The organism is Pseudomonas sp. Pseusp10, from assembly GCF_059492225.1.
The window spans coordinates 2,358,813-2,473,633 of sequence record NZ_CP168528.1 but is presented as its reverse complement, the minus strand read 5'-3'; the positions used below and the strand labels follow the sequence as shown (position 1 = coordinate 2,473,633).

Below are 114,821 nucleotides of genomic sequence, written 5' to 3'. Positions count from 1 at the left end.
CCTGGGGAAACAGGCTGCCACGTACCAGCTTGTCACCCCGACGATGCTGTACGAACAGGCCGTGCTTGAAGGTGTTCTTCGGCTTGATATCCAGTTGCTCGAAGTACCTTCTGGTCGCTGGAGTCAACGCCAGCATACGCATCAGGCCGTGAATGAAGAAAGCCGCGATCCTGTTCTTGGGCATTACCAGACGGCCCATGAGTTTTGCCAGATTGATCATCGCCTGGGCATGCGGGCGGCGCTCTACATCATAGGTATCGAGTATCGCAGGCGCGGCATGGCCACGAAGAACCCAAGCCAGCTTCCAGGCAAGGTTGGCGCCGTCACGAAGGCCCGCCACGAGACCTTGCCCCACAAAAGGGGGGGTGATGTGTGCAGCGTCACCGACCAGAAAAGTACGTCCCTTGCTGAATCTATTGCAGCAACGCGCGTGGAATCGATACACCGCCTTGCGCTCGATTTCCAGTTCCTGCGGATTGATCCATGGTGCAATGAGCCGCGCGATGCTTTCCGGGCTTTCCAGCTCCTCCCGGGATTCGCCGGGTTGCAGCATGAATTCCCAGCGTTCCCTTCCACCCGGGGCGGGCATGTGCGGCGTGGGCCGCCGTGGATCACAGATAAACTCAATATGATCAATGGCTGACTGATGCCGGTTCCTGGCATCGACAATCAGCCAATCCTCTGCATAGGTTTGTCCTTCGAACTCCTGACCGATCAGCGCCCTGACCTTGGAGCTTGCACCGTCCGCGCCGATCAGGTACTGGGCGCGAACGGAATGCGAGTGCCCATCCTGATCCCGTACAGTGGCGACCACGCACTCCGCTTCCTCGACCAGACTCTCCAGCTCGAAACCACCCAGGCTGGTCACTGATTTCAGTCGGGAAACCTGGCCACGCATCGCTCGTTCGAGGTCAGGTTGATAGAACGTCACAAGCTTGGGATGGCCGTGGATACACCCTTCAGTATTGGCTCGACCGAATTGCCCGAGGACCGGAGAGTGCATCCTCACTTCAGGGATAACGATCTTCTCGAAAGCGTCCTCCGACAATCCGGCCAGTTGCAGGATGCGCAGGGCCTCGTTGTCCAGAGCAATGGCACGCGGCATCAGTACGATTTCATGGAGCTTGTCCAGCACCAGGGTCGTAACCCCGTAGCGGCCGAGCAGCGCCGCGATTGTCGCACCCACCGGACCGTTACCGACGACCAGTACATCGACGGCGGAGGGAGGCAATTCGGAAACTTTCTTGTTGTTGTTCATCTCGAGCCCTTGTTGTGATTGAAGTCGTGAGGCGCGCAGGTCTCATCGTCAGGCAGGGTCAAGGTAAGCAAAATTGAGATTAATTTCAATATTGATGTTTTTGTCATTAATTTTCGACCCGGAGATTTCAGGGACTTTCGTATAGAACCTGGAGCACGCGGCCAATGAGTTTTTTTATCATGTAAAGGAGCGCAAAATGAGCTGCCTGGCGTTCGAATGACGTGCCGCAGTCGGCTGGCGTGCAGTCATCTCGGGCGCCATGGGTAAGGACTTTCTCGGGTACGATGAGCGCGCCTGCTGTCGACGGCAGGGGCCGGAGGAGGCGTTTTGAAACCATTCCCGCCAAGACCTGGTGCCTCAACTCTGAACATGTTCCTGCAAGGGGGCTTGCCACGCCGTGACGCTGTGCCGCAAACGCTAACGGAAAAAGCGGTCATCCCAGGCATTCCCAATGCTCGCTACTGGCTGGACCACGACCTGACTCTGTTCATTCAGGATGCAATTGAGGGCAACAAGCGCGAGAGCGAGGCTCTCGCCAAGGCCGGGAAACCGAACAACATCCTGCCGCTGGCAAGTATGCTGGCAGTTTCGGGAGGCGGTGACGCAGGCACATTCGCAGCGGGACTCATTACGGGTTGGACCACGCATGGGACTCGCCCCATGTTCAAGGTCGTCACGGGCATTAGCGCCGGCGCCCTGGTCGCCCCGTTCGCTTACCTTGGATCCGGGTACGACGACGTCATTCGGTATATCGCCAACGCCATCGGTCCAAAAGACGTTTTTCATTCGCGAAACGTGCTGACCCGTCTTGCCAGCGACGGTATAGCGGACAGCAAGCCACTGTTGCGGCTCATTACAAAGTACGTCACTGCGCAGACTCTTGCGGCGATTGCGGCGGAATACGCCAAAGGACGAATCCTGCTGATCGGCACAACCGACCTTGATTCAGGGCGGCCAGTCACCTGGAACATGGGCACTATTGCCGCAAGCGATGCACCGGGAGCGCTCGACCTCTTTCGCAACATCATGATCGCGTCGATGAGTATTCCCGGCGCAGTCTCACCCGTCATGATCGATGTGGACGTTGACGGCAAACAGTTTCAGGAAATGCACGTGGACGGCGGGGTAATCACTCAGGTGTTCCTTTACCCTCCTGGCACCAAGATGGCGCTGAACAGAGCCACCGGAGCTCCTTTGCGACTCGAGCGTCATTTCTATGTCATTCGTAATGGGACACTGGAGCCGCAGTGGTCCGGGACGAAACGCCGTACATTGAGCATCGGCGGTCGAGCCATCAGTGCATTGATTCAAACTCAGGGGATCAGCGACCTGGAGCGAATTTACCGTATGGCGCAGCAAGATGGAGCGGATTTCAATCTTGCGTACATTGGCTCCGACTTTTACTTTCCGCACAATCAGAAATTCGATGGCGAGTACATGAGGCGTTTATACGATTACGCCTTTCAACTCAGCGCGAAGGGCTATCCGTGGCATAAATCGCCGCCCTCGGAAATCACTCAACTACGAAACACCCGCTGAACAATAAAGCCAATCTGTTGCATCCACCGGTTGAATCCACAGTCGATTGCAGCTCTGCGCAACAGGCTGTAATCGGCCATCGAGCGCCTTTCAAGAGTCAGCTCCAAGGGCAAATCTGCGTTGATTGGCCCACCAAGGGTAACTACTTGAGACTCCCGGCCAGGAACTGCTGCAACCGCTCGCTTTGAGGCTGCTCCAGCAGCGTGCCTGGCGCTCCCGACTCCTCTACCCTCCCCTGATGCAGAAACATGACGTGGTTCGACACCTGCCTGGCAAACGCCATTTCGTGGGTGACGACCACCATCGTCCTGCCCTCTTCGGCCAGTTGCTGCATGACCTTGAGCACCTCGCCCACCAGTTCAGGGTCAAGGGCTGAGGTCGGTTCGTCGAACAGCATCACCTCAGGTTCCATGGCCAGCGCACGTGCAATGGCCACCCGCTGTTGCTGGCCGCCGGACAAATGCACCGGGTACCGGGCCTCGACCTTTTGTGGCAGCCCCACCTTGGCAAGGTAATGACGCGCCCGCTCCAGTGCCTGCGCCCGACTGATACCGAGCACGCTCATCGGGCACTCGATGATGTTTTCCAGCACGGTCATATGGCTCCACAAATTGAAGTGCTGAAACACCATCGACAACCGGCTGCGCAGGCTCCGTAACTGCCCGGGGTTAACCACACACAACTCGCCCCTTGAGTTTCTGCGGGTGAGCAACTCTTCGTCATTGACGACAATGCGCCCGGCCGACGGTTGTTCAAGATGGTTGATACAACGCAAGAAGGTACTTTTCCCGGACCCGGAGGAGCCGATGATGCTGATCACATCACCCGCACGGGCCTTGAGCGAAACCCCTTTCAACACTTCATGGTTGCCGTAGTTTTTATGGACATCTTCAACGATCAATTTATACATTCGAGCAAGTCCGATAGGGGTCAGTGCGTCCGCGGTTTGAGGTAGGCCAGCCAATGCAGTTCGCCGCGTCGAAACAGCCAGATCAGGAAAAAAGCACTGGCGGCGTACAACACCCCGGCAATGCCAAAGGCGGTAAAGGATGCATAGGTCGCCGAATTGACATCCCGGGCGATCTTCAGCAAGTCGGGCACCGTGGCGGTAAAGGCCACCGAAGTGGAATGCAGCATCAGAATCACTTCATTGCTGAAAAACGGCAGCGCGCGGCGCAACGCCGACGGCAGAATAATCCGCCGATAAAGCGTGAACCGGCTCATTCCGTAGGCGCTGGCGGCCTCGACTTCACCGTGGGCGGTCGCCCTGATGGCGCCGGCAAAAATCTCGGTCATGTAGGCACAGGTATTGAGCCCGAAAGCCAGCACCGTACAATTGAAACCGTCACGGAAAAACGCGTTGAGAAAATCCTGGGACCGCACCACATGCAAGCTGTACACCCCGGTGTAGAAGAACAGCAACTGGATGTACAACGGCGTGCCACGAAACACGTAGGTGTAGCACCACACCGGCAGGCGCAACAGCGGGTTGCGGCTGACGCGGGCAATCGACAACGGCACCGCGAGCACAAAACCCGTCACCACCGAAAGTATGAGCAGCCACAAAGTCACCGCCAATCCGGAAAAGTGTGGCCCGTCACTCCACAGGTAGGCCTGCCAGTAGTCCTGAAAAATGCCGTTCATAGCGCAGCCTTCCTGACACCGACCGAGTAGCGGCGCTCAAGCCACAGCAACACGCCATTGGAGACCGTGGTAATGGCGAGGTAAATCAGGCCGCCGACCAGGGTGAAGTAAAAGAACTGCATCGAGCCCTTGCCCGCATCCTGCGTGGCCTTGACCACATCGGTCAGGCCGATGATCGACACCAGGGCCGTCGACTTGATCAGCACCTGCCAGTTATTGCCAATGCCCGGCAAGGCGTGGCGCAGCATTTGTGGAAAGAGGACCTTGCGAAAGGTTTCCCCGCGGGTCATGCCGTAAGCCCTCGCCGCTTCGATCTGACCGACCGGGACCGCCTGAAAAGCACCGCGAAACGTCTCGGTAAAGTAGGCACCGTAAATGAAGGCCAACGTCACGACACCGGCCAGAAACGGGTCTATGTCAATCTGAGTGATCCCCAGCCAATCGGTCATCCGGTTGAGCAACATCTGCAGGCTGAAGAACAGCAGCAACATGATCACCAGGTCCGGCATGCTGCGGATCAGGGTCGTATACCCCGCGGCCAGTGCGCGCAACAATCGATTGGACGACAACTTGGAACTGGCGCCCATCAGCCCGGCCAGGACGGCGATCAGCAATGAACAAAGCGCCAGTTTGATGGTAGCCAGGGTGCCCAGCAGAATCTGCGGGCCAAAACCTTCCAGTAGCATCTCACTCTCCTTGTTCTTGTTAGGGTGAGGTGAAGGGGGGCAATAGAGCGCTCGAACGAGCGCCCTGTTCAAGGTAACGACGACGCGTTACCTGGCACCGTTACCGGGCGCCGTAAACATCAAAATCGAAGTACTTGTCGTTGATCCGCGCGTAAGTACCGTTGGCGAGAATGGTTGCCAGGGCTTTGTTCAAGTCTTCGCGCAACGCGACATCGCCCTTGCGCAGACCAAGGCCATCACCGACGCCGAAGAAGCCCGGGTCATCCAGAGTGGCACCGGCAAATTCATAGTCCTGACCCGCCGCTGTTTTCAGGAAGCCGTAACTGGCTTGAATGGAACCCTGCAACGAGGCATCAAGTCGCCCCACTACCAGGTCGGCGTACACCTGATCCTGATTCTGATAGGAAAGAACATCCACGCCTTTGGAGCCCCAGACCGCTTTGGCATAAGACTCCTGGGTCGAGCCCTGCTCCACACCAATGCGCTTGCCCTTGAGCGATTCGAGGGTCGGCTGTATTCCCGATCCACGTTTGGCCACTAACCGTGCCGGTGCATTGGACACCTTGTCGGTAAACGCAATCTGCTCCAGGCGTTTGGGGGTGATGGTCATCGAGGACGCCACCGCATCGAACTTGCGCGCCAGCAGTGCCGGGATCATCCCGTCCCAACTGCTTTCTACCCAGACGCAGCGGGCTTTCAGTTCGGCGCACAACGCCTCGGCGATGTCGACCCCGAAGCCGGTCAGCGTGCCATCCTGGTTCTTGTATTCCAGCGGTGGATACGTCGGGTCCACCCCCAGCTTCAACACTTTGCCAGACCAGTCGGCCGCACCCGCCAGGCTCGAGGCCGTCAGGAACACCAGGGAAACGGCTGCAATCATCTTGTTCATTTTTATTGCTCTCCAGACCGTAGATTTTTTACAGGCACAACGGGTGAAAATGCGCCGTCTCAACTCAGAAAACGTTCGACCAGCTTGACCCAATAGCTCGCGCCCACCGGCAGGCAGCCGTCATTAAAGTCGTAGCCGGAGTTGTGCAGCAGGCACCCGCCTTCTCCCTCGCCGTTGCCGATCACCAGATAGCTGCCGGGGCATTTCTCCAGGACAAAAGCAAAGTCCTCGCTGGCCGTGAACGGCCGCAAGTCATCGATCAGGTGTTCCTCTCCCAGCCAGTCGCGGGCGACTTCATGGGCAAATGCCGTCTGTTCGGGATCGTTGATCAACACCGGATGGCAATGCTGGTAATCGATGTGGACCCGGGCGCCAAAACTCTCGGCCTGGCCCTTGACCAATTCAGTGATTCTGACCTCCAGCAAGTGGCGAATTTCGGGAGTCAGGGCGCGTACGCTCAGGCTCAGGTCGGCGCTGGACGGGATGACATTCGAGGCGCTCCCGGCATGCAGGGAGCCCACCGTGATAATCGCCATCTCCTGCGGGTTGACGTTGCGCGAGACGATGCTTTGCAGGGCCATCACGATCGAGGCACCGACCACCACCGGGTCGACGGCTTTGTGCGGCACCGCGCCATGGCCACCGTTACCGATGATCTTGATGTTCACCGTGTCGGCAGACGCCATGAACGGTCCGCTGTAAAAACCCAAATGCCCGACGGGATAACCCGGCACGTTATGCATGGCGAAGATCGCGTCACACGGAAACCGTTCGAGCAGCCCGTCCTCCAGCATTTTCCTGGCACCGCCCAGCCCTTCTTCCGCCGGTTGGAAAATCAGGTGCACGGTGCCGTTGAATGCCCGTGTCCGGGCCAGATACTGACCGGCGGCCAGCAGGACTGCTGTATGACCGTCATGACCGCAGGCATGCATGATACCGTCGATCCGGCTGGCATAAGGCAAACCGGAGGTTTCCTGTATCGGCAACGCATCCATGTCAGCGCGCAAGCCAATGGACCGACCCTCGCCATTTTTCAGGGTGGCAACGACCCCGGTCTTGCCCACCCCAGTACTGACCTCAAAGCCCCACTGAGTCAAACACGCTGCAACCAGCTCACTGGTGGCGAATTCTTCAAAACCCAGTTCAGGGTGCGCGTGAATGCGGTGACGTATCGCGATCATTTCATCTTGCATCGCGGCAATACCAGGCAGGACCAAGCCGGCATTCATGGGTGTTCTCCTTCGACAGGGGCTGTGCAGCAGCGAAAGCGCTGTTGGGGTCGATCTTAGGGAACCGGCGCTGGGCTGGGGAGGCGCAGTTTGGTTATGATGACAACCATGAGTTGTCATCAAGGTGAGCAGATGAAACTGCATCAATTACAGGCGCTGATTGCCAGCGCCGAAACCGGCAGTATTCGCGCGGCCGCTCGTTCGCTGGAGATTTCCCAGGCCGCTGTGACCAAAGCGCTGCGCGAGCTGGAAACCAGCCAGCAGTTACCGCTATTTACCCGAACCGCCAGCGGTCTGAACTTCACCGAATACGGCAAAGTGCTGCTGACTCACGCCCGGCTGGTGATCAAGCAACTGGAGCACGCACAGACTGAGCTTGATCACATGCGTGGGAAGGCTCAAGGCCGGCTCTGCGTCGGGATCACCCCATGGGTCGCCCTGACCTTCCTGCCCGAAGTCGTGTTGGCTTTTCGCGAACGTATGCCACAAATCAAGCTGGAGCTGTTCGAAAGCCTGATGGCCGTTGCCCAACCGCTGCTGCGCGATGGCAGCATGGACTTCGCGATTGGCCAACTCCATCCCACACAATCGACCCAGGAATTCGCCTGCGAAACCTTGCTCGATTACCAGACCTCGGTGCTGGTCCGCGAGGGTCACGCCCGACAGCATGCGCGATCGATCCACGAGTTGCTGGAAGAAAACTGGACCCTGAACTACGCGCCGGACGGTCACGATGGGCTGATGCAGGAACTGTTCTGGAAACACGGCGCGCAGATTGATGAGAATCGAATCGTGCGTGCTCATTCACTGGCCATTTTGCAGATGATGGTCGAGCGGGCCGACATGTGCACCTGGGGACCGTCCATCGTGAGCACAGCCCCGCCATTTCTGGGGCGTGTGGTATCCCTGGGGCTGACCGAGCAGTTCGAGCCCCGACAGCTGAGCATCGTGACTCGCCGCAATGGCGCACTGAGCAATCCGGCGATCTGCTTCACCGAATGCCTGTTGCAGGTCATTCGGCGCCATGCCCGCTCGGCCAAAAAGGAAGACCGCGCGCTGTTTGAAACCTTACGGCTGCTGCTGTGAGGTGACCCCGCAGTTTTATGCCTGATACGTCAGGACGTCTTTGGGTCAAATCCGGCCGTAGGTACCGGCGCCAAGCGTTCACTTCTGACTGACTTCTACACGTGGCGAAAGAATGCTGGTCACTTAAGACAATTTTCAGACAAGCAAGAAACCTGTGGCCCGCTCCACAGGAAAATTCGAACCGCTTGCGCTGATCGGAATCTCTATCAGAAATGAGCGAAACGATCATTTGAATGATTGAATTGCGCAATTTCAGTTGTTGGCCTAAGATCAATTTGACTAAATCAATCACTAGATGATCGATTCAGTCAGTTTCGAGGTGAAACACGTCTGCCAAACAATTATAAAAGGAGACCCTCGTGGCCCAGATTCCTATCAAGCGCACCATTGAACGCATCCCCGGCGGCATGATGATCGTGCCTCTGCTGATCGGCTCACTCGTGGCGACATTCCTGCCTGACACGCCCAAATTTTTCGGATCATTCACCAATGCGCTGTTCACCGGCGCACTGCCCATTCTGGCGGTGTTCTACGTGTGCATGGGCGCGAGCATCAATATCAAGGCCACGCCTTACCTGCTCAAAAAGGGCGGCACGCTGCTCATCACCAAAGTCGGCATCGCCGTGCTCATCGGCATCGTGCTTGGCCACTTCCTGGGTGAGCAGCCGGTATCCTCCGGGCTTTTCGCCGGTATCTCCACGTTGGCGGTGGTCGCCGCAATGAACGACACCAACGGCGGCTTGTACATGGCACTGATGGGGCAGTACGGCCGCTCCGAAGACGTCGGTGCCTATTCGGTGATGTCGCTGGAATCCGGGCCTTTTCTGACCATGGTTACCCTCGGCATAGCCGGCTTGTCAGCCTTCCCCTGGCCGACGCTGGTGGGCAGCATCCTGCCGCTGGCCTTGGGCATGCTGCTGGGCAACCTCGACCGTGACATGCGCGACTTCCTGGCCAAGGCCGTGCCGGTGATGATCCCGTTCTTCGCCCTCGCACTGGGTGCCAGCCTCGACCTGCATAACGTCTGGCAGGCTGGTTTGCTGGGGCTTGGCATGGGTGTCGCGGTAGTCGTGCTGACCGGCATTCCGCTGTTCTTCGCCGATCGTTTGACCGGTGGCACCGGTGTTGCCGGCGTGGCGGCAGCCACCACCGCGGGCAATGCCGCCGCCGTTCCGGCATTGATCGCAGCGGCGAACCCGGTGTACGCCGAAGCGGCCAAGAGCGCGACAATTCTGGTGGCTGCCTGCGTTGTGGTCACCGCGATCCTCGCACCGTTGCTCACTGCAGCGGTGGCCAAACGCGTGCAACAGCGCAACCCCGTCGTCATCCCCGAGTCGGCCCCCCAACCGCAAAAGCAGGAAGCCCTGCGATGAGCATTCTGATCATCGCAGACGATCTGTCCGGCGCGGCGGATTGTGCCATCGGCTTTGCCAGTGTGGGGATGCAAACGGTCGTCACGCTCGAGCCTTTGCATGACAAGGCTGACGCCCAGGTGATTGCCGCCGATACGGATACTCGGCGCCTGTCCCCGGCGCAAGCCGCCGAACACACGGTCGCTGCGTACAAGGCGCTGCATCGTCCCGGTCAGCGGCTGTACAAGAAAATCGATTCGACCTTGCGCGGCAACTGGGCGGCGGAAGTTGCCGCCCTGCAACCGCTGGCGGGCCTGGCCATCGTCGCCCCGGCGTTTCCTGCGACCGGGCGCACGTTGCGAGGTGGACGGGTGTTCGTCAACGGCCAGCCGCTGGAAACCACCGATACCTGGAAGCTCGAAAACGCCGATCGTCCGGCGGATGTCGAGGCGATGCTGGTGGCCGCAGGCCTGAGCACCGCCAAGCTTGATCTCGACACCTTGCGCGGTAATGAAGAAGTACTCGTGCGTCACATCGCTGAAGTGGCGAGCAAGGGTACCCAGGCGCTGATCGTCGATGCGCAAACCGAGGACGACCTGCTGACGATCGCTCGCCTGACTGCGTCGATGGAACAGCCGCTGTTCTGGATCGGCTCGGGTGGGCTGGCGCGGGAAATCGCCAGTCTTGCGGATTTTTCCGAAGCACGCTTCACGGCTATCGAACCCACAGCGCTGGAAAAAAGTCAGGGACCGATTCTGATCATGGTCGGCAGCCTGTCAGGTGTCTGCGAACGGCAATGCGCACAGCTCAAGGAGCGTGGCGGGGTCAGCGAACTGGTTGTCCCGCCCGAAGTCCTTCGCCAAGGCACGACACACGTCGATTGGGCGCTGTGGCAAGCGCGCATCGGCGAGCGGTTGGACGGCTGGAGCGACCTGTTGCTGCGCATTGGTCGCGATGAGGCGTTCGATCCCCAGGAGGGCGCTCAACTCTCAACCCGGTTGGCCGTGCTGGTAGAACCGCACTTCGCCAAGGTCGGCGGCCTGATTGCCACCGGTGGCGAGACGGCGCGGGCCATATTGACCACCGTCGGCATCGACAGCCTGCAATTGCTCACGGAAATCGAAGCCGGCGTGGCTTTCGCGCGCCCCACCGTTTCCCGGCAAGGGCATCGTCCCGGCATTGTTACCAAGGCAGGTGCATTCGGCACCGATCACGCCTTGTATGCGGCATGGCAGCACTTGAGCGAACGCGCCGATCGCTCCCCGCCCCAACGTACACGAATCCAAGGACTCCAATGAACACTATGAGCAACTACCTCCCCATCATCGGCATCACCATGGGCGACGCCTCAGGTGTCGGCCCGGAAATCATCGTCAAGAGCCTGACCCACGACATCGTCTACCAACAATGCCGGCCATTGGTGATCGGCGATGCGCGGCGCCTGGAGCAGGCCAACGTGCTCGTCGGCGGCAGCGCCAAAGTGCGTCGCATCGAAGACGCCTCCCAGGCTTTGTACGAGGCCGGCACCATCGATTGCATCGACCTCGACCTGATCCCCGATGACCTGCCGTTCGGCGAGCTGTCACCCATTGCCGGTGACGCCGCTTATCAATACATCGCCCGCGCCGTGGAACTGGCCGAGGCCAAACAGATCGATGCGATCTGCACCGCGCCGCTGAACAAGGAAGCGCTGCATGCCGGCGGTCACAAGTACCCCGGCCACACCGAAATGCTCGCGCACCTGACCCACGTCGACGAAGTGTCGATGATGCTGGTGGCACCGCAGCTGCGGGTGATTCACGTCACGACCCACATCGGCATCATCGATGCGATCCGCAAGATCGAACCGGGCCTGGTCCAGCGCACTATCGAACGCGGCAACGCCACACTGATCAAGGCGGGCATCGCCCGTCCGCGGATTGGCGTGTGCGGGATCAACCCGCATGCCGGTGAAAACGGCCTGTTCGGTTATGGCGAAGAGGAAGAAAAAATCATCCCGGCGGTGAAGCTGCTGCAGGAACGCGGCCTCGACGTAACCGGCCCGCTGCCGGCCGACACCCTGTTCTTCCGCGCCGGGCGTGGCGACTTCGATCTGGTGGTGGCGATGTATCACGACCAGGGCCACGGTCCCGTCAAAGTACTGGGGCTCGAAGCCGGAGTGAACGTGACCGTGGGCCTTGAAGTGATCCGCACCTCGGTCGATCACGGCACCGCCTTCGACATCGCCGGCAAGGGCATCGCCGATGAGCGCAGCCTGCTCGAAGCACTGCGCCAGGGCGCGGAGCTGGCCACGCGACGGGGATGAGGTGCAGCGGTGTTGTCGTGTAAGATCGACCACCGTCCAACCAACGAGACCCGCCATGAAAGTGTCCGAACGCCACCGCGCCATCCTCGATCTCGTACGCATCGGCGATGCCAACGTCGAGCAATTGAGCGCGGCCCTCGGCGTTTCGGAAGCGACCGTGCGGCGCGACCTGACCATGCTCGCCAAGCAGCGGCACCTGGTCCGCACCTACGGCGGCGCCACCGCCGTGGTGGGCGTCCATGAACCGGAAGCCTCGCTGGAAGAGCGCAAAACCAGCCAGTGGGAACAGAAAGACGCCATCGCCCTTGCAGCGGCTGCCCACGTCCAGGACGGCGACACCGTGCTGCTCGACGGCGGCACCACTTGCGCCGCATTGGCTCATCATCTGTGCTCGCGCCAGGACGTGCACGTGGTGACCAACAACCTGCTCGCCGTAATGACCCTGGCCAACGCGCCGGGCGTGCGCCTGACCTTGATCGGTGGTGACTTGCGCGGCTCGAGCATGAGTACCCTGGGGCCATTGGCCGAGCTGACGTTGAGCCGTTTGAGCGTGGACAAAGCCTTCCTCGGCGCAGACGGCGTCGTCGCGGAATTCGGCTTGTGCGAGGCGAGTGCGCAGCAGGCTTATCTCAAGGAATGCATCATCAAGCGGGCTGCGCAGATCGTCGTTCTCGCCGACACCGACAAACTGGGGCGGGCGCGGCAGCAGCATTGGACGCCCATCGAACGCGAATGGCGATTGATCACTTGTGCCATTGCCGATGAAGCTGCGCTCGCACCGTTTCACGCGATTGCGCAAATCACTGTGGAAACCGTGGACCTCGCCTGATTGCCTGCCTTTTGTGGGGAACGAGGCATTGCGCCAGGAAACCCCGACGTTTTTCAGCAGCCCAGTCCTGAAACGGTGAGCCGTTTGTTGAGAACCATTTGTTTTACTTTTTGGTTGCGCTTACTGCTTCTTGAATAACAGTAAGAACAGAGCTGTTGCGGCAAGCAGTGCACCCGTGAGGAAAGTGCTGTCTGACCCAATGCTTTGCCAAAGCCAGCCTGCAAGAACGCTGGCGATCAGCATGCATATACCACTGACAAGATTGAAAATGCCGAAGGCCGTGCCCTTGAGTTCCGTGGGAGCTTTATCAGCTACCAGCGAGGCAAGAATGCCTTGGCTAAATCCCATATGAAGCCCCCACAAGACAACACCCAACATCATCGTTATGACTGAATCGGACTGAGCGAGTACCAGATCCGCCATGACAAGCAACCCCATACCCAGGCAGAGCAGTTTGGTGCGACTGATGCGATCAGATAGCCAGCCGGCAGGATAAGCGGACAGCGTATAAAAAAGTGCCATTACCACCATCACCAGCGGAGTCCAGGTAGTCGACAGGCCTGTCTGTTGTGCTCGTAATACCAGAAACGCCTCGCTGAAACGAGCAAGCGTAAACACCCCTCCAGTCATGACAACCCACCAATAACCAGAGGAGAAGTCGTGAAGGACCCTCCAATGAATTGGAGATCGAAATTTGTGTTCGCTCGGGAGGTGTGTGGGCTCTTTTACTCCTGTGACAATGAGAACCACCGCCACTGCTGCCGGAATAACTGCAAACCACAGGACAAGCTGTATATCTGCGAGCCATAACATGAGCACGATGGCCAGAGCAGGGCCAAGAACAGCCCCGACGGTATCCATCGACTGCCGCAGTCCAAAGCAGGCGCCACGGATTTCTGGTGGCGACACATCTGCGATCAGAGCATCTCGTGGCGCCCCACGAATGCCTTTGCCAATTCGATCCAGAAAGCGTGCCGTAAAGACCACTTCAACCGAGTAAGCCAGAGGAAAAAGTGGTTTGGTCAGAGCGGCTAAGCCATATCCAAGCAATAGCAACCCTTTGCGCCGACCAATAAAGTCGCTGATAGCACCAGAGAATATCTTGACGAGCATGGCGGTCGACTCGGCAATACCCTCAATCACTCCGACGGCCAATGCACTCGCACCCAAAGTCGTGACCAAAAACACAGGCAGTAAACTGTGTACCAGCTCGGATGATAGATCCATAAAGAGGCTGACAAAGCCAAGAGCCCAAATCGTGCGCGGAATGCGAACAGGCTCAGCTTTGGTGTTTGAACATTCGCTACTCATATTTTCATCCTGTACTCATTGGCATCAAGGAGAGACTGAGAAAGCTGTTTGGTAATGCTCGCAGGCGAACCAGGTTCCCGCCAGAGCGGCCGCTCAAACCAGAACGATGCAATTGCCCCCATAGTGTTGCTCAATAGTCTGTTTGAGGTATTACCGAAAGCTGACCTTGATTGACTATGACGCCAGAGATTTACCCCGCATGCCTGCACGGGCCAGGTCATTCCGATGGACCAGGCAGCACACTACGTCTGTTGCATCCATCAACCGCAACGAGGAGCTTGATAGCTATGGAAAAAGTCATCTATCTGCTGTGGCGTGATACTCAAATCAGTCCTGATACCTTCGCCCATCGCCTGCGCAGTGAGGTCGCCGGGCAATTGCAGGCACTCGGTGCCCGTGGTGTGCAATTGAACCTGTCCGATGCCGATGTGCAGCCTGCAGCCGGCCTGCGCCAGGAAAACAACCGGCCATTGCCCGATGGCAGCCTGTCGCTGTGGCTGGACAGTGCCAACGGGCCAGCTCGTCTCCCGTTCGACCACTTGATCAGTGCGGCAACGGCGCGCATGGCCGCCTACCTGGTATGCGAGTCGGTCGCCATCGCCAATACTCGCTTCCCGTCAATGCCCGGTGAGCGTACCCACGGGTTTGCCCAGCTGGCCCTGCTGACCCGCCCTCCCCGCCTGACCCCCGAGGCCTGGCTGGACATCTGGCGCAACCATCACACTGCGGTGGCCGTGGACACGCAAGACAACTTCCAATACGTGCAAAACCTGGTGGTGTCGGCACTGTCGCACGGGGCCCCACGGATCGATGCCATCGTCGAAGAGTGTTTTCCACCAGCTGCCATGACCGATCCCCGGGCCTTCTTCGATGCGGTGGGCGACGAAGCGAAATTCCAGCGCAACCTGGCTGCGATGATGGACAGCTGCAGCCGCTTCATCGATTTCGACAAGATCGATGTGCTGCCCACCAGCCAGTACTGCCTGTAGGACCGGGAAATCGTCATGCGTAAAGCCCGGATAATCCAGACCTGGTCCTTGATTATCGAGCCTGAAGTGCTTTGCGCATGAAAACCCGAGCGAAGCCGTCCTCCATGCCCCCGGCGGGTTTCCTGGTGGCTCTGGGCCAAAAGCGGACCATCGACGGCCCGGTGTCGCTTGGGAGTCCTTAAAATGATGCCGTAACAATGGCATCTCTCGCTAATAGCCAACGTAGACACGTTCTCGCCGATAAAATCCCTCCTGACAAGCGCGATAAGTAGCTAGCTATTTGTTAACGAAAGCCTGAAGTATTCATTTGAACTTTCAGATTCTTTCAGTGCGCGGCCTGTGCCTAACATCGACTCCACAGCGAACCAGCCTCTTGGCAGCCTGGCGTCGTCGAAGTGCTTTTGCAGTAGGCCCTGGGATTTTTGAGGATCACCGATGAAGCTGGAAATTTTCCGTACGCTGTGGGGCTATACCGCCAGCAAGGCTCAGGCGCTCGAGGAGTTGCTGCACGCGGGCTTCGATGGCATGGAAGCACGCCTGCCACTGGACGCCCGTGAACGGGCTGAGTTTGGCGCGTTTCTCCAGGCCAATCGCCTGGGCTATATCAGCACAGTCTTCACCGCGTACGACGTGCTGCCGGACCAATCGGCGAGCCCTGCCGTCCACCTTAATGACCTCGACCAGAAACTCGCCTGGGCCGCTGAACTCGGCCCACGCTTCGTCAACGTGCTGGCGGGCAATGATCGCTGGTCCTTGCCACAACAAGTGGAGTTCTTCGGTCAGGCACTTGAACTGGCGCGCAAGCACGGCCAGGTCTGCAGTTTCGAAACTCACCGCTCGCGCTCGCTGTTCAACCCCTGGGTGACCCTGGAGTTGATCCGGCAACTGCCCGATCTGTTGTTCACCAGTGACATCAGCCATTGGGTCGTGACTTGCGAGCGTCTGTTGAATGACCCGGCCGATGACCTGAGCGCCTTCATCGAGCGGGTTCACCATATCCAGGCCCGGGTTGGTTATGACCAGGGTCCACAGGTTCCGCACCCGGCGGCTCCCGAATATGCAAAGGAACTGGCCTTCCATCAGCAGCACTGGGAAAGCATCTGGCGCTCACAGCAAGCCCGCGGTTACCAGGTCAGCACCCTGACCCCGGAATTCGGCGCCGACGGCTACCTGCATCATTTGCCCTTCACCAATGTCCCGGTCGCCGACCTGTGGTCATTGAACGTGTGGATGGGCCAGACCGAGCGCGAACACTTCGAGCGTTTCCACCACTCAAGCCATCCTTAGGGAGCCGATGCGTCATGCCAGACAATAAAAACAACAGCGCCTGCACTGACACACACAAAGCCAACTTCAACAGCATCCCGGTGGTCAACATCGCCGGTCTGTTCAGCTTTGAACTGGAACATCGCCTTGCCGTAGCCGAACAATTGGGGCGCGCCGCCAGCGAGGTCGGGTTCCTCTATATCACCGATCATGGTATCGACCCGCAACTGATCGCCAACCTGCGCAAGGCTGCCAAGGACTTTTTCGACCAGCCCCTCGACACCAAGATGCGCCACTACATTGGCACTTCGCAAACCCACAAGGGCTTTGTACCCGAAGGCGAAGAGGTCTATTCCAAAGGCAAGCCGGACCACAAGGAAGCCTTCGACGTCGGCTTCGAAGTCCAGGCCGATGACCCGCTGGTACTGGCCAACACCCCATTGCTGGGGCCCAACGACTGGCCGCAGTTGCCAGGTTTCAAGGCGTCGGTGCAGGCCTACTATGAAGCGATATTCGCCTTGGGCCGGCGCCTGTTCGGCGGCTTTGCCCTGACCCTGGGCCTGGAAGAAAACTATTTCGACAGCCTGGTCACCCGTCCACCGTCCAAACTGCGCCTGATCCACTACCCGTTCGACGGTGCCGCCCATGACGCACCGGGTCTTGGCGCCCATACTGATTACGAGTGCTTCACCATCCTCCTGGCCGACAAACCGGGCCTTGAGGTGATGAACAATCTTGGCCAATGGATCGATGCGCCACCGATGGCCGATGCCTTTGTGGTCAACATCGGCGACATGCTGGAAGTGATGACGGCAGGCGCATTCGTTGCCACTGCGCACCGGGTGCGCAGCGTGAAGGAGGAGCGTTATTCCTTCCCGCTGTTTTATGCCTGTGACTACCACACCCAGATCAAACCGCTGCCCGGGTTCGCCCAGGCCGGCAACGACTACGAAGAGATCACGATCGGCGAACACATGTATGGCCAAGCGCTGCAGACCTATCAGTATCTGCGCCAGAGGGTGGCCAACGGGGAAGTTCAACTGCCAGGCAAGGCACGCAAGCCCGCCAGTTTCGGACATTTGAAAAATCAGGCCCAACCGTCCTGATTGACGTTTTCAGCTAAACCCCTACCTACGCCGGAGTCAGTAAATGATGAAAAACAATAAAAAAACCCTCTTGAGCCTGGCTGTATTGGCAGCCGGCATGTTCAGCGCCTCGGTGAGCATGGCCGCGGTAGACACGTTCAAGGTCGGCATGGAAATCACCTACCCGCCTTTCGAGTCCTATGACAAGGACAAGAATGTGGTGGGTTCCGACCCCGAGCTGGCAACGTCACTGGCCAAGCACATGAACGCCAAGGTGGAGTTCGTCGACACCAAGTTCCCGAGCCTGATCCTGGGCTTGAACTCCGGTAAGTACGACGCGGTCATTTCCGGCATGTACATCACACCGGAGCGTCAGACTCAGGCCCAGACCATCGCTTATGCCAACACCGGTGCCGCAGTCATGGTGCCCAAGGGCAGCGAGATCAATGCGAAAAAGCCTGAAGATCTGTGCGGCCTGAAACTGGGCCTGGAACAGGGCACGACCTGGGTCAAGGAATTCCGCAAGCTGTCCGATGAATACTGCGTGCCGAACAACAAAGGCGCCATCACCGTCAGCGAATATCCCTCGGCACCCGAAGTGACCCAGGCCCTGTTGTCCAAGAACATTCAGGCCCAGGTTGAAATCGCTGGCGCCGCAAAAATGATCGCGGAAAAAACCAACGGCCGGGTAGTGATCACCACCGAGCATCCGATTTATCAGCAAACCCTGGGCATCTTCGTCAAGAAAGGTAACGATGAAACCTACCTGGCCATGCAAAAGGCCTTCGAGGAGAGCAAAAAGAGCGGTGAATACGCCGAAATCCTCAAGAAGTATGGCTTGGAAGAGCCGACTGCCAACTAAGAACGTGTCCTTGTAGTCTGGTCATCTGCCTCCCCTGCACCGGGGCGGCAGATCGAGGTGCCCCATGCAATTCGATTGGTCGTATTTCTTTTCCCTGTTTTCCCTGCCGGACTTCTGGAATGCCTGCGTCACGGTGATCCAGCTCAGTGCCCTGGCCTGGTTCATCGGCATGCTGCTGGGTTTTGTCCTCGCCACGGCCAAGCTCTCCCAATCGCCCTTGCTGCGCATTCCCGCAGCGGTCTACATCTGGTTCTTCCGCAGCATCCCGTTGCTGGTACTGGTGGTGTTCGTCTACAACTTGCCGCAATTGTTTCCCGGCAGCGGACCGATTCTGTCCAACCCCTTCTACGCAGGGTTGCTGGCCCTGGTGGTCACCGAAGCGGCGTACATGGCGGAAATCCATCGTGGTGGCTTGATCTCTGTCGCCAAGGGCCAGAAGGAAGCCGGGCGCGCGCTGGGTGTCGGCCTGTTCGGCATGCAACGCTTGATCGTGATCCCCCAGGCTTTCCGTATTTCGCTGCCCACTTTGATCAATGAATACATCACGGTGGTCAAGCTGACATCGCTGGTCTCGGTGATCTCCCTGACCGAAATCCTCACGGTCGGCCAACGCCTCTATGCCACTAACTTCCTGGTCATGGAAACCCTGGCTGCAGTAGGCGTCTACTACGTCTTGATCGTCACCGTGTTCGGCTATTTCCTGCAGCGTCTGGAGCGCTACCTGGACCTGAACTTCCGCAAGCCGCACACACTCGACGCAGCCACCATCGCCAAGTTCAGGGCCAGCGCCGAAGCATTGCCCGACAATGCGCGCAAAACCGCAGGCAACAACGCGACGCCAATCCTGCAACTGAAGAACATCCAGAAGAGCTATGGCACGCATAAAGTGCTGATGGGTATCGACCTGAATGTCGAATACGGCCAGGTGGTCTCGATCATCGGGCCATCCGGCTCCGGCAAAACTTCGCTGATCCGTACCGTCAACGGCCTGGAAAGCATCGATACCGGCGACATTCTGTTGTTCGGCGAAAAATTCATCGAGGCCTCAGACAAACCCAACAGCTCCCGCCTGCGCAAAGGCGTGCGGCACATCGGCATGGTGTTCCAGAACTTCAACCTGTTCCCGCACCGCACCATTCTCGACAACGTCACTCTGGCACCGCGGTACCACGGCCAGCCGGGCGAGCTGAGTGAACACCGTGCCTATGCGCTACTGGACAAGGTCGGCCTGCTGGCCCATGCCCACAAGTACCCGCACCAGCTCTCCGGTGGGCAGCAACAGCGTGTCGCAATCGCTCGAGCCCTGGCGATGGAGCCGCAGATCATGCTGTTCGACGAACCGACCTCGGCCCTCGACCCGGAACTGGTCAACGACGTGCTGAACGTGATCCGCGACCTGGCCAAGGAGGGCATGACCATGCTGATCGTGACCCACGAAATGGACTTCGCCATGTCGATATCCGACAGAGTCGTATTCATGGAGAACGGCAATATCCAACTGGATGCGTCACCTCAAACCATACGATGCGATACCGAAGGGGAAAGAGTGCGGCGCTTCATGGGAATCAGTACCCGATCGCCAAGCCTGTCTAAAACTGTGGATCATGCATGAGCATGGTGCTGCTCTAGGCAACCCCTTACATTGAGCTTCCTTCTTTCAGGAATACACGCATGAATCTTGGAATAGCAGGACGCTGGGCACTGGTGTGTGCCGCCAGCAAAGGCCTGGGTAAAGCCTGCGCACAGGCACTCGTCAGCGAGGGCGTGAACGTGGTGATCACCGCCCGAGGCGAACACACGCTGAATGAAACAGCCCGTCAGCTCAGAGCAATCAATCCGGAAGTGACGGTCATCGCCGTAGCCGGAGACATTTCGACGCCCGAGGGGCGGGCAGCAGCGCTCATGGCCCATGAGCATTTCGATATCTTGATCAACAATGCTGGAGGCCCTCCCCCCGGGGATTTCCGCGAATGGAATCGCGACGTCTGGCTCAAGGCGCTGGATGCCAACATGCTCACTCCCATCGAGCTGATCAAGGCCACGGTCGATGGTATGGCAGCACGCGGATTTGGCCGGATCATCAACATCACGTCGAGTGCCGTGAAGTCCCCTATCGAAAGCCTGGGCCTGTCCAATGGCGCACGCAGTGGTCTGACGGGGTTTATCGCAGGGCTTGCCCGGCAAGAAAACATTGCCAGTCGTAATGTGACGATCAACAACCTGCAACCGGGCTCATTCGACACTGATCGACTGCGTGACAACCTGGTCGCTGCTGCTGAAGAGTCAGGGCAAAACAGTGAGGCATTCCTTGACGAATGCCGTAGCGAAATTCCGGCCAAACGCTTCGGCTCTCCCGAGGAATTCGGTGCGCTTTGTGCCTTCGTTTGCAGCAGCCATGCAGGCTACCTGACCGGGCAGAACCTGTTGATTGATGGTGGGGCCGTTCGCTCCAGCCAATAATGGGCGCGGGATGGCAGCCATGGCGGTGACGGACGGCCTGTTGCAGACCGTCCGTCACCGCCATGGGTGATCAGGGTTTACGCGCAATGATCACCTGACTTTTCGCCACCACGGCATCCAGCGCCTGCTTGATCTGTGCACCCCGTGGCGAAGCCAGGATCGCCTGCCAGGTATCCGCCCAGTGGTTGAGCAGCGGATGGTCCGGGTTGCTGAAGTCGACCTTGGCTTCCCAGAACAGCAGCATCCACATCGACCAGTAGAATCCGTACTGGCTGTGGCTGATCACTTCCAGGCCGGCATCGCTGACCATGGCCTTGAACTGCTCTTCGCTGATGATGCGAATGTGGTTGGGCTTCTGGAAATACTCGGCCGCCGCGATATCTTTCTGCAGGTCTTCGGAGCTTGGGTGCGGGACGCTCAGCAGATACAACGCACCCGGCTTACCGACGCGCACCAGTTCGGCGAGGAACTGCGCCGGATCGTCCACGTGCTCGATGACCTCGGTGGACACCACCCGGGTGGCGGTCGCATCGGCAATCGGCAACGGGTTGCAGTCGGTGACATGGCATTCGACGTCGCGGGCCGGTGTATCGCTCAGGCGCTGGCGGGTCGCTTCGACCTTGGCCGCGTCGATATCGGCGATGATGATCTTCGCCCCGCGCATCCCGCAGAAATGCACGTTGCCGCCGTCGCCACAGCCCACATCCAGCAGCGTGTCCTCGGGGGTTACCGGGAAACCGCTGAACAGCTCGCCGGTTTGCTGATTGAACCAGCCGCTGAGCATCGCGTCGTGCAGGCCGAGCATATAGGGGTCGACCTTGTCCGCCACTGGCGACGCGGGCGGTGTCTCTGGCTGCACAGGCGCGGGCGTGCCCGCCGTGAGTTTCTTCAAAAGGCTCAGCATGAGGTGGCTCCAGAGGGTGGGACGGCTGTTCGGGAGGTGCCCAGGCGTTTGACCAGCGAAGCACCGCGGTTGCGCATGGGCATTTCGATGTAGCGATAGTTGAGTTCGCTCAGCAGCACGATCAGGCCGCCAGCTATCAGCAACATCAGAATCGGATGGCCAGCCGGACTGGGCAGCCCGGCAGCCTGTAATCGGAAGATGAATTCACGAACCAGCAAGTAGGCCGGGATATGGATCAAGTAAATCCCGTAGGAACGACTGCCGACCCACGTCATCAGGTTTTTGAACACGCCGCGCGGCAACAGGTAATCGCGGTTGTAAGAAGCGATCCAGACCAGCAGCGCGCACAGCACCGCAATCACGCCGATCCGGTAAGAAGTGAAGGTGAAACGATCCGTTGCCATGAAGCTGAGCAGCAGCGACACCGTGATCAGTGCGGCAACACCCGCCCATGGACGACGCAAGAATTTTGGCTCCCGGCGCAGGTACGACGGTTGCGTACTCCACATCGCCAGCAGCACGCCAAGGGCCAGCGCGTCGGTGCGTACCACCATCAGGATCGGCGTGCGCAAGGTGAACAGTTGCACCGCAACCAACGCCAGTAACGCCCACACCAGGTGCTTGCGAAACAGCACGACCATCAGCGGAAACAGCAAATAGAACTGCTCCTCCAGCGACAGGCTCCAGTACACGAAACTGGTGCCGTACTCATAGCGATAAAAACTGTCGGCAAAACGGAAATTGGCGTATTGCGCGATGCCGGCCAGGGTCGCCTGAAGGTTCGCGTGCAGCGTGCCGAACGCACCGGAGCGGTTGAGAAAAAGGCACGCCAGCAACATCAGCGCCAGCCATAACCAGGCCGAAGGCAGCAAACGAAAGGCCCGGCGCAACCAGAAATTGCGCGTCTGTTGCCAATATTCCTGACGCGTTGTGCAGCGGCGCAAGGCCGGGATCAGGCTACGGGCAATGACGAAGCCCGAGATTGCGAAAAACAGATCCACGCCCCACCACGGCTGGCTGTACAGCGTGATCGTCTGCAGCAACGGCACAGCCGCCGCGAACAGGCTGTCCTGCAAGTGATGAAACAGCACGCCGAGCACCGCAATACCGCGCAACAACTCGATGTCCATGATCCGCTTGTCGTTACTCATACGCCCTCCTGGGCATAGGGTTTGCGAGCAATGATCACCTGGCTCTTGGGCATGAACCGGTCCAGCATTTGCTTGATCGCCAACCCGTCGGGCTGTGCCAGCAGGTCCTGCCAGGTTTTCGCCCAGCTCTCCATCAGCGGCGGATATGGGGCCTGAATCCGGTCGCGTACCGCACCGCCCAGGTCTCGTCCGGCGGCCCGTTCACTGGCCCAGAAAAAAATCATGCCCATGACCCAGAAAAACCCGGTGGCCTGGCGATGTTCGATGACCAGGCCCGCGTCCTCCACCAGCGCAGCGAATCGCTCGGGGCTGAAAATCTGCACGTGATTGGGCGATTGAAAGTAGCTGGCGGGGGCAATGCCTTTCTGCAAATGCTCGCCCACCGGGGACGGCACGCTCAGCAGATACAGTGCGCCAGGGCGTCCCATGCGTACCAGTTCGGCCATGAAGGGTTCTGGTTGGTCGATGTGCTCGAGCACCTCCATGCACACGACTTTGCTGGCGCAGCCCTCGGCCAAAGGCAGCGGCAAACTGTTGCTGACCAGCCCCAGGTTCGGTTTGTCCGACTGTGCCGCCACTTGCCGGGCAAGCTCGCAGACCTTGTCGTGTTCACTGTCGGTGAAGATCACCGAAGCGCCCTGGCGGACCGCGAACAACGTCGCCACGCCTTCGCCGCAACCGACATCCAGCAAGGTGTCGTCGGCGGTGATGGCAAACCCCTTGAGCAATTCGCCGCTGTCGCCCGAAAACCAGCCGTCATGCATTGCATCGTGCAAGCCCACCTCTCTTGGCGACACACGGGATTGCTCGACCGGCAACGGCGCGGGCTGGGGCTCGGGTTTCGTCTCTGGAAAGAAACGTCTGACCAATGTGCGAATCATGCCTCAGGGGTTTCCACGGCACGGCTCTCGAACAGGCGCTCAAAAAACACATCAAGCCGCTGCTCGGCAGTGGCCTGGCTGCAGAATTTTTTGAGACTGGCCACTGCGTGCACGGACATCTGTGCATAACGCTCGGGATCCCCCTTGGCCACGTCATAGCTTGATCGGTAAGCCCTGCACAACGACGCCCAATTGGTAACGTAGCGCAAGGTACGAAACGCCCTGCGCGGGTCATGTGGCCAGGCCGTCAGCTCATCGGTGGAGTCAATCAGGAATGCATTATCGGCATCCAGATAATCGATCATCGCCGTGGTCCTTGGCGCTACCGCCGGTTTGCCACAGGACATGAACTCCATCAGCGGAAGACATTGGCCTTCGCCGTAGGACGTGTTGACCACATAACTCGTGGCTTGCACCAGCTGCTCATAGTCCGCGTCAGCCAGATAGCCGTAAATCAGCACGACCCGGCAGCGGTACGACTGGTTTTTGTACAAGTGGTGAAGGATGTCAGTCAGTGCTTCTTTAGCATCGTGGTGCGTCAATTTGAGCACCAGTGTTGCGTCATCCACCTCGCGAAACGTCACGCAAAAGGCACTGAGCATGTCTTCCCAATTCTTGCGCCCATCGCCGGGGTTGAACACCGAGGTGTAAATCACACCATCGAGGACCAACTCGTGTTCACTCGGCGGGGCATCGAAATCAATACCCACGCCTTCGCGAGTTGCCACGGGGCCGAAGGCTCGCAAGTCGAGTTCGCGGCTGTCCACCAGCAACCCCTTGAGCGTCAACCGCACCTGACTGGCCAAGGGCTGACGTTGCAAGTGGGCGCCGCGCTCGGAAAACCGGTCCCATACCGGGGCAGGTACCGCGATGATCGGATAGTCGGCGCCCATCGCCTCGCGCACCGCATTCACGGTGTAGCTGGAATGCGTAATCGCCGCACCCGCTGCCCGCAACACCGTGCGCCAGTCATTGAGCGGGTCACCGGCAAAGGGTTCGTTGGGGATGGTGCTGAATTCCCACGCGAACACCGGCAGTGTCGGGCAGGCAAAATTGACCGGCGTGCGATGAGGCGGTGAGAACGACAGGAACACGCACGCTTCACCACGGGACAAACAGTCCATGTACAAGGCGTCGACTTCGGTCTGCGGGTCGTTGACTTCTACCACTCGCCCCAGCCGCGCCAGCACGGGTCGGTACTCCTTGAGCACGAAGTAATAGCTGTACTCCGAGCGGCCAAGGTTCTGGGCAATGGTGTGCTGGTTGGTTTCCGAATGAATGATGATCAGCATGGGGCGTTATCCGTCACGGTTGCTGTCGGCAAAGCCTGTGGCGCCAGCCCGAAAAAATCCGCCATGCGTTTCTGTACCGGGGCGAAAGCGCAGTAATCGTGCATGCGCTCGACGGCGGCGAGGGACATGCGCTGATACTCCAGCGGTTGTTCCTTGGCCAGACGGTAGCTGTTTTCGTAGGCGGTTTTCAGCGAACCCCAGTCCGGCCGGTAACGTAGGGTGCGGTAGATGATACGTGTGTCCTGCGGCCAGATGGTCAGCTCTTCGCTGGACTTGACCACAAACGCCACACGCTCATCGATGTAGTCCTCCATGGCCGTGTGATCCGGGGCAATCACCGGTTTACCGCTGGCCATGAACTCCATCAGCGGCAGGCACAGCCCTTCGCAGCGCGAGGCATTGACGTAGTAACTGGCGGCTTCGTACAGCCGGGCGTATTGCGGGTCGTCCAGGTAGCCGTGCATGACCACCACCCGACAGGCGAACGGGGAAAGCTGCGCGAGCAACGTCATCAGTTCGTCGTGGTAGGACGACAGATCGCTTTGGGTAATCTTCAGTACCAGCGTCGCGTCAGACGTTTCGCGGAACGCCCAGCAGAATGCGGTGATCAGTTGATGCCAGTTCTTGCGACCGTCACGCGGGTTGAACACGGTGACGTACACCACACCGTCAACCTGTGTTTCGACCTGGGCGGTGGTGTCCGGCCACTGTCGCGGTTCTGGCTCGGGTACTGCCATCGTCTGCGGGCCGGCGATGGCCGGTAACCAGTCAGCGAGACGCTCATGGGCGGCTTCCGACAACAAGTCGCGAATCCCTTCCCAATACCACTGGCTTAGAAAATGAGTGCGATGCACCGGGACCGGCAGCGATCTACCCTTGTCCAGGCGCCACATACGCAGGTAATGGCGAGCAATCACCAAGCGGCGCTTGAGCGTCAGCGGCGGTGGCTTCAATGCCTCCAGCTCGGCCTCGAGCGCCGCCAGTTCCTCGGCGGTCGGCACGACGGGAATCAGTGCATCGGCGCTCAGCCCGAGTGTGCGTGTATCGAAGATGCAACCCTTGATGTCCAGTGTCGAGCCGGCACTGATCGGGACACTGGTGTGGCGACTACGAATGTCGGCGAAGTTTTCCCACAACGGCGTCGGCAACACCAGCACCGGAAAGTCTTCGCCCATGGTCCGACGAATCGCCCGGGCGGTATGGCTGGAGAGTGTGATCACCCGCCCCTGGCGCGCCAGCATTTGCGTCCAGTCCTGGCGCGGGTCGTTATCCCATTGTTCATCGGGAATCGAATCAAACTCCCAGGCCACCACGCAGATCGTCGGGCACTCAAGGTCGTTCGGGGTTTTCTGCGGCGGCGTAAACGACAGGAACAGACTGTCTTCGCCGGCGGCCAATAGTTGTTTGTAGAGCGGATCGACCTCGGCGGTGGAGGACACCACATGCACTCGCCCAAGGCTTTCGAGTACAGGGCGATATGCCTTGAGCACGAAGTAGTAACTGTACTCGGGACGGCCGAGACTCTGGCTGATGGATCTGTCGTTGACGTCGGAGTAAAGAATGAAATTCATGGCATCCCACGGTGACGCCGCCATCCCGGCAGCCTCACGCTATGACGGGGAAAACACGGTTCGAGCCAGTATTTACTGGCGCTCGTCCATCGTCTTGCTGCCCGTCTTCGTTCTTGTTTTAGTGGTCAGTTTCTCGCAGTTTCGAAGCGACGCTGCCGAACCCCGTTAATCGTGACGAGGGGCATTCTAACCACATCCGTTGAGGATTCGTGAACCGCCCGGCGAGAATAAATCAGGCTACGCTGACGAGAACTGACCGGTCACGGTTGGACCTGTTGAAATTACCGAGCAAATGGCACAGATTGGCTACCAAACAACTACAACAAACATTTCACCTGTCTTTTGAGCCACCCTATCGGTTCCAGAGAGCTTTCCATAAGTCTGTGGGAATTGGATGAAATGAATGACCGGGGGGTCGCTGTTGAAAAGACGTCTGTTTGTCACGGGTCTGAATGGATTCGTCGGACAACACATCCAATCGCGTTTGCAGGCCGATGCCTCGGAATGGGAACTTCTGCCTGTTCCTTGCCGCTACGATCTCGCCGCGCCGGAAAGCCTCGAAGGCTTATGGCCGCAAATGCCCGACGCGGTTATCCACCTGGCCGGTCAGACATTCGTCCCGGACGCCTTTCGTGATCCGGCGCGCACCCTGAACATCAATCTGTTGGGCACCCTGAACCTGCTGCAAGCGCTCAAGGCACGCGGATTCACGGGCACCTTCCTGTACGTCAGCTCTGGTGATGTCTATGGCCAGGTCACTGAAGCCCATCTGCCCATCACTGAATTGCAACCTCCCTGCCCGCGCAATCCATATGCCGTGAGCAAACTGTCGGCAGAGTTCCTGAGCTTGCAATGGGGCCTGAGTGAAGACTGGCCGGTACTGGTTGCCCGTCCGTTCAACCACATCGGCACCGGGCAGAAAGACAGCTTCGTCATCGCCAGCGCCGCCCGTCAGATCTGCCGGATCAAGCAAGGCCTGCAAGGGCCACAACTGGAGGTCGGGGACATCGACGTCACGCGCGATTTCCTCGATGTCGCAGACGTGGTCTCGGCCTATCTGGCCTTGCTGGAGAAAGGTACGCCGGGGCAGGTCTACAACATTTGCTCGGGGCGCGAGCAGAGCATTCGCAGCTTGATCGAACAACTGGCAGATCTTGCCCGGGTCGACCTGCAACTGGTCCAGGACCCTGCGCGACTTCGCCGCGCGGATCAGCGTCGGGTGTGTGGCAGCCCCGCCAGGCTGGTCGAAACCACCGGATGGAAGTCTGAAATCACAACACAACAATCCCTGCGGGCGATCCTGTCCGACTGGGAGACGCGAGTACGACAAGAATGACTAAAAGTGCATTGATCACAGGTATCACCGGCCAGGATGGCGCGTATCTGGCCAAACTGCTGCTCGACAAGGGCTACAAAGTCCACGGCCTGGTCGCGCGTCGCAGCAGCGACTCGCGCTGGCGCCTGCGTGAGATGGGGATCGAGGCGGACATTGTCTACCTGGACGGCGACATGGCCGATGCCTGCTCAGTACAGCGCGCGGTGATCAAGTCGGCGCCGGACGAGGTCTACAACCTGGCCGCGCAAAGCTTTGTCGCAGCCTCCTGGGATCAACCGGTGACCACCGGCATCGTCGATGGCCTGGGCGTGACCCACCTGCTCGAAGCGATCCGTCAGTTCAGTCCGCACACGCGCTTCTACCAGGCATCCACCAGCGAAATGTTCGGCCTGATCCAGGCCGAGCAGCAGGACGAGAACACGCCGTTCTATCCGCGCAGCCCTTATGGCGTGGCCAAGTTGTATGGCCACTGGATCACCGTGAACTACCGCGAAAGCTTCAACCTGCACGCCAGCAGCGGGATTCTGTTCAACCATGAATCACCGCTGCGCGGCATCGAGTTCGTGACGCGCAAAGTCACCGACGCCGCCGCCCGGATCAAGCAGGGCAAGCAGCAGGAGCTGCGTCTGGGCAACATCGACGCCAAGCGCGACTGGGGCTTTGCCGGGGACTACGTCGAAGCCATGTGGCTGATGCTGCAACAAGACAAGCCCGACGACTTCGTGGTGGCCACTGGCGTGACCACCACCGTGCGCGAGATGTGTCGGATTGCCTTCGACCATGTGGGCCTGAACTACCGCGATTACGTGAAGATCGACCCGGCATTCTTCCGCCCGGCCGAAGTGGAAGTGCTGCTCGGCAACCCGGCCAAGGCCCAGCGTGTGCTGGGTTGGAAACCAAAAACCGATCTGGACACCTTGATCCGCATGATGATGGATGCGGACATGAAACGCGTCACCAAGGAGTAGGCCATGCTGATTCCCGTGATTCTCTCCGGCGGTGCCGGGACGAGGTTGTGGCCGGTGTCGCGTGAAGGCCATCCCAAGCCGTTCATGACATTGCCTGACGGCCAGTCGCTGCTGGGCAAGACTTATCGGCGTGCCGCGGACCTGCTCGACGGCTGGGGCGATATCGTCACGGTGACCAACCGCGAGTACTACTTCCAGAGCAAGGATCACTTTCGGGACGCGCATCTGGGCCGTCATCGCGGGCATTTCCTGCTGGAGCCGACGGGTCGCAATACGGCGCCGGCCATTGCCGCCGCCGCCCTCTCCCTCCAGGCCCTGCATGGCGACGACGCGATCATGCTGGTCATGCCCGCCGACCACCTGATCGTCAATGTCGACGCGCTGAAGGACGCGGTGGAGCATGCCGTGACGTTGGCCAGGCGCGGTCACCTGGTGACCTTCGGTGTCGTACCGACCGCTGCGGAAACCGGTTTTGGCTACATTGAAGCCGGCACATCACTGGACGATAAAGGCGCTGCCAGCGTGCGGCGTTTCGTCGAAAAACCCGACCTGCAAACTGCGACTCATTACCTGGAAAGCGGCAACTTCCTGTGGAACTCCGGGATGTTCTGCTTCTCGGTCGCCACCCTGCTGGCCGAACTGCAAACCCATGCGCCAACTTTGCTGGAGCAGACGCAAACCTGCATGGCCGCCAGCACTCCCGTGGAAAATGCCGGGAGCGTGCAACAGGAACTGTCGCCGGCCCTGTTTGGCGAAATCATGGACATTTCCATCGACTACGCGTTGATGGAGCGCTCCGACAAGGTGGTCGTCGTGCCCGCCCGTTTCGACTGGAGCGACATAGGCTCCTGGGGGGCGGTGGCCGCGCTGGTACCGGCGGATGCCCAGAACAACCGCGCCGTCGGCGAAGCGATTTTCATCGACAGCCACAACAACTTTGTCCAGAGCGACAACCGTCTGGTAGCGACCGTGGGCCTGGATAACCTGATCATCGTCGACACCGCCGACGCGGTGCTGGTGGCCCACGCCGACCGCGCCCAGGATGTGCGCCGGGTGGCAAGGCAGCTCAAGGACAAAGAGCACGAAGCCTATCGCCTGCACCGTACGGTCAGCCGGCCATGGGGCACCTATACCGTGCTCGAGGAAGGTCCGCGCTTCAAGATCAAACGTATCGTGGTCAAGCCCGGCGCCAAGTTGTCGTTGCAGATGCACCACCATCGCAATGAACACTGGGTAGTGGTCGAAGGCATGGCCAAGGTCACCAACAACGGCACCGGCACGCACCTGGTGGCCAAGAACGAATCGACCTTCATTGCTGCCGGTCACAAGCATCGCCTGGAGAATCCCGGCGTGATTGACCTGGTGATCATCGAAGTGCAAAGCGGCGAATACCTGGGAGAGGACGACATCGTCCGCTTCGAAGACCAATATGGCAGGACGGTTTGAATGCTGCTTTCTTTGTACCGCTCGCTGTGGAGCTACCGAGGTTTCATCCTCGGTAGCGTCAAGCGAGAGTTCCAGGCGCGTTATCGCAATTCACTGTTCGGTGCCTTGTGGACCGTGCTTAACCCGCTGTCGATGATCATCGTCTACACCGTGATCTTTTCCCACATCATGCGCGCCCGTTTGCCAGGGGTGGATGACGGCTTGGCTTACAGCGTCTACCTCTGTGCCGGATTGCTGACGTGGGGTTTGTTCGCAGAAATCACCGTCCGCAGTCAGAACATGTTTCTGGACAACGCCAACCTGCTGAAGAAAATCAGCTTCCCTCGGATCTGCCTGCCGGTGATCGTGCTGTTGAATGCCGGAATCAACTTCGCAATCATCATCGGCTTGTTCCTCGGTTTTCTGTTGATCACCGGTCGACTACCGGGCATGGCGCTCTTGGCGCTCATTCCGCTGCTGGCGTTACAAGTGATGTTTTGTGCCGGATTGGGGATGATTCTTGGCGTATTGAATGTGTTCTTTCGCGATGTCGGGCAATTTTTCGCCATCTGTCTGCAATTCTGGTTCTGGCTGACGCCGATTGTGTACCCGATGAGCATCCTGCCCGATTGGGTGCAGCGCTTGCTGCAGCTCAACCCGCTGACCAACCTGATCACCAGCTACCAGAACATCTTCCTCTACGGCCAATGGCCGGTCTGGGGTTCGCTGCTGCCGATCATGGTTGGCAGCGTATTGTTCTTCGTCATCGGGCTGCGGCTGTTTCGGCACAGGGTCGGCGAAATGGTGGATGAACTCTGATGGGGCACATACGCGTCACCGGCCTGGGCAAGGCCTACAAACAGTACCCTACCCGCTGGAGTCGACTGGCCGAGTGGCTGATCCCGTTTTCACCGATCCGTCATCGCCAGCATTGGGTACTGCAAGACGTGACCTTCCAGATTGCCCCCGGCGAATCGGTGGGCATCGTCGGGGTCAACGGCGCCGGCAAAAGCACCTTGTTGAAGATGATCACCGGCACCACCCAACCCACCTGCGGCACCATTGAGCTCGAAGGCCGTGTCGCCGCCCTGCTGGAATTGGGCATGGGTTTTCATGCAGACTTCACCGGCCGGCAGAATGCTGTCATGGCCGGGCAGTTGCTGGGCATGCAGGTCGAAGAGATAGAAGCGTTGATGCCTGAAATCGAACGTTTCGCGGAAATTGGCGATGCCATCGACCACCCTGTGCGTACCTATTCCAGCGGCATGCAAATGCGCCTGGCGTTCAGCGTGGCCACTGCGCGACGCCCGGACATTTTGATCGTCGACGAAGCTCTTTCAGTGGGCGACGCCTACTTCCAGCACAAAAGTTTCGACCGCATCCGCAGCTTTCGCAAAGCCGGTACCACGCTGCTGATCGTCTCCCATGACCGCTCGGCGATTCAGTCGATCTGCGACTCGGCGATCCTCCTGGAAAACGGCCACATGGCCATGCACGACACCCCCGAAGCCGTCATGGATTACTACAACGCCCTGCTCGCCGCGCGTGAAGGACAGACCGTGCGCCAGGAAGCCCTCGCTGGCGGCCAGCTCAGTACCATTTCAGGAACGGGTGAAGCCAGGATTCTGAACGTGCGTCTGCTCGACCAATATGAGCGTTCCATCGACGCCGCCGAAGTCGGCCAGCCGGTCGTGCTGGAGGTGAATGTCGAGGTTCGCCAGGACATCGAACGGCTGGTATTGGGCTTCATGATCAAGGATCGCCTGGGCCAGGCCATGTACGGCATCAATACGCATCGCCAGGATCAGGCGCTGACCGATCTGCAGGCTGGCGAGCGCGTGACCTACCGCTTCGCTTTCGTCATGGGGCTGGGCAAGGGTAACTATTCCGTGGCGTTGAGCCTGTCACGTCTGGATTCGCACCTGGACCGCAACTTCGAGTGGCGCGATTACGGGTTGGTGTTCCATGTCATCAACAACCGGCAGGAGGATTTTGTCGGTTGCTCGTGGCTGGCCGCGAAGACCACCGTTACGCGCTCGAGCGCGCCGGTCACCTCGGGGAGCACGCCATGACGCGTCTTTTGGTGGAGTGCACGCACGTATTCCAACACCCCAAGGTCAATTCGGGCATTCAGCGGGTGGTGCGCAACGTCGTCAACCAGCTACCGGAATCGGTCGACGGTGTTGAATGCATCCCGGTTGTGTTGCTTAAGGGCAAACTCTATCGGGTACTGAAACTCGGCGCGCTGAACATCCCGCTTTTCGATCAGTTGATGATGTTCGGCGGGAGACTTGGCCGGCTGGCACATCTTTTCTGGCAATGGCACCAGCAGCTCGACCAACGTTTGACATCGCGGTTCGCCCGACGCGTGGTGTACGTGACTTATCGACTGACAGCACTGACCTGCTTCAGCGTGCCGCTGCGCCTGATCGACCAGCTCGATCGGTATCAACTGCCCAAACGTTGTGCACCGTTGCAGCATCAACCGGGAGATCAACTGGTGTTGCTGGATTCGTCCTGGCACACCGACTTTTTCCCGTTTGCCGAACAGCTCAAACGCGAAGGCGTGGGCATCGTTTCAGTGATCTACGACCTGATTCCCCTGACCCACCCGCAGTTCTACGACACACGGCTGGTGCAGGTGTTCAACGAGTGGTTCGACTGGATCACCCAGACCGCCGATGGCTACGTGGCCATTTCCGCCACGGTGCGCGACCAGGTGCGAGAGGAGGTTCAGCACCGCCTGGGCTCTGCCAGGGCCACCGAGTTGTGGTTCGATTATTTTCACCTGGGCTCCGAACTCGATCTGAGCGAAGTCACCGCCGCCGTGGAGCCGCGTCTTGCCCGGCTGTTCGAGACGCCGGAACCCGTATTTTTGATGGTCAGTACCATCGAACCGCGCAAAAACCACGACTATCTGCTGGACGCTTTCGAGCTGGCTTGGGCGGCGGGCTCCAAGGTCCGGCTGTGTATCGCCGGTCGGGTCGGCTGGAAATGCGACGCCCTGCTCGCCCGGGTACGCAATCACCCGCAGCTGAATCAACGCCTGTTCATGTTCAATGACCTGAGCGACACCAGCCTCGAACATGCCTACACCCACGCCAGCTCACTGGTGTTTCCGTCTTTTGTGGAAGGCTTCGGCCTGCCGCTGGTAGAAGCCATGCAGCGTGGATTGCCGGCCATGGGCAGCGATATTCCGGTCTTCCGCGAAATCGGTGGTGAGTTCATGGCGTATTTCGACCTGGCCGAACCACAAAGTCTGGCTGATCTGGTCATTCGTTTCGAGAGCAGCGGTCAATTCCCGGCCACTCGCAACGTCGCGGACTGGCGCTGGATCGGCTGGCGTGAAGCCAGTGCGCAACTGGCTTCACGCACCCTGCGCAATCTCTCGGATGTGCCGCTCGAACAAGAGAGGCAACATGCGCATTGCCCTTAACGCCCGCATCCTCCAGGCGCCGCGCACCGGCATCGGCCACTACGTTGCCGAACTGGCGAACGCCCTGGCGGGCGAACCGGATATTGAACTGGCGCTGTTTCATGGCTGGGGCTGGAGTGCTGTGCTGCCTGAAGCGGCCATGCCCGGTTATTCCCGACTGACGCCATTGCTGCGGCAGATTCCGGGGGCCTATCAGGCCCGACGGTGGCTGGAGCAGAAACGCTTCGATCAAGGCCGCGCGCAAGCCATCGACCTCTACCACGAACCGAGTTTGTGGCCGCTGTCGTTCGACGGCCCGACCGTCATCACCCTGCATGACCTGACTCACCTGCACTATCCCGAAACGCAGCCACCGGCGCGCTTGAGAGAAATCGAACGGCGCGTGGCCGACGGCGTGCGTCAGGCAAGCCTGATTCTTACCGACTCGCAATACATTGCTGACGAAGCCCAGGCACATTTCAGGCTACCGAAGGAACGGTTTGTTGTCGCGCCGCTGGGTGTAGCCGCACGTTTTCACCCGCGGTCCCCCGAGGCTATCGACGCCGTACTCAAGACCCATGGCGTCGAGGCACGGGAATACTTCCTCTGTGTCGGCACCCTGGAACCGCGCAAGAATCTGTCGCTCGCACTGCGCGCCCACGCCCGATTGCCGGAGTCAGTCCGTCAGCGTTTTCCATTGCTGATCGTCGGCATGGCCGGCTGGCAGCGCGAGCAGTTCAGCGAAGAATTGCACCAGGCCCTGGCTGGCGGTCATGTCTGTTTGCTGGGCTATTTGCCTGACGAGCACGTTGCGCAGCTGTTGGCCGGTGCCCGGGCATTGATCTTTCCGTCGCTTTACGAAGGTTTTGGCCTGCCGGTGCTGGAGGCCATGGCCTGCGGCACACCGGTCATTCTGACCAGACGTTCGGCCATGCCCGAAGTGGCAGGCTCTGCGGGTAACTATATTGAACCGGATGAAACCGACGGCTTGCGCGATGCAATGAGTCGTCTGATCGAGGATCTAGCGCATTGGCAGGCATGCCGAGAAGCCGGATTGCTACAGGCAAGGCTTTTTACCTGGGAACGCTGCGCGCAAGTCACGGCCAGCGCGTACCGCCAGGCAATGGGAGGTTGAATGCGAGTTCTTCATTTTTTCAAGACGTACCTGCCTGACTCGGTCGGCGGAATCGAACAAGTGATTTTCCAGTTGTGCGAAAGCGGTGCCCTGCATGGCGTTGAAGGCAAGGTGCTGACACTCAGTGCCGATCCGACACCGCCGGTGATGCAGATCGCTCAACATGAAGTCCATAGAGCCAGGCTCGACATTCAGTTCGCCTCCACGGGGTTTTCCTGGAGTGTCTTCAAACAGTTTCGCGAGTTGGCAGCCGAGGCCGACGTGGTCAATTACCACTTTCCTTGGCCGTTCATGGACCTGGTGCATTTCGCCAGCAGCCTGAACAAACCCTGCGTAGTGACGTACCACTCGGACATTATCCGCCAGAAACACCTGCTCAAACTTTACCGGCCGCTGATGAATCGCTTTCTGCACAGCGCCGACCGGATCGTCGCTGCATCGCCCAATTACCTGCACACCAGTGATGTGTTGCAACAGTTTCAGCACAAGACCCGAGTGATCCCCTATGGATTGAACAAGACAGGTTACCCACAACCGGACAGCAATCGGACGGCTCACTGGCGGCAAAAGCTTGGCGACAAGTTCTTTCTGTTTGTGGGTGTGATGCGCTACTACAAAGGCTTGCACATCCTGCTCGACGCCCTGAAGGACCTGGATTACCCGACAGTGATTGTCGGTGCCGGACCAATGGAAGCAGAGCTGCATGCCCAGGCGGCCGCCTTGGGTTTACGCAATGTTCAGTTCCTCGGGCGTCTGGGGGACGAGGACAAAGTAGCGCTGCTGCAGCTGAGCTACGCCATCGTGTTCCCATCGCACCTGCGCTCCGAAGCCTTCGGCATTTCGCTGCTCGAAGGCGCAATGTATGGCAAACCGATGATCTCCAGTGAGATTGGCACGGGCACCAGTTACATCAATATCCACAACGAGACCGGGCTGGTGGTGCCGCCGAGCAATCCAGCAGCGTTTCGCGAGGCAATGCGCACGCTTTGGGAAAACCCGGTGCTGGCGGCGCAAATGGGTGAGAAGGCGCAGGCCCGTTATCAGAATCTGTTTACGGCGGACGAAATGGGTCGCAAATGGGCGGCCTTGTATGAGGAATTGCTGGAAGAAAAAAACCTCGCCTACGCATGATGCAACCGGCCGTGAGCCTGTGTTGTGAAGCCATGAGGGTTCAGACGCGAGGATCGCCCGACGCCTTGCTCGGCGCTGCGTACTGCGGCTTCAGGTGCCCTTCCCGATCGAGTAGCCAGGCGTCCATGATCTCCCGCACGACCGGTCCGGCGACGCGTCCACCCGCCTCGCCGTTTTCGATCATTACCGAAATCACAATCTTCGGGTGCTCGGCCGGGGCGAAACCGACGAACAAGGCATTGTCGCGGTTACGCTCGCGGGTTTTCTCCCGGTTATAACGTTCGCCCTGCTTGATCGCCACCACTTGCGCGGTACCACTCTTGCCGGCAATGCGATACTGCGCCCCCACGGCCGCGGCCCGGGCAATCCCGCGAGCATCGTGCATCACCATCTGCATGCCATGGTTGACCTGTTCCCAGTCGCGAGGATCCTTGAGCAGAATGTTCGGCATTGGATGCTCATCCACCGGCGCGACGCCGTCCACGGTTTTGGCCAGGTGCGGGCGATTCCACACCCCTTTGTTGGCAATCAGCGCCGTGGCCTGGGCCAATTGCAACGGCGTGACCTGCATGTAGCCCTGGCCGATACCGAGAATCACCGTCTCGCCCGGAAACCATGCCTGACGACGCGTGGCGCGCTTCCAGGCTTGGGATGGCATCAGGCCGGGGGATTCTTCGTACATATCGAGAGAGACTTTCTCACCGAGTCCGAACATTGCCATGTAGTCGTGCAGGCGATCGATACCGAGCTTGTGTGCGAGGTCATAGAAGTAGGTGTCGTTGGAACGCATGATCGCCGCATCCATATCCACCCAACCATCGCCGCTATGGTTCCAGTTGCGGTACTTGTGATCGACATCCGGCAATTGGTAATAACCGGGGTCGAACACACGGGTCTGTGGCGTGACGACACCTGCATCGAGGCCGGCGATTGCCACTTCCGGCTTGATGGTCGAACCCGGCGCATAGAGACCGCGCAGCACACGGTTGAATAGCGGTCGGTCGATGGAGTCCCGTAGCGTGGAGTACTCCTTGGAGCTGATACCGGTGACGAACAGATTCGGATCGAAACTCGGGTTGCTGACCATGGCCAACACTTCACCGGTCGACGGATCGAGCGCGACTACGGAGCCACGACGATCGCCCAAGGCTTGCTCGGCGGCTTCCTGAAGCTTGACGTCGAGGCTCAGTACAATGTTTTTCCCGGGCACCGGATCGGTGTGCTTGAGTACTCGCAATACCCGGCCCTGGGCGTTGGTTTCGACTTCCTCGTAACCCACGTGGCCATGCAGTTCCGATTCGTAAAACTTTTCGATCCCGGTCTTGCCGATGGATTGGGTGCCTCGGTACTCGATCGTATCCAGAGCCTTTGATTCTTTCTCGTTGATACGACCGACGTATCCGATCGAATGAGCAAAGTGCTCGCCGAACGGATAATGGCGCACGAACTGCGCCTCGACATCGATGCCGGGCAAGCGGAACTCGTTGACGGCGAGTACGGCAATCTGTTCTTCGCTCAGCTCATAGAACAGCGTCACGGGTACGAAGGGGTGACGTGCCTGCTTCATCGCCTTGTCGAACAGCGAGCGGTCTTCAGCGGGCAAGTGCAGGAGATTGACTACCTCGTCCAGCTCGGCGTTGACATCGCTGGCGCGCTCACGGGTGATGGTCAGGTTGAAGCTGGGGCGGTTGTCCGCAAGGAGTACGCCGTTGCGGTCGTAGATCAATCCACGGGTAGGTGTAATCGGCAGGACATGTACGCGATTATTTTCGGAGATGGTCGAGTGATAGTCGAACTCGACGACCTGCAGGACATACAGGCGTACCACCAGAACACAGGTAATGGCGACAACGAACAAGGCACAAGCCATGAGTCTCTTGTTGACCAGGCGTGTTTCTTTTTCGTGGTCCTTGATCGCTATCGGTTCAGGCACTTGTGCAGCAACTCTTTGAAAAGAATGCCGATCCGTGGGCGCAGACTCAGTCCATTAAAAATGAGCTGCACCTTATCAAAACCGTGGAGTCAGGTTTGTGTGATTTTTTTTACAATTGACCTTGTAGGAGCTCGCTCCTACAGGAGCCAGAAAGACAAAACCCCTACCTGCATACGCAGATAGGGGTTTCGGAATTTAATCTTGACGATGACCTACTCTCACATGGGGAAACCCCACACTACCATCGGCGATGCATCGTTTCACTGCTGAGTTCGGGATGGGATCAGGTGGTTCCAATGCTCTATGGTCGTCAAGAAATTCGGGTACTGAGTCGTGACCGGTTGGCCTCGCTTCAGCAAATTGGGTATGTAATAGATTTGTGTGTTTCTCGAACTTTCGGTTCTTGCGTCTTCACACACCGCAATCTGGTCTCTCTCGTCTTTTCAACTAGGAGCATGCAAATTGCTTGGGTGTTATATGGTCAAGCCTCACGGGCAATTAGTATTGGTTAGCTCAACGCCTCACAGCGCTTACACACCCAACCTATCAACGTCGTAGTCTTCGACGGCCCTTCAGGGAGCTCAAGGCTCCAGTGAGATCTCATCTTGAGGCAAGTTTCCCGCTTAGATGCTTTCAGCGGTTATCTTTCCCGAACATAGCTACCCGGCAATGCCACTGGCGTGACAACCGGAACACCAGAGGTTCGTCCACTCCGGTCCTCTCGTACTAGGAGCAGCCCCTCTCAAATCTCAAACGTCCACGGCAGATAGGGACCGAACTGTCTCACGACGTTCTAAACCCAGCTCGCGTACCACTTTAAATGGCGAACAGCCATACCCTTGGGACCGGCTTCAGCCCCAGGATGTGATGAGCCGACATCGAGGTGCCAAACACCGCCGTCGATATGAACTCTTGGGCGGTATCAGCCTGTTATCCCCGGAGTACCTTTTATCCGTTGAGCGATGGCCCTTCCATACAGAACCACCGGATCACTAAGACCTACTTTCGTACCTGCTCGACGTGTCTGTCTCGCAGTCAAGCGCGCTTTTGCCTTTATACTCTACGACCGATTTCCGACCGGTCTGAGCGCACCTTCGTACTCCTCCGTTACTCTTTAGGAGGAGACCGCCCCAGTCAAACTACCCACCATACACTGTCCTCGATCCGGATAACGGACCTGAGTTAGAACCTCAAAGTTGCCAGGGTGGTATTTCAAGGATGGCTCCACGCGAACTGGCGTCCACGCTTCAAAGCCTCCCACCTATCCTACACAAGCAAATTCAAAGTCCAGTGCAAAGCTATAGTAAAGGTTCACGGGGTCTTTCCGTCTAGCCGCGGATACACTGCATCTTCACAGCGATTTCAATTTCACTGAGTCTCGGGTGGAGACAGCGCCGCCATCGTTACGCCATTCGTGCAGGTCGGAACTTACCCGACAAGGAATTTCGCTACCTTAGGACCGTTATAGTTACGGCCGCCGTTTACCGGGGCTTCGATCAAGAGCTTCGCGTTAGCTAACCCCATCAATTAACCTTCCGGCACCGGGCAGGCGTCACACCCTATACGTCCACTTTCGTGTTTGCAGAGTGCTGTGTTTTTAATAAACAGTCGCAGCGGCCTGGTATCTTCGACCGGCGTGGGCTTACGCAGCAAGTGCTTCACCCTCACCGGCGCACCTTCTCCCGAAGTTACGGTGCCATTTTGCCTAGTTCCTTCACCCGAGTTCTCTCAAGCGCCTTGGTATTCTCTACCCAACCACCTGTGTCGGTTTGGGGTACGGTTCCTGGTTATCTGAAGCTTAGAAGCTTTTCTTGGAAGCATGGCATCAACCACTTCGTCACCCAGAGGGTAACTCGTCATCAGCTCTCGGCCTTAAGATCCCGGATTTACCTAAGATCTCAGCCTACCACCTTAAACTTGGACAACCAACGCCAAGCTGGCCTAGCCTTCTCCGTCCCTCCATCGCAATAACCAGAAGTACAGGAATATTAACCTGTTTTCCATCGACTACGCTTTTCAGCCTCGCCTTAGGGACCGACTAACCCTGCGTCGATTAACGTTGCGCAGGAAACCTTGGTCTTTCGGCGTGGGTGTTTTTCACACCCATTGTCGTTACTCATGTCAGCATTCGCACTTCTGATACCTCCAGCAAGCTTCTCAACTCACCTTCACAGGCTTACAGAACGCTCCTCTACCGCATCATCCGAAGATGATACCCGTAGCTTCGGTGTATGGTTTGAGCCCCGTTACATCTTCCGCGCAGGCCGACTCGACTAGTGAGCTATTACGCTTTCTTTAAAGGGTGGCTGCTTCTAAGCCAACCTCCTAGCTGTCTAAGCCTTCCCACATCGTTTCCCACTTAACCATAACTTTGGGACCTTAGCTGACGGTCTGGGTTGTTTCCCTTTTCACGACGGACGTTAGCACCCGCCGTGTGTCTCCCATGCTCGGCACTTGTAGGTATTCGGAGTTTGCATCGGTTTGGTAAGTCGGGATGACCCCCTAGCCGAAACAGTGCTCTACCCCCTACAGTGATACATGAGGCGCTACCTAAATAGCTTTCGAGGAGAACCAGCTATCTCCGAGCTTGATTAGCCTTTCACTCCGATCCACAGGTCATCCGCTAACTTTTCAACGGTAGTCGGTTCGGTCCTCCAGTCAGTGTTACCTAACCTTCAACCTGCCCATGGATAGATCGCCCGGTTTCGGGTCTATTCCCAGCGACTAGACGCCCTATTAAGACTCGCTTTCGCTACGCCTCCCTATTCGGTTAAGCTCGCCACTGAAAATAAGTCGCTGACCCATTATACAAAAGGTACGCAGTCACCTAACAAAGTAGGCTCCCACTGCTTGTACGCATACGGTTTCAGGATCTATTTCACTCCCCTCTCCGGGGTTCTTTTCGCCTTTCCCTCACGGTACTAGTTCACTATCGGTCAGTCAGTAGTATTTAGCCTTGGAGGATGGTCCCCCCATATTCAGACAAAGTTTCTCGTGCTCCGTCCTACTCGATTTCATGACCAAGAGATTTTCGCGTACAGGGCTATCACCCACTATGGCCGCACTTTCCAGAGCGTTCCGCTAATCTCAAAGCCACTTAAGGGCTGGTCCCCGTTCGCTCGCCACTACTAAGGGAATCTCGGTTGATTTCTTTTCCTCAGGGTACTTAGATGTTTCAGTTCCCCTGGTTCGCCTCTTGCACCTATGTATTCAGTACAAGATAACCATCTTATGATGGCTGGGTTCCCCATTCAGACATCTCCGGATCAAAGTCTGTTTGCCGACTCCCCGAAGCTTTTCGCAGGCTACCACGTCTTTCATCGCCTCTGACTGCCAAGGCATCCACCGTATGCGCTTCTTCACTTGACCATATAACCCCAAGCAATCTGGTTATACTGTGAAGACGACATTCGCCGAAAATTCGCGATTAAACTCACAAATTTTACCTTAGCCTGATCCGTTACCAGTGAAAGTAACGTTCAGTCTATCTTTCTATCACATACCCAAATTTTTAAAGAACGAACTAGTCAAAGACTAGAAATCAACATTCATCATCGTCTCGATGGAATGCTCATTTCTAAGCTTTTACAACAGAAGCAGTAGTGGTGGAGCCAAACGGGATCGAACCGTTGACCTCCTGCGTGCAAGGCAGGCGCTCTCCCAGCTGAGCTATGGCCCCATACAAAATTGGTGGGTCTGGGCAGATTCGAACTGCCGACCTCACCCTTATCAGGGGTGCGCTCTAACCAACTGAGCTACAGACCCAATTTCGGGCTGCTTCTTATCGTCTTCTTCAATGAATCAAGCAATTCGTGTGGGAACTTATGGAGCAGCTGAGTCGTCGATTAAGGAGGTGATCCAGCCGCAGGTTCCCCTACGGCTACCTTGTTACGACTTCACCCCAGTCATGAATCACACCGTGGTAACCGTCCTCCCGAAGGTTAGACTAGCTACTTCTGGTGCAACCCACTCCCATGGTGTGACGGGCGGTGTGTACAAGGCCCGGGAACGTATTCACCGCGACATTCTGATTCGCGATTACTAGCGATTCCGACTTCACGCAGTCGAGTTGCAGACTGCGATCCGGACTACGATCGGTTTTGTGGGATTAGCTCCACCTCGCGGCTTGGCAACCCTCTGTACCGACCATTGTAGCACGTGTGTAGCCCAGGCCGTAAGGGCCATGATGACTTGACGTCATCCCCACCTTCCTCCGGTTTGTCACCGGCAGTCTCCTTAGAGTGCCCACCATGACGTGCTGGTAACTAAGGACAAGGGTTGCGCTCGTTACGGGACTTAACCCAACATCTCACGACACGAGCTGACGACAGCCATGCAGCACCTGTCTCAATGTTCCCGAAGGCACCCATCCATCTCTGGAAAGTTCATTGGATGTCAAGGCCTGGTAAGGTTCTTCGCGTTGCTTCGAATTAAACCACATGCTCCACCGCTTGTGCGGGCCCCCGTCAATTCATTTGAGTTTTAACCTTGCGGCCGTACTCCCCAGGCGGTCAACTTAATGCGTTAGCTGCGCCACTAAGAGCTCAAGGCTCCCAACGGCTAGTTGACATCGTTTACGGCGTGGACTACCAGGGTATCTAATCCTGTTTGCTCCCCACGCTTTCGCACCTCAGTGTCAGTATCAGTCCAGGTGGTCGCCTTCGCCACTGGTGTTCCTTCCTATATCTACGCATTTCACCGCTACACAGGAAATTCCACCACCCTCTACCATACTCTAGCTTGTCAGTTTTGAATGCAGTTCCCAGGTTGAGCCCGGGGCTTTCACATCCAACTTAACAAACCACCTACGCGCGCTTTACGCCCAGTAATTCCGATTAACGCTTGCACCCTCTGTATTACCGCGGCTGCTGGCACAGAGTTAGCCGGTGCTTATTCTGTCGGTAACGTCAAAACACTAACGTATTAGGTTAATGCCCTTCCTCCCAACTTAAAGTGCTTTACAATCCGAAGACCTTCTTCACACACGCGGCATGGCTGGATCAGGCTTTCGCCCATTGTCCAATATTCCCCACTGCTGCCTCCCGTAGGAGTCTGGACCGTGTCTCAGTTCCAGTGTGACTGATCATCCTCTCAGACCAGTTACGGATCGTCGCCTTGGTGAGCCATTACCTCACCAACTAGCTAATCCGACCTAGGCTCATCTGATAGCGCAAGGCCCGAAGGTCCCCTGCTTTCTCCCGTAGGACGTATGCGGTATTAGCGTTCCTTTCGAAACGTTGTCCCCCACTACCAGGCAGATTCCTAGGCATTACTCACCCGTCCGCCGCTGAATTCAGGAGCAAGCTCCTGTCATCCGCTCGACTTGCATGTGTTAGGCCTGCCGCCAGCGTTCAATCTGAGCCATGATCAAACTCTTCAGTTCAAACATCTTTGGGTTTTGAGAAAACCCTAAACTTGGCTCAGCAATCGTTGGTTACATCTTTGATTTCTCGCGGAGTAACTTGTGATGCTGATAATCTGTTGACTAGCAGTCTGACTCCACAAGCACCCACACGAATTGCTTGATTCAGTTGTTAAAGAGCGGTTGGTTAAGAGCTTTCGTCTCAACCGAGGCGCGCATTCTACAGCAGCCTCATTTGCTGTCAAGTGATTTTTTCAGAAGTTTTCAAGGATTTCCTTAACAACTTCAACCACTTGCGCTTTCGATCTCTCGTCAGCGGGAGGCGAATTCTACAGCGTTACACGCTGCTGTCAACACCTCTTTTTCAACTTCCTTTGCGCTTCGATGACCTGAAGCAACCACTGCCGAAAACTGCGTAACTCTTTGTTTACCAAGGAGTTTTCCGTTTCGACTGCGCCGGAAGTGGGGCGAATTATAGGCCTCCAAAATCTGCCGTCAAGCACTGATTCTGGTTTTGTACAGATATATGCAAAAACGCTGCTTATATATAGACGCGCCCGCGGTGAGTGCGCAGTATATTGCCCATCACGAAAAAAAATGCCCTTACTTCCTATTTTCGGACGATGCCACGTAATGAATGATCAGCCTCGCAGCCTAGCCTCTACTCTGTTCTCGGTTGGGCTGCTGCTCATAGCCATGGCATCGATCCAGTCCGGAGCCTCCCTGGCAAAAAGCATGTTCTCCCTTGTTGGCCCTCAAGGGACGACAACATTACGACTGATTTTTGCCAGCGTGATCATGATGCTGATACTGCGTCCATGGCGGGCAAAACTCACCGCAAGATCCCTGCGCACCGTCATCGTCTACGGGATGGCGCTGGGCGGCATGAACTTCCTCTTCTATATGTCATTGCAAACAGTCCCGCTGGGAATCGCGGTGGCTCTTGAGTTCACCGGCCCATTGGCCGTGGCGATCTACGCCTCACGTCGCGCGATCGACTTCTTGTGGATCGCCCTGGCGACCGTTGGCCTACTGTTATTGATTCCGACGGGAGAAGCGACCGCAGGAATCGATCTGGTAGGCGCCGGTTATGCCTTGGGTGCAGGTGTCTGCTGGGCGCTGTACATTTTGTTCGGCCAAAAAGCAGGGGCCGACAATGGTGTGCAAACCGCCGCACTGGGGGTAATGATCGCTGCACTATTCGTAGCCCCTATCGGCATTGTCCATGCTGGTTCCGCCCTGCTGACCCCATCATTGATCCCTGTGGCCCTTGGTGTCGCCATCTTGTCCACTGCCCTCCCCTACACCCTGGAGATGGTCGCGCTGACTCGTATGCCGGCCAGAACCTTCGGTACATTGATGAGTATCGAGCCTGCCTTCGGCGCGTTATCGGGCTTGCTGTTCCTTCATGAATACCTCTCACTGTCGCAGTGGACGGCAATCCTGTGCATCATACTGGCATCCGTCGGCGCAACCATGACCATGAGCAGTGCCGCCAGGCCAGCAGTAGCAGCAGATTGATAGCAGATATGACACGGGTCTGGTATTTGCCGCTCAATTAGGCCATGTTTAGCCCCGCAACCCAGGGTCATACCATGGACAATTCCAGATAGGGATATCGGTACGCTTCAAGTGCAAGCGAATGCAGCCAGACCCGGGCACAAGATCCGGGACGCTTTAAGGACAGTAATGAAACGATTTTTGATGCTGATCGCCGTACTTGCAATTGCGGGCTGCGCAGCGACCTCGGAAACACAGATCAAGCACGGCAAGAAAGGGCTACATATCAACTGTTCCGGACTGTCTTCGTCCTGGGACAAGTGCTACACCAGCGCCGCCAACTCCTGCGCACCCAAGGGATACAAGGTCATTGCCAAGTCGGGAGATGCTGTGGAAGAACCCGGCGATTATCCGTTTGGCCTCAACCCTGCGGGTTATACCAGCCGCAGCATGATTGTCATCTGCAAGTAGGCTGGGCCGTCGCGTCAGGTTCTCGGACTTGCGATCTGACGGCCAATTTCCTCGTAGCTTGACTTCAGCACAGTGCGCTGGATATTCGGGCTAGCCAGCATGCGCGCCACGACCAGCGCGCCAATACATTGCGACAGAATCGCCCACGCCAGGCTGTCGCTTTGCAGAACCCTCGCCCAACTTTCCTGCAGCCGACAAATCCAGTGTTCTGCCTGTTGGCGGACAGTCTCGTCGGAACGGGCAATTTCCGCCCCCAATGCCGGTAACGCACAACCGGTTTCCGGATTCTCGACGTGAGACATGCTCAGGTACTGTTTCAAGCAGCGCTCAAGCTTTTCACGGTCCTGCCCTTCCCCCAGTCGCGCCAGACTTTGACCCAGCTCACGCTCGACAATGGTTGCGAACAACTCGTCTTTCGATGAAAAGTGGCTGTAGAAGGCGCCCCCACTCAAGCCAATCGCTTTCATCAGGCCGTCCACGCCCACCGTTGAAAATCCGGACTTCTTTGCCGATAGCGCACTGCTTTCCAGCAGCCTTTGCCTGGTTTCCAGCTTGTGACTGGCCGAATAACGCATTGCCCTTCCCTCAGAGTTGATCATCTTGACGTCAGTCGAATCGTAGCATAACGTTCGTTTAGTTAACGATCGTTTACCAAAAAGGGATCTACCCATGAATAACAAGAAGGTCGTACTGGTCGTCGGTGCAGGTGATGCCACGGGCGGCGCCATTGCCAAGCGTTTTGCCCAGGAAGGTTTTGTCGCCTGCGTCACCCGCCGCAGTGCGGACAAGCTCCAGCCACTGGTGGATGCCATCGAGGCCGAAGGTAGCGAGGCCCACGGGTTTGCCTGCGATGCACGTAAAGAAGAAGACGTGATCGCGCTGGTCGAGCAGATCGAAAGCCAGATCGGCCCCATCGAGGCCTTTGTCTTCAACATCGGCGCCAACGTGCCTTGCAGCATTCTCGAAGAAACCGCCCGCAAGTATTTCAAGATCTGGGAAATGGCCTGTTTTTCCGGTTTTCTCAACGCGCGTGAAGTGGCCAAGCGCATGGCCAAGCGCCAGCGGGGCACGATTCTGTTCACCGGTGCCACCGCAGGAATGCGTGGCGCTGCCGGGTTCGCCGCATTTGCGGGTGCCAAGCACGGCATTCGTGCACTGGCGCAAAGCATGGCCCGGGAGCTCGGGCCGATGAACATTCACGTTGCCCATATCGTCGTCGACGGCGCCATCGATACCGACTTCATCCGTGAAAGCTTCCCCGAAAAATATGCCACCAAGGATCAGGATGGCATCCTCGATCCCGAGCATATTGCCGAAAACTACTGGTACCTGCACAGCCAGCCCCGCGATGCCTGGACCTTCGAGCTGGACCTTCGCCCCTGGAGTGAACGCTGGTAAGCCCCCCCACACATAACAATAAGACGAGCGCCTTGAACATGAGCAAAACCGTGGAGTTCTACTTCGACCTCGGCAGCCCCGCCACCTATCTGGCCTACACCCAGCTACCGAAAATCTGCGCACAGACCGATAGCCGGCTGGTCTACATTCCGCTCTTGTTAGGCGGGGTGTTCAAAGCCACCGGAAACGCCTCTCCAGTGACAGTCCCGGCAAAGGGTCGCTACATGTTTCAGGATCTGGACCGCTACGCCAAACGCTACGGCGTACCTCTGAAATTCAATCCGCACTTCCCGATCAACACCTTGATGCTGATGCGTGCCGTAACAGGCATACAATTGCGCCACCCTGAACGCTTTGCAGAGTTCATCGATTGCCTGTTCAAGGCCATTTGGGTCGACGGTCGCAACCTCGATGAACCGGCAACTGTCGCGGCGGTGCTGAGCGAAAACGCTTTCGACCCGCAAGAGGTGCTGGCCCTGACCGCGGATGAAGAAGTCAAAGCCGTGCTCAAGGACAACACCGAAAAAGCTGTGCAGCGAGGGGTGTTCGGAGCGCCGAGCATGTTTGTCGGCAACCAGTTGTACTTCGGTCAGGATCGGCTGGACTTCGTACTCGAAGCCTTGAGTTAAAACTCGACCACCAACCGCCCCTTTCCCGCTCCCGACAAGAGCAGTGCATGGGCGGCTTCTGCGGTCTGCAATGTGAACGAGTGCGGGTCAAGCAATGGCAAGAGCTTACCCGCCTCTATCAACCGTGCCGCCTCGTGCAGAATCTCGCCGTGATGCTCACGCCCTTTGCCCGTCAGGAGCGGCAGCAAAGTGAAGACACCGGAGTAAGTCGCCCCGCGAAAGGAAAGCGGTGCCAGGCTGTGCTGCCCCCAACCAAGGCAACTGAGCACATGACCGTGATACATCCGTGCCGCCTTGAATGACGCATCCAGCGTTTTCCCCCCAACGGTGTCATAGACAATGTCGAAGCCCTCTCCGGCCGTATGCTCAGCCACATAGTCTTCGACTGAAGACTTGCGGTAATCAATAAACGTCGCGCCGAACCCTTCGATGATCGATTGCTGCCCGGCCGAACCCGTGGCGAAAACCTCAGCACCAAAAGCGCAGGCGATTTGCACGGCGACATGCCCGACGCCACCGGCACCGCCATGAATCAATACCGTCTGCCCGGGTCGAACGCGAGCCCGGTCCACCAGACCTTCCCAAGCGGTGATCAGCACCAGGGGCAATCCGGCAGCCTCGCGCATGCTCAAGTTGTGCGGTTTGCGAGCCAACAGCCGTGCATCAACTGCCGCGTATTCGGCCAATGAACCTTGAATACCACCAATGCCGGTGGCCATGGCGTACACCTCATCCCCCGGCAGCCAGCCACTGACACCCTCCCCCAACGTTTCTACGGTTCCGGCCAGATCCATACCCAATATCGCCGGTAACGATTGACGTGCATGAGCCGCCTGCCCGGAGCGGATTTTGCCATCCAGCGGATTCACACCACTGGCCTTGATCCTGACCAATACCTGCCCCGCCTGGGGCACCGGCCGTGCGATAGAAACCAGGCGTAACGGCGCATTGGCCGAGTCGACCATCAGAGCGCGCATATCCAGTGAGTCAGTCATTTCGCAATGTCCCATCAGAAGTGAATGCAGGATCAATCTTGCCTTGACCAACTCATGCTGATAAGACGCTATATAGCTATAGTAACCATGCCAAAAAAGCATCAATGAGGGATCCCGTGGACAAGCTCAATGCAATGGCGATTTTCGTACGGGTGGTCGAGCGGGGCAGCTTTTCCGCCGTTGCCCGGGAGATGCAGACCAGTCAGCCGACCATCAGCAAAGTGCTGCAAGCGCTGGAAACACAGCTGGGTGGAAAGCTGATTGCCCGCAGCACCCGCAAGTTATCCCTGACGGATGAAGGTCAGCGGTACTACAACGAATGCCGAATCATCCTCGCCGCCGTGGATGCGGCAGAGCATAGCTTCCAGTCCGGTCGGGAAAGGGTCGCCGGACCGTTGAAAATCGGCTCGTCGGTCAGTTTCGGACGATTGCAGATCGCCCCCCGATTGCCGGGCTTTCTCAAACACTACCCTGACGTACAGATAGACCTGCAACTGAGCGATCAAAACCAGGATCTGGTCAGCGAAGGGCTGGACGTCACCTTCCGGATCGGTGCCCTGAACGACAGTGGCCTGATCGCTCGCCATGTTGGCACGACCCACCGGGTGACCGTCGCATCACCTGACTACCTCAGGCAAAACGGCCAACCACAAACACCACAGGAACTGAGCAGACACAACTGCCTGATGTTCAATCTGCTGAGCAGTCAAAACCTGTGGGTGTACACAAAAGACGCCCAACGTCACGAAGTGCGGATCGAGGGCAATGCGCAGAGCAACAATTCCGAGGCGATCCGTGAACTGGTGCTGGAGGGATTGGGGATTGCGCTGTCACCGGTGTGGCTGTTCAGCGAAGACCTGAAAGCTGGCCGGGTGATCGCGATTTTGCAGGACTACAGCACGCTGTCGCTGCCGATACATGCCGTATCCCCGGCGAATCGTCGCCAATCCGCCAGGGTCAAAGCCTTTGTTGACTACATGAGCCAGGCGCTGGAGACAGCGCCCGAACTGAAAGCAATCAAATAGCCGCGGTACGAGTGTTCAGCCACTCCAGTGCGGCACCCTCGACCAGCGGACTCAGGCGTTCGCGCACTTCGGCGTGATAGGCGTTGAACCACTGTTTTTCCTCGTCCGACAGCAGCGATGCTTCCAGGCAGCGCGTGTCGATCGGGCACAGGGTCAGCGTTTCGAACTTCAGGAACTCGCCAAATTCGCTTTTGCCTGCCTCACGGTTCATCGCCAGGTTTTCGATCCGCACCCCCCAACGACCCGGACGATAGGTGCCCGGCTCGATGGACGTGATCATGCCGGGCAACATCGCGGTTTGCGGTGCAGGTGCGGCCTGATAGGCGATGACTTGCGGACCTTCGTGGACGTTCAGGAAGTAACCGACGCCATGCCCGGTGCCGTGACCGTAGTCGACACTTTCCGCCCAGATGGGCGCACGGGCGATGGCATCGAGCAGCGGCGACAGAATGCCTTTCGGGAACTGCGCGCGGGACAAGGCAATCACGCCCTTGAGGACGCGGGTGCAATCGCGTTTTTGCTCATCGGTCGGTGTGCCTACCGCAACCATCCGCGTGATGTCGGTGGTGCCGCCCAGGTACTGGCCGCCGGAGTCGATCAACAACAGACCGTCCCCTTCGATCACCGCGTGTTCTTCTTCGGTGGCGTGGTAGTGCGGCATCGCGCCATTGGCGTTGAACGCGGCGATGGTATTGAAGCTCAGCGACACATAATCCGGACGGCGCTCACGGGCGGCGGTGAGTTTTTCGTCGATGGTCAGTTCGGTGATGCGCTCGCGGCCCAGTGCCGAGTCCAGCCAGGCGAAGAATTCGCACAGCGCTGCGCCGTCTTGCTCCATGGCCTGACGGATGTGTTCGGCATCGGCCAGGCTTTTTTGCGATTTGGCCAGGGTGGTCGGGTTCAGGCCTTCGATCAGTTTCACCCCGCTGTCGAGGTTGTCCAGCAACCCCGCCGTGACCCGCGCCGGGTCGACTTGCAGGCTCGCGCCGCTCGGCACTGCGCGCAGTGCGGCAGCGACTTCGCTGTAGTCGCGCAAAGTCACGCCGTCCTGTTCGAGGATGGCGCGCAGCTCGGCGCTGACCTTGCTCAAGGCGACAAACAGCGTGGCCTGTTGCTGATTGATCAAGGCGAAAGAAACGAATACCGGGTTGAACGACACGTCGCCGCCACGCAGGTTGAACAGCCAGGCGATGTCATCGAGGGTGGCGATGAAATGCCAGTCGGCACCCCGTGCCTTAAGGGCTTCACGCAGCTTGGCGAGTTTTTCGCCACGGCTGACGGTCGCCTGTGGTGGCAAGTGTTGATAGATCGGTTCGTTCGGCAGGCTTGGGCGGTCGCTCCAGACTCCGCTCAACAGATCGAGGTCGGTGCGCAGACGGGCGCCACGCTCTTCAAGTTTTCCGCCCAGGGTCCGTGCCGAAGCCACGGCCATGACCGCGCCATCGACGGCGACAACGCCACCTTCGGGGGTTTGCTCGGCGAGCCATTCCAGTGGCCCGGGTTGACCCGGTTGCAGCTTGACCAGATCAATGCCACTGCCCTTGAGCTCCTTGGTCGCTTGCTCCCAATAACGGCTGTCGGCCCAGACGCCGGCAAAATCCGGGGTCACGATCAAGGTACCGACCGAACCATGGAAACCCGACAACCACTGGCGCCCCTGCCAGTAACCCGGCAGGTATTCGGACAGGTGCGGGTCGGCCGACGGCACCAGCAAGGCGTGAATGCCCTCCCGGCTCATCAGTTCGCGGGTTTGCGCCAGGCGCTGGGGCACCGATCCATTAATCGAAAGCTGCGTATTCATCGTGTCTCCTGCTAACCACTTCATCATTATTGTTGAGTACCGATCAACGTCGGCACTTCGTCGCCCTATTGCCAGAATGCCGGAGCACTGGCGCAGGCTGCCTTGATCAGTTGAACCGCCTGGTCGATATCCCGCTCGGTGGTGAAACGCCCGAGGCTCAAGCGGATGGTGCGACTGGCCGAGCGGGCATCGTGCCCCAGGGCCAGCAGTACATGGGATGGGGTATTGCTGGCGGAATTGCAGGCCGAGGTCGCGGAAAACGCGATCGAGGACAGCAACGCTGCCGGGTTGAACTCGCCTTCGCTGAAGGTCAGGCTCAGGGTATGGGGAATGCGCCGGGTCGGGCTGCCATTGAGCCGTACACCGGGAATGCTCAACAGTTGCTCGAGCAAGCGTTCACGCAAACGCACTATGGTGGCCTTCTCTTCATCGAACGCAGCCGCCGCCAGTGCGAAGGCCGAGCCCATGGCCGCGATCTGATGGGTCGCCAGGGTGCCGGAACGCAAACCGCCCTCATGCCCACCGCCATGGATCTGCGCCTGCAAACGCTGTTGTGCACGCGGACCGACGTACAACGCACCGATGCCTTTGGGGCCGTACAGTTTATGTGCGGAAAAAGACATCAGGTCCACCGGCCACTGCGCGAGGTCGATCGCCACTTTGCCCGCGCCCTGCGCGGCGTCGACATGGAATAACGCCCCGCGATCACGCACGACCTGACCGATGGCGGGAATGTCGTTGAGGGTGCCCAGTTCGTTGTTGACCAGCATCAGCGAGACCAGGAAGGTGTCCTCGCGCATGGCTTCGCTGACCGCTTGCGCGGTGATCAGGCCATCGGCGTCCGGCACCAGATAAGTCACCGCTACACCGGCATCCTGCAGTTGCCTGGCGGTATCGAGAATGGCCTTGTGTTCGATCTGGCTGGTGATGATATGACCACCGCCAGTGCCACGACCCTGGGCTACGCCTTTGAGCGCGAGGTTGTTGGATTCGGTGGCGCCTGAGGTCCAGACGATCTGTTCAGGTGTCGCGCCGACCAGTTCGGCGACCTGGCGTCGCGCCTGTTCCACCGATTGCCGGGCCTGCTGGCCGAATGCGTGGGAGCTGGAAGCCGGGTTGCCGAAATTGCCGGTAAAGCCCAGACACTCGACCATCACCTTGATGACCCGCTCATCCACCGGCGTAGTGGCGGCGTAGTCGAAATACAACGGACGTTTATTCATAAAAGACTCGCAGAGCGTGTTCCGGGGTCAGGAAGCTCGTGACTGCAAACGGCAAAGCGCAGCCTTGTGAGCTGCGCGCGGTTTTCAGAACGTTACCAATACCTGATCGGATGCCGTTAAAGAAGAACTACTTCATTTAATAGTGCGTAGGAACGCTCCTGAAAAGTCAGCTTAACAGGCATCGGGCAACCGGTTGAAGCAATGCGTCAGCTAATGCTTTCGAGCAACAGCGGATACAGCGAACCCACGAGCAGCGCGGCCATGCCCCAATTGAACAGGCGCAGCCAGCGGCGGTCCTTCAGAACGTTGCGCAACAGTGTGCCGCAAGCGGCCCAGACACCGACGCTCGGCAGGTTGATGATCGCAAAGACGGCCGCTATCACGATCACATTAGTGAAGTAACCCTGCATCGGCGTGTAGGTGCTGATGGCGCCAATGGCCATGATCCAGGCCTTCGGATTGACCCACTGGAATGCGGCGGCGCCCAAATAGCTGATCGGTTTCGCCTCGCCCTGCTGGCTCTCCGACATTGGTCCGGAATGGGCGATTTTCCAGGCCAGATATAGCAAATACGCCGCCCCCACATAGCGCAGCACGGTGTAGAGCAAAGGGTAAGTCTGGAACACCGCGCCAAGGCCAAAACCGACCGCCACCACCAGTACGAAAAAGCCACAGGTTATTCCGAGCATGTGCGGAATCGTGCGGTTGAATCCGAAGTTCACCCCGGATGCCAGCAACATGGTGTTGTTCGGGCCGGGCGTGATCGAGGTAACGAGGGCAAACAGGGCGAAGCCCAGCAGCAGATCGAGTGAGAGCGTCATGGGTGGCAGTCCGTCAGGGTCGGTCAGGTGTTGACCCTATCGCACACCTTGGGCGAAACCCACGGACAGTTACGCGAAACTTGGAGCAGTACAGTTTTGTCTCAGCTCGGACGACCGTGCAGCTGTACAGATCGCCCGGCGTTCATTTCACCCTGGTTGTCGAAGCCGAACGCCTTCTGCGGCTGGCCGAGCAGTTCGGCTTTTTTCGCATGGTATTCGTCGAAGGACAAACCGCGGCGGTTCAGCGCCTCCAGTGCCAGTTCCTTGCTTTCTTCAGCGGTGTAAGGGCGGAGCTCAGGAGAAACATGGCTGGCACATCCGGCGAGTACGGAGACGGCGAGCATCAGCAAAGTGGCAATCATCGGTTTCATTTTGGCGTCCTGGCGACTGGGTTCGAGGCAATGAACACAGGCTACCCGCGCCTTCCGGGCAGCAGAAATCAACGCTTTCAATAGTGGCTATCAAGAAATGGCGATCATTGTCGATGTGCCGGGAGAGCGCGGGCCGGGAGCGCACTGGCTGGAGCCGACTTGATGGCACTAGTGTGGCGCTGCTGCTCGTCGGGCGCTCGGTGAGCGCGAAAGAGGCTGACCTATATTTATTCGGCCGAGTAACGGCGCAGGCACTGTCTATCTATTCGCAGAACAGGAACAGGGAGATCCATCATGAGCGTCAAACCCATTCCAGAGGGGTATCACAGCATCACCCCCTACCTGGGCATCAACAAAGCTGCCCAAGCCATCGATTTCTACAAAAAAGCCTTCGGCGCCATTGAAGTCATGCGCCTGGCCATGCCCGATGGCGGTGTCGGTCACGCCGAACTGCGCATTGGCGATTGCCCGATCATGCTAGGCACACCGTGCGATCAAGGACCGCTGAGCAACCCGGACATTTCGTCGTCCGTGGGTCTGCATTTGTACGTGACGGATGTCGACAAGTCCTACAAACAAGCCATCGATGCCGGCGCAACCGTTGTATCCGAGGTCAAGGATCAGTTTTACGGCGACCGTACGGGCACCTTGAAGGATCCCTACGGGCACGTGTGGTTCCTGGCTACGCGCAAGGAAGACCTGACCCAGGAGCAGATTGAACAACGGGCGAAGGAGATGTTCAGTCAGGGTTGAGACCTTCGTTACCCTCTCGGTCCTCATCGCGAGCAGGCTCGCTCCCACAGTGGGTCCCCGATCTTACGCGGGACCTGTGATCACTGATGGACCCTGTGGGAGTGGGCTTGTTCCGCTCGCTCTGCCTCTCTGCCTCTCGCGAAACATTTTCTTTCATTTCCCCTTTCGGGATTTCCCCTGCTCATCCGTCCTACCTAGATGCAGTCCTTTCGCGTAGGCAAAAGCCATGACTGGACCTTTACGGCACTCAGCCCTGCGAAGCCCGCAGCCGAGCGGCCACTCATCCAGGCAAGACCTCCAACATGTCAAAGAAGTCCCGTTCAAAAATCTGGTTCCTGGTCCATAGCTGGCTGGCGCTGCCGATCTGGTTTTTCGTACTGATTGTGTGTGTGACCGGCACCCTGGCTGTCATCAGCCAGGAAATCGTCTGGCTGGCCAACCCGCCAATGCGTGCCACCCAACCCTCGGACGATACCCCGCTGCTCAGCTATCAGCAGGTCATCGAGGCCATCAACAGGGCCGAACCGCAGACCGTGGTGCAGAGCATCAGCCGCCCCGACGAATCGCACTTTGCCCTGGATGTCGAAGTCAGCTACCCCGACGGGCGCTCGGTGGTGATTTATGTCAATCCGTACAGCGGCGTGATCCAGGGTGTCGCGCCGGAGTTCAACTTCCGCGCCTTCACCCGCGCCTTGCACGCTTGGTGGCTGGTACCGTTCACCAACGGTTACAGCTGGGGCTGGTACCTGGTGTCGTTTCTCGGTCTGCCACTGCTGGCTTCGCTGGTCACGGGGCTTGTGGTCTACAAACGTTTCTGGAAAGGTTTTTTCCGCCCGACCTTGCGTATTCGCCACGGCGCGCGAATTTTCTGGGGCGACTTTCACCGCTTGAGCGGCATCTGGTCGATCTGGTTCATCGCGGTGATTTCCATCACCGGCACCTGGTTCCTGATCCAGGCCTTGCTGTCCGATAACCAGATTTCCATTTCCACGGAAAAGATCATCCCGGCGATGTCCCGCGAAGCGGTGCCCCTGTCGCCTGATGGCTCGCCCCCGCCACGTATCGACCTCGACCGCGCAATTGAAATCGCCACGCAGAAAATCTCCGGCCTGGAAGCCAGCTTCGTCAGCCTGCCGGGCAATGCCTACAGCCACCTGGATGTCGGCGGACGCGGTTGGTATCCATTGATGTTTCAAACCGCCACCCTCAACCCGTACAACGGCGAAATCGCCGCCACGCGCTTGATCTCGGACCGCTCGGCCCTGGAGTTCGTCACCGAGTCCATGCGCCCGCTGCACACCGGAGATTTCGGCGGACTGTGGATCAAACTGATCTGGGCATTCTTCGGCCTGCTGCTGAGCATGATGGTGCTCAGCGGTCTGCTGATCTGGACCAAACGCACGGCACTGGCCACGGCCAACGCCTTCAAACGCAGCCACAAGAAACAGCGCGGCACTGCGGCGCAACCGGCCACGAACAACGAAGCGTCGGAGGCCAACCTGTGAGCAAAGTCACTGCGGCCTCGCAACCCTCGCGCCTGAGCGTGTTCTGGCACAAATGGCGCTTTCACCTGAATGTCCTGTTGCTGCTGATTCCACTGGGGTTCATGCCCAAGTATTTCGCCGACGAAGCGTTGATGCGTGGCGACAGCGGCCTGGGCGAACGCGAAGTCGGCGAAGTCCGGGTCGGCCCCTGGAGCCTGCGCCTGGCGGAATTGCGCAACTCAGCCCCGCTGCTCGAAGGACCGGCCGGTTACATGAAAGGCTTCAATGCCGCGCTGTGCGATGCCTGTATCGGACAGGTCAAGGCCACTTACCTGCGTATTGGCAAACCCCGCAGCCTGCGCGCCGCCGGGGTGATTTTCTTCGGCGCCCCGTACCGCATGAGCGCCTCGCTGCCCGTCCCGGAAAGGACCACGGCCGACGCTGAACTGTGGGTCACCATGGAAGGCTGGGACGGCACCTTGCATCAGGCATCCATTCCGTTGAGTCAGGCATCCCCCGCCACCATCGCCTGGCTGAACAAACAAGGAGGCAAACCATGATCAACCCTCTTCGCCCGCTCAATGCAGTGTTGCTGGTGCTCTGCGCCGGCTTCAGCACCAGCGCCCTGGCCCACAATCCGATGTGCGAATGCAAGGCCATCGACGCCGAACAGATCCAGTGCACCGGCAGTTTTTCCGACGGCAGCGGCGCTCCGGGCGTGACCCTCGATGTGATCGGCTACGACGAAACCATTCTGGTGCCGGGCAAGCTCGGGCCTGATTCGACCCTGACCTTCAAGAAACCCGGCGCCGAGTTCTATGTGCTGTTCGATGCCGGCCCCGGCCACGTGGTGGAAATTGACCAGGCGGACATCGAAGCACCATGAGCACTCCAACGACCCAAGTCGTGCGCCCGGCCGGGGCCGGCCACGAAACCCTCTACATTCTGTTGCTGTGCCTGGTGATTCTCGCGGTCGCAGGGACCGTGGTGCTCTGGCGCGGTGAAACCCATGAGGTGAGCAGCGTCAGCAGCCATCAACTGGATGCCCGCCGCGACCTCAGTGCTGCCGAGCAAGGCATCTACGCCGATTTGCGGGTGACGCTGGACGAGATCCATTTGCTGCGTCAGGAACAGCAAACGCTGCCGACTCCCGAGGCCCTCGCCGAGGAAGGTTTTGCCCCGTTTGCCCAGGATGCAAGTGCCGTCAGCCGTGGCGGTCACGCCTGGCATCTGCTCGAAACCAAGGCCTACTTCGGCCAGAGCCAGAAGCCGACAGTCGCCGGTTCGTTTCTGCTGCGCATGAGCGCAACCGACGATGCCGCACCGGACATCTGGCTCAACCGCGCTGGCAATCTCACGGCACCGGCCGACCTCAGCGACGCCACGCTCGAAAGCGCCGCCTGGCAGCAGATCGTCGCGCAATTCGATGCCGGCGTGACCCGCCAGCACTGGCACTGAAACCTCGCCTTCACCCGAGAGAAGACCGCTTTCCCATGCCTACTTCATCTCAACAATCTTTCCTGCGCCTGCTGCTGGTGGGGCTTCTGGGCTGCCTGCTGCCATCACTGGCCAGCGCCGACGAAACCAAGCGCCTGCGCATCGGCATCACCCTGCATCATTATTACAGCTATGTGGCGAACATCGTCGGCGACAAGGCTGACGTGGTGCCGCTGATTCCGGCCGGTTTCAACCCGCATGCCTATGAACCCCCGCGCCGAAGACATCAAGCGCATCTGCGGGCTGGACGGACCGGTCCTTGACTGGCGTGGTCAGGTCCAGGGTATGCAGCGGCAGTTCATCGGTCAGCACTTGTTGAATGGCTTCGATCACCACCGGGTGGTTGTGTCCCAGGGGAATACGCCGCGGATAGCTGCGGGAATTGGATTCCTGCTGGCTCTGACGGGCGAGCAATGGCGATTCATTGAATTGATAAAGCGTCTCGGCGGGCGTCGCCGGCTGCTCTTCGATAAGGCTGGTAGAGACTGACATCTCTCGATCCCTCAATAAGGTTTTCCTGTTCTGGAAACGCATCAGCGCTTGAGGGATTTAGGCGGTAACACGGAAACCTTTGTAGGAGCGAGCTCTGCTCGCGATGGACTCAAGAACACCGCGTGCATTCAGAAAGCACGCGTTATCGTTATCGACCATCGCGAGCAAGCTCGCTCCTACAAGGGGGCGTGGTGTTTTTTCAGGCCGGTTGCAGTGGCATCGTCAGCTCGACCCGCAAGCCGTCCGGCCGGCTATCGAAATGCAACGTGCAACCGCAACGCTGAACGATGGCCTGGACAATCGCCAGGCCCAGACCACAACCGGTGCTCTGGCCGTTGCGCCAGAAGCGCTGGGTCAGGTGTTGCAGATCTTCTTCGGCAATCCCCGGTCCATGGTCGCGCACCACGAACTGCACACGATTGCCGGTGGTTTCCAGGCTCAACTCCACCGCTTTGTCGGCGGGGGTATGACGCAGAGCGTTGTCGAGCAAGTTGCGCAGCGCGGCAATCGACAGCACGGCGGGCATTTGTACCGGCGCAGCGGAGACCTTGCCCGGGGCCTGAAACCTGATGCGCTGACGATCGCCGTTCGCCGCGTCCTGGATCGCCAGTTTCGCCACTTGTTCGGCGTTGCATTGCACACCGTCGTCGAACGACAGACTGCCCTCGACCCGCGCCAGCAACAACAATTGTTCGAGGGTCCGGTGCATGCGGTCCGCCCCCTCTTCGGCCCGGGCCAGGGACTGGTCCCGGGCGTTGCCGTCGGTCATCCGTGCCACTTGCAAGTGGGTCTTGATCGCGGTCAGCGGGCTGCGCAGTTCGTGGGCCGCGTCTCCGGTCAGGCGACGTTCGCGCTCGATGGTCTTGCCGATGCGCTGGAGCAACTGGTTCTGGGTTTCCAGCAAGGGTTGCAGCTCGCTGGGCAGCGGCTGGATCTGCAAGGGCTCGAGGGAGTCGGCGCTGCGGCGCATCAAGGCGTCGCGCATGCGATTGAGCGGCGCCAGCCCCTGGCCGATACCCAGCCACAGCAGGCACAGGCAGCCGAGCAACGCCACGCCCACCGGCACCGAAGCAGCCAGCAGGATCGACATGTTCAACGCCTCACGCTCGATCTGCCGGTCGGCGGTGGTGATGCGCAGATCGCCCCGGGCCAATGTGAAGCTGCGCCACGGCGCGCCGTCGATCATCTGATCGTGAAAACCGAGTTTCTCGGCCTCCAGGGTCTGCTGCGGCTCGGTGTGACTGCGGGCGAGGATTTCACCGCGCAACGAGCTGACCTGACACGCCATGCCGCCCGGAATGTTTAATTGTTCGGCGCTGAAGTGGGTGCCCTCGCCTTTGCTCGGCACGGGCGGCAGTTGCTCCATCAGGCCGGCGACCATGCGCGCCGACGCCACCAGGCGCTGGTCGAGGGAAAACATCATTTGATTGCGCAAATCGCTGAGCATCCAGGCCGCGGCCAGGGCCCAGATCAACGCAAAGGCGGCGCCGAGCGTCAGGCTCAGGCGCAAACGAAGACTCATCACTTCGATTCTTCTCCGCCATCAGCCGGCCCCAGGCGATAACCCAGGCCGCGCACGGTCTCGACAATGCCGTTGCCGAGCTTGCGCCGCAGGTGATGGATATGGACGTTGAGGGCGTTGCTTTCCAGCTCGTCGTTGAAACCGTAGACGCTGTCCTTCAGTTGCTCGGTGGACAGCACCCGGCCACGGTTATGCAACAAGGCTTGCAGCAACGACTGCTCGCGACGCGAGAGGTCCACCGGCTGGCCAGCGAGTGTGGTTTCGCGGCTGCTCGGGTCGTAGGTCAGGGCGCCGTGTTCGATCAGGTTGACGCTGCGCCCTGCCACCCGTCGCAACAGCGTGTGCAAGCGTGCAGCGAGTTCGCGCAGGTCGAATGGTTTGAGCAGATAGTCGTCGGCACCGGCTTGCAGGCCATCGACGCGGTCGGTGACCGAATCTCGCGCGGTGAGGATCAAAACCGGCAATTCCAGGCCTTGATGGCGCAATTGCTGCAACAGCTTGAGGCCGTCTTCGTCCGGCAACCCGAGGTCGAGCACCATGACATCAAACTCCGCCACCCTGAGCATTGCCCGGGCGGCGGACGCCGTGGCGACGTGTTCCACGGTCAGGCCCTGGGCGGTCAGGCCGGCGACGATGCCGCTGGCGATCAGCTCATCGTCTTCGCAAACCAGTACGTGCATGGTGAAACCTTCGCAAATATGACGATTGAATACACCGTCGATTAAGCCCGGATTATGCCCGCGACCCGGAAGGTAATGATGGTGCACCCGGATTGATTGAATGCAATACATATGTACCGCATCCATCCCCCCCCATCTCAATAGTCTGTGTCGGGTAGCACTCAAATTCAATTCAACACCGGTACCTACTATGTACACCTACGAAACTGCGCTCAAGACACTTTTCAATCTGCGTGACAGTCTGGTCATGCACACCACGCAAATAACCGAACTGCAAACACACGCCACGACGAAGGGGCTGGCATTGTACAACCTGGGTGAATTCACCCAGTCGCAAACCTATCTGACTATCGGCGCGACGGCTGGCAATCGGGATGCGCAATACGCCTTGGGCGAAGTCTTCAGACGCCGGGCAAACGGCCTGACCGATGACGCCAAAAAGTGGTATGGACTGGCCGCGGCGCAAAATCACGTGTATGCCCTGATGCGGCTGGGCGACGATGACTCACTGAAAAAGGCCAGGGAGCTGGCTCAGGCAGAGGCGGATAAAGGCAATGCCGACGCCATGCTTGAGCTGTACGAACTGGACCAGAACATTGCAACGCTGAAAAAAGCGGCCGATGCCGGATCGATGGAGGCCCAGTACATTCTCGCGATCAAGTATGACGAGGACAAAAAGCTCATTACCGATAACATCGAACGGGAAGCGGCCATTGACGCATTGCTGAAAAAAGCCGCCGAGGGCGGTCTTTCGAAGGCGATGACCTGGTACGCCAATCGTCCCCCCATCAATCGGGACCTGCCTGTCAGGCGTCAATGGCTGGAAAAACGTGTACAGCTCAATGATGTCCATGCGTTGCTGAACTATGGCCGTGCCGTCGGGGGCTTTTACATAGATTATGACGGGAATGATGAGTATGGATTCACGGAAGATCTGGTCAAAAGTTACGGTTTGTTCTGGCTGATCACCGAAACCACCCGGGAGTTGTTCGCGCATACCCTGGCCGCGGAGGACCTCCAGACCATTGCAAAAGACATGACAGCCGTTCAGATCGACGCGGCGAAAGTCTTTGCCCGGCAATGGGAGGCTGATCATCCGCCAATGTCCGAGTACAGGCTGACCTATAGCTCGGTCAGGTGATCGGGCCAGTCAACGACACCTCGTTGCATCTGTCACAGCAAACGCTCGACTTCACTGCGTTAACACCCGGTTAATCGATGGCCATCATCGTGAACGGATAATGTAAACCTCCAGGTGTTGTCGATGCGTTACTTCGTTTTTTTGCTGCTGGCATTGATTGCCAGCCTGGGTCAGGCCCAGGCTGGCAACAATCCATTTGAAACCAAACCCGACTTTCTTCCAGTCGACAAAGCCTTCGCTTTTACTTCCGAACGCCTGGAATCCGGTGAAACCCAGCTCTATTGGCAAATTACCGACGGCTATTACCTGTATCAAAAACGCTTGAAGTTCGACGGATTGCCTGTCGCGCAGCACCCCGCATTGCCCCAAGGCGAAGATCACAGCGATGAGTTCTTCGGTCAGCAACAAGTCTATCGCCAGGCCCTGGAACTGAAGATTCCAGCCGGGGCCGGTGGTCAGGTGAAAGTCAGCTACCAAGGTTGCGCCGATGCGGGTTTGTGTTATCCACCGCAAACCAGAATCGTCGATCTGGACGATGCCCGTGTGGCGAACACGGCCACTGAAGCACCGGACCAAGCGCTGGCCAGCAGCCTGCAACAACGGGCGTTGGGCTGGAGCCTTTTGCTGTTCTTCGGCCTGGGCCTGTTGCTGGCCTTCACGCCTTGTTCATTGCCGATGCTGCCGATTCTGGCCGGATTGATCGTCGGCAGTGGTGCCACGCCCAAGCGTGGTTTCGCCCTGGCCAGCAGTTACGTGGTCAGCATGGCGCTGGTCTACGCGGCGATGGGTGTCCTGGCTGCATCCCTCGGGGCGAACCTGCAAGCCTGGTTGCAGAACCCTTGGCCGCTGGGGAGTTTCGCGGCGATTTTCGTGCTGCTGGCACTGCCGATGTTCGGCTACTTCGAACTGCAACTGCCGGTAGCCGTGCGCGATCGCCTGGAAAACGTCTCGCGCAATCAACGCGGCGGCAGTCTGATCGGTGCCGGGGTGCTGGGGGCGCTGTCCGGTCTGCTGGTCGGCCCGTGCATGACCGCACCGCTGGCCGGCGCCCTGCTCTACATCGCGCAAAGCGGTAACGCGCTGCATGGCGGACTGATTCTGTTCACCATGGGCATCGGCATCGGTGTGCCGCTGCTGTTGCTGGTGACCGTCGGCAATCGCTTCATGCCCAAGCCTGGCGCGTGGATGAATCTGGTCAAGGGCATTTTCGGCTTCCTGTTCCTCGCCACCGCATTATTGATGCTGCGCCCGGTGCTGGACGAGTCCCTGTGGGTCTGCTTGTGCGGTGCACTGCTGTTGATCGCGGCCTACAGCGCCTGGAAACAGTCGGAAGGTTTCGGCCGCATCGCGCACCTGTTTGGCGCCAGTTCGTTGTTGCTCGGTTTGTGGGGTGGCCTGTTGGTGATCGGGGCGGCCGGTGGCAGCGATGATCCGTTCAATCCATTGCAGGTCTACCGCGCCTCGAACCAGGCAGTAGCCGCCGTACCGGTTGGCCACGATGCCTTCACCACCATCAAGGATCCGCAGGCACTGCAACAGGAACTCGACGCCGCGCAGGCTCAGGGCCAGTGGGTGCTGCTCGACTATTACGCTGACTGGTGCGTGTCATGCAAGGTCATGGAAAAGCAGGTGTTCGGCAAAGCCCGTGTCCTGGAAGCCCTGAGCGATGTGCGCTTGCTCCGACTGGACGTGACCGCCGACAATGCCGCCAGCCGCGAACTGCTCGGCCGTTACAAAGTGCCAGGGCCACCGAGCCTGCTGTGGATTGGGGCTGACGGTGAAGAGCGTCGCAGTCAGCGCATCACCGGCGAGGTCGATGCCGATACTTTCCTGCAACGCTGGACCACCACCCGAGACGCCCGTTAATGCTGACCTTCACCCTCGGCACCTTTGCCATCGCGCTCAATCACCTGCTGTTGATCAGTGCACTGGCGCTGGCCACTTTTGTTGGCTGGCGGGTGGCCAAGCGAGGTGGAGATAACCCCGAGTCGGTACTGTTCAGCCTGTTTCTGATGGGCATGCTTGCGGCCCGGATCAGCTTCGTGGCGGTCTATTGGGCGCACTATCGCAACGATCCGTGGCAGGTCATCGACCTGCGCGATGGCGGTTTCCTTGCCTGGCCGGGGGTGATTGTCGTTTTGCTCGCCGCGCTGTATCGCGGCTGGCGTCGTCCGGGTTTGCGCCGTCCATTGGGCTTTGGCGTGGCCAGTGGCCTGGCGTTCTGGTTGTTGGCGACGTTCTCCCTGTCGATTTATGAACAAGGCACACGCCTGCCGGAAATCAGCCTGAAAAACGCCGCCGGAGAAGTCGTGCAACTGGCCGACTACAAGGGGGGCCCGTTGGTGATCAATCTCTGGGCCACCTGGTGCCCGCCATGCCGCCGGGAAATGCCGGTGCTGGAAAACGCCCAGCAACACCGGCCAGACCTGACGTTCCTGTTCGTCAATCAGGCGGAAAGCATGCAAAGCGTCGCGACCTTTCTGGAAACCCAGGGCCTGAGCCTGACCAACGTGCTGTTCGACGGCGGCGGGCGCCTGAGCCAGGCCGTCGGTTCCATGGCATTGCCGACTACGCTGTTCTATAGCCCCGAAGGTCGCCTGCTGGGCAGTCATCTGGGCGAGCTATCGGAAGCCAGTCTGGCCCGCGCGCTGGAAAACTTCGACACCGTACCCGTCACCTCTTCAAGGAAACTGCCATGCCCCGCCTCCGCCACCTGCTGACCCTGAGCCTCGGTGCTGCCCTGTTGCACCTGCCGTCGGTACAGGCCGAAGAGTTGCCCGATGCCATCAAGAAAATCGAGGCCAAGGGCGCGAAAATCGTCGGTCAGTTCGACGCCCCCGACGGCTTGCGCGGTTATGCCGCGCAATACCAAAGCCGCGGCATGGCGCTGTATCTGACCCCGGATGGCAAACACGTATTGCTGGGCAACTTGTATGACGCCGAGGGCAATGACCTGAGCAGCGCACCATTGCAGAAACTGGTGTACGCACCGATGGCCAAGGAAGTCTGGGCCAAGTTCGAAACCAGCAACTGGATCGGCGACGGCAAAAAGGATGCGCCGCGCGTGGTGTACCTGTTCAGTGACCCGAACTGCCCGTACTGCAATATGTTCTGGGAACAGGCCCGGCCGTGGGTCAAGGCTGGCAAGGTGCAGTTGCGCCACATCATGGTGGGTATCATCCGCGAAGACAGTCCGGGGAAATCCGCCGCACTGCTCGCGGCCAAAGACCCGGAAAAAGCCCTGCAGGATCACGAAGCCGCTGGCAAGGACAGCTCGCTCAAGGCCTTGAAGGAAGTGCCGCCAGCGATTCAGGCAAAATTCGCGGCCAACATGCAATTGATGGAAGAGCTGGAGCTGCAGGCGACACCGGCGATTTTCTACATGGACGACAAGGGTAATCTGCAACAGCAGCAAGGCGCGCCTTCGCCGGACAAGCTGGCGAAGATTCTCGGACCGAAGTAGTCATCAGGCATATACTTGAGACTAACAAAAGGCAATAAAGCAACACCTAAAACATATAGCTGATCATTAGAGTCATCAGATAGTCTTATCTTGGCAATGGATGGACTTTCGATAAAACTCAAGGACAAATAAAATGATCAGCGAATTCACCAAAACCTTTGAACCGAGTGCGATGGTTACCGAACTCACCGTATCGATAACCATCGGCAACGATTACTGGGCCGGCACCGACGACAGCATTTACATAAGCATGGGCCATACAGCCAACATGCAACTAATGAAACAGACCCCGAGTGCCGGATCCAATACCACCATCGAAGTTGACATACTGAGATTGTTTGGAAAATCAGATGTACACATAAGTGAAATAGAGCATGTAGCATTTTATCAAATTCCGACAGATCATCCGTTGATCAATGATGATTGGGAGCTTGGAGGTGTGACGCTGACCGTCAATGGTATTTTCAGTAATTCATCTTTCAGAAAAATCCATAAATGGCTCGGGAATCACTCGACACACCTGCATCAGGTCTGGGCCGGACAGATCGAATGGTCTGCATGGTCAAACAATGATAAACGTCCTATCGATTTGAATGCTCAAACCTATCCGGTCAGATGGCTGCCCTACATCGCCGACCTCAAGTCCTGGCGCACTTACGATCCGTCGAAAATTGATGGTGTTGGCCAACTGATCGGAATGATAGACGGAAAACTGGTTGGTGAGCTATTGAAAACACGAGAAACCGAGATACTACACCCCAATACAGACAGTGATAGTTATACCTGGGTATATACACCGGAGGGATCAATCATCTATCGGCGCTGGAAGCATGCAGACACTCAGGATTACATACGACACAGCCAACTGGGCAGCGGCCGCCCGGTTATTTGCGCAGGCGAATTCAAAGTTGAATCCAAGACAAATACTGCCCCTATTAAAAATGTGATAGTTCACATAAACGATGCGTCCGGCCACTATAAGCCTGATGGAGGATCTTGCCTGAGATACGTTGCGGAGAAGTTACGCGCATTGGGTATCGATGTGAGTGAAACCCAATGGTATTGGACAGCGCGTTCTTGAGTACTAGGTATATCAGCCCAAATCGGCCCGCTTTACATCACCCCTGCAAACCGCGGGATCAGTGTAAAAGCGAGGTTGCTGAAGATCTTGCGTTCAAGCGTTTCGCGAGATTTGCCCCGCCTCCGGCACCAGCAGCCATGGGCAGCCAATCGACTCAGCCATTTCACGGGTTTCCTCCGGCGGACGCGGGATATCCTGGTCGCCGCACATTACCAGCGTGCTGGCACCGTCGAGCTCACCCAGTCGGACCATGAAATCCTCGCGGCTAAAGGTAATGCCCCCCTCACCAGCCCCTTGATACGCTGCGGCACCCACATGGCCTGGTCTCACAGGAAACTGCCGGCCAGCAGCACCGCCGGGCCGGTGCCTTGGGGAACATGACTCATGAACGCTGACTACCTCTTCACTTCCACAGGTGTTTTCTTTTCGTCCTCGATCAGGTTGTAGCGATAGACTCGACCCGCTTGTTTGTCGAACGCGAAATCATGACCTGGAATCAAGTGGACTTTTTTGGTCGGCTTGCAATCATCTTCGTTCTTCGCCGAACAATCCTTGAAGGAATCGATGACAACTACGCTATTGCCATTGTTTTTCACTTGATAACCATTATCCGTGTTATCGATTCTGGTATCAAAACGGGTATTGGCCGGGCGAACAAAAAACACCATGCCATAACCGGCCATTACGTTGAAACCGGCAGACATTTCTTTTCCATAAGTCTCACGCTCAGTGTCCGAGACGGCAAATTTGTCTTCTTTTTCGGGAACGACGGGTAAAAAACGAACCCGAAAATACCGCTCTTTACTTCGATCGCCGGTATACAGCAGGCGAGTACCCTGAGTCCCTTTGGCCGGTACGATAAGCCTCGCCGGGCTGGCGACCAGACCGTCTCGGGTACTGCCATCGACACTCTTCAAGGGCACTTCGCGGGATTTTCCATTTTTCTGATAAAAGATCTCCTTGATCTCGATCTTGACGAACGCCGTTGAAGTACCACCGTTATGAATACGTTTCAGATAGGTACTTTGATTGTCCTTCATAAAGTCATAGAAGGTACCAATTTGCAGGCTGGGGCCGGCATGCGCACACAGACTGAAAAAAAATGTGCACAACAACATATAAATGGATTTCATGAGATAAAGCCTCGTACTGGGACAACAGCCTGAGTAAGCCTCAGGCTTTGCTACTGCGATTAGATATCGGAATCAAAAGTTATATTAACGGTTCCTCGATAACTGCTATCGTCATGCATTGTTGCAACTGAATCTTGCGGCACTTCAAAATGCAGCAGGCTGGGTTGTCGTGTGGGCAATCCTATAGGCTTCAGATGCTCCAGGCCGGCACCGCCTATCGTCAGCGGACGCCGTACTACCGGCTGACCTGTATCGTCCACCCAAGGACTTGGCAGGCTGACACTGATATCGACAGGTACATCGTGGGTACCGTTGCTTATCAGACAGGTTCCAACTCCCAATTGACTGCAGCTGAGATCCATTTTAAACGGCGAAGAAGTCAAGATGAAAAACCGCAAGTCACCCAATATTTTCTCGGGTCGTCGTCCATGAGTGATCCACTCCATCCAGCCGCCCTTGGGTGCCAGGGCAACACTGTCGGCGGACATTTTGACGTTGACGTCCTGCTTTACCGTCAGGTTCAAATTGAATGTCACTGCACCGTCATTGGGGTTCAAGGCACCCATATTGAAATCACCGCTGGTGGAGTAGGTATACGACCCTTGATAGTCACCACTTATCAATTGTTCCGGTCGAACAGCCCGCAACTCATAATGCACATCGAGCCTTTGCAAGGACATGCCGGGAATGTTGTATCCCGGACTTCTTGAGCAAGTAGTGTCGCTATGCGGTGTCAACCAAAATGCCGTAAAGTCTGTTCCATTAGGATCAGCACCTTGGGAAGTAACATTCACATTCTGGCAGGGAGAAGTTGCCTCAGCCCATGAGGGAGTCCAGAGACTTGCATGATGATCAAACACAGGCCAGTGACCCGGACCGTCGGTGATTTCTTGTGCTGTCCTATCCAATCGATAACGGGTCCCCACTCCGGCAATGCGAATTTCGATCTCCGCCGTTTCGCCAGGAACAACCGCATGTTGGACAGTAAATCTGCGCCATCTCGCCGGGATACCAAAGGGGATCACCTGATCCTTGAGAATGGTCCCTGACGACCTAAACTCAATAGCAAAGCTATTACTTCGAATTCCCTTACTGCTGCAATTACCCGGATATTCCGTGCAGTACCCGGTGACAGGTGTGTTGTTGATAATCTCCGCGCTTCCCGGATTAATCGGATCCGGCCTGATCTCGGCCTGTACGTCCAATACAGCGGCATTGGCTAAACTTGCAAACCCGCAAAGTGCCGATCCCAGCACCAGACGGTTGATTAACTTGTTCATTTGACTGTCCTGTGTACGCCATGTTCTGACTGCTGTTGTATAAGTGCCCATCAACTGGCTTTCTCAGACTTATAAGCAGCTTCGGCCAAGGTGTCCGGATGACACCGCAGATCCCCTACCATCAGCACATCATTCTCTCGACGCTGGGAGGCTGGATCGAGCCTGAACTGGCATAACAACTGACTGTCGTGCCGCACTTCGAGTGTAGGAGAATTCTCGCTAAGTTCCATGGAAAAGAACCCATCAACTTCGCTGACACCACGACTGGCGTGGTTGATAACGTGATGGCCTTTCAACGGTTTTCCACCAGCATCCAACAGGCGCCCCATCACGGTCACGGTCTTCAGAATGCGCACCTGGCGATAATCCACTCCACCCTTGTTCAAGTGATAGGTAGTGCGCGCAGGCTGGATTGCCGCCGCGGGCACATCGGTGCCCTTGAAATCAAAATTCACCGTGCCGTTCTTGTACGCCGAAACGGGAATGAAATTGCGCCCCGGCCGCAATGTGGCGTGGGTACCGGCGAAGTCGTCGGCCCGCAGCTCGATATCATCGAGATCGCTCTCGACATCGACGATCATTCCCGCCTCTCCGGTCGAGGCCTGGCTACTGAATACGAGTTTCTTGCCACTGACCGCCAAAGTACTGTCCAGATTCAAACCGCCGCTGATCTGACCGTTGTAGGAGGAACGTTGCCCATGCATCGAACCGCTGACCTGGTCAGTCTTGAAATCAGCCGTGCCCGCCTGACCTGTCCCGAACACGTCTTTACTGACGGTTGCAGAAACACTTTGCAGGACGTGATCCTTGAGGTCGCGACGATAGGTGATGGACGCGTTGGGATCGCGTCCACCGTCACGCGATGTACGTTGACCGACGCTACCGCTCACCTGGTGACCGTCGGAACCCAGTGCCATGCGCAGGCTGATATCGATCCCGCGGTTTCGCTGGTCGGCAGTGCCAACCGTGCCCGGTCGATCGAACACCGCCACGCGCCAGTCGGCGCTGCTACCGAACAACTGTGCGTTGCGGGTCCAGCTCAGGTCGATGCCCACGCCTTCGGAATAACCCTGACTTTGCGAGACCTGCGCGCTGACCGAGCTCTTGCTGTTCAAGCGCTGATTCACCGACAACGATGTATTGCTGGTTTGTCCGTTGTAGGTGTTGCGTTGACGGATGTGTGTCCCGTCCGGCAGCACTTCGTAAGTATTACGGGTGTCCAGCCAGCTGCGCTGATGGCGCAACACCACATTGCCGCCGTTGTAGCGATGCACACCTTGCACCTCCATCCCCGTGCCTTCTCCCTTGGTCTGGGAAAGGCTGGTGTAAACGGAAGTTTTCTCGCCCACCGTCAAGTCGGCAGAGGTGCCCAACTGCATCTGCTCCTTGACCTGACGGGCGGAAAGCCCCAGGACAACTCGCGGATGCAGCAAGAAGTTAAAGGCTGCGCCTGCCGTCAATTCACCGTCATCGCGCTCCTGCCAATTGCTGAGCAGTTTGCTCTCGCGACCGGCGAACAGGTTGTAGCGCCAGCGATTTTCCGGGTTGCGCCAGTTAGTGGGTTTATAAATAAGCTCCGAAGTGGTGGTAATCACTTGACCGTCTTCGACCACGCGTACTTCCACTTCGTAGATTCCGCCAGGCAGCGGACGTGTATCGAGCGTCTGCAGACCGCTCGCCACCTGCTGACTGTTGATCAGCACACCGTTGCGATAGATTTCCACCATCGCTTGTCGGTTGGCGGTCACCGTTATGGGATAGAGACTAGGGTTGGCGTTATCGATCGCGAGGCTGTCGGAACTGCCGTACATGAGTCCCATTACCGTGTCGGGACCTCGCCCGATGGTGCGTACAGACCGAGTCAGACCTTGGGCACTGGGCGTGAAATACCCGGCACGGATGAAGGTGCCCTCCAGTTCCCGTTGGGTATGCAACTCATGGACAGCATGCTTGATGCCCGTGTCTATCCCAGACATGCGCGACAGTTGAGCATTGAACGTGTTCGTCCAGTTGCCCAGGCTCGCGGATGCCTCCAGGCCATAACGGCCGGCGACATTCTGCTGCTGACCGCCGCTGATGTTCAGTTGATTGCGCACAATCATACCGTGGCTGCCGCCTTCAGGCTGGTCATGGAACAGTCGGGTTTGCGGATCGCGCTCGGCGTTCGCCGTCACCAACGACACCATCGAGTCTTCCAGACTGTAGTGAATCGACTGCAATTGCCGAGGGCAGCCACTTTTACAGGCCCCCAACGCCGCGCCTTGCGTAAGGAAAGCGGCCCACTCATCACGCTCGCTCGTAGTAAGGTCACTGTTGCGTGTATCCGTAAAGTTGATCAGCGTCACTCGTTCATCGCGGGTCAACAGGATCATGGCTTCGCCCAGGAACTGTCGATCGACTTCGACTCGAACAGCCAATGGAACATCAAAAAAGAATTCATGAAACTCTGCAGGCAAACCTTCAGCCTGCTGGAGCAAACTTATGGACCTGTTCGCAGGCTTGCTTTCACTGGCAAGCGCACCTGCGCAAATAAATAGCGCAAGCGCTCCTGCGATAGGAGTCATCGAAAACATTGATCAACATCTCAAGTTAGCGCTTGCATATGCAAGAAAGAATGCGACCGGCTGCGCCGGCCACATAAAGGACATACTGTTATTTGGAACTTATCCAACAACCATCAAGGCGCGTCGAACATCACACGAACGTTTCCGGTGTAGTTACCTTCCTTGTAACCGTCATCAGGTTCGATTGGCGTAATGCTCAGGGGAACGATGCGTTCAGTGGTTGCACCGCCAGCGGGAATAACATCCACTTCGTTGTCCAGAGTCAACGCAACGCTATTGAACTTGACTTCCAACTGAATTTCGTCTGAGCCAGAGGTCATAACTGCTGGGTCCAGCAGAGTTGCCTTGATGGCAGGGGCGGTGCCAGTGGCAACGTTGCTTTTCGCCTTGAAGTCACGGCTGATACTTTCCAGCTTGGAAGTTGTAGCATTCCAGAGCAATTGCTGAGGCATGGCTACAGTATCGTGGTTGACTGGCTGCACATAGAAGTCGGAGCTCGGAATATCAGCGAAAACTTGAATGTTGTGAGTTTGTGGAACAGCCATGGCAGCCGAGGAAACAAAAGCCAAAGCGAGCACCGGGGCAGAAATTGCAATTTTCTTGAACATTGGATTCACCTTTAAACATCTGATTAATAGTGCGTGCTTCGGCCAAGTGACAAAAGTCAGGCACCGGGTTATTGATCAACATCAGTAAATATGATGTTGCGTTTCAACGGCGCGCATCTTCTCGTTTTCTGTAGTACCGGTATGCCAGAACTATCCGAACATTCTGTAGGATAAATCCCTGCGACTTAAACACCTTCGCGCGCGAATAATGAAAGGGGCCCGACTGCCGCTGGCCCGTTGCGCAAGTGTTGTCGGTGAGTGTTTTGAAGCTCTTCAGGGATGTCGGGAAGCGTTCAGCGAGGAGGCAGGGCTGTAGATCCCGAGGGTGTACCGGGGCTGAAAGAGGTCTTTGATGTGAAAATCAACCGGACGTGCTTACCGGCGCACAAAAAAAATCCCGATGCACAGACATCGGGACTTTTTTATACACACATGGTCAGCGACACAGGGAGACGACTATTCCCTCTGAAGAGAAATACCCAGTTCCGGATAATGAATGGTCGCCCTGTTCGACTGATTACCGGCTTTATCGGAGGCCGTCACTCCAAACTCATATCGCTGCCCCGGTTGCAACCCGGTAATAGAAAATTCTGTTTGCTTTGTCTCCCCCAATATATTACCGAGCCCCTGATCAACTTTATAAGTAATATCACCGGAACTGTCCTGCGACGCATCCCAACTCAATATCAGGCCAAGATGGCTGGTACGCAGATTCGAAGGGACTGTGGGTGCGTTAGAGTCCTCGAAGCTGACGGTTATACAGATAGGTTCAGATTCATAAAACTCATCATCAACTGTCTGTACACAGTAAACATGATCCCTCCCCTCCAAAGGACTTGAATCTCTAAACTCTTCAGCTACAGGTCTATCGAGCGTAACCCCGTCTCGTGTTACGAGATAACGAGGTTCGCCACCATCTGTCCCCCCCGCACCCCATACTAATAATACTGAGTCGTACTTTTTATCAACTGCCCGGAGATATGGTGGTGCACTCGGCTTACCTCTAACTTTCGTACGTGCGTTGATCAAGGCCGGTTTAGTCCTCTTCCCATCAGCACTTACTCCACTAATAAAATAACTATATCCGGTATTTGACTTAAGCGATCCGTGAGTAGCAGTTGTATTTAGCCCTTTATAAATCGTTTCTGAATTTCCGCTTGCAGCAGTAAGAAGATATTCCACTACACCTGCGCGATGCTCCCACGACAATTTTATAGTATTTCTTGTCACCTCTTCAACTTTAGGGATAAGAGCTGACTCATCGAAATTTAGCTTATTGAAAACTGGCTGATTCATTTACCATCTCCAAAAGAAAAATTTTATAACTACAGTGCTTTTTTCATAAAAACACTCCGCACCTGCATTAACCCATAAAAAAAGCCACCCACACACTAGCAGAACTGCTAGTACACTATAAAAATCACTTTCAACTTGCGAAAAGCTTCCACTTTTCAAAAACTTAACACCTACCTTACCATTCACCTCAACAAACCCAATCGCTGCAACACGCATACACTCCCGAACAACAAAACAAAAAACACTATCAACTCAGTTAGCCCCCCCCTGAACCTACACTCGCAACCAGCCTGCGAAAAAAGCCCACCGACCTGTTATTTCTTACAGGTTCCAGCGACGCTGAATCGCGCTATAAAAGAGTCCTGGAGTTACTCACCGCCCTCCAAGGCGCCCCTACCCCGGGAGACCAGCCATGCACACTGCGAGCCCAACCCAGTTCCAACCCAAAACGCTACCCGCCAAGCCCCGCAGCTATGCGAAAACACCTCATATCCCCCAGAACCTCTCTGCCAAAGAGCAGGAAATCCTGAAGTGGTGTGCCATTGGCAAATCGTCCTGGGAGATCGGACGGATCCTCAATTGCTCCGAGGCGGGAGTGAATTATCACTTCGGCAATATTCGTCGAAAATTCGGCGTCAGCTCGCGCTGGCTGGCGCTGTTCAAAGCACTGGAAATGGGAATGATCCATTTGCAGGGAGAGACAGAACTTCATCCAACGGTTGCACAGATAGCCCGATTAGCGTCGAAAGGTTTGTAGCGCACCAAATTTGCTGCAACCCATCGCGCAGTCTGGCGCTGGTCGACAGCAAGCGCGGTTCGGCATCGCTGATGATCGACAACAGGCGTTCCTGGTGATGACGCCGCGTCGACTCCGGCGGGTAGGCCGGCACTGCGATCACCCCGGCGTACAGACAACCGAAGAACGCCGCGACGTAATCCGGGCCGATGGGGAACAGCAACACGACGCGGTCGCCAACATCCGCTTGAGCCTGCAATGCGCCGGCAATCGTTCGCGCCCTCTGATCCGGTTCGCGATAGCTGAGCACCACCACTTGTTCCGGGGTCTCGGCGAGAAAACGCAGGGCCACCCGATCTGGTTTCAGGGCCACGCGGCGCTGAAGGGCCTGGACCATCGTGCTGGGGAGTTCGAACGCGTCGGTCATGAGGTTTCCTGCCTGGTTTCGGCTGCAGGAGCGAGCTTGCTCGCGAAAAAAAGGAGAGCGCCGCGGAGTGTCAGGCGCCCATCGCCATCGTTGACGACCATCGCGAGCTCGCTCCTACAGGGTTATGAGGATTGCGCTGTTTCATTCACCAATGAGAACGGATGACGTCGTGAAATAATTAGGTGTCGGCTGGAACACCAAGCGCACTGAAGTGAGTCAACGTGTCGCAGTTTTCACTTCGCACCGTTGTAACTAATTAGTTATTTTTCTCATTTGATAATAATTACCATTAGGCGTAGTTTGTCGCTCGATGTGCAGGACGGCCCCCCCGGTTTATTCGCCGTCCCGCTAACCTATTGGCAACAGGGTGATGTCCATGATGGAACCAGTATCCACAAGCAGGTGCGATACACCGCTACTTCAGGCATTCGTCGACAATCGATTGATTCTGGTGAAGATCGCTGCCCGAATTACCGGTTGCCGCTCACGTGCCGAAGATGTTGTACAGGACGCATTCTTCCGGCTGCAATCGGCCCCGCCCATCACCAGTTCGATCAAGGCTCAGCTGAGCTACCTGTTCCAGATCGTGCGCAACCTGGCGATCGACCACTACCGTAAGCAGGCGCTGGAGCAGAAGTATTCCGGCCCTGAAGAGGAAGGGCTGAAGGTGGTGATCCAGGGTGCGTCACCGGAAACTTCACACATCAATTTCTCGACGCTGGAGCACATTGCCGATGCGTTGACCGAGCTGCCGAGCCGCACCCGCTACGCTTTCGAAATGTATCGCCTGCACGGCGTACCGCAAAAGACATCGCCAGGGAACTCGGTGTCTCGCCGACCCTGGTGAACTTCATGATTCGTGATGCGCCGGTGCACTGCCGCAAGGTGTCGGGCAAGCGTGGCGATGCGGCTTCCCGCCAATAAGATCCAATATTTCAGCGCCGCCATCGCGAGCAAGCTCGCTCCCACAGGATCCTGCGAACACAGGGCAAATGTGGGAGCGAGCCTGCTCGCGATGGGGCACTGAATATCGCCAAAGATCTAAAGCCTCAGGCCAGTCTGCTGCGATCAAAAAACCGCTCCCGCCCCAACACCATCAAGGCCGCAAGCTTGTGCGGGAAGTCGAACTCTTTCTCGCAGTGAAGGCACTGGTTCCGCATGTACCCGATCATCTTCGCGTTATCGGCACGAGGCTCGGCCACCACGCGCTGCGTGCGCGGATCATCGAGAAACAGGTAATGCACCAGCGCCGATAACCAGCTCGCCACCTTGTGCGGACCGCGGTGATTTTCTTCGCCCACCAGCATGTGGATACCGCAGTCGTAATCCCCGGCCTCGTAGAACGGTGCGACGCGATCTTCCCTGCCCTTCAGGGCGACCGAAATGCTCCTCCAGTTGCACGTGCAATTCGGGGCCACGCATCAGCCGCAGGGTTAACAACGGTTGCCCCTCCAGGCTGAGACTCAGGCGGCTTTGCGTTTCATCAGCGGCAAGACGACTGCCTGTCGGCAGATACAGGGCAGTCAGGTCATACAGATTGGGCATGGATCAGGCTCACGATAATCGTCGACAGTTCAACGAGGTGACGTGAGCCACGGCGGGAAATTTAGGAAAAGACCATCACTTGGCGACCTGTGGAGCCGGTTCGTTGTGCGGGATCGGCACAAGCGCAATCTTGTACGGATCGAAAATCCTCAGCATCTGGCCGTTGTCCCGCAAGCCTTGCAACAACTTGCCGAAGGCCTCGCCGCTGATGGGGGCCGCCGGGCGCAGGATGGCGTAATGGTGATAGACCTGATCGATGCGATCAGACGCCAACAACTCCTTGGCGACATTCGGATTGCGCAAAAAATAGTCGTTCAGGTAAGAGCGCGTGACCAGGGCGATATCGGCGCGACCGCGTAACACCATCAGCAGATTGCTGTCATGGGAATAGGTCAGCGTGGCGTTGTAGTTTTTCGCAAGGTACTCGGGCTCGGCATTGAAGTTGGCGAATTCGTAGTGATAGCCGCTGAACAGTGCCAGACGCTTGCCATTCAGGTCGGCAAAATAGCTTTGCTGTCGATCGGGCAGGCGTTGCGCGACAAAAATCTCGGCGTCCTCCAGCCCCATGTCGACGGCCGTGTGGGGGATGTCTTCCCAACCCCAGGCGGGATTTTCGAAGATGGCCATGTCGACCCGGCTCTGCTTGAAGTCACCGAAGCGCCGGGGAATGGAAGTGGGCACCAGGACAAACTGGTAGTCAGTTTGCAAGGCGTTCAGGGCCTCGACCAGTTGCGGCAGCAACCCGGTATCGGCCCCGGATTCCGGGCGCACGGTGTAGGGCGGAAAGTGCGCGGCTCCAATGCGCACCAGTTGCGCAGCCTGGGACGGCATCATCGTTGATGCCGCAAGCATCGCCAGCAAAAGCTGCGAGGCAGTCCGAATTGGCGAACCCATCAATACAACCCCACTCCCCAATAAAACGACATCAATGCATTCAAGCTAGGCGGTTTCATCCAATTAGCCAGTTTAATGCTGGCCAATTCAACTTTATTGCTGCTCTTCCAGCACCAATATCAACGCCTCATCGGCCAACTGATCGAGGCTCATGCTGCCGCCGGCGCGAAACCAGGTCGTGGTCCAGGACAATGCGCCGGTCAGGAACCGTCGGGTGATGAACACATCACCGCGGATAAACCCGGCGGTCTTGGCTTCGCCCAGTACTTGCAGCCAGATGTCTTCGTAGATGTCCCGCAGCGCCAGAACCTTGGCCTGGCCGTCTTCGGACAGCGAGCGCCATTCGTAGACCAGCACGGCCATGGCCTCGCCGCTGCCACCCATGATCGACTGCAATTCACAGCGGATCAACGCCAGCACCCGCTCGCGCACATTCCCGGCCTCGGCGATGGCCGCACGCATCAACGCGGTGTTGTAGCGTATGGTTTCTTCCATCACGGCGCGCAGGATTTCGTCCTTGCTTTTGAAGTGATGGAAAATACTCCCCGACTGAATGCCCACGGCACCGGCCAGATCGCGCACGGTCGTGCGTTCATAGCCTTTATTGCGGAACAGGTGGGCCGCCACTTGCAGCAGCTTGCCACGGGCGCTATCCGGGTCGGTCAATTGGCCGTCGTCCACCAATTCGCGCATGACCCTCAGGGCTTTTTGCTCGTCCACCCGTTCTCTCCTACAGTCGATCAATCAGTAACGCCGATCCCCCCGAAAACAGCGGGGTTGCGCGGGCAATTTATGCTCATGGATGCAACCAAGCAAGCGCTTGGGCAGAAGATAATCAAGTCATTTACAAACCAAGCGCTTGCTTGGTAGTGTCGACACACTTCGGTTGGAGGTGGCTATGGAATGGACTGCGCCTAAAACAATTCGCATCGGTTGCGCCAGCGCCTTCTGGGGCGATACCTCGACCGCCGCCGCGCAACTCGTGGAACACGGACATCTGGACTATCTGGTCTTTGACTACCTGGCCGAGATCACCCTGTCGATCATGGCCGGTGCGCGGATGAAAGATCCCCAGGCCGGCTATGCAAGCGACTTCATCGAAGTCCTCGCGCCCTTGCTGCCGCAACTCGCGGAGCAAAACATCCGGGTCATCAGCAATGCCGGCGGGGTCAATCCCCAAGCCTGCGCCGCAGTCCTGCAAGCGGCCTGCGACAAGGCCGGAGTGGCGCTGAAGATCGCCGTGCTGCTGGGTGACGATCTGCAACCGCAATTCAAACAGCTGGGCAACCTGGGCATTCATGAAATGTTCAGCGGCGCGCCCTTGCCATCAATGTGCGTCTCGACCAATGCCTACCTCGGTGCACCCGGCATCGTCGAAGCCTTGCGTCTGGGGGCAGACATCGTGATCACCGGGCGGGTGGTCGACAGTGCCGTGGTCAGCGCCGCGCTGGTGCATGAGTTCGGCTGGTCGTGGCACGACTACGACAAGCTCGCCCAGGCGGCATTGGCCGGGCACATCATCGAATGCGGCGCCCAGTGCACGGGCGGCAACTTCACTGATTGGCGCGATGTCCCCGACTACGAACACATCGGTTTTCCCATCGTCGAAGTCAGCGCCGACAGCCAATTCATCGTCAGCAAACCCGAAGGGACCGGCGGGCTGGTCACGCCGCTGACGGTGGGCGAGCAGATGTTGTACGAAATTGGTGACCCGCGCGCGTATCTGTTGCCCGACGTGGTATGCGATTTCACTCAGGTCAAACTGCTGCAACAAGGCAAGAACGCGGTGCAGGTGCACGGTGCCAAAGGTTTGCCACCGACGGCTCAATACAAGGTCAGCGCCACCTACCCCGATGGTTTTCGCTGCACCGCCAGTTGTCTGATTGCCGGCATCGATGCCGTCGACAAGGCGCGGCGCGTCAGCGCGGCGATCATCAACAAGACCTCGGAAATGTTCAGCCAGCGCGGCTGGGCGCCGTACAGCGACGTGAGTATCGAGTTGCTGGGCAGCGAGGCCACCTATGGCCCCCACAGCCAGCGGCAGGACAGCCGCGAAGTGGTGATCAAACTCGCCGTGCGCCATCCGGACAAGCAGGCCTTGATCGTGTTCTCCCGGGAAATCGCCCAGGCCGCCACCGGCATGGCGCCGGGGTTGACCGGGATTGTCGGTGGGCGGCCAACGGTGTATCCGCTGATCCGGCTGTTCTCGTTCCTCATCGACAAAACCGCCTGCACGCTGGAGATTGATTTCATGGGCCAGCGCCACCGGTGTGCCCTGCCCGCCCTCGATGTGCTCGACCCGCTGGACCTGCCAGCCCCGCTCGCGCCACCGAAACCGACTGGCCCGGCCGACGCCAGCGTGGCCCTGGTCACACTGGCGGTCGCCCGCTCTGGCGACAAGGGCAACCACAGCAACATCGGCGTCATGGCCCGCGCGCCCGAATTCCTGCCATGGATCGCCGAGGCCTTGACCCCGGAAGTGATCGTCGACTGGATGGGCCATGTCCTCGATCCAATCCACGGGCGAGTCGAACGCTGGTACTTGCCCGCCAGTCACAGCCTGAATTTCCTGCTGGAAAACGCCCTCGGCGGCGGCGGTGTCGCCAGCCTGCGAATCGATCCGCAAGGCAAGGCCTTCGCCCAGCAACTGCTGGAAATCCAGATTCCGGTGCCCCAGCGCATCGCCGACCAGTTCAACTAGAGGATTGCTGCCATGGCCTACGATTCGATTTTCAAAGCCGATTTGTTTGCCGGCCAAAACATCATTGTCACCGGTGGTGGCAGTGGCATCGGCCGCTGCACCGCCCACGAACTGGCGGCCCTCGGCGCCCATGTGCTGCTGGTCGGGCGCAAGGCCGACAAGCTGAAAACCGTTGCGGCGGAGATCGCCGAAGACGGTGGCAAGGCCGATTGGGCGGTTTGCGACATCCGCGAGGAAGAACCGGTGCAGCACCTGGTCAGCGAATTGATCCGCAAACATGGCCCCATTCATGGTCTGGTCAACAACGCTGGCGGGCAGTACCCGTCACCCTTGGCCTCGATCAATCAGAAGGGTTTCGAAACCGTGATGCGCACCAATCTGGTGGGCGGTTTCCTGATGGCCCGGGAAGTGTTCAACCAGTCCATGAGCAAGCACGGCGGCGCAATCGTCAACATGCTCGCTGACATGTGGGGCGGCATGCCCGGTATGGGCCACTCCGGCGCGGCACGTTCGGGCATGGACAACCTGACCAAGACCGCCGCATACGAATGGGGTTATGCCGGGGTGCGGGTCAACGCCGTGGCGCCGGGCTGGATTGCCTCCAGCGGTATGGACACCTACGAAGGCGCATTCAAGGCTGCGATTCCGACTTTGCGCGAACACGTGCCGCTCAAGCGCATCGGCACCGAATCGGAAGTCAGCGCGGCGATTGTTTTCCTGCTCAGCCCGGCAGCGGCGTTCGTCAGCGGCAGCACCTTGCGCATCGACGGCGCCGCCAGCCTCGGCGGGCGCGCCTGGCCGATTCACAAGGCGACCAACAGCGAGTCGTACAACGGTTTTCACCGCGCCTACTTGCCAGACGTGCTGAAGAACAAGGAATAAGCCATGCCGGTGATTCAGTCGCAACTCGACCCCCACAGCGAGCCGTTCGCCCAGAACCGTGCGGCGATGCTGAACGCCATCGAGCAAGTCCGCGCGCTCGAACAGAACTTGCTGAACAAGGCGGCCGAAGCCAAACCCAGGTTCGAAAAACGCGGCCAACTGCTGCCCCGCGAGCGCCTCAATCTGCTGCTGGACCCCGGCGCGCCGTTTCTCGAACTGGCCAGCCTGGCCGGCTATAAGCTGTACGACGACAAGGACGGCAGCTCTGCCGGTGGCGGTTTGATCGCCGGCATTGGTTACGTGTCTGGTGTGCGTGTGCTGGTAGTCGCCAACAACAGCGCAATCAAGGGCGGGACCATTTCCCCCGCCGGTTTGAAAAAATCCCTGCGCCTGCAACAGATCGCCATGGAAAACAAACTGCCGGTGATCACCCTCGCCGAAAGCGGCGGTGCCAACCTCAATTACGCGGCGGAGATTTTCGTCGAAGGCGCGCGCAGCTTTGCCAATCAGGCGCGGATGTCGGCCATGGGGTTGCCGCAGGTCACTGTGGTGCACGGCTCGGCCACGGCGGGCGGTGCCTATCAGCCGGGATTGTCGGATTACGTGGTGGTGGTGCGCGGCAAGGCCAAGCTGTTTCTCGCCGGCCCGCCACTCCTCAAGGCCGCCACCGGCGAGGTCGCGACCGATGAAGAACTGGGCGGCGCCGAGATGCACGCACAAACCGCCGGCACCGCCGAATACCTGGCTGAAAACGACGCCGACGGTGTGCGTCAGGTACGCGAGATTGTCAGCCTGTTGCCGTGGAACGAGCAGTTGCCCTGCCTGCCCGAACGGCATTGGAAAGAGCCGCTCTACCCCATCGACGAACTGCTGGGCCTGATCCCGGATGACCCGAAAAAACCTTACGACGTACGCGAAATCATCGCCCGTCTCGCCGACGCTTCGAACTTTCTTGAATTCAAGGGCGAGTTCGATCAGCAGACCGTCTGCGGCCACCTGAAAATCCAGGGCCGCGCCTGCGGCTTCATCGGCAACAACGGCCCCATCACGCCAAAAGGCGCGAGCAAGGCCGCGCAGTTCATTCAGCTTTGCGACCAGAGCCGCACGCCGCTGCTGTTTTTCCACAACACCACCGGGTTCATGGTCGGCACCGAATCGGAGCAACAAGGTGTGATCAAACACGGCGCGAAGATGATTCAAGCGGTGGCCAACGCCCGGGTGCCGAAGCTGACCATCGTCGTCGGTGGCTCCTATGGCGCGGGCAACTATGCCATGTGCGGGCGCGGCCTCGATCCGCGTTTCATCTTCGCCTGGCCCAACAGCCGTACCGCCGTGATGGGCGGCGCGCAAGCGGGCAAAGTGCTGCGCATCGTCACCGAGGCCAAACAGGCCAAGGACGGCCTGGTGCCCGATCCGAAAATGCTCGACATGCTGGAACAGGTCACCGCGCAGAAACTCGACAGCCAGTCCACCGCGCTCTACGGCAGTGCCAATTTGTGGGACGACGGTTTGATCGACCCGCGGGATACAAGGACGCTGCTCGGTTACTTGCTGGATATCTGTCACGAGGCCGAGGTGCGGCCATTGCAAGCCAACAGTTTTGGCGTAGCGCGGCTCTAGGCCGGCTCAAGGAGAACAATAAAAATGATCTTCACCCAAGAACACGAAGCACTGCGCCGCACCGTGCGCCAATTCGTCGAGCACGAGATCAACCCGCACGTCGAAGAGTGGGAAAAGGCCGGGCGCTTCCCTATCCACGACATCTTCCGCAAGGCCGGCGACCTTGGCCTGCTGGGGATTTCCAAACCGGAAAAATTCGGTGGCATGGGACTCGACTACAGCTACTCGATCGTTGCCGCCGAGGAGTTCGGCACCATTCATTGCGGCGGCATCCCGATGTCCATCGGCGTGCAGACCGACATGTGCACGCCAGCGCTGGCACGTTTCGGTTCCGATGAATTGCGCGACGAATTCCTGCGCCCGGCCATCAGCGGCGAGCAGGTCGGTTGCATCGGCGTTTCCGAAGTCGGTGCCGGCTCCGACGTCGCCGGATTGAAAACCACCGCGCGCAAGGACGGCGACGATTACGTGATCAACGGCAGCAAGATGTGGATCACCAACTCGCCGAGCGCCGACTTCATCTGCCTGCTGGCCAACACGTCGGACGACAAACCGCACATCAACAAATCGCTGATCATAGTGCCGATGAACACACCGGGCATCAGCTTGAGTTCGCACCTGGACAAGCTCGGCATGCGCAGCTCGGAAACCGCCCAGGTGTTTTTCGACAATGTGCGCGTACCGCAGCGCAACCGCATCGGTCATGAAGGCGCGGGGTTCATGATGCAGATGCTGCAATTCCAGGAGGAACGCCTGTTCGGCGCGGCCAACATGATCAAGGGCCTGGAGTACTGCGTCGACAGCACAATCGAGTACTGCAAGGAGCGCAAAACCTTCGGTAACGCGCTGATCGACAACCAGGTGATCCACTTCCGCCTGGCTGAACTGCAAACCGAAATCGAATGCCTGCGGGCGCTGGTCTATCAGGCCACCGAGCAATACGTCAAAGGCCAGGACGTCACGCGCCTGGCGTCGATGGCCAAGCTCAAGGCCGGCCGGCTGGGCCGCGAAGTCAGCGACAGTTGCCTGCAATATTGGGGCGGCATGGGCTTCATGTGGGACAACCCGGTGGCCCGGGCTTACCGCGACGTACGGCTGGTATCGATCGGCGGCGGCGCCGACGAAATCATGCTGGGGATCATCTGCAAACTGATGGGCATTCTGCCGGGGAAAAAGAAATGAGCAGCCTGCCGGTTTGCCAAACCTTGTTGCTGGAACTGCACAACGGCGTGTTGCACATCACCCTCAACCGCCCGGAATGCCGCAATGCGATGAGCTTGCAGATGGTCACCGAGTTGCGCTCGGTGCTGACAGCCGTGCGCGATGACCGAGGGGTTCGCGCTCTGGTGATCGGCGGTGCCGGCGGCCACTTCTGTGCCGGCGGCGACCTCAAGGACATGACCAACGCCCGCGCTCAAGGTGCCAGTGCGCACCGCGACTTGAACCGGCTGTTCGGTGCGCTGCTGCAAGAGGTGCAACACGCCCCGCAAGTGGTGATCACGGTGCTGCAAGGCGCGGTACTCGGCGGTGGTTTCGGCCTGGCTTGTGTCAGCGATATAGCCCTGGCCGATCACCAGGCGCAATTCGGCCTGCCGGAAACCAGCCTCGGCCTGCTGCCGGCGCAGATCGCGCCATTCGTGGTCCAGCGCATCGGTCTGACCGAGGCCCGGCGCCTGACCCTGACCGCAGCCCGTTTTGATGGTCACCAGGCACGGCGCATGGGGCTGGTGCATTTTGTCGAACATGATCCGCAAGCCTTGGCCGAACGTCTCGATGAGGTCCTGGCCCATGTGTTGTGTTGTGCACCAGAGGCGAATGCGATGACCAAGAAACTGTTGCTGGCGAGTGCCGGACAGCCGTCGGACGCCATGCTGGATCAGGCTGCCGAATGGTTCAGCGAAGCGGTGACCGGGGCAGAAGGTGTCGAGGGAACGATGGCCTTCGTGCAAAAACGCAAACCGGGGTGGGCCATTTAAAAGCTTCGTCGGAACGCCGCCCGGAGCAAGCCCGCTCCCACATTTGAAATGCATTCCCCTGTGGGAGCGAGCCTGCTCGCGATGAGGCCATCACATTCACCGCAAAACCCAAGGGAATAGCCCATGCCCGGACTGAAAAAAATCCTCATCGCCAACCGCGGTGAAATCGCCTGCCGCATCCAGCGCACGGCCCAGGCGCTGGGCTATCGCACGGTCGCCGTATTCAGCGACGCCGACGCCGACGCCCTGCACGTACAGATGGCCGACGAGGCGGTCAACATCGGCCCGGCCCCGGTGCAACAGTCTTACCTGAACATCCCGGCCATCCTCGACGCGGCCCGGCGCACGGGTGCGGATGCGATCCATCCGGGCTACGGTTTCCTCTCGGAAAACGCCGGGTTTGCCCTCGCTTGCCGGGACGCCGGCATCGCCTTCATCGGCCCCAGCCCTGAGGCCATCGAACTGATGGGCAGCAAGCGCCTGTCGAAAATCGCCATGATCGAAGCAGGCGTGCCCTGCATCAACGGTTATCAAGGTGCCGAACAGGACGACGCCACCCTGAGCCGCGAAGCCGAGCTCATCGGCTATCCGTTGATGATCAAGGCCAGCGCTGGCGGCGGTGGACGCGGCATGCGCCTGGTGCACGACGCCGGAGATTTGCTGGAGCAGATTCGCACCGCGCGCTCCGAAGCCCTGAACGGTTTTGGCAGCGGCGAACTGATCCTTGAACAGGCACTGGTCGAACCACGTCACGTCGAGGTTCAGTTGTTCGGTGACCGGCATGGCAACCTGATTTACCTCGGTGAGCGCGATTGTTCAGTGCAGCGCCGGCATCAGAAAGTCATCGAAGAAGCGCCCTGCCCGGTAATGACCCCTGCGTTGCGGCAGGCCATGGGCGAAGCGGCGCTCAAGGCCGGCCGAGCGGTGCAGTACGTTGGCGCGGGCACCGTAGAGTTTTTGCTGGATGCGCGCGGGCAGTTTTACTTCCTGGAGATGAACACCCGGCTGCAAGTGGAACACCCGGTGACCGAACTGGTCACCGGGCTGGACCTGGTGGCCTGGCAACTCAACATTGCCGAGGGGCAACCATTGCCGCTGCGCCAGGAGCAGGTGCAACTCAAGGGTCATGCCATGGAAATGCGCCTGTATGCCGAAGATCCTGCCCGGGGTTTCCTGCCGCAAACCGGGCGCGTCGTGGCCTGGGAACCGGCATTACAGGACGGCGTGCGGATCGACCACGGCCTGATCGAAGGCCAGATCATCAGTCCCTTCTACGACCCGATGCTCGGCAAGCTCATCGCCCACGGTGCCACCCGCGAAGAAGCCCGGCGCAAATTGCTGCGGGCGGTGCAAGACAGCGTGCTGCTGGGCCTGCAAAGCAATCAACGCCTGCTGGCCAGCTTGCTGGAACACCCGCAGTTCGCCTGCGGTGATTTCAGTACCGGACTCATCCCGCAGCATTTTTCCGAGCATGCCTGCCTGCATCCTCACGTCCCAAACGCGCAACACTTGGCCATCGCAGCCGCCCTGTTCTATCAGGTGTCGGCGCAGGCTCATCCGGCACCGCTGTCTGGTTGGCGCAACAACGCCAGTGTGCCGCTGCACTATCGCATTGGCCTTGACGACCAGGACTGGCCGGTAGCGTTGCAGGCGATCCCGGGCGAGCCGTTGCGCATTCAGGTCGCCGAGCGCAGCCTCGAACTGAAGATCCTCCACAGCGACGGACGCTGGGCCACCCTCGAAATCGAAGGTGTTCGCCAACGCCACGCTTACCGCCTGGAGACCGGGCATCTCTGGCTGTTTACCCGTCCGGGCAGTCTGCAGTTCGTGGATCGCACTCAGGCGCAGGCCTGCAGCCAGGCCAATGTCAGCTCCGGCACCCTCAAGGCACCGATGGACGGGGCGATTATCGACGTCCTGGTCAATGAAGGCAGCCCGGTGACCAAAGGCCAATTGCTGGTGGTACTGGAGGCGATGAAAATGGAGCACCCGTTGAAATCGGGCATCGACGGTGTTCTCAAGCGCTTGCAAGTAAAGGTCGGGGATCAGGTGAAAAACCGACAGATTCTGTTGGAGATCGAATAAGCCGCTAGGCGGAACCGCCGGGTTTGGCTACGCTCAAAGCCTATCAGGACGCGGATACCAGGAACCCTGCAATGCCTCACTGGCTGGTCATTGATCTGGAGGCGACCACCGATGAGGGTGGTTGGCCCGTAACGGATATGGAAATCATTGAAATCGGCGCCACCCTGGTGGACCGCAAAGGACGCGAACTGGACTACTTCCAGCGCTTCGTCCGCCCCTTGCGGCGGCCGTTGCTGACGCCGTTTTGCCGCGAACTCACGCACATCACCCAAGCCAACATCGATGCCGCGCAACCGCTGGGCGAAGTCTGGCCGGCGTTTGAACGCTGGCTCGGCCAACACCACACGCGACTTGAAGGCTGGGCCAGCTGGGGCGATTACGATCGCAAACAACTGCTTCAGGAATGGCAGCGGCTGGGGCTCGCCAGTGCGCTGGCCAACGTTCCGCACATGAACCTCAAGCAGCGCTTTGCCAAGGCCCGACGCCTGGAACGCCCGCTGGGGCTCAACGGCGCTCTGCAACTGGCTGGCCTGCAGTTCACCGGCCAGCAACACCGGGCGCTGGAAGATGCACGCAATACCGCACGCCTGCTGCCGCTGGTTCTCCCGCTTTAGACAGGTGACGATTCCCAGGGCCTTGTGCATACTGGCCGGCCCTTTTTAGCCCTTTTCGAGGAATCGCCCATGTTTAAAGTCAACGAGTACTTCGACGGCACCGTCAAGTCGATCGCCTTTGGCACCACAGAAGGTCCAGCGACCATCGGCGTCATGGCTCCGGGCGAGTACGAATTCGGCACCAGCCAGCGTGAAATCATGCACGTGGTCAGCGGCGCATTGACCGTCAAACTGCCAGACAGCAGCGACTGGGAAACCTTCGCCGCCGGCAGCCAGTTCAACGTGCCGGCCAACAGCAAGTTCCAGCTGAAAGTGGCGGTCGACACCGCTTACCTGTGCGAATACCGCGGCTAAACCTGCGGGGCTTCAGCAAAATAAAGCCAGCGCCATAAAAAATGCCCGTGTTTTTCGACACGGGCATTTTTTATTCTGCGGAAGATTACTCGAGGATCTCCACCGGCATGCCGACTTCGAGTCGACCGTTGCCATCGTTGACCAGGTTCTGCCCGAACATTGCGCCGTCCGCCTGCGAACGGTACTTCTGCAAGGTTACCAAGGGTTCGCGGTCCTCGCTGCGCTCCCCGGTTTGCGGATCGATGGTGGTCAGGATGCAGCGTGAACAGGACTTGACCACGCGGAATTCGACCTCGCCGATACGGATGCGCTTCCAGCCGTCCTCGGCGAACGCTTCACCGCCTTCGATCACCAGGTTTGGCCGGAAACGCAGCATCTCCAACGGACGCCCGACCCGTTGCGACAAGTCCTCGAGGGAGGCCTGGCCAATCAGCAACAGCGGATAGCCATCGGCGAACGCCACCTGATCGTCATCCTTGCCGTAACCAGCCTCGGTCATCCGCGCCCGATCCAGCGGCACTTGCACCAGACGGGTCGGTTTACCAATAAACTCGCTGACCCAGGCCCCTGCTTCATCGCCTGCATCGGGGACTCGCAAGGTATCGCGCCAGATCGTCACGCCACGCAGTTGTGCATCGCTACCGGGCAAGGCTATGTCGATCGACGAATGGCCCGGCGCGCTGAGGGTCAAGCCACCCTCGGCATTCCACAACGCCGACAACTGGCTCATCTGCGCCACTGCACGCTGGGTCAGGAAACGACCGCTGGCTTCATCCACCAACATCCAGCGGCGATCGCCGTCCAGCCCGAGTTTATCGAGACCGATCTGTTGCAGCGTCTCGCCCTTGGCGGATTTCAACGGATAACGATACAGCGCGCTCAGACGCAACATGGCCAGCTCCCTGGTAGGCAAAAACGCCACCCTATACGAGCTTGAAGGCCGAATCAAAGAGCAAAAACTGTAGGAGCGAGCTTGCTCGCGAAAAACCCAAGGACGCCACCGGGCATCTGGTTTTACGCGTTATCGTTCAAGACCATCGCGAGCGAGCTCGCTCCTACAGGGGCTCAGACAGGTACCGCGTCAAGCATCAGGCGCTGGCGCACCACATCGACGAGTTTGTCCGGCTGGAATTTGGAGAGGAAGTTGTCGCAACCGACCTTTTTCACCATCGAGTCGTTGAAGCTGCCGGACAGCGAGGTGTGCAGCACCACGTACAAACCGCGCAGACGCGGATCGTTGCGGATTTCGGTGGTCAGGCGATAGCCATCCATTTCCGGCATTTCCGCATCGGTGAAAACCATCAGCAGTTTTTCAGTCATGTCCACGCCGGTGTCGGCCCAGGCCTTGAGCATGTTCAAGGCCTTCAATCCGTCGCTGGCGATGTGCATCTTCACGCCCAACTGCCCCAGGGTATCGCGCAACTGCGCCAGGGCCACGTTCGAGTCGTCCACCAGCAGCACTTCACGGCCCCGGGCGCGTTCCAGCACCGGATCTTCGAGCTTGTCGCGGGAGACCTTGGCGCTGTACGGGACGATTTCGGCCAGGACCTTTTCGACGTCGATGATTTCCACCAGTTGATCATCGACCTTGCTGATGGCCGTCAGGTAGTGCTGGCGGCCGGCACTGCTCGGGGGTGGCAGGATGGCTTCCCAGTTCATGTTGACGATCCGGTCCACGCCACCGACCAGGAAGGCCTGCACCGAACGGTTGTATTCGGTGACGATGATCGTGCTGCCAGGCCCTGGCACCAACGGGCGCATGCCAATGGCCTGGGACAGGTCGATCACCGGCAGGGTCTGGCCACGCAGGTTGACCACGCCGCACACAAAAGGATGGCGCTGCGGCATCAGCGTCAACTTTGGCAGCTGCAGGACTTCCTGTACTTTAAAGACGTTGATCGCGAACAGTTGCCGTCCGGCGAGCCGGAACATGAGAATTTCCAGGCGATTCTCACCCACCAGTTGCGTGCGTTGGTCTACCGTGTCGAGAATGCCGGCCATCAATGACTCCTGGTCTTGTTCGGATGATTTCACTTAAAGAAGGTTATCGGCTGTTTTTGCCGAAGCTTGACCCTCTCTAAAATGCCACGCCCGGCCATTGATGTCACATTAACATCATGCTTTACTGACGCAGTGGTTACATCTGCTGCACTTCTGCGTCAGCGCGACCCCTGTTCGCGCGAAAGGTTCCGCTGCGTAAGGGATTCCCCTATCAACAATCAGGCGCAACCTGATATTCGCCATATCCAATAGCCATTAATGTGACGCCATTCTCATTGCATGAACGGAGTCAGGCTTTTGTGTGCGATCGCAAGTCAGTGGCCAACCACCCTCTCGTGTTCCCCAGCCTGCTTCCGGGCCAGCCGCAGTTCGTTTACCCGACGACTCGGTAATGCCGGGGTTCCGACCGCCCTCGTCGACACACACGATATCCCCTCATTTGACATGACGTTGTGGAGATAAGTATGCCGAACGACCGTAAAGAGTGGGCCCAGCGGCTCCCGGAGTTTCTCGTCGAAGCTGAAACACTCCTGGCTAAAACCGAGGAATGCCTGAGTCATCTGCAGTTGATCAGCAATGACAAGGACGCCATCGACTGCATGCTCAGCATACTGCTCAAGCTGGCCAACAAGGCCGATGCCCTGGCGTTGGCGGCCGTGTCTGAGTTTTCTCTACATATTCATGGCCTGCTAAACCACGCACAGAACACGATGAGCCTGCACGACGAGGCGCTGGGTGCCCTGAAAGACTGCCTGACCCTGATTGCCTGGCAACTCGAACTCATCGACCAGACCACCGGGCAACTCAGCCTCGACGACAGCGAGCAGGTCACCCTGATCGAAGCCTTTGCCTTTCAGGTAGGGCAAAGCCGATTTAAACCACCGGTCAATTCCAGGCCGTTCACCCTCGTATCCTATTCGGAACGACAGGCCTGAACTTGCCAAACCATGCCGTAAGGTGTGTTTTGGTTATCAATACTGTGCTGCAACTTGAGCGCGCACATGTCGCAAATGAATACTTCATAGCCATAAACGACATCTTGTAACAAACACTAATTCCCATCGACAGTTACGTGCCTGTCTTCACCAAGGTATTAACCCAGGGACAATCGTCAACTTGCGACCGCAACAACCAACTTGTTCCGTATGGAACCTTCGCCCTGTTCCTGACCTTTCAGACATACATGCGAACGCGACCAACGGTATCTTAAGTGCTACTATGCCGCCTGTTAGTTGGCGCCAATTAATGGCAGTGTGATTGCAGTCGGACAGCCTGTGGCTGATTTCTCCAACAAAAAAGATTAGATCCCGTTGAAGTCGACGCTCCACATTAAAAAACAGGGGCCTGTCAGCCAGCTTGACCGGTCAGCCCGCAGCGTACATCCATTGGCTCCATCCGCTATGCACGCCAGTCTCAAGTCAATCGCCATGTGGCCACCCTCCCGAGAAAATGCACGCACATTCACGCTATTGCTATGCGCCTGCTCGACACTCGGCAGTTTGCTGGTCTATGGCTTGTCCATTCCGTTGCCCCTGGCGTTGCTGGTGCTCAACGTAGCTGCGCTGACCAGTGTTACGGTGCAGTACCGCCTCTCGCGCAAATCCATCAAATTCCAGCCTCAGGAACTGGCCGACCGGCTGTTGCAGGTTCAGGAAAACGAGCGTCACCGGCTGAGCCGGGAACTGCATGACGATATCGGTCAATTGCTCACCGCTGCAAAACTGCAAAGTGACTGGCTCAAACGCCGGATGCCTGAAGAACTCCAGAGTCAATGCTCGGTTCTCTGCGACACACTGGAGGAAACCCTGACCAAAGTTCGTGACGTATCCGCCATTCTCAATCCGCGGCAGTTGACCAGCCTTGGGCTGGAAGCCAGTCTGCGCGCGCACCTGCTCAAGACCCTGACCAACACCCCGGTGCACTGGAGCCTGGAATGCCAGCAGCGCCTGACCGGCATACCGGAGGAAATGGCCGTGGCCGCTTTCCGTATCACCCAGGAAGCGGTCACCAACATCCTGCGACATGCCCAGGCCAAAAACCTGCTGGTATGCCTGCAGCGCCTGCCCCAAGGCCTGAAGTTGCAGATCAGCGATGATGGTCAGGGCTTCGCTCCCGCACCAGACCCTGGTCGCGAAGGGCAACGCGGTATGGCCGGGATGTCGGAACGGATCGATCAACTGGGCGGCACACTGACCGTTACCAGCGAGCCGGGCAAAGGCACTCGAATCGAAGCTCTTTTTCCCTGGGCGCCCCGTGCGCTCGAACGGGCCAGCCCGAATAAGGTTATGCATTGACTTGTAATTTACTACTGGTGGATGACCACTCGCTGATCAGGGCTGGCGTGCGCGCCCTGGTAATGGATCTGCCTGGCTATGCCGTCATCGGTGAGGCCAATGACGGCTCGCAGTTGCTCGAAATGGTCGGGCATCTGTCCCCGGATATTGTCCTGCTGGATATTTCGATGCGCCAGACCGGCGGCCTCGAAGCCTTGCAGCAGCTCAAGCGAGTGCGTCCGCAGAGCAAGGTCCTGATCCTCTCGATGCACACCGACCCAGACCTGATCATGCAGGCTCTGGAGTCCGGAGCCCACGGCTACCTGCTCAAGGACACCACGGCGACCGAACTCGAGCACGCGCTGGAGGCCTTGCGCAACAACGAGCGCTATCTGAGCCCGGCCATTGCCCACACGGTGATCAATCAGGCGTTGAGCCGAAACCAGAAGCATCAACCCGAGCCGGCCGACTCGCACAACCTGACGGCACGTCAGCTGGAAATCCTGCGGTTGATCGTTCGCGGAAAATCCACCCGAGAGATCGCCAACGGCCTGGGACTGAGCATCAAGACCATCGAAACCCACCGTTCGCAGATCATGAAGCGTCTGCAGATCTACGATGTGGCCGGCCTGGTGCTGTTTGCAGTGCGCGAACAAATCATCAGCCTTGATGACTAGTCGCCTCACTGGCATTCAATAGCGGCGAATCCTCAGGCAAATCCACGAGCAGCGCCGCTGAGCGAACCGAGAAACGCTGGTTATCCCCTTCCAGCGGCCCACCATCCAGATTGAGATAAAGCCCTTCCGAGACCTTGATCTCGACCCAGGGCAGGCGCGCACGGACCAACATGCTGTCAATGCCGAAGCCTTCGGTCAGCAGGTATTTCTACGTCCCGTCCACCTCCTGCCAGTCTCGTTGACCTCCCCCCCGTTAAAAGTCGCAAGAAAATGAATTATTTCCAGGCAAAACGACACGGCAGGATTTTTCTTACAAAACGTGAGGAATCGGCTCAATTGACCAGGAATCTGAATTGATAGACCTTGGGGTTACAGCAGGACATCACAAGGACGTGCCATGCAACCCCAAAACCTCGCATCACCGGCCATTTCGGTCTTGCCGCTCACAGATAATAAAATCACAGGCCATCGGGCTGAATGCCGCAACAGCATAAAAGCCACGGGAGAAGTTGATATGGAACCTCGCGTCACCGAGCTGGAAACACACCTCAAGAGCATTCGCAGGGACATGGAAGAAGCCCGGGATGACGTCAAATCCATCAAGCACAGGCTTGCCTATTCCGCCGGCGGAACAGCGGTGATTCTCGGCCTCCTTGGCTGGATCGCCAATAGCCGTTTCGAGCAGGTTATTTCATTGCTTCTGGCGCATTGAGTTGCCTTCAACACAAGACCCGGTTCAAGCAACCGGGTCTTGTGCGGCTAAGCCGCCGAAGCCATCAGCTCAGGACTTCGCTAAATGGAATGAAGAAAATGCTGTCGCCCTGCACCAGCGTGCGACCTTCCAGGACTTCTACCAGTCCATCAGCCCAGGCAGCGCTACGCAGCACACCGGAACTCTGGTTTTTGTAGATCGTCGCCCTGCCGTTTTCCAGCCGTCCACGCAAATACTCACGCCGATTGCCGGGCTGGAGCCAGTCAAACCCCGCCGGCACCTGCACCTTCAGCGGCTCAACGTCTTCCACACCCTGACGACGCAAGAGATAGGGCCTGGTCAACAAAGCAAAGGTCACGAGGGTCGATGCCGGATTGCCCGGCAAGCCGATCACCGGCACACCGCGAAAATGCCCGAACGTCAGCGGTTTACCGGGCTTGATGGCGAGTTTCCACAGCGTCAATTCGCCTTCTTCGCGCAAGGCGATGCCCAGGAAATCGGCTTCTCCTACCGATACGCCACCGGTCGAGAGGATCAGGTCGACATCCCTCAATTCACCCAATCGGGAGCGAGTGGTTTCCAGATTGTCCGGAAGAATCCCCGCGTCGACGACCTCACACCCCAAACGTTGCAACCAGCTGCACAACAACACCCGGTTGCTGTTGTAGATCTGTCCCGGCCCCAGCGTCTGTCCGGGCTCAATCAATTCGTCGCCGGTAGACAGCACCGCCACACGTACCTTGCGAACCACTTCCAGCTCAGCGCATCCCAAGGAGGCAGCCAATCCTTGCTCGATCGGCCCCAGCCGCGTACCTGCCGGCAGAATCAACTCGCCGACGGTCGTTTCCTGGCCTTGCGGACGGATGTTCTGGCCCTGGGTCAAGGATCCTGTGAAACGTACTCGCCCATCGGACTGAACCTCGGCGTTTTCCTGCATCTCGACGCAATCGGCACCGGCGGGAACAGGCGCGCCGGTGAAAATGCGCGCACAGGTTCCTGGCTGCAACGGATCGGGGGCCTGACCGGCAAACACCTTCTGACTGACCACCAACGGCTCTCCTGTCCAGTCAGCCATGCGCAAGGCATAACCGTCCATGGCGCTGTTGGGCCAGGGCGGCAGATCAAGCGTCGATACCAGATCTTCAGCCAGTACACGCCCCTGTACCTGCGCCAATGGCAAGCGTTCACGCTCGACAATCCTTGAGGCCTCGGCCATTTCCAGCAAGCGCGCCAACGCCTGCTCGACAGGCATCAGACTGCCAGCCTTGCCAGGCTTACCCGCGGGATTCACAAGGCGCCGCCTGTTTCAAGTGAGGCACGAAATTGCACGGGCGATGCCGCGAATCCAGCTGCTCGGCAAGTATGCCGTCCCAACCGGTGCGCACTGCATTGGTCGAACCCGGCAAACAGCAGACCAGTGTGCCGTTGGCCAATCCGGCCAAAGTCCGGGACTGAACGGTCGAGGTGCCGATATCGGCAACCGAGATCTGACGGAACAGCTCACCAAATCCGTCAACCTGTTTGTCCAGCAGGCAGCTGACGGCTTCCGGCGTGCTGTCACGCCCGGTAAAACCGGTTCCGCCGGTGATCAGCACAACCTGCACGACATCGTCGGCAATCCAGTTGGCAACTTGCGCGCGAATTTTGTAGAGGTCATCTTTGAGCAACACCCGGGCCGCCAGGTAATGTCCGGCAGCGGTCAAGCGGTCGACAAAAACCTGACCCGAGGTGTCGGTTTCCAGTGTGCGGGTATCGCTGACAGTCAGCACTGCGATGTTCAGCGGTGCGAAAGGTACATCAGCCTTGGCTTTCATAGGCTCGTCCAGTTGTAGGAGAAACAGCCCGGTGTTATATCACAGCGCTCCGTTTTTTCGCCGCTCCCATGGAGACCTGCCATGACCACGAATTCACAATTGCCACCCTGCTCCATTCTGCTCCTGGCGGGCGGACGTGGCCAACGTATGGGTGGGCGGGATAAAGGGTTGCTGGACTGGCACGGTGAACCGCTGATTGCACACTTGCATCGCAAGACCCGTCCGCTGACCGATGACCTGATCATCTCCTGCAATCGTAACCTTGAAAAGTATGGGCCCTACGCCGACCAGTTGGTCCACGATGATGAGGGTGACTTCCCCGGGCCTCTGGCCGGAATTCGCGCAGGTCTGAAAGCGGCTCGCCATACTCATCTGCTGGTCCTGCCATGTGACGTTCCGGGCATTGATGCGGCACTGATCGGCAACATGCGCGAGACCGCCAACCTGCATCCGGACAAACCGCTGATGGTGCGGCATGACAATCACTGGGAGCCGTTGTTGTGCGTGATTCCCGTGGAACACAGGGCGGCGTTCGAGAATGCCTGGAACGAAGGTGAACGCAGCCCTGGCCGGTTGATGCGCAACCTCGGTGCGACCGCGCTGCACTGCCCCGACAACGACCCTCGGCTGGCCAACCTCAACACGCCGGAACTGTTAAGCGGTCATAACCCTGTGTCAGACTGACTTTCATCAGGAACTTGCACGGACGGTGCACGTCTCAGGTTCAGTAATCAAAGATTTCTTATTCGGAGACACACACATGACTCAACGGACCCTCGCCACTTTCATGCTCGCACTCGGCCTCGCAACCCTCGCCGGTTGCTCGTCGCCTACAGTGATCACCTTGAATGACGGTCGCGAAATCCAGGCCGTAGACACGCCACAGTACGACAAGGATTCCGGTTTCTACGAATTCGAACAGCTCGACGGCAAACAGACCCGCATCAACAAAGACCAGGTTCGTACCGTTAAAGAGCTGTAATCCTGGCGCCGCCGGATATACAAAAGCCCGCTTGATGCGGGCTTTTTCATGTCTGAAGAACAGCGCTTCAGGGTAATGCCAGTCAGTTAAGCAATTTCAGCCGCGACACCCTTTGTAGCAGCTGCCGAGCCCGCGAGGCTGCGTTCGGCTGCGAAGCAGTCGTGAGTCCAGCTGACGCGGCCTGCCTGACGAACCGCAATGACTGATTTTACGACTGCTTCGCAGCCGAACGCAGCCTCGCGGGCTCGGCAGCTGCTACAGATCGCATTACCGCTTAACTGACTGGCATTAGCGCTTCAGGATCGTTTTTTGATCACCATTGCAGGGTGATTTCACTCTCGAACTCTCGCTCCCGGCCAGTGACCGGATCGATAAATCTCAGCCCCTGAGCCAGCAGTTTCAAAGGATTGGCATAGTCATCCTGCGCGTCCTTGAGCACCTCGGGGTAAAACGGGTCGTTGCAGATAGCGGCTCCCAACGCTGCCATATGCACCCGCAGCTGGTGTTTCTTGCCCGTCACCGGGTAAAGACCATAACGCCAGAGATCCCCCTGTTTCTCCCTGACTTCAACCGCAGTCTCGGTGTTGCTGGCCCCTGGCCCCTCCTGCATGCGGAAGAACGGTTCGCCATCGACCAGTCGGCTTTTATGAACCAGCGGGAAAGCAAGGTCAGGTAAGGGCGCGGCGATGGCTTCGTAGCGTTTTTCGATCTGCCGGGTTGGGAACAAGGACTGATAAGCCGAACGACTCTGCGGATTGGCGGAAAACAGCACCAGCCCTGCGGTATGCCGGTCAATGCGATGCAATGGCACCAGATGCGGATTATCCAGGCGCCGGATCAAGCGCCTCAGCAGTGTCTGTTCAACGTATTCGCCAGCCGGTGTCACAGGCAGAAAGTGCGGCTTGTCGGCCACCACCAGATGCTCGTCCGCGTACAGGATCGACTCGATCACCGGGATCGGCTTTTCATCCGGCACTTCGCGAAAATAATGAATCCGCAAACCTTCCTTGTAGACCAGATCGAGGGCGATCGGCATGCCCTGCCCATCGAGGACCCGGCCACGGGCGATTCTGTCCAGCCATTGTTCACGACCGATGGCGCTGAAATGCTCACAGAGGCAATCGACAACGGTCTGCCACGGGCCAGGTGGCAAGTAGAGCGTACTGGCCTGACTGTGTGCCGCGGAAAAAGAAGAAGTGGACATACGAAAGCTCTAACCCTCAGTGCAGAGCGGCATTATCCAACAGCAGGGGGAGTGAACCTAGGGGGCGTTCTCAATTAGTTTTCCCGTCGTGAAAACTAATTGAGAACGCCCCTAAGATTCCTCAAGCCGGGATCTGCGTGCGTGCCGCCGCCTCGGTGTACTCCTTGAGCCAGCGCAACACATCGACCGCCTCCCAGCGAGCGGGGTCATACAGGGCATACAACAACCCCTGATAACCCACGACATCGAGTTGCCGGTGATAACCCGCGCGTTGAAACAAGGCTTCGATTTCAGCGAAACAGGTATTGAAATGCGTTTTGTTGAAGGGCGTTTTTCCCTCGGTCACCAGACCATCCAGACGCAACTCACGGACGGCCTCGTGCACGACGTCTGCGGACATCCGGTTCACGCTGCTCTTCAATTGTTCGACATTGACCACGATTCATCCCTCTCACGCCCGGGCTTGCCTGCTCGTTCCCGAAAATCGGCAACGGCAGGCAGATACCGCGAATAGCTGTATACGCATACAGTATCCGATCAACACCGTATAAGCCAAGGGGATCAATCGCAAAGTTCGACAGGCGGGAGATACCGCCAGCGCAAAAACCGCTTAACGCAGGAATGCCACCACTTCCTCGGCACCGAATGGCCAGCCCAGTTCAGCGCCGGTATCGACTCGCCGCAGCACTGGAATACGCAGGCTGTAAGCGGCGAACCACGTTTCATCGTTGGTGATATCCACCAGTTCCACCAGCAGACCGCGCTCGACGAACTCCATCAACATGGCTTCGGCTACTTCACAGAGATGGCATCCAAGGGTGCCGAACAGCTGACATTCGGGAAACATGAGCGCTCAACCAAAAATTGAAGTGATCATTCTAGGCCTGCCCCGAAAAACCGTCGAGCCATTGAGCCCCTGCCCCGATGCCGCCAACGATGAAGAGACCTGAGTCAGTCCTGGCTCACGGCGCCGATCTTGTGGATCGACAGGTCCGCCCCGTAATACTCCTCTTCCTGACTCAGGCGCAATCCATGCAACGCCTTGATCACGCCATACACCGCAAACCCGCCGGCCAGCGCTACAGTGACGCCCAGTACAGTGCCGATCAACTGGCTGATCAGACTGACCCCACCCAGCCCACCCAAAACGGTCTGGCCGAAAATGCCGCAGGCAATACCGCCCCACACGCCGCACAAGCCATGCAACGGCCACACACCCAACACATCGTCGATACGCCATTTGCCTTGGGCTGCGGTAAAGCACCAGACAAACAGCGCCCCCGCGACGGCACCGGTGACCAGCGCCCCCACAGGATGCATCAGATCGGAACCGGCACAGATTGCCACGAGCCCCGCCAACGGGCCGTTGTGCAGAAAGCCGGGGTCGTTGCGCCCGACAATCAGCGCGGCCACCGTACCGCCAACCATGGCCATCAGCGAGTTCACCGCCACCAGTCCGCTGACACCCTGCAGGGTTTGCGCGCTCATGACGTTGAAACCGAACCAGCCGACGATCAGGATCCACGAGCCCAACGCCAGAAACGGGATGCTCGATGGCGCGAACGCGACCAGGCGTCCGTCGCGATAACGGCCGTTACGCGGCCCGAGCAACAACACCGCCGCCAGCGCCAGCCAACCGCCCATGGCATGCACCACCACCGAGCCGGCAAAATCATGGAAACCGGCACCAAAGCGCTCCAGCAACCAGGCCTGCAAGCCCAGGTTGCCATTCCAGACAATGCCTTCGAAGAACGGATAGATAAACGCAACAATCAACGCTGTCGCACACAGTTGCGGAACAAACCTGGCCCGCTCGGCGATTCCTCCGGAAATGATTGCCGGGATCGCCGCGGCAAAGGTCAGCAGGAAGAAAAACTTCACCAGTCCATAGCCATGGTCGGCATTGAGCACGGCCGCTGGCTGCATGAACGTCACGCCATAGGAAATCCAATAGCCTATAAAGAAGTAGGCCAATGTCGAAACGGCGAAATCGCTGAGGATTTTCGACAACGCATTGACCTGGTTTTTCTGTCGCACGGTTCCGACTTCGAGAAAGGCAAAACCGGCGTGCATGGCCAGAACCATGACCGCACCGATCAGAATGAACAGCGTGTTGGAGCTATGGACCAGGGTGTCCACAGCGCTTTGCAGGTTTTCCATGGGATGGGCAGACCTTATGGCAGAAAAAAAGCACCAAAGCAGTTCGCGAAGACCGTCCATGCACCAAGTTGCAGCTTCGAAGCATCAGCTGACTGATCTTGTTGAACCGCTTTGGCGCACGGATTGCGTCCAGGCGAAACAGGCCCCGGAGGTTTACGCGAGTTTTTGATTGTTGGTCCTACGGTTTTACTGAAATCATGCCCGGCTATAGCGCAATGGTGCGGACCGGCGCACCACCACACAGCAAAAGTTGTACCAGTCATTTGTACTGAACCTTCGCCGAAGGCTCATACTCGAACACATCAGAAAGCCACTTATGGAGATCTCCCATGGCCCGCACCCAGGCAAAGACTGCTCAAGAAATCCTGATGAACGACTTTCAGACACTGGTCAGTGACACCGAGCGGTTGCTGGAGCACACCGCGACCCTGGCCGGTGATCAGGCTGACGAGCTGCGCGAGCAGATTCACGACAGTCTGTTGCGTGCTCGTGAAACCCTGAAACTGACCGAAGACTCCCTGCGCGAACGCGGCAAGGCTGCTGTTACCGCCACTGAGGACTATGTCCAGGCCAATCCTTGGCAATCCGTCGGGATCGCGGCTGGCGTGGGCTTTCTGATCGGCCTGCTGGCTAGCCGGCGCTGATATGTCGATCGGTGAATCCGGCCCGTCTGTAACGGGAACAAGCTCCTCTTCGCGGCGCCTGGGCGCCGCCTTCCTTGGGTTGCTGCACAGCCATGTCGAGCTGTTCGGCATCGAATTGCAGGAACAGAAAGCCCGCACCGTCAGCCTGTTGCTGTTTGCCGGCCTGGCCCTGGTGTTCGCGTTATTGCTGTTGGTGGGATTGTCGACGCTGGTGCTTATCGTGTTTTGGGACACATATCGCCTGACCGCCATCATCGGGCTCTGTGTGTTCTACACCCTCGCCGCCCTATTTTGTGGAATGCGCTTGAGAGCAGCGATTTTCGATGAGTCCTCGCCCTTCAATGGCACGCTGGAAGAGCTGGCCAACGATCGGGAGCGCCTGCTGCCATGAGCCTGCCTGAACTGCCACACAACAGCTCGCGCACGGAAATGCGCAAGGCCCTGATCCGCCTGCGCATGGAAATGCATCGTCAGGAAATCCGCCACGAATCCGCGCAACTGCTGCAACCCTTGCAACGCGTACGCGGGATGACGCAAAACCTGCAGGACGGCTTCGGCATCAAACACGCTCCACTCTGGGGCGTGGCCGCCGTCACCTTGCTGGGTTTTCTGACCGGCAAGGGTGCAAAAAACGGTGATGGCCTCAGCAGCCTGACCCGTCTGGTCCGGCTCGGCACCACACTGGGGCCGCTGATCAAACTGATCATGCAGGGCTCTTCGCGCAAAGACTGACCGGTTTCTTTCTGACTGCATTCTTGCGACGTCAACGGGATGTGCCCCTCTATCGAGGGGTGCCATCCTGTGCACCTGCCCGGTCAACAGACACCCTCCAGAAACGACACCTTGCCAAGGAGTCGACGCTGCCGGGTTGTAGTTCCGCTTGCAGGTCATGGCGCGAAACGGGAAGCTAGGCCATCAGTCACCTGACGGAGAGACCCCGCCTTGGATTGGCACACCCTGCTTACCCGCGAACGCCTCGGAAAACCGCTGCACAGCCCTGAAGAACTCGGCCGCAGCCCTTTTCACAAAGACCACGACCGCATCATTTTCTCGGGGGCTTTTCGTCGCCTCGGGCGCAAGACCCAGGTCCATCCGGTGTCCAGCAATGATCACATTCATACGCGTCTGACCCACTCACTGGAAGTCAGTTGCGTGGGTCGCTCACTGGGCATGCGGGTCGGCGAAACCATCCGCAACGCCCTGCCCGACTGGTGCGAACCCAGCGACCTGGGGATGGTGGTGCAATCGGCTTGCCTGGCACACGACATCGGCAACCCGCCTTTCGGCCACTCCGGTGAAGATGCGATCCGTCACTGGTTCCAGCAAGCGGCCGGCCGTGGCTGGCTGGATGCAATGAGTGAAGCCGAGCGCAATGACTTCCTGAACTTCGAAGGCAATGCCCAGGGCTTTCGGGTACTCACTCAACTGGAGTATCACCAGTTCGACGGCGGCACCCGACTGACCTATGCAACGCTGGGCACGTACCTGAAGTATCCATGGACGGCCAGGCACGCCGACTCGCTGGGCTACAAGAAACACAAGTTCGGCTGTTATCAGAGCGAGTTGCCACTACTGGAGCAGATCGCCCATAAACTCGGCCTGCCGCAACTGGAGGAGCAACGCTGGGCACGGCATCCGCTGGTGTACCTGATGGAAGCCGCCGACGACATCTGTTATGCGCTGATCGACCTGGAAGACGGCCTGGAAATGGAGTTGCTGGAATACGCCGAAGTCGAGTCTCTGCTGCTGGGCCTGGTGGGTGATGATTTGCCGGAAACCTACCGCCAGCTTGGCCCCGGCGATTCGCGCCGACGCAAACTGGCGATCCTGCGCGGCAAAGCCATCGAGCACCTGACCAATGCCGCGGCCCGCGCCTTCGTCGAGCAACAGGACGCGCTATTGGCCGGTACATTGCCCGGCGATCTGGTAGAACACATGCACGGGCCCGCCAAGCGTTGTGTGCTGAACGCCAAGGACATGGCCCGCAAGAAAATCTTCCAGGACAAGCGCAAGACTCTGCACGAGATCGGCGCCTACACCACGCTGGAAATCCTGCTCAACGCCTTTTGTGGTGCAGCGCTGGAGCAGCACAACGGCCGTACGCCGTCGTTCAAAAGCCGGCGCATCCTTGACCTGCTGGGCAACAATGCACCCGATCCTCACGGCCCATTGCACACTTCGTTTTTGCGCATGATTGATTTCATCGCCGGCATGACCGACAGCTATGCCAGTGACATGGCCCTGGAAATGACCGGACGCGCCAGGCACTGAGGCGTATCGATTGATCAGCCATTACGGCATTCGTTATGGCTGATCCCCCCTTCAAACTCCAACAGCACTCAAGTTTCGTCGAATCGCCCTACAGCACATGGCGAGCAAACTGATCGCTTGCCCGGCACTCTCGCGAAACAATCGCCCTCCCTTCTGTTCGACAGATGAAGTGCACCCCATGGCCGAAGACGATCTACGCATCCTCTTGGTGGAAGACCATCCCTTCCAACTAATAGCCACTCAATACCTGCTGGAAAGTTATGGCTTCACCCGACTGACTACCACCGATAGCGCCCAAGGCGCCATGCAGCAAATGCTCGGGGCCGACCAACCGTTCGACATTCTTTTATGTGATCAATGCCTGCCCGATCTGACAGGACTCGATCTGGTCCGGTTCGCCAGCCAGCGAGGGCTGATCAGACAGGCGATCATTCTGAGTAGCCTGACGACGTCTGAACTGGATGAACTTGAAAAAACGGCCACTGAACACGGGCTGCCATTATTGGGTTACTTGATAAAACCATTGAAACAATCTGAATTTAGAGACCTGTTGACCTCGGCACCAACGTAGAAAAAAGACACATATAAAAGCCGACAAACACACAGCGTAAAACTTACAAACAACTTCCTTCCGAAGTGCATCAGAGCATTGGAACTTCTTGGCCTTCCTAATAAGAAACCTAGTTAATGCGTAGTCCAATTCTTTTTATTCTGTAGGATTTCTCCTATATCGCTGCTACAGCCCGGTCAGTTCATGCGTCCCTTGAAGTATCTGAGCTAAGGTGCGCGCTTTATTTGAGCTCGCATGGGACTTGATTATGAACTCCGTTTTTATTGTCGACGATCACCCGGTTATCCGCCTTGCCGTTCGAATGTTACTGGAACATGAAGGTTACAAAGTCGTCGGCGAAACTGACAATGGGGTTGACGCCATGCAGATGGTTCGCGAATGCATGCCAGACCTGGTCATACTCGACATCAGCATTCCAAAACTGGATGGCCTGGAAGTGCTATCCCGATTCAACGCAATGAGTACCCCTCTTAAAACACTGGTACTGACAGCACAATGCCCGACACTTTTCGGCATTCGTTGCATGCAATCCGGTGCATCGGGCTATGTCTGCAAACAAGAGGACATCAGTGAACTGGTCAGCGCCATAAAAGCGGTGTTTGCAGGTTACAACTATTTTCCGAGCGAGGCCTTGAACCCCGTCCGCGGAGATGAAACACGCTGTATTGAACTGGAGTTGTTCAAATCCGTAAACGACCGGGAACTTATGGTCTTGCAACTTTTTGCCCAAGGCCGCACAAACAAGGAAATCGCCAAGGGCATGTTTCTGAGCAACAAGACCGTGAGCACCTACAAAAAGCGCCTCATGCAGAAACTCAAAGCCAAATCCCTGGTTGAACTGATCGAGATGGCAAAACGTAACGCACTCGTGTGAGAACCTGGATGCCCAGCCGTTTGAAGGTCTATCTGATTCAAGTGACCGCAGGTCTATGCGTGTGCACCTCATTGTTCGGGGCACCGGGCAATGAACAATACACGCTGCTCAGCCGCTCGAAGGCCGGGGCGCTGGAGGTTCGACTGGATGAATCCCAGCGACAATGGATACAACACAAAAATCAACTGACGCTCGGTACGTCGGCCCCGGACTATCCCCCTTTCGACCTGACCACCAGTGGTCAGGACTATGAAGGGTTTACCGCCGATTACGCGGGTCTTCTGGGAAAAACGACCGGCTTGCCCATCAAGGTTCGGCGTTTCGATTCCCGAGGAGCCGCGATCGCTGCGCTGGAGAACGGCGAAGTCGATCTGCTTGGCACCGCCAATGGATTCGAAGCTGGCAATGCCAACATTGCACTGTCCATACCCTATGCCGTCGATCAACCCGTATTGGTGACCCGCGAAGGGGAAACCCGATCCCTCACCGATGGCCTGGCCGGATTGCGCCTGAGCATGGTGTATCACTACTTGCCGCTGGCAGAAGTCAGGGCGTTGTACCCGAAGGCGATCATCACGTCCTATCCGTCCTACCAGAATGCGATCAATGCCGTTGCTTTCGATCAGGCGGACGTGTTTCTCGGTGACACCATTTCAACTCACTACATGATCAACAAGGGATACCTGAACAACATCCGCATGGCCAACTTCGGCAAACATGAAGCCTATGGTTTCAGCTTCGCCGTTAACAGGAACAACCCCGAGCTGCTCGGCATCATCAATGCGATGATCACGGCCATCCCCGCCAGTGAACGGGAAAACATCGCCAAACGCTGGAGCGCCGGTAGCGACATTCTGCTGACCGATCAAAAGCTGCAACTCACTGACCGGGAAGAACGCTGGCTGGCACAGCACCCGATAGTGCGCGTCGTCGTCAACGAAGCCTTTGCGCCACTGACGTTTTTCGATAGCAATGGCAACTTTCGCGGGGTCACCGCGGATTTGCTTGAACTGATCAGACTGCGCACCGGCTTGCGCTTTGACATCCGGCGCAGTCGCAGCGATGACGAAATGATCAAACAGATCAAGGACAACAAGGCCGATGTGATCGCCGCGTTGCTTCCCAGCGCCCAACGTCAAATCCAGCTGAACTTTACCCGCCCCTTTCTGGAAAATTCCTACGTCCTGCTGACCCGCAAAGCCGCTGACAGCCCGACCAACCTCACGCAGTTACAGGACAAGCGTCTGGCCATTGCCCGCGGCAATCCACTCATGGATTACCTGCGCAAAGAGTTTCCACGGATCAACTTGATCGAAACCCCGGACACATTCAGCGCGGTAGAGTCACTCGCCGAAGGGCAGGCCGAGGGCGCGGTGAACTCACTGGTCATTGCCAATTACTTCATTTCCTCGCGGCTGTTCGAGCACACATTGCAAATCAGCACCACCATCGGCACCGAGCAGGCGGCGTTTTCCCTTGCCACCGCTCGGGGCGCCAAAGAGTTGAACGCCATCCTCAACAAGGCGTTACTGAGCATCTCGCCGGAAGAGCTGGGCATCATCAACAGTCGCTGGCGTGGCTATTCGGCGTCCTCGCAAAGCACCTGGCGCAACTATCAAAGGCTGTTTTACCAGATTGTCATCGGTGCAGGCGTGCTGTTGCTGATTTCCATTGCATGGAACGACTACATGCGCCGCCAGATCAAGCAGCGCAAAGCCGCCGAGCGTGCGTTGAACGATCAGTTCGAGTTCATGCGATCGCTGGTCAATGGCACGCCCCATCCGATCTACGTACGTGATCGCCAGGGGCTGCTGCAAAGTTGCAACGACAGTTACCTGCAAGCGTTCTGCGCCAGGCGTGAAGATGTCATCGGCAAAAGCGTCATGCAGGGATCGATGAGCAATGTGTTCGAAGCCCGGGAGTACCAGGCTGACTACCAACGCGTGGTGGCCGAGGGCAGACCGCTGATCGTCGATCGCGAGCTGCACATCGGTGGCCAGCGCCTGACGATCTATCACTGGATTCTTCCCTATCGGGATTCAAGCGCAAAAGTGCAAGGCATCATAGGTGGCTGGATCGACATCAGCGACCGCCGGCAACTGCTCGATGATCTGCGTTGCGCGAAAGAGCGTGCCGATAACGCCAACCGGGCCAAAAGCACGTTTCTGGCGACGATGAGTCATGAGATCCGCACGCCGATGAATGCAATCATTGGCATGCTTGAACTGACACTCAAGCGTCTTGATCATCAGCACCCGGAGCGTCCGGCCATCGATGTCGCGTACAACTCGGCGAAAGGGTTGCTGGAGCTGATTGGCGACATTCTCGACATTGCCAGAATCGAATCAGGACGCTTGAGCCTGAGCCCGGAGCGCGTTAGTCCGGGTGAACTCGTGGCCTCGGTCGTGCGGATTTTCGATGGCCTGGCCCGACAGAAGGAGCTCGAGTTGGTGCTGGAGTTTTCATCGGCCAACCCGACCTTCGATGTGTTGCTGGACCCTTTGCGCTTCAAGCAAGTGCTGTCCAATCTGATCAGCAATGCCATCAAGTTTACAGAACAAGGCCGGGTCCGGGTCATCGTCGACCTGCACCCGGCAACGCAACCTGAGCACGTGCAGATGCGGGTGCAGGTTCACGACAGTGGTATCGGAATCAGCGAACAGGATCAACAGCGCCTGTTCGAACCCTTCGCTCAGGCCGACAACGTCATGCAATCGGCCAGGGGAGGCGCAGGGCTGGGGCTGGTGATCAGCCGCAACCTCTGCGAAATGATGGGCGGCAGTCTGCAATTGCACAGTGAGCCGGGCGTCGGCACTCAAGTGGAGGTGTTGCTGCAGCTGGAAACGTTGCCGCTGCAACAGTCAGCCCGGGTGGCCGAAACGCAAATCATCGTCGCCACAACCCCATTGAGTGTGCTGGTAGTCGACGATCACTCGGCCAATCGCTTGCTCACCTGCCAGCAACTGGAGTTTCTTGGACATCGATTTACCGTCGCGGCCGATGGCCAGGAGGGACTGGAGGCATGGAAAGACCAGCCTTTTGATCTGGTGATCGCCGATTGCAATATGCCGGTCATGAACGGTTACGAGCTGGCCCGTGCCATTCGCCAGCATGAACGACAAAACCATCGCCCTCCCTGCACCGTTCTCGGCTTTACCGCCAATGCCCAACCGGAAGAAGTACAACGCTGCAAACAGGCCGGAATGGACGACTGCCTGTTCAAACCCCTCAGCCTCGGTGCCTTGAGTCAATGGGTGGAAGGCATTGAACCCACCCATGCAACCCCGGCGTTCAGCCTCCACGGGTTGAAACTGATGACCGGGGGCAACCCGATGTTGAACCGACGATTGCTCAACGAGTTGGTGAACAGTAACCGTCAGGATCTGCAAACACTGTTGTCGCTATCCAGCTCCGGGGATACGCACGCGCTGCAGGACATTGCCCACAAAATCAAAGGCGCTGCCCGGATAGTGCAAGCCTCCCGCCTGATCGACCGCTGCGAGGCACTCGAAGCAGCCTGCCATGAGGATTTCGATCGCGAAAAAGTGGCTGGATGCTGCAAATCCATGGAGTGCGCCATGCTTGAGCTGGAGGACGCGCTACTACGTCAGATCGAGCATTACGACGAAGGCAAAGTGACAGAGCCTTAACTATGCCTGGACCCTCAGCAGTGTGTTGACCCTCATGGAGAAACCCGCAATGCCTGACCCACTGCCCACGGATCCACACCGGTTTCCACTGCATGTCCATATCAGCGTGATGTTCACCTTTTTATTGTTGCTGACCGGGGTGGTGCCGGGTCTGTTCAACTACCGGCAAACCACACCGATCATACTGTCCAGCAGTGAAAAGCTCTTCAACCGCATTGAGCAGGATGTCCGCCTGGACCTGCACGCCACCTATGAACCCATTCGTCATCTGTTGAGCCTGCTGGCCAAGGCCGGCCTGGCGTCTTGATCAGCAGTCGGTCAGACGCAGGAAAATCGCTGCCAGTTGTTCGATTCCGGCCTGGTCCTGAGTGGTGAAACGCGCGAGTTTCGGACTGTCGAGATCGAGCACGCCGATCAATCGGCCGTCCTTGACCAAGGGTACGACCAATTCGCTGTTCGAGGCGCTGTCGCAGGCAATGTGACCGGGGAACGCGTGCACATCTTCGACTAGCTGAGTCTGCAAGGTGGCTGCCGCTGTCCCGCATACACCGCGACCGAACGGAATCCGCACGCAAGCGATCTGCCCCTGAAACGGGCCCAGCACCAGTTCTTCATTGCGGTTGAGGTAGAAACCGGCCCAGTTCAAGTCATCGAGCTGATTGAACAGAAACGCCGAGAACTGCGCGGCATTGGCGATGAAATCCCGTTCGTCCGCCAGCAAGGACTCAAGCTGCGCGTGCAGCATGCCGTAACCTTCGAGGCCCTGGCCGCTCTTTTGTAAATCGATCATGCCTTGTGCTCCAACAGTTTCAGCCCGACCCAATAACGGGCAAATTGATAAGCGCAACGTCCATTGCGATTGCCTCTGCCTGTGGCCCAGCGTACCGCCAGGATGTCCAGCTCTTCGCTGCGCTGCCATGCCAGTCCGGCCTTGCCGGCCAACTGGCCGATCCAGTGCTCGACGACGTTGAGGAAGTGTTCCTGGGTAAACGGATAGAACGATAGCCACAGGCCGAAGCGGTCCGACAGCGCGATCTTGTCTTCCACCGCCTCGCTGGGATGCAATTCGCCGTCGACCCGTTTCCAGTTTTCGTTGTCACTTTCCTTTTCCGGCACCAGGTGGCGACGGTTGGAAGTGGCGTACAGCAAAACGTTGTCCGGCGCCTGTTCCAGCGAGCCATCAAGGACGCTTTTGAGCACCCGGTAATCGCCCTCGCCCGACTCGAACGAGAGGTCATCGCAAAACAGCACGAAACGCTGGGGCAGTTTGCCGATCTGTTCGACCACTCGAGGCAGGTCTGCCAGGTGATCACGTTCAATCTCGATCAGGCGCAAACCGGCTTGAGCGTGTTCGGCCAACAAGGCGCGCACCAGCGACGACTTACCGGTGCCCCGCGAGCCCCAGAGCAAGGCGTGGTTGGCCGGCATGCCGTCGAGGAATTGCCGGGTATTGCGCCCAAGCTGCTCGACTTGCCGGTCGACGCCGATCAGGTCCGACAAACGCATGTCGAGGCTGACCTCCAGCGGCATCAGATAACCGCCGCGCGACTCACGCTGCCAGCGCGCGGCCAGGCATTGCGTCCAGTCGATGGCTGGCCGCGGTGCCGGCAGCAACGGCTCGATACGGGCCAGAACGGCATCGGCGCGTTCAAGAAAAGCATTCAATCGGGAATCCACGACTTCTCCTCGGGCACGTTCACAGTAATGATGGTGATACAGCGACGAAACACAGCGTCAGACAAGTGGCCGCCCCCGCAGTACAGGCCTCGCGAGAACATCAACAGGCAGGCATGATCAACTATGCTTGAGCAGCGAAAGGAAACGGAAGTGGTTCACCCCCCCATGGACATCAAATTCACCAACCGGCTGTCATTCAAGCAAGCCCGGCTTACCGTGCTGGTCGGTTTCATTCTGGGCACGCTGCTCAGCCTGCTGCAAATAGGCATCGATTATGCCAGTGAAGACGCCTCCATCAATCGTGAAATCCTTTCATTACTGGAAATCAGCCACAACCCGGCCTCGCGAATCGCCTACAACATCGACGCCGAACTCGCCAAGGAACTGACCCTGGGCCTGCTGCGCTCGCCAGCGATCATTAGCGCGAAACTGATCGACAACAACGGCATTGTGCTGGCCAACGTCAAGCGACCCGGTGTGGAAAACGATTACCGTATGCTCAGTGACTTCCTGTTCGGCGCCAATCGACAGTTCGAAGACCGACTTTACCTCGATCATTTACCCAACGAATCCCTGGGTACGCTGCGGCTGAACGTCGACACTTACGCCTTCGGCAACCGGTTCCTGCGCCGGGCCGAAGTGACCCTGCTCAATGGTTTCGCCCGCAGCCTGCTGCTGTCCGGCATCCTGCTGGCACTGTTCTATGTGATGCTGACCAAACCCCTGGTACGGGTCATCCGTGAACTCAGCGGTCGCGACCCGAGCAGTACCGAGCCGACTTCACTGGAATGTCCCGCCGGGCACGCCAACGATGAGATTGGCGTGCTGGTCAAGGTTGCCAACCAGCAATTCAAGAACATTGCCACCGAAATCCAGCAGCGGCGCAACGCGGAAAACCGCCTGACCGAATACCTCGGCCAACTGGAAAATATCGTCTCGGCCCGCACGGCCGAACTCAAGGCGATCAATTCCCGGCTGAGCCAATCCAACGAGGAGCTGGATGCCGCTCGCAGCACAGCACTGGACATGGCCGAAGCCCGCTCGGTGTTCCTGGCCAACATGAGCCATGAAATCCGCACGCCCCTCAATGGTTTGCTCGGGATGATCGCGTTGTCCCTCGACGGGCCGCTGAATGCCGAACAACAGCAACAACTGTCGATCGCCCATGACTCGGGCAAAGTGCTGGTGGAACTGCTCAACGATATTCTCGACTTGTCGAAGTTCGATGCCGGTCAGCTCGAGCTCGAGCACATTCCCTTCGACCTCGGCTCGCTCATCGAGGACACCGCCAACCTGTTGTCGCAGAACGCCGCCCCCAGCGTCGAACTGACCTGCCTGATCGATCCGCACTTCCCGGCACTGGTGCTCGGCGATCCGACCCGGGTGCGGCAGATCGTCAGCAATCTGCTGTCCAACGCCCTCAAGTTCACCCGTTTCGGGCGTGTCGACGTGCGCCTGTCGACGTTCGGGGACGGCGTCAGAATCGAAGTCTGCGACACCGGCATCGGCATCCCTCAGGATGCCCAGGTCAAAATCCTCCAGCCTTTCACCCAGGCCGGCGTCGGTATTACCCGCCAGTTTGGTGGGACCGGGCTGGGCCTGGCCCTGACCTACAACCTTTGCGAGGCCATGCAAGGGCGCCTGACAATCAGCTCCGAGCCGGGGTTTGGCAGCCAGTTCTGCGCGGATTTACCATTGCCCAGCCATACCCGTGCAGTGCCTGCTGTTTCGCTCAAGGGTAAAGTCATCGCCATCACTGCCGCCAGCAGCGGGCTGGGCGAACTGCTCAACAGTCTGTTGCCTGGCTGGGGGCTGGACTATGAACGGCGTTCCATAGATGACCCACTGCTTGGCCTGGCAGCCGACGTACTCATCACCGATTGCCCCGAATGCCTGTTCAATTTGCGCCCCACCCTCAGCGCGCCGATCCTGCTGATTACCGCTTATGGCAATTTCATGCCCAGCGAAGAGGCCAACGCCCTTGCACCCTTGCAACAACAGGCCCGCCCCCTGGCCCGCAATACGCTGCTTCAGACGTTGCGGCGGATCCTGCAACCGCAAACCCACCCGATCAACGAAGCCCGACTCGACACGCAATGCCCGCAACGCCGCGGGCGCGTGCTGTTGGTGGAAGATAATCCGGTCAACCAGTTGGTGGCCAAGGGCATGCTCGGCAAACTCGGCTGCGAGGTCACCACCGCGGCTCATGGTGCAGAGGCCCTGGATCAACTCGAGCATCGGGAATTCGACCTGGTGCTGATGGACTGCAACATGCCGGTGATGGACGGCTATGAAGCCAGCCGGCAAATCCGCCGCAGCGGACGCTGGCCGCAACTGCCCATCGTCGCCCTGACGGCCAACGCCATGTCGGAGGAGCGCGAACGCTGTCGTGCCGCGGGCATGAGCGACTACCTGGCCAAACCTTTCCGGCGCGAAGAACTGGCTGCCCTGCTGGACTTGTGGATCCCCGTTACGACAGTGCCTTGATCTGTCTCAACAGGTGATCGAGACCATCGCGCAAGTCATTGAGACGATTCAGGTCGACCCCGCTATCGCACAACAGACGCGCCTTGAGTGGCCCGACCTGATCGCGCAAGGCCATGCCGGCTGGCGACAGGCTCAGATGCACTTCACGCTCATCGCGCGCCGAACGCTGACGCTGCACCAGTTGCAGTTGTTCGAGGCGCTTGAGCAACGGTGTCAACGTGCCGGAATCCAGGGCCAGGCGCTCACCCAATGCCTTGACGGTCGGTTGCTCCGGGGCCGCTTCCTGCCACTCCCACAGCACCAGCATCGCCAGGTACTGAGGGTAAGTCAGGCCCAACTGATCGAGCATTGGCTTGTAGCCGCGAATCACCGCCCGGGAAGCCGCGTACAGCTTGAAGCACAGCTGGCTGTCGAGCCTCAGGGAATCGACTGACAAGCTGTTCATTTGAGCAGGGCTTCGATCTCGCGGGTCAGGTCCTGCGGCTTGGTCGCCGGGGCGAAGCGCTTGACCAGTTGCCCGTCCTTGCCGATCAGGAACTTGGTGAAGTTCCACTTGATGCCCTGGGAACCCAGCACACCCGGTGCGCGCTTTTTCAACTGCACGAACAGGGGATGGGCGCCAGCACCATTGACTTCGATCTTTTTGAACAGCGGGAAGCTGACACCGAAGTTCAGCTCACAGAACTCAGAGATCGCCCCTTCGTTGCCCGGCTCTTGCTTGCCGAACTGGTTGCAGGGAAAACCGAGAACCACCAGGCCCTGGTCCTTGTAGGTCTGCCACAGCTCTTCCAGACCTTTGTACTGCGGAGTGAAACCGCATTTACTGGCCGTGTTGACCACCAGCACGGCTTTGCCGGCGAAATCCGCCAGGGTCTTTTGCTCCCCCTTGATCGTGGTGCAAGGGATACTCAGCAGGTTGTCGATCATGTTTGAGGTTCCGAGTGAATGGAAGAGACAACAAAGTAGCTAGCAATTGAATTGTGTGCAATTTAAATATCCGGAAAGCGATCATCGGATCGCTTCGGGGACTTATTCGCGGGGCACCAGGTCCAGACACACCGAGTTAATGCAATAACGCAGGCCTGTCGGCGGTGGGCCATCCGGGAACACGTGGCCAAGGTGCGCGTCGCATTTGGCGCAGACCACTTCGGTGCGGATCATGCCGTGGCTGACATCACGGATTTCGGTCATGGCGCTGTCGCCGATCGGCGCGTAGAAACTCGGCCAGCCGCAGCCGGAATCGAACTTGGTCGTGGAGTCGAACAGCGGTTCGTTACAGCAGATGCAGTGGTAGACACCGTCGGTTTTGGTGGCGTTGTATTTACCGGAAAACGGTCGTTCGGTGCCTTTGAGGCGGCACACGTTGTACTGCTCTGGATCGAGCATCGCCTTCCATTCTTCCAGGGTTTTTTCCAACTTTTCCATCATCACACCTCAGCGGCTGAAAAAGCCCGATCTGTACCTTTTCCACGGATCGGGCGGCACGTATGATTGCGCCTCGTCAAACGCCAGTCTGGCAGCCAGACCACGCGCATTCAAACGGAAATATGGGTGCTGCATCTCAAGGCGTCAGGCCTGTGTGAATACGCAGGATTCCCAGCACGGCTGCCCAAACGCCGTCTGGATCGTTCATTTTCGGGAACACATCGCCATGCAGGTCAGCAAATCGAACAAGCTCGCCAACGTCTGCTACGACATTCGCGGCCCGGTGCTCAAGCACGCCAAGCGCCTGGAAGAGGAAGGCCATCGCATCCTCAAGCTGAACATCGGCAATCCGGCGCCCTTTGGTTTCGAAGCGCCGGATGAAATCCTCCAGGACGTGATCCGCAACCTGCCGACAGCCCAGGGCTACAGCGACTCCAAGGGGCTGTTCAGTGCGCGCAAGGCCGTGATGCAGTATTACCAGCAAAAGCAGGTAGAAGGCGTCGGCATTGAAGACATCTACCTGGGCAACGGCGTTTCCGAACTGATCGTGATGTCGATGCAGGCCCTGCTCAACAATGGCGACGAAGTACTGGTGCCGGCGCCTGACTACCCGCTATGGACCGCAGCCGTGAGCCTGTCCGGCGGCAACCCGGTGCATTACCTGTGCGACGAGCAAGCCAACTGGTGGCCGGACCTGGCCGACATAAAGGCCAAGATCACCCCGAACACCAAGGCCCTGGTGATCATCAACCCGAACAACCCGACCGGCGCGGTGTATTCGAAGGAAGTGCTGCTGGGCATGCTGGAGTTGGCCCGCCAGCACAATCTGGTGGTGTTCTCCGACGAGATCTACGACAAGATCCTCTACGACGATGCCGTGCACATCTGCACCGCCTCCCTGGCGCCGGACCTGCTGTGCCTGACCTTCAACGGTCTGTCCAAGTCCTATCGCGTAGCGGGCTTCCGCTCCGGGTGGATCGCCATTTCCGGCCCGAAACACCACGCCCAGAGCTACATCGAAGGCATCGACATGCTGGCGAACATGCGCCTGTGCGCCAACGTGCCGAGCCAGCACGCGATCCAGACCGCCCTGGGTGGCTATCAGAGCATCAATGACCTGGTACTGCCGCAGGGCCGCCTGCTGGAGCAACGCAATCGCACCTGGGAGTTGCTCAACGACATTCCAGGCGTGAGCTGCGTCAAGCCGATGGGCGCGCTGTATGCATTCCCGCGAATCGACCCCAAGGTCTGCCCGATCCATAACGACGAAAAATTCGTCCTCGACCTGCTGCTCTCCGAGAAACTGCTGGTGGTTCAAGGCACCGCTTTCAACTGGCCGTGGCCAGATCACTTCCGCGTCGTGACCCTGCCCCGTGTCGATGACCTGGAGATGGCCATCGGACGCATCGGCGGCTTCCTCAAGTCCTACCGCCAGTAAGCGATCTGTCACCGTGCGACGTCCCCGAGCGTCGCACGGTGATTCATCCGGCAACATTTGTTTGCATTGCGCCACTGGCTGTCCCTTTGCCCGTTGCCAGATCTTGCCCTGCCTGATTGCACCTAACAAAGGCGGGGGTCTTTGACATGAATTGACTGACAAACACTTCCCGCATACTTGTCGGAAATGCCCTGCAAGCAGCTAGACTGTTGCCGTAGGACACAGTTTGAAATAGTCACCCGGTTGAATACCCCGGTGCAGCACCTTATATACCCCGCAGTACGCTACATCTTTAGCATGAGGAGATTTCTACAACCATGATGCGCATCCTGCTGTTCTTGGCCACTAACCTGGCGGTCGTGCTGATTGCCAGCATCACCCTGAGCCTTTTCGGCTTCAACGGGTTCATGGCGGCCAATGGGGTTGATCTCAACCTCAATCAGCTGCTGATTTTCTGTGCGGTCTTTGGTTTCGCCGGTTCGCTGTTCTCGCTGTTCATCTCCAAGTGGATGGCGAAGATGAGCACCAGCACCCAGATCATCACCCAGCCACGCACCCGTCACGAGCAATGGCTGCTGCAAACCGTCGAGCAACTGTCCCGCGAAGCCGGGATCAAGATGCCCGAGGTCGGTATCTTCCCGGCCTACGAGGCGAACGCCTTCGCCACCGGCTGGAACAAGAACGACGCATTGGTCGCGGTCAGCCAGGGGTTGCTCGAGCGCTTCTCGCCGGATGAAGTGAAAGCCGTCCTGGCCCACGAAATCGGCCACGTAGCCAACGGCGACATGGTTACCCTGGCATTGATCCAGGGCGTGGTGAACACCTTCGTGATGTTCTTCGCACGGATCATCGGCAATTTCGTCGACAAAGTGATCTTCAAGAACGAAGAAGGCCAGGGCATTGCCTACTACGTGGCGACCATCTTCGCCGAACTGGTTCTGGGCATCCTGGCCAGCGCCATCGTCATGTGGTTCTCGCGCAAGCGGGAATTCCGCGCCGATGAAGCAGGTGCAAACCTGGCCGGCACCGCCGCGATGATTGGCGCCCTGCAACGCCTGCGTGCGGAACAGGGGCTGCCGGTGCATATGCCCGACACCCTGAACGCCTTCGGCATCAACGGTGGCATCAAGCAAGGGTTTGCCCGCATGTTCATGAGCCACCCACCGCTGGAAGAGCGTATCGACGCTCTGGCTCGTCGTCGGGGCTAAGAGGCTCCACCGCAAATGAAAAGGCCCGCAGCAATGCGGGCCTTTTTTTGTCTGCTGGTTGGCGCAGCGCTCATTCTGACTTCCTCGCGAGCAGGCTCGCTCCCACACAGGTTCTGCGTCGTTCACAAATCCCTGTGGGAGCGAGCCTGCTCGCGATGAGGCCAGCGCAAATAACCACCGTTACCGACTGGAAACCCGATACACCCGCTCCTCAAGTCGCGTCACACCCGCGTCCAGGAACTTCCCGCTTTCACTCAGTACGTCCTGATCCTCCAGAACCTTCAACGACCACGACCCACCCAACAATCGCTGCACCTCATCATCGAGTACGGCAAACGGCGGTCCGTCCATTTGTGCCTGGTCATAGTCCAGCGTGATCAATAATCCGCGACACTCT

At 58.2% G+C, this 114,821-nt stretch carries 102 protein-coding genes, 2 tRNA genes, 3 rRNA genes and 8 pseudogenes (2 of these 115 cut by a window edge); 63 read left to right on the top strand and 52 right to left on the bottom strand.

The features are described 5' to 3' along the window. Positions 1-1,258, bottom strand: the 5' portion of a protein-coding gene (gene mhpA, locus ACEN8Z_RS11185; RefSeq protein ID WP_495597654.1) for a bifunctional 3-(3-hydroxy-phenyl)propionate/3-hydroxycinnamic acid hydroxylase MhpA. 401 nt of this gene lie to the left of the window's left edge; only the first 1,258 of its 1,659 coding nucleotides appear in the window; the start codon lies at positions 1,256-1,258; its stop codon lies off the left edge, out of view. A gap of 327 nt (positions 1,259-1,585) precedes the next feature. Between mhpA and ACEN8Z_RS11180 the strand changes: the two genes are divergently transcribed. Next, positions 1,586-2,797, top strand: a complete 1,212-nt coding sequence (locus tag ACEN8Z_RS11180; RefSeq protein ID WP_495597653.1) for a patatin-like phospholipase family protein — start codon at positions 1,586-1,588, stop codon at positions 2,795-2,797. Positions 2,798-2,939: 142 nt separating this feature from the next. Here ACEN8Z_RS11180 and ACEN8Z_RS11175 read toward each other — a convergent pair whose 3' ends face one another. The 5 genes from ACEN8Z_RS11175 to ACEN8Z_RS11155 all read right to left on the bottom strand — a co-directional run bounded on the left by ACEN8Z_RS11175 (position 2,940) and on the right by ACEN8Z_RS11155 (position 7,245). Beyond that, positions 2,940-3,707 carry an ABC transporter ATP-binding protein gene (locus ACEN8Z_RS11175; RefSeq protein WP_495597652.1) on the bottom strand — a complete coding sequence of 256 codons (768 nt, stop codon included), beginning with the start codon at positions 3,705-3,707 and terminating at the stop codon, positions 2,940-2,942. A 20-nt stretch (positions 3,708-3,727) separates the two neighbouring features. Continuing rightward, a complete protein-coding gene (locus tag ACEN8Z_RS11170) occupies positions 3,728-4,441 on the bottom strand; it encodes an ABC transporter permease (protein ID WP_495597651.1) in 714 nt (237 codons plus the stop codon). Beyond that, a complete protein-coding gene (locus ACEN8Z_RS11165) occupies positions 4,438-5,127 on the bottom strand; it encodes an ABC transporter permease (protein ID WP_495597650.1) in 690 nt (229 codons plus the stop codon). The genes ACEN8Z_RS11170 and ACEN8Z_RS11165 overlap by 4 nt, the downstream gene beginning before the upstream one ends. Positions 5,128-5,227: 100 nt before the next feature. Next, on the bottom strand, positions 5,228-6,016 hold the full coding sequence (locus ACEN8Z_RS11160) for an ABC transporter substrate-binding protein (protein WP_495597649.1): 789 nt from the start codon (positions 6,014-6,016) through the stop codon (positions 5,228-5,230). Positions 6,017-6,075: 59 nt separating this feature from the next. Continuing rightward, complete coding sequence (locus ACEN8Z_RS11155) at positions 6,076-7,245, bottom strand: M20 aminoacylase family protein (RefSeq protein WP_495597648.1); 1,170 nt, start codon at positions 7,243-7,245, stop codon at positions 6,076-6,078. A gap of 96 nt (positions 7,246-7,341) precedes the next feature. Between ACEN8Z_RS11155 and ACEN8Z_RS11150 the strand changes: the two genes are divergently transcribed. The 5 genes from ACEN8Z_RS11150 (at position 7,342) to ACEN8Z_RS11130 (ending at position 12,817) form a co-directional block, all read left to right on the top strand. After that, positions 7,342-8,331: a LysR substrate-binding domain-containing protein gene (locus ACEN8Z_RS11150; protein WP_162130687.1), complete on the top strand. Its 990-nt coding sequence runs from the start codon at positions 7,342-7,344 to the stop codon at positions 8,329-8,331. 359 nt (positions 8,332-8,690) lie between these two features. After that, positions 8,691-9,704 carry a 2-keto-3-deoxygluconate permease gene (locus ACEN8Z_RS11145; protein WP_495597647.1) on the top strand — a complete coding sequence of 338 codons (1,014 nt, stop codon included), beginning with the start codon at positions 8,691-8,693 and terminating at the stop codon, positions 9,702-9,704. Then, on the top strand, positions 9,701-10,981 hold the full coding sequence (locus ACEN8Z_RS11140; protein ID WP_495597646.1) for a four-carbon acid sugar kinase family protein: 1,281 nt from the start codon (positions 9,701-9,703) through the stop codon (positions 10,979-10,981). Before ACEN8Z_RS11145 ends, ACEN8Z_RS11140 begins: the two co-directional genes overlap by 4 nt. A gap of 5 nt (positions 10,982-10,986) precedes the next feature. Continuing rightward, positions 10,987-11,988, top strand: a complete 1,002-nt coding sequence (gene pdxA / locus ACEN8Z_RS11135; RefSeq protein WP_495598116.1) for a 4-hydroxythreonine-4-phosphate dehydrogenase PdxA — start codon at positions 10,987-10,989, stop codon at positions 11,986-11,988. Positions 11,989-12,043: 55 nt separating this feature from the next. Continuing rightward, positions 12,044-12,817, top strand: a complete 774-nt coding sequence (locus ACEN8Z_RS11130) for a DeoR/GlpR family DNA-binding transcription regulator (RefSeq protein ID WP_108231994.1) — start codon at positions 12,044-12,046, stop codon at positions 12,815-12,817. Positions 12,818-12,937: 120 nt separating this feature from the next. Here the strand turns inward: ACEN8Z_RS11130 and ACEN8Z_RS11125 are convergent, their stop codons facing one another. Further along, positions 12,938-14,128, bottom strand: coding sequence for an MFS transporter (locus ACEN8Z_RS11125; protein WP_495597645.1), 1,191 nt, complete (start codon positions 14,126-14,128; stop codon positions 12,938-12,940). Positions 14,129-14,415: 287 nt separating this feature from the next. Here ACEN8Z_RS11125 and ACEN8Z_RS11120 point away from each other — a divergent pair, with 287 nt between their 5' ends. From ACEN8Z_RS11120 to ACEN8Z_RS11095, 6 genes are all read left to right on the top strand, one after another. Beyond that, a complete protein-coding gene (locus tag ACEN8Z_RS11120; protein WP_495597644.1) occupies positions 14,416-15,117 on the top strand; it encodes an EthD domain-containing protein in 702 nt (233 codons plus the stop codon). A gap of 435 nt (positions 15,118-15,552) precedes the next feature. Beyond that, positions 15,553-16,404, top strand: a complete 852-nt coding sequence (locus ACEN8Z_RS11115; RefSeq protein WP_007988253.1) for a sugar phosphate isomerase/epimerase family protein — start codon at positions 15,553-15,555, stop codon at positions 16,402-16,404. Between the two features lie 14 nt (positions 16,405-16,418). After that, positions 16,419-17,489, top strand: a complete 1,071-nt coding sequence (locus tag ACEN8Z_RS11110; protein WP_495597643.1) for an isopenicillin N synthase family dioxygenase — start codon at positions 16,419-16,421, stop codon at positions 17,487-17,489. A 46-nt stretch (positions 17,490-17,535) separates the two neighbouring features. Further along, on the top strand, positions 17,536-18,330 hold the full coding sequence (locus ACEN8Z_RS11105; RefSeq protein WP_495598115.1) for an ABC transporter substrate-binding protein: 795 nt from the start codon (positions 17,536-17,538) through the stop codon (positions 18,328-18,330). 64 nt (positions 18,331-18,394) lie between these two features. Next, positions 18,395-19,942, top strand: coding sequence for an amino acid ABC transporter permease/ATP-binding protein (locus ACEN8Z_RS11100; RefSeq protein WP_495597642.1), 1,548 nt, complete (start codon positions 18,395-18,397; stop codon positions 19,940-19,942). Positions 19,943-20,001: 59 nt separating this feature from the next. Beyond that, on the top strand, positions 20,002-20,790 hold the full coding sequence (locus ACEN8Z_RS11095; protein ID WP_495597641.1) for an SDR family oxidoreductase: 789 nt from the start codon (positions 20,002-20,004) through the stop codon (positions 20,788-20,790). 70 nt (positions 20,791-20,860) lie between these two features. Here the strand turns inward: ACEN8Z_RS11095 and ACEN8Z_RS11090 are convergent, their stop codons facing one another. The 5 genes from ACEN8Z_RS11090 to ACEN8Z_RS11070 are packed head-to-tail and all read right to left on the bottom strand — an operon-like array spanning position 20,861 to position 26,589. Further along, complete coding sequence (locus ACEN8Z_RS11090; protein WP_108232001.1) at positions 20,861-21,694, bottom strand: class I SAM-dependent methyltransferase; 834 nt, start codon at positions 21,692-21,694, stop codon at positions 20,861-20,863. Next, positions 21,688-22,845 carry an acyltransferase family protein gene (locus ACEN8Z_RS11085; protein ID WP_495597640.1) on the bottom strand — a complete coding sequence of 386 codons (1,158 nt, stop codon included), beginning with the start codon at positions 22,843-22,845 and terminating at the stop codon, positions 21,688-21,690. The genes ACEN8Z_RS11090 and ACEN8Z_RS11085 overlap by 7 nt, the downstream gene beginning before the upstream one ends. Continuing rightward, positions 22,842-23,726: a class I SAM-dependent methyltransferase gene (locus ACEN8Z_RS11080; RefSeq protein WP_495597639.1), complete on the bottom strand. Its 885-nt coding sequence runs from the start codon at positions 23,724-23,726 to the stop codon at positions 22,842-22,844. Before ACEN8Z_RS11080 ends, ACEN8Z_RS11085 begins: the two co-directional genes overlap by 4 nt. After that, entirely contained in the window at positions 23,723-25,018 is a 1,296-nt protein-coding gene (locus ACEN8Z_RS11075) for a glycosyltransferase (protein ID WP_495597638.1), read from the bottom strand. The genes ACEN8Z_RS11080 and ACEN8Z_RS11075 overlap by 4 nt, the downstream gene beginning before the upstream one ends. Continuing rightward, positions 25,012-26,589: a glycosyltransferase gene (locus ACEN8Z_RS11070; RefSeq protein WP_495597637.1), complete on the bottom strand. Its 1,578-nt coding sequence runs from the start codon at positions 26,587-26,589 to the stop codon at positions 25,012-25,014. Before ACEN8Z_RS11070 ends, ACEN8Z_RS11075 begins: the two co-directional genes overlap by 7 nt. Before the next feature lie 421 nt (positions 26,590-27,010). On the opposite strand from ACEN8Z_RS11070, the gene ACEN8Z_RS11065 reads away from it, so the two are divergent. Genes ACEN8Z_RS11065 through ACEN8Z_RS11030 form a run of 8 tightly spaced genes read left to right on the top strand, consistent with a single transcriptional unit; the run spans position 27,011 to position 35,999 of the window. Further along, positions 27,011-27,925 carry a GDP-mannose 4,6-dehydratase gene (locus ACEN8Z_RS11065; RefSeq protein WP_495597636.1) on the top strand — a complete coding sequence of 305 codons (915 nt, stop codon included), beginning with the start codon at positions 27,011-27,013 and terminating at the stop codon, positions 27,923-27,925. After that, positions 27,922-28,893, top strand: coding sequence for a GDP-mannose 4,6-dehydratase (gmd, locus tag ACEN8Z_RS11060; RefSeq protein ID WP_495597635.1), 972 nt, complete (start codon positions 27,922-27,924; stop codon positions 28,891-28,893). Before ACEN8Z_RS11065 ends, gmd begins: the two co-directional genes overlap by 4 nt. 3 nt (positions 28,894-28,896) lie before the next feature. Beyond that, positions 28,897-30,339 carry a mannose-1-phosphate guanylyltransferase/mannose-6-phosphate isomerase gene (locus ACEN8Z_RS11055; protein WP_495597634.1) on the top strand — a complete coding sequence of 481 codons (1,443 nt, stop codon included), beginning with the start codon at positions 28,897-28,899 and terminating at the stop codon, positions 30,337-30,339. Further along, positions 30,340-31,137, top strand: a complete 798-nt coding sequence (locus tag ACEN8Z_RS11050) for an ABC transporter permease (RefSeq protein WP_495597633.1) — start codon at positions 30,340-30,342, stop codon at positions 31,135-31,137. Further along, complete coding sequence (locus tag ACEN8Z_RS11045) at positions 31,137-32,390, top strand: ABC transporter ATP-binding protein (RefSeq protein ID WP_495597632.1); 1,254 nt, start codon at positions 31,137-31,139, stop codon at positions 32,388-32,390. Before ACEN8Z_RS11050 ends, ACEN8Z_RS11045 begins: the two co-directional genes overlap by 1 nt. Beyond that, positions 32,387-33,754 (top strand): glycosyltransferase family 4 protein, encoded by a 1,368-nt coding sequence (locus tag ACEN8Z_RS11040; protein ID WP_495597631.1) that lies wholly within the window; start codon positions 32,387-32,389, stop codon positions 33,752-33,754. The genes ACEN8Z_RS11045 and ACEN8Z_RS11040 overlap by 4 nt, the downstream gene beginning before the upstream one ends. Further along, on the top strand, positions 33,738-34,868 hold the full coding sequence (locus ACEN8Z_RS11035) for a glycosyltransferase family 4 protein (protein ID WP_495597630.1): 1,131 nt from the start codon (positions 33,738-33,740) through the stop codon (positions 34,866-34,868). The genes ACEN8Z_RS11040 and ACEN8Z_RS11035 overlap by 17 nt, the downstream gene beginning before the upstream one ends. After that, positions 34,869-35,999: a glycosyltransferase family 4 protein gene (locus ACEN8Z_RS11030; RefSeq protein WP_495597629.1), complete on the top strand. Its 1,131-nt coding sequence runs from the start codon at positions 34,869-34,871 to the stop codon at positions 35,997-35,999. It abuts the gene before it with no gap. A gap of 40 nt (positions 36,000-36,039) precedes the next feature. On the opposite strand, the gene mrdA is transcribed toward ACEN8Z_RS11030, so the two are convergent. The 6 genes from mrdA to ACEN8Z_RS11000 all read right to left on the bottom strand — a co-directional run bounded on the left by mrdA (position 36,040) and on the right by ACEN8Z_RS11000 (position 43,315). Then, positions 36,040-37,932: a penicillin-binding protein 2 gene (gene mrdA / locus ACEN8Z_RS11025; RefSeq protein WP_495597628.1), complete on the bottom strand. Its 1,893-nt coding sequence runs from the start codon at positions 37,930-37,932 to the stop codon at positions 36,040-36,042. Positions 37,933-38,131: 199 nt separating this feature from the next. After that, positions 38,132-38,247 (bottom strand): 5S ribosomal RNA (gene rrf / locus ACEN8Z_RS11020). 162 nt (positions 38,248-38,409) lie between these two features. Continuing rightward, positions 38,410-41,301 (bottom strand): 23S ribosomal RNA (locus tag ACEN8Z_RS11015). Positions 41,302-41,535: 234 nt separating this feature from the next. Beyond that, positions 41,536-41,611 (bottom strand) — tRNA-Ala (locus ACEN8Z_RS11010). Positions 41,612-41,620: 9 nt separating this feature from the next. Continuing rightward, a tRNA-Ile gene (locus ACEN8Z_RS11005) sits at positions 41,621-41,697 on the bottom strand. Positions 41,698-41,778: 81 nt separating this feature from the next. After that, positions 41,779-43,315, bottom strand: a 16S ribosomal RNA gene (locus ACEN8Z_RS11000). The 16S, 23S and 5S rRNA genes sit together here with 2 tRNA genes alongside, the layout of an rRNA operon. A gap of 612 nt (positions 43,316-43,927) precedes the next feature. On the opposite strand from ACEN8Z_RS11000, the gene rhtA reads away from it, so the two are divergent. Further along, positions 43,928-44,815, top strand: a complete 888-nt coding sequence (rhtA, locus tag ACEN8Z_RS10995; RefSeq protein WP_495597627.1) for a threonine/homoserine exporter RhtA — start codon at positions 43,928-43,930, stop codon at positions 44,813-44,815. 168 nt (positions 44,816-44,983) lie between these two features. After that, positions 44,984-45,265 (top strand): hypothetical protein, encoded by a 282-nt coding sequence (locus tag ACEN8Z_RS10990; RefSeq protein WP_007993936.1) that lies wholly within the window; start codon positions 44,984-44,986, stop codon positions 45,263-45,265. A 14-nt stretch (positions 45,266-45,279) separates the two neighbouring features. Here ACEN8Z_RS10990 and ACEN8Z_RS10985 read toward each other — a convergent pair whose 3' ends face one another. Beyond that, positions 45,280-45,840, bottom strand: coding sequence for a TetR/AcrR family transcriptional regulator (locus ACEN8Z_RS10985; protein WP_495597626.1), 561 nt, complete (start codon positions 45,838-45,840; stop codon positions 45,280-45,282). 94 nt (positions 45,841-45,934) lie between these two features. Between ACEN8Z_RS10985 and ACEN8Z_RS10980 the strand changes: the two genes are divergently transcribed. Together ACEN8Z_RS10980 and ACEN8Z_RS10975 are read left to right on the top strand one after the other, a co-directional pair. Next, positions 45,935-46,663: an SDR family oxidoreductase gene (locus tag ACEN8Z_RS10980; protein WP_495597625.1), complete on the top strand. Its 729-nt coding sequence runs from the start codon at positions 45,935-45,937 to the stop codon at positions 46,661-46,663. 38 nt (positions 46,664-46,701) lie between these two features. Further along, entirely contained in the window at positions 46,702-47,292 is a 591-nt protein-coding gene (locus tag ACEN8Z_RS10975) for a 2-hydroxychromene-2-carboxylate isomerase (protein WP_495597624.1), read from the top strand. Here ACEN8Z_RS10975 and ACEN8Z_RS10970 read toward each other — a convergent pair. Continuing rightward, complete coding sequence (locus ACEN8Z_RS10970) at positions 47,289-48,287, bottom strand: zinc-dependent alcohol dehydrogenase family protein (RefSeq protein ID WP_495597623.1); 999 nt, start codon at positions 48,285-48,287, stop codon at positions 47,289-47,291. The two genes, ACEN8Z_RS10975 and ACEN8Z_RS10970, sit on opposite strands and share 4 nt — an antisense overlap. Before the next feature lie 116 nt (positions 48,288-48,403). Between ACEN8Z_RS10970 and ACEN8Z_RS10965 the strand changes: the two genes are divergently transcribed. Further along, positions 48,404-49,312, top strand: a complete 909-nt coding sequence (locus tag ACEN8Z_RS10965; protein ID WP_495597622.1) for a LysR family transcriptional regulator — start codon at positions 48,404-48,406, stop codon at positions 49,310-49,312. Here ACEN8Z_RS10965 and ACEN8Z_RS10960 read toward each other — a convergent pair. The 4 genes from ACEN8Z_RS10960 to ACEN8Z_RS10945 all read right to left on the bottom strand — a co-directional run bounded on the left by ACEN8Z_RS10960 (position 49,305) and on the right by ACEN8Z_RS10945 (position 53,528). Then, positions 49,305-51,113, bottom strand: a complete 1,809-nt coding sequence (locus ACEN8Z_RS10960) for an aminopeptidase P family protein (protein WP_495597621.1) — start codon at positions 51,111-51,113, stop codon at positions 49,305-49,307. The genes ACEN8Z_RS10965 and ACEN8Z_RS10960 overlap by 8 nt on opposite strands. Before the next feature lie 65 nt (positions 51,114-51,178). Further along, positions 51,179-52,336, bottom strand: a complete 1,158-nt coding sequence (locus ACEN8Z_RS10955) for a cysteine desulfurase family protein (protein ID WP_495597620.1) — start codon at positions 52,334-52,336, stop codon at positions 51,179-51,181. A gap of 206 nt (positions 52,337-52,542) precedes the next feature. After that, positions 52,543-53,157: a LysE family translocator gene (locus ACEN8Z_RS10950; RefSeq protein WP_442098975.1), complete on the bottom strand. Its 615-nt coding sequence runs from the start codon at positions 53,155-53,157 to the stop codon at positions 52,543-52,545. Positions 53,158-53,258: 101 nt separating this feature from the next. Continuing rightward, positions 53,259-53,528: a hypothetical protein gene (locus ACEN8Z_RS10945; RefSeq protein WP_007993944.1), complete on the bottom strand. Its 270-nt coding sequence runs from the start codon at positions 53,526-53,528 to the stop codon at positions 53,259-53,261. A 294-nt stretch (positions 53,529-53,822) separates the two neighbouring features. Here ACEN8Z_RS10945 and ACEN8Z_RS10940 point away from each other — a divergent pair, with 294 nt between their 5' ends. The 6 genes and pseudogenes from ACEN8Z_RS10940 to ACEN8Z_RS10915 all read left to right on the top strand — a co-directional run. Continuing rightward, the gene (locus tag ACEN8Z_RS10940; protein WP_495597619.1) at positions 53,823-54,281 is read left to right on the top strand and encodes a VOC family protein; all 459 of its coding nucleotides are present in this window, start codon (positions 53,823-53,825) and stop codon (positions 54,279-54,281) included. Between the two features lie 302 nt (positions 54,282-54,583). Beyond that, positions 54,584-55,786, top strand: coding sequence for a PepSY-associated TM helix domain-containing protein (locus ACEN8Z_RS10935; RefSeq protein WP_495597618.1), 1,203 nt, complete (start codon positions 54,584-54,586; stop codon positions 55,784-55,786). Continuing rightward, positions 55,783-56,325: a PA2404 family protein gene (locus ACEN8Z_RS10930; protein WP_495597617.1), complete on the top strand. Its 543-nt coding sequence runs from the start codon at positions 55,783-55,785 to the stop codon at positions 56,323-56,325. Before ACEN8Z_RS10935 ends, ACEN8Z_RS10930 begins: the two co-directional genes overlap by 4 nt. Next, positions 56,322-56,651, top strand: a complete 330-nt coding sequence (locus ACEN8Z_RS10925; RefSeq protein WP_495597616.1) for a hypothetical protein — start codon at positions 56,322-56,324, stop codon at positions 56,649-56,651. The genes ACEN8Z_RS10930 and ACEN8Z_RS10925 overlap by 4 nt, the downstream gene beginning before the upstream one ends. Next, positions 56,648-57,223: a DUF6162 family protein gene (locus ACEN8Z_RS10920; protein ID WP_495597615.1), complete on the top strand. Its 576-nt coding sequence runs from the start codon at positions 56,648-56,650 to the stop codon at positions 57,221-57,223. Before ACEN8Z_RS10925 ends, ACEN8Z_RS10920 begins: the two co-directional genes overlap by 4 nt. A gap of 35 nt (positions 57,224-57,258) precedes the next feature. Then, positions 57,259-57,524, top strand: a pseudogene (locus ACEN8Z_RS10915) (metal ABC transporter solute-binding protein, Zn/Mn family); the annotation flags it as partial. Here ACEN8Z_RS10915 and ACEN8Z_RS10910 read toward each other — a convergent pair. The 3 genes and pseudogenes from ACEN8Z_RS10910 to ACEN8Z_RS10900 form a co-directional block, all read right to left on the bottom strand. Next, positions 57,479-57,754: pseudogene (locus tag ACEN8Z_RS10910) on the bottom strand (diaminobutyrate--2-oxoglutarate transaminase); the annotation flags it as partial. The pseudogenes ACEN8Z_RS10915 and ACEN8Z_RS10910 overlap by 46 nt on opposite strands. A gap of 199 nt (positions 57,755-57,953) precedes the next feature. Continuing rightward, complete coding sequence (locus ACEN8Z_RS10905) at positions 57,954-59,279, bottom strand: ATP-binding protein (protein WP_495597614.1); 1,326 nt, start codon at positions 59,277-59,279, stop codon at positions 57,954-57,956. After that, complete coding sequence (locus ACEN8Z_RS10900) at positions 59,276-59,956, bottom strand: response regulator (protein ID WP_095968102.1); 681 nt, start codon at positions 59,954-59,956, stop codon at positions 59,276-59,278. Before ACEN8Z_RS10900 ends, ACEN8Z_RS10905 begins: the two co-directional genes overlap by 4 nt. A gap of 190 nt (positions 59,957-60,146) precedes the next feature. Here ACEN8Z_RS10900 and ACEN8Z_RS10895 point away from each other — a divergent pair, with 190 nt between their 5' ends. From ACEN8Z_RS10895 to ACEN8Z_RS10875, 5 genes are all read left to right on the top strand, one after another. After that, the gene (locus tag ACEN8Z_RS10895) at positions 60,147-61,097 is read left to right on the top strand and encodes a tetratricopeptide repeat protein (RefSeq protein ID WP_495597613.1); all 951 of its coding nucleotides are present in this window, start codon (positions 60,147-60,149) and stop codon (positions 61,095-61,097) included. Between the two features lie 123 nt (positions 61,098-61,220). Next, positions 61,221-62,963: a protein-disulfide reductase DsbD gene (dsbD, locus tag ACEN8Z_RS10890; protein ID WP_495597612.1), complete on the top strand. Its 1,743-nt coding sequence runs from the start codon at positions 61,221-61,223 to the stop codon at positions 62,961-62,963. Next, entirely contained in the window at positions 62,963-63,817 is an 855-nt protein-coding gene (locus ACEN8Z_RS10885) for a TlpA family protein disulfide reductase (RefSeq protein ID WP_495597611.1), read from the top strand. The genes dsbD and ACEN8Z_RS10885 overlap by 1 nt, the downstream gene beginning before the upstream one ends. Beyond that, on the top strand, positions 63,793-64,560 hold the full coding sequence (gene dsbG / locus ACEN8Z_RS10880; protein ID WP_007993962.1) for a thiol:disulfide interchange protein DsbG: 768 nt from the start codon (positions 63,793-63,795) through the stop codon (positions 64,558-64,560). The genes ACEN8Z_RS10885 and dsbG overlap by 25 nt, the downstream gene beginning before the upstream one ends. A gap of 133 nt (positions 64,561-64,693) precedes the next feature. Further along, positions 64,694-65,641: a hypothetical protein gene (locus tag ACEN8Z_RS10875; protein WP_495597610.1), complete on the top strand. Its 948-nt coding sequence runs from the start codon at positions 64,694-64,696 to the stop codon at positions 65,639-65,641. Positions 65,642-65,734: 93 nt separating this feature from the next. Here the strand turns inward: ACEN8Z_RS10875 and ACEN8Z_RS10870 are convergent. The 6 genes and pseudogenes from ACEN8Z_RS10870 to ACEN8Z_RS10845 form a co-directional block, all read right to left on the bottom strand. Beyond that, positions 65,735-65,923 (bottom strand): annotated as a pseudogene (locus tag ACEN8Z_RS10870) (alpha/beta fold hydrolase); the annotation flags it as partial. Positions 65,924-66,036: 113 nt separating this feature from the next. Beyond that, positions 66,037-66,774 carry a molecular chaperone gene (locus tag ACEN8Z_RS10865; RefSeq protein WP_495597609.1) on the bottom strand — a complete coding sequence of 246 codons (738 nt, stop codon included), beginning with the start codon at positions 66,772-66,774 and terminating at the stop codon, positions 66,037-66,039. Positions 66,775-66,833: 59 nt separating this feature from the next. Further along, entirely contained in the window at positions 66,834-68,054 is a 1,221-nt protein-coding gene (locus ACEN8Z_RS10860) for a hypothetical protein (protein WP_495597608.1), read from the bottom strand. A gap of 50 nt (positions 68,055-68,104) precedes the next feature. After that, positions 68,105-70,627 (bottom strand): TcfC E-set like domain-containing protein, encoded by a 2,523-nt coding sequence (locus ACEN8Z_RS10855; RefSeq protein ID WP_495597607.1) that lies wholly within the window; start codon positions 70,625-70,627, stop codon positions 68,105-68,107. Positions 70,628-70,731: 104 nt separating this feature from the next. Then, a complete protein-coding gene (locus ACEN8Z_RS10850) occupies positions 70,732-71,226 on the bottom strand; it encodes a CS1 type fimbrial major subunit (RefSeq protein ID WP_495597606.1) in 495 nt (164 codons plus the stop codon). 456 nt (positions 71,227-71,682) lie between these two features. Further along, positions 71,683-72,522 (bottom strand): fibronectin type III domain-containing protein, encoded by an 840-nt coding sequence (locus ACEN8Z_RS10845; RefSeq protein ID WP_495597605.1) that lies wholly within the window; start codon positions 72,520-72,522, stop codon positions 71,683-71,685. Positions 72,523-72,934: 412 nt separating this feature from the next. Between ACEN8Z_RS10845 and ACEN8Z_RS10840 the strand changes: the two genes are divergently transcribed. Continuing rightward, positions 72,935-73,279, top strand: coding sequence for a LuxR family transcriptional regulator (locus ACEN8Z_RS10840; protein WP_495597604.1), 345 nt, complete (start codon positions 72,935-72,937; stop codon positions 73,277-73,279). Here the strand turns inward: ACEN8Z_RS10840 and ACEN8Z_RS10835 are convergent. Beyond that, positions 73,221-73,685, bottom strand: a pseudogene (locus tag ACEN8Z_RS10835) (AMP-binding protein); the annotation flags it as partial. The gene ACEN8Z_RS10840 and the pseudogene ACEN8Z_RS10835 sit on opposite strands and share 59 nt — an antisense overlap. 376 nt (positions 73,686-74,061) lie before the next feature. Between ACEN8Z_RS10835 and ACEN8Z_RS10830 the strand changes: the two are divergent. Continuing rightward, a pseudogene (locus tag ACEN8Z_RS10830) lies at positions 74,062-74,609 on the top strand (RNA polymerase factor sigma-70). A gap of 125 nt (positions 74,610-74,734) precedes the next feature. Here the strand turns inward: ACEN8Z_RS10830 and ACEN8Z_RS10825 are convergent. From ACEN8Z_RS10825 to ACEN8Z_RS10815, 3 genes and pseudogenes are all read right to left on the bottom strand, one after another. Beyond that, positions 74,735-75,049, bottom strand: a pseudogene (locus ACEN8Z_RS10825) (GNAT family N-acetyltransferase); the annotation flags it as partial. A 256-nt stretch (positions 75,050-75,305) separates the two neighbouring features. Then, complete coding sequence (locus ACEN8Z_RS10820) at positions 75,306-76,124, bottom strand: substrate-binding periplasmic protein (protein ID WP_495597603.1); 819 nt, start codon at positions 76,122-76,124, stop codon at positions 75,306-75,308. 93 nt (positions 76,125-76,217) lie between these two features. Beyond that, a complete protein-coding gene (locus ACEN8Z_RS10815) occupies positions 76,218-76,844 on the bottom strand; it encodes a TetR/AcrR family transcriptional regulator (RefSeq protein WP_495597602.1) in 627 nt (208 codons plus the stop codon). A gap of 178 nt (positions 76,845-77,022) precedes the next feature. Here ACEN8Z_RS10815 and ACEN8Z_RS10810 point away from each other — a divergent pair, with 178 nt between their 5' ends. From ACEN8Z_RS10810 to ppnP, 8 genes are all read left to right on the top strand, one after another. Next, a complete protein-coding gene (locus ACEN8Z_RS10810; protein WP_495597601.1) occupies positions 77,023-78,825 on the top strand; it encodes an acyclic terpene utilization AtuA family protein in 1,803 nt (600 codons plus the stop codon). 12 nt (positions 78,826-78,837) lie between these two features. After that, positions 78,838-79,707, top strand: a complete 870-nt coding sequence (locus ACEN8Z_RS10805; RefSeq protein WP_108229918.1) for an SDR family oxidoreductase — start codon at positions 78,838-78,840, stop codon at positions 79,705-79,707. Positions 79,708-79,710: 3 nt separating this feature from the next. After that, the gene (gene atuC, locus ACEN8Z_RS10800) at positions 79,711-81,327 is read left to right on the top strand and encodes a geranyl-CoA carboxylase subunit beta (RefSeq protein WP_495597600.1); all 1,617 of its coding nucleotides are present in this window, start codon (positions 79,711-79,713) and stop codon (positions 81,325-81,327) included. A 24-nt stretch (positions 81,328-81,351) separates the two neighbouring features. Further along, positions 81,352-82,509, top strand: coding sequence for a citronellyl-CoA dehydrogenase (gene atuD / locus ACEN8Z_RS10795; protein WP_495597599.1), 1,158 nt, complete (start codon positions 81,352-81,354; stop codon positions 82,507-82,509). Then, positions 82,506-83,303: an enoyl-CoA hydratase/isomerase family protein gene (locus ACEN8Z_RS10790; RefSeq protein ID WP_495597598.1), complete on the top strand. Its 798-nt coding sequence runs from the start codon at positions 82,506-82,508 to the stop codon at positions 83,301-83,303. Before atuD ends, ACEN8Z_RS10790 begins: the two co-directional genes overlap by 4 nt. 123 nt (positions 83,304-83,426) lie before the next feature. Continuing rightward, entirely contained in the window at positions 83,427-85,388 is a 1,962-nt protein-coding gene (locus ACEN8Z_RS10785) for an acetyl/propionyl/methylcrotonyl-CoA carboxylase subunit alpha (RefSeq protein ID WP_495597597.1), read from the top strand. Between the two features lie 71 nt (positions 85,389-85,459). Continuing rightward, positions 85,460-86,002, top strand: coding sequence for an exonuclease domain-containing protein (locus tag ACEN8Z_RS10780; RefSeq protein ID WP_108229913.1), 543 nt, complete (start codon positions 85,460-85,462; stop codon positions 86,000-86,002). A gap of 69 nt (positions 86,003-86,071) precedes the next feature. After that, on the top strand, positions 86,072-86,356 hold the full coding sequence (gene ppnP / locus ACEN8Z_RS10775) for a pyrimidine/purine nucleoside phosphorylase (RefSeq protein WP_085725017.1): 285 nt from the start codon (positions 86,072-86,074) through the stop codon (positions 86,354-86,356). Positions 86,357-86,441: 85 nt separating this feature from the next. Here ppnP and ACEN8Z_RS10770 read toward each other — a convergent pair whose 3' ends face one another. Both ACEN8Z_RS10770 and ACEN8Z_RS10765 read right to left on the bottom strand, forming a co-directional pair. Next, complete coding sequence (locus ACEN8Z_RS10770) at positions 86,442-87,248, bottom strand: MOSC domain-containing protein (protein WP_495597596.1); 807 nt, start codon at positions 87,246-87,248, stop codon at positions 86,442-86,444. 173 nt (positions 87,249-87,421) lie between these two features. Next, entirely contained in the window at positions 87,422-88,357 is a 936-nt protein-coding gene (locus ACEN8Z_RS10765) for a chemotaxis protein CheV (RefSeq protein WP_495597595.1), read from the bottom strand. A gap of 464 nt (positions 88,358-88,821) precedes the next feature. Between ACEN8Z_RS10765 and ACEN8Z_RS10760 the strand changes: the two genes are divergently transcribed. The 3 genes from ACEN8Z_RS10760 (at position 88,822) to ACEN8Z_RS10750 (ending at position 91,307) form a co-directional block, all read left to right on the top strand. Then, a complete protein-coding gene (locus ACEN8Z_RS10760) occupies positions 88,822-89,292 on the top strand; it encodes a hypothetical protein (protein ID WP_495597594.1) in 471 nt (156 codons plus the stop codon). Between the two features lie 465 nt (positions 89,293-89,757). Beyond that, entirely contained in the window at positions 89,758-90,651 is an 894-nt protein-coding gene (locus ACEN8Z_RS10755; protein ID WP_495597593.1) for a sensor histidine kinase, read from the top strand. Further along, positions 90,648-91,307 carry a response regulator transcription factor gene (locus ACEN8Z_RS10750; RefSeq protein ID WP_495597592.1) on the top strand — a complete coding sequence of 220 codons (660 nt, stop codon included), beginning with the start codon at positions 90,648-90,650 and terminating at the stop codon, positions 91,305-91,307. The genes ACEN8Z_RS10755 and ACEN8Z_RS10750 overlap by 4 nt, the downstream gene beginning before the upstream one ends. Here ACEN8Z_RS10750 and ACEN8Z_RS10745 read toward each other — a convergent pair. Continuing rightward, a pseudogene (locus ACEN8Z_RS10745) lies at positions 91,291-91,515 on the bottom strand (lipid kinase YegS); the annotation flags it as partial. The gene ACEN8Z_RS10750 and the pseudogene ACEN8Z_RS10745 overlap by 17 nt on opposite strands. A 189-nt stretch (positions 91,516-91,704) precedes the next feature. Here ACEN8Z_RS10745 and ACEN8Z_RS10740 point away from each other — a divergent pair. After that, entirely contained in the window at positions 91,705-92,019 is a 315-nt protein-coding gene (locus tag ACEN8Z_RS10740; protein ID WP_177413820.1) for a hypothetical protein, read from the top strand. Between the two features lie 64 nt (positions 92,020-92,083). Here ACEN8Z_RS10740 and ACEN8Z_RS10735 read toward each other — a convergent pair whose 3' ends face one another. Next, positions 92,084-93,310, bottom strand: coding sequence for a molybdopterin molybdotransferase MoeA (locus tag ACEN8Z_RS10735; RefSeq protein WP_495597591.1), 1,227 nt, complete (start codon positions 93,308-93,310; stop codon positions 92,084-92,086). Next, the gene (gene moaB / locus ACEN8Z_RS10730) at positions 93,294-93,833 is read right to left on the bottom strand and encodes a molybdenum cofactor biosynthesis protein B (RefSeq protein WP_007990181.1); all 540 of its coding nucleotides are present in this window, start codon (positions 93,831-93,833) and stop codon (positions 93,294-93,296) included. Before moaB ends, ACEN8Z_RS10735 begins: the two co-directional genes overlap by 17 nt. A gap of 81 nt (positions 93,834-93,914) precedes the next feature. Here moaB and mobA point away from each other — a divergent pair, with 81 nt between their 5' ends. Together mobA and ACEN8Z_RS10720 are read left to right on the top strand one after the other, a co-directional pair. Further along, positions 93,915-94,517: a molybdenum cofactor guanylyltransferase MobA gene (gene mobA, locus ACEN8Z_RS10725; protein ID WP_495597590.1), complete on the top strand. Its 603-nt coding sequence runs from the start codon at positions 93,915-93,917 to the stop codon at positions 94,515-94,517. 76 nt (positions 94,518-94,593) lie between these two features. Beyond that, positions 94,594-94,815, top strand: a complete 222-nt coding sequence (locus ACEN8Z_RS10720) for a YgdI/YgdR family lipoprotein (protein WP_007990184.1) — start codon at positions 94,594-94,596, stop codon at positions 94,813-94,815. A gap of 313 nt (positions 94,816-95,128) precedes the next feature. Here ACEN8Z_RS10720 and ACEN8Z_RS10715 read toward each other — a convergent pair whose 3' ends face one another. From ACEN8Z_RS10715 to ACEN8Z_RS10700, 4 genes are all read right to left on the bottom strand, one after another. Continuing rightward, positions 95,129-96,019, bottom strand: coding sequence for a pseudouridine synthase (locus ACEN8Z_RS10715; protein ID WP_495597589.1), 891 nt, complete (start codon positions 96,017-96,019; stop codon positions 95,129-95,131). A gap of 121 nt (positions 96,020-96,140) precedes the next feature. Beyond that, positions 96,141-96,458: a hypothetical protein gene (locus ACEN8Z_RS10710; protein WP_007983466.1), complete on the bottom strand. Its 318-nt coding sequence runs from the start codon at positions 96,456-96,458 to the stop codon at positions 96,141-96,143. A gap of 171 nt (positions 96,459-96,629) precedes the next feature. Next, positions 96,630-96,866, bottom strand: coding sequence for a glutaredoxin family protein (locus ACEN8Z_RS10705; protein WP_008003305.1), 237 nt, complete (start codon positions 96,864-96,866; stop codon positions 96,630-96,632). Positions 96,867-96,970: 104 nt separating this feature from the next. Next, positions 96,971-98,179 carry an ammonium transporter gene (locus tag ACEN8Z_RS10700; protein ID WP_495597588.1) on the bottom strand — a complete coding sequence of 403 codons (1,209 nt, stop codon included), beginning with the start codon at positions 98,177-98,179 and terminating at the stop codon, positions 96,971-96,973. Positions 98,180-98,508: 329 nt separating this feature from the next. Between ACEN8Z_RS10700 and ACEN8Z_RS10695 the strand changes: the two genes are divergently transcribed. From ACEN8Z_RS10695 to ACEN8Z_RS10660, 8 genes and pseudogenes are all read left to right on the top strand, one after another. Continuing rightward, a complete protein-coding gene (locus ACEN8Z_RS10695; protein WP_007983472.1) occupies positions 98,509-98,823 on the top strand; it encodes an ElaB/YgaM/YqjD family protein in 315 nt (104 codons plus the stop codon). Between the two features lies 1 nt (position 98,824). After that, a complete protein-coding gene (locus ACEN8Z_RS10690; RefSeq protein ID WP_007983474.1) occupies positions 98,825-99,214 on the top strand; it encodes a phage holin family protein in 390 nt (129 codons plus the stop codon). Beyond that, a complete protein-coding gene (locus ACEN8Z_RS10685; RefSeq protein WP_008002660.1) occupies positions 99,211-99,555 on the top strand; it encodes a hypothetical protein in 345 nt (114 codons plus the stop codon). The genes ACEN8Z_RS10690 and ACEN8Z_RS10685 overlap by 4 nt, the downstream gene beginning before the upstream one ends. A 210-nt stretch (positions 99,556-99,765) precedes the next feature. Continuing rightward, positions 99,766-101,094, top strand: a complete 1,329-nt coding sequence (locus ACEN8Z_RS10680) for a deoxyguanosinetriphosphate triphosphohydrolase (protein WP_108229902.1) — start codon at positions 99,766-99,768, stop codon at positions 101,092-101,094. Between the two features lie 178 nt (positions 101,095-101,272). Beyond that, positions 101,273-101,665, top strand: coding sequence for a response regulator (locus ACEN8Z_RS10675; RefSeq protein WP_495597587.1), 393 nt, complete (start codon positions 101,273-101,275; stop codon positions 101,663-101,665). 247 nt (positions 101,666-101,912) lie between these two features. After that, positions 101,913-102,539, top strand: coding sequence for a response regulator transcription factor (locus tag ACEN8Z_RS10670; protein ID WP_008002663.1), 627 nt, complete (start codon positions 101,913-101,915; stop codon positions 102,537-102,539). An 8-nt stretch (positions 102,540-102,547) separates the two neighbouring features. Continuing rightward, on the top strand, positions 102,548-106,189 hold the full coding sequence (locus tag ACEN8Z_RS10665) for a transporter substrate-binding domain-containing protein (protein ID WP_495597586.1): 3,642 nt from the start codon (positions 102,548-102,550) through the stop codon (positions 106,187-106,189). A 49-nt stretch (positions 106,190-106,238) separates the two neighbouring features. Continuing rightward, positions 106,239-106,475: pseudogene (locus tag ACEN8Z_RS10660) on the top strand (hypothetical protein); the annotation flags it as partial. A gap of 21 nt (positions 106,476-106,496) precedes the next feature. On the opposite strand, the gene ACEN8Z_RS10655 reads toward ACEN8Z_RS10660, so the two are convergent. Both ACEN8Z_RS10655 and ACEN8Z_RS10650 read right to left on the bottom strand, forming a co-directional pair. Beyond that, positions 106,497-106,979 (bottom strand): GAF domain-containing protein, encoded by a 483-nt coding sequence (locus ACEN8Z_RS10655; protein WP_085724995.1) that lies wholly within the window; start codon positions 106,977-106,979, stop codon positions 106,497-106,499. Further along, on the bottom strand, positions 106,976-107,866 hold the full coding sequence (locus ACEN8Z_RS10650) for an ATP-binding protein (protein ID WP_008002667.1): 891 nt from the start codon (positions 107,864-107,866) through the stop codon (positions 106,976-106,978). The genes ACEN8Z_RS10655 and ACEN8Z_RS10650 overlap by 4 nt, the downstream gene beginning before the upstream one ends. Before the next feature lie 123 nt (positions 107,867-107,989). Here ACEN8Z_RS10650 and ACEN8Z_RS10645 point away from each other — a divergent pair, with 123 nt between their 5' ends. After that, a complete protein-coding gene (locus tag ACEN8Z_RS10645; protein WP_495597585.1) occupies positions 107,990-110,353 on the top strand; it encodes a hybrid sensor histidine kinase/response regulator in 2,364 nt (787 codons plus the stop codon). Here the strand turns inward: ACEN8Z_RS10645 and ACEN8Z_RS10640 are convergent. From ACEN8Z_RS10640 to msrB, 3 genes are all read right to left on the bottom strand, one after another. Next, positions 110,337-110,798, bottom strand: a complete 462-nt coding sequence (locus ACEN8Z_RS10640; RefSeq protein WP_495597584.1) for a MarR family winged helix-turn-helix transcriptional regulator — start codon at positions 110,796-110,798, stop codon at positions 110,337-110,339. The two genes, ACEN8Z_RS10645 and ACEN8Z_RS10640, sit on opposite strands and share 17 nt — an antisense overlap. Beyond that, positions 110,795-111,280, bottom strand: a complete 486-nt coding sequence (locus tag ACEN8Z_RS10635) for a glutathione peroxidase (RefSeq protein ID WP_495597583.1) — start codon at positions 111,278-111,280, stop codon at positions 110,795-110,797. Before ACEN8Z_RS10635 ends, ACEN8Z_RS10640 begins: the two co-directional genes overlap by 4 nt. A 102-nt stretch (positions 111,281-111,382) precedes the next feature. After that, on the bottom strand, positions 111,383-111,778 hold the full coding sequence (msrB, locus tag ACEN8Z_RS10630) for a peptide-methionine (R)-S-oxide reductase MsrB (protein ID WP_429491525.1): 396 nt from the start codon (positions 111,776-111,778) through the stop codon (positions 111,383-111,385). A gap of 226 nt (positions 111,779-112,004) precedes the next feature. On the opposite strand from msrB, the gene ACEN8Z_RS10625 reads away from it, so the two are divergent. Next, complete coding sequence (locus ACEN8Z_RS10625) at positions 112,005-113,216, top strand: pyridoxal phosphate-dependent aminotransferase (protein ID WP_007973513.1); 1,212 nt, start codon at positions 112,005-112,007, stop codon at positions 113,214-113,216. A 317-nt stretch (positions 113,217-113,533) separates the two neighbouring features. Then, a complete protein-coding gene (gene htpX / locus ACEN8Z_RS10620; RefSeq protein WP_007973520.1) occupies positions 113,534-114,424 on the top strand; it encodes a protease HtpX in 891 nt (296 codons plus the stop codon). A 180-nt stretch (positions 114,425-114,604) separates the two neighbouring features. Here htpX and ACEN8Z_RS10615 read toward each other — a convergent pair whose 3' ends face one another. Next, on the bottom strand, positions 114,605-114,821 hold the end of the coding sequence (locus ACEN8Z_RS10615; protein WP_495597582.1) for a thiopurine S-methyltransferase. Its footprint extends 440 nt past the window's final position; only the last 217 of its 657 coding nucleotides appear in the window; its start codon lies off the right edge, out of view — the gene reads right to left on this strand; it ends in the stop codon at positions 114,605-114,607.

Coding starts and splice junctions, on each gene's coding strand:
- ACEN8Z_RS11175 (WP_495597652.1), bottom strand. CDS start 3,707: ATGTATAAATTGATCGTTGAAGATGTCCATAAAAACTACGGCAACCAT.
- ACEN8Z_RS11170 (WP_495597651.1), bottom strand. CDS start 4,441: ATGAACGGCATTTTTCAGGACTACTGGCAGGCCTACCTGTGGAGTGAC.
- ACEN8Z_RS11165 (WP_495597650.1), bottom strand. CDS start 5,127: ATGCTACTGGAAGGTTTTGGCCCGCAGATTCTGCTGGGCACCCTGGCT.
- ACEN8Z_RS11160 (WP_495597649.1), bottom strand. CDS start 6,016: ATGAACAAGATGATTGCAGCCGTTTCCCTGGTGTTCCTGACGGCCTCG.
- ACEN8Z_RS11155 (WP_495597648.1), bottom strand. CDS start 7,245: ATGAATGCCGGCTTGGTCCTGCCTGGTATTGCCGCGATGCAAGATGAA.
- ACEN8Z_RS11150 (WP_162130687.1), top strand. CDS start 7,342: ATGATGACAACCATGAGTTGTCATCAAGGTGAGCAGATGAAACTGCAT.
- ACEN8Z_RS11140 (WP_495597646.1), top strand. CDS start 9,701: ATGAGCATTCTGATCATCGCAGACGATCTGTCCGGCGCGGCGGATTGT.
- pdxA (WP_495598116.1), top strand. CDS start 10,987: ATGAGCAACTACCTCCCCATCATCGGCATCACCATGGGCGACGCCTCA.
- ACEN8Z_RS11130 (WP_108231994.1), top strand. CDS start 12,044: ATGAAAGTGTCCGAACGCCACCGCGCCATCCTCGATCTCGTACGCATC.
- ACEN8Z_RS11125 (WP_495597645.1), bottom strand. CDS start 14,128: ATGAGTAGCGAATGTTCAAACACCAAAGCTGAGCCTGTTCGCATTCCG.
- ACEN8Z_RS11120 (WP_495597644.1), top strand. CDS start 14,416: ATGGAAAAAGTCATCTATCTGCTGTGGCGTGATACTCAAATCAGTCCT.
- ACEN8Z_RS11115 (WP_007988253.1), top strand. CDS start 15,553: ATGAAGCTGGAAATTTTCCGTACGCTGTGGGGCTATACCGCCAGCAAG.
- ACEN8Z_RS11110 (WP_495597643.1), top strand. CDS start 16,419: ATGCCAGACAATAAAAACAACAGCGCCTGCACTGACACACACAAAGCC.
- ACEN8Z_RS11105 (WP_495598115.1), top strand. CDS start 17,536: ATGAAAAACAATAAAAAAACCCTCTTGAGCCTGGCTGTATTGGCAGCC.
- ACEN8Z_RS11100 (WP_495597642.1), top strand. CDS start 18,395: ATGCAATTCGATTGGTCGTATTTCTTTTCCCTGTTTTCCCTGCCGGAC.
- ACEN8Z_RS11095 (WP_495597641.1), top strand. CDS start 20,002: ATGAATCTTGGAATAGCAGGACGCTGGGCACTGGTGTGTGCCGCCAGC.
- ACEN8Z_RS11090 (WP_108232001.1), bottom strand. CDS start 21,694: ATGCTGAGCCTTTTGAAGAAACTCACGGCGGGCACGCCCGCGCCTGTG.
- ACEN8Z_RS11085 (WP_495597640.1), bottom strand. CDS start 22,845: ATGAGTAACGACAAGCGGATCATGGACATCGAGTTGTTGCGCGGTATT.
- ACEN8Z_RS11080 (WP_495597639.1), bottom strand. CDS start 23,726: ATGATTCGCACATTGGTCAGACGTTTCTTTCCAGAGACGAAACCCGAG.
- ACEN8Z_RS11075 (WP_495597638.1), bottom strand. CDS start 25,018: ATGCTGATCATCATTCATTCGGAAACCAACCAGCACACCATTGCCCAG.
- ACEN8Z_RS11070 (WP_495597637.1), bottom strand. CDS start 26,589: ATGAATTTCATTCTTTACTCCGACGTCAACGACAGATCCATCAGCCAG.
- gmd (WP_495597635.1), top strand. CDS start 27,922: ATGACTAAAAGTGCATTGATCACAGGTATCACCGGCCAGGATGGCGCG.
- ACEN8Z_RS11055 (WP_495597634.1), top strand. CDS start 28,897: ATGCTGATTCCCGTGATTCTCTCCGGCGGTGCCGGGACGAGGTTGTGG.
- ACEN8Z_RS11050 (WP_495597633.1), top strand. CDS start 30,340: ATGCTGCTTTCTTTGTACCGCTCGCTGTGGAGCTACCGAGGTTTCATC.
- ACEN8Z_RS11045 (WP_495597632.1), top strand. CDS start 31,137: ATGGGGCACATACGCGTCACCGGCCTGGGCAAGGCCTACAAACAGTAC.
- ACEN8Z_RS11040 (WP_495597631.1), top strand. CDS start 32,387: ATGACGCGTCTTTTGGTGGAGTGCACGCACGTATTCCAACACCCCAAG.
- ACEN8Z_RS11035 (WP_495597630.1), top strand. CDS start 33,738: ATGCGCATTGCCCTTAACGCCCGCATCCTCCAGGCGCCGCGCACCGGC.
- ACEN8Z_RS11030 (WP_495597629.1), top strand. CDS start 34,869: ATGCGAGTTCTTCATTTTTTCAAGACGTACCTGCCTGACTCGGTCGGC.
- rhtA (WP_495597627.1), top strand. CDS start 43,928: ATGAATGATCAGCCTCGCAGCCTAGCCTCTACTCTGTTCTCGGTTGGG.
- ACEN8Z_RS10990 (WP_007993936.1), top strand. CDS start 44,984: ATGAAACGATTTTTGATGCTGATCGCCGTACTTGCAATTGCGGGCTGC.
- ACEN8Z_RS10985 (WP_495597626.1), bottom strand. CDS start 45,840: ATGCGTTATTCGGCCAGTCACAAGCTGGAAACCAGGCAAAGGCTGCTG.
- ACEN8Z_RS10980 (WP_495597625.1), top strand. CDS start 45,935: ATGAATAACAAGAAGGTCGTACTGGTCGTCGGTGCAGGTGATGCCACG.
- ACEN8Z_RS10975 (WP_495597624.1), top strand. CDS start 46,702: ATGAGCAAAACCGTGGAGTTCTACTTCGACCTCGGCAGCCCCGCCACC.
- ACEN8Z_RS10970 (WP_495597623.1), bottom strand. CDS start 48,287: ATGACTGACTCACTGGATATGCGCGCTCTGATGGTCGACTCGGCCAAT.
- ACEN8Z_RS10960 (WP_495597621.1), bottom strand. CDS start 51,113: ATGAATACGCAGCTTTCGATTAATGGATCGGTGCCCCAGCGCCTGGCG.
- ACEN8Z_RS10955 (WP_495597620.1), bottom strand. CDS start 52,336: ATGAATAAACGTCCGTTGTATTTCGACTACGCCGCCACTACGCCGGTG.
- ACEN8Z_RS10950 (WP_442098975.1), bottom strand. CDS start 53,157: ATGACGCTCTCACTCGATCTGCTGCTGGGCTTCGCCCTGTTTGCCCTC.
- ACEN8Z_RS10945 (WP_007993944.1), bottom strand. CDS start 53,528: ATGAAACCGATGATTGCCACTTTGCTGATGCTCGCCGTCTCCGTACTC.
- ACEN8Z_RS10940 (WP_495597619.1), top strand. CDS start 53,823: ATGAGCGTCAAACCCATTCCAGAGGGGTATCACAGCATCACCCCCTAC.
- ACEN8Z_RS10935 (WP_495597618.1), top strand. CDS start 54,584: ATGTCAAAGAAGTCCCGTTCAAAAATCTGGTTCCTGGTCCATAGCTGG.
- ACEN8Z_RS10925 (WP_495597616.1), top strand. CDS start 56,322: ATGATCAACCCTCTTCGCCCGCTCAATGCAGTGTTGCTGGTGCTCTGC.
- ACEN8Z_RS10920 (WP_495597615.1), top strand. CDS start 56,648: ATGAGCACTCCAACGACCCAAGTCGTGCGCCCGGCCGGGGCCGGCCAC.
- ACEN8Z_RS10900 (WP_095968102.1), bottom strand. CDS start 59,956: ATGCACGTACTGGTTTGCGAAGACGATGAGCTGATCGCCAGCGGCATC.
- ACEN8Z_RS10895 (WP_495597613.1), top strand. CDS start 60,147: ATGTACACCTACGAAACTGCGCTCAAGACACTTTTCAATCTGCGTGAC.
- dsbD (WP_495597612.1), top strand. CDS start 61,221: ATGCGTTACTTCGTTTTTTTGCTGCTGGCATTGATTGCCAGCCTGGGT.
- ACEN8Z_RS10885 (WP_495597611.1), top strand. CDS start 62,963: ATGCTGACCTTCACCCTCGGCACCTTTGCCATCGCGCTCAATCACCTG.
- dsbG (WP_007993962.1), top strand. CDS start 63,793: ATGCCCCGCCTCCGCCACCTGCTGACCCTGAGCCTCGGTGCTGCCCTG.
- ACEN8Z_RS10875 (WP_495597610.1), top strand. CDS start 64,694: ATGATCAGCGAATTCACCAAAACCTTTGAACCGAGTGCGATGGTTACC.
- ACEN8Z_RS10865 (WP_495597609.1), bottom strand. CDS start 66,774: ATGAAATCCATTTATATGTTGTTGTGCACATTTTTTTTCAGTCTGTGT.
- ACEN8Z_RS10860 (WP_495597608.1), bottom strand. CDS start 68,054: ATGAACAAGTTAATCAACCGTCTGGTGCTGGGATCGGCACTTTGCGGG.
- ACEN8Z_RS10855 (WP_495597607.1), bottom strand. CDS start 70,627: ATGTTTTCGATGACTCCTATCGCAGGAGCGCTTGCGCTATTTATTTGC.
- ACEN8Z_RS10850 (WP_495597606.1), bottom strand. CDS start 71,226: ATGTTCAAGAAAATTGCAATTTCTGCCCCGGTGCTCGCTTTGGCTTTT.
- ACEN8Z_RS10845 (WP_495597605.1), bottom strand. CDS start 72,522: ATGAATCAGCCAGTTTTCAATAAGCTAAATTTCGATGAGTCAGCTCTT.
- ACEN8Z_RS10840 (WP_495597604.1), top strand. CDS start 72,935: ATGCACACTGCGAGCCCAACCCAGTTCCAACCCAAAACGCTACCCGCC.
- ACEN8Z_RS10820 (WP_495597603.1), bottom strand. CDS start 76,124: ATGGGTTCGCCAATTCGGACTGCCTCGCAGCTTTTGCTGGCGATGCTT.
- ACEN8Z_RS10810 (WP_495597601.1), top strand. CDS start 77,023: ATGGAATGGACTGCGCCTAAAACAATTCGCATCGGTTGCGCCAGCGCC.
- ACEN8Z_RS10805 (WP_108229918.1), top strand. CDS start 78,838: ATGGCCTACGATTCGATTTTCAAAGCCGATTTGTTTGCCGGCCAAAAC.
- atuC (WP_495597600.1), top strand. CDS start 79,711: ATGCCGGTGATTCAGTCGCAACTCGACCCCCACAGCGAGCCGTTCGCC.
- atuD (WP_495597599.1), top strand. CDS start 81,352: ATGATCTTCACCCAAGAACACGAAGCACTGCGCCGCACCGTGCGCCAA.
- ACEN8Z_RS10790 (WP_495597598.1), top strand. CDS start 82,506: ATGAGCAGCCTGCCGGTTTGCCAAACCTTGTTGCTGGAACTGCACAAC.
- ACEN8Z_RS10785 (WP_495597597.1), top strand. CDS start 83,427: ATGCCCGGACTGAAAAAAATCCTCATCGCCAACCGCGGTGAAATCGCC.
- ACEN8Z_RS10780 (WP_108229913.1), top strand. CDS start 85,460: ATGCCTCACTGGCTGGTCATTGATCTGGAGGCGACCACCGATGAGGGT.
- ppnP (WP_085725017.1), top strand. CDS start 86,072: ATGTTTAAAGTCAACGAGTACTTCGACGGCACCGTCAAGTCGATCGCC.
- ACEN8Z_RS10770 (WP_495597596.1), bottom strand. CDS start 87,248: ATGTTGCGTCTGAGCGCGCTGTATCGTTATCCGTTGAAATCCGCCAAG.
- ACEN8Z_RS10765 (WP_495597595.1), bottom strand. CDS start 88,357: ATGGCCGGCATTCTCGACACGGTAGACCAACGCACGCAACTGGTGGGT.
- ACEN8Z_RS10760 (WP_495597594.1), top strand. CDS start 88,822: ATGCCGAACGACCGTAAAGAGTGGGCCCAGCGGCTCCCGGAGTTTCTC.
- ACEN8Z_RS10755 (WP_495597593.1), top strand. CDS start 89,758: ATGCACGCCAGTCTCAAGTCAATCGCCATGTGGCCACCCTCCCGAGAA.
- ACEN8Z_RS10740 (WP_177413820.1), top strand. CDS start 91,705: ATGCAACCCCAAAACCTCGCATCACCGGCCATTTCGGTCTTGCCGCTC.
- moaB (WP_007990181.1), bottom strand. CDS start 93,833: ATGAAAGCCAAGGCTGATGTACCTTTCGCACCGCTGAACATCGCAGTG.
- mobA (WP_495597590.1), top strand. CDS start 93,915: ATGACCACGAATTCACAATTGCCACCCTGCTCCATTCTGCTCCTGGCG.
- ACEN8Z_RS10720 (WP_007990184.1), top strand. CDS start 94,594: ATGACTCAACGGACCCTCGCCACTTTCATGCTCGCACTCGGCCTCGCA.
- ACEN8Z_RS10715 (WP_495597589.1), bottom strand. CDS start 96,019: ATGTCCACTTCTTCTTTTTCCGCGGCACACAGTCAGGCCAGTACGCTC.
- ACEN8Z_RS10705 (WP_008003305.1), bottom strand. CDS start 96,866: ATGTTTCCCGAATGTCAGCTGTTCGGCACCCTTGGATGCCATCTCTGT.
- ACEN8Z_RS10700 (WP_495597588.1), bottom strand. CDS start 98,179: ATGGAAAACCTGCAAAGCGCTGTGGACACCCTGGTCCATAGCTCCAAC.
- ACEN8Z_RS10695 (WP_007983472.1), top strand. CDS start 98,509: ATGGCCCGCACCCAGGCAAAGACTGCTCAAGAAATCCTGATGAACGAC.
- ACEN8Z_RS10690 (WP_007983474.1), top strand. CDS start 98,825: ATGTCGATCGGTGAATCCGGCCCGTCTGTAACGGGAACAAGCTCCTCT.
- ACEN8Z_RS10685 (WP_008002660.1), top strand. CDS start 99,211: ATGAGCCTGCCTGAACTGCCACACAACAGCTCGCGCACGGAAATGCGC.
- ACEN8Z_RS10675 (WP_495597587.1), top strand. CDS start 101,273: ATGGCCGAAGACGATCTACGCATCCTCTTGGTGGAAGACCATCCCTTC.
- ACEN8Z_RS10670 (WP_008002663.1), top strand. CDS start 101,913: ATGAACTCCGTTTTTATTGTCGACGATCACCCGGTTATCCGCCTTGCC.
- ACEN8Z_RS10665 (WP_495597586.1), top strand. CDS start 102,548: ATGCCCAGCCGTTTGAAGGTCTATCTGATTCAAGTGACCGCAGGTCTA.
- ACEN8Z_RS10655 (WP_085724995.1), bottom strand. CDS start 106,979: ATGATCGATTTACAAAAGAGCGGCCAGGGCCTCGAAGGTTACGGCATG.
- ACEN8Z_RS10645 (WP_495597585.1), top strand. CDS start 107,990: ATGCTTGAGCAGCGAAAGGAAACGGAAGTGGTTCACCCCCCCATGGAC.
- ACEN8Z_RS10640 (WP_495597584.1), bottom strand. CDS start 110,798: ATGAACAGCTTGTCAGTCGATTCCCTGAGGCTCGACAGCCAGCTGTGC.
- ACEN8Z_RS10635 (WP_495597583.1), bottom strand. CDS start 111,280: ATGATCGACAACCTGCTGAGTATCCCTTGCACCACGATCAAGGGGGAG.
- msrB (WP_429491525.1), bottom strand. CDS start 111,778: ATGGAAAAGTTGGAAAAAACCCTGGAAGAATGGAAGGCGATGCTCGAT.
- ACEN8Z_RS10625 (WP_007973513.1), top strand. CDS start 112,005: ATGCAGGTCAGCAAATCGAACAAGCTCGCCAACGTCTGCTACGACATT.
- htpX (WP_007973520.1), top strand. CDS start 113,534: ATGATGCGCATCCTGCTGTTCTTGGCCACTAACCTGGCGGTCGTGCTG.